Here is a 115,343-nt window from a genome sequence, read left to right as displayed (position 1 = left end):
GATGCGACAGGCTCCATTCTCACCTTCACGGTGCTGGCTGTCGTTACTGGAAGCCATTCATTCTCTATTGCCGCGAGCATTAAGGAATTTGTGTTGACGGCTGCAGGCGGTATCCTGGTCGGGGGTGTCATTGGCATGGCGTTAGCCTTCGTGACGGCTCATTTGAAGCTGGGCTGGTTCCGTGATTATGCGACTATCGCTCTGGTTGTAACCGCTATAGGCTCCTACTGGATCGGGGATACGCTTCATGTCAGCGGATTTATGGCGACCTTTACGGCAGGACTTGTATGGGGGAATACGGACGTATTCAAGCTCGACATGAACGACAAGCTTCATGAAATGGGGCATTTTAGCGATAATATGACGGTCATTATGCGGATGCTGATCTTTATGCTGCTCGGCAGCCAGGTCAATTTCCAGGTGATCTGGGCCCACTTGTGGCCAAGCCTGGGCGTCATTGCCGTATTCATGCTGATTGCCAGACCCCTTGCGGTGCTGATTTGTACGCTGCCTGACCGGAGGGCTCAATGGAGCTGGAACGAAATCGTCTTTATGTTCTGGGTCCGCGAAACGGGCGTCATACCGGCGGCGTTGTCAGGCATGGTTGCAGGGCTTGGGGTGCAGCATGCCGACGTCATTGCTTCCGTGACCTTTCTTGCGGTTCTTCTGACTATATTGCTGCAGGCAGGGACGACCGCCTATGTCGCCAAAAGGCTCGGTATCGAGGAGAAAAAGGAGACGGCCGGGGACCGGCTGCAATCCAATCCTAAACCGGCTGTTTGAAAAACTCCTTGGCCTTCTCAATAAAGCGCTGCGCCGAAGGATGATGGACGACCTCTTCTGTAAACAACAGGGAGGTCGTTCTTGTCATTTGCTCCAAAGCGGGGATGAAACGCACGACCAGCTCATTATCCTTGACCAGATTGCTTCGCAGATACGATTCCGGCAGCAGCGTCGCTGTTTTGCAGGTGGAGACCAGGCGGATGATGGCCTCGAAGGAGTCGATCTCCATTTTGACGTCCGGCTGAATCGCGTAGCGATGGAACATTTCATCCATTAGGATGCGGTACCAGGTGCCCCGGGAGAATAAGATCATAGGCAGCTCATGCAGGTCGCCTATTTCAATAGAAGCTTTATCTACGAACGGATGCCCGAGCGGCAGGACCAGGCATAAATGATCGTCGAACAGCGGCACGCATTTGAGGCCCGGATGCTCGATTTTGGAAGCGACGAGACCGATGTCGACCTTCCTCTCCTTGACCATGGGAACGATCTCATGCGTTTTGCCGGTAACGGCTTTAATGTCGGTATTCGGGTAGTTCTTCGTATAGATAGTGATAAGGTCAGGCAAGGTAGACTGCAGTGTCGTCAGGCTTGCCCCTATAATGATGCTCGCGGGCTTGACGGTCGTCTTGAATTCCTCGATCGAGCGCATCAGCTTCCTTTCCAGATGACGCTGCTCAATGGCGTGCTCATAGACAATTTGGCCTGCACGGGTAATCTCAAGCCGCTTTCCTTTGCGGATAAAGAGGTCCACGCCCAGCTCCTCCTCAAGCCTCATGATTTTACGGGAAAGGGCGGGCTGAGAAATGTTGAGCACCTGAGATGCTTTATTCAAGCTTTCCAGCTCCACGACCTTAGCAAAAATATCGATATTTTCCAGCAAAATAGTCCCTTCTTTCAAATAAAATGTCCCTTTTGTGATTAAGCTCATTGTATATGTCAAAACTGAATAAGAGTTTATAAAAAATCGGCACTTCCATTATAAGCGATAATGGAGTACTATGGTGTGTGTCACGTATTGTTCACATTTTTTCGGCTGGACTGCATAAAAATTTGTCGATACATGGAAAATAGGCGTAGCGATTCATGTTGACGCTTGTTTCCTGCGGGAGTACAATGAAAAATGGTTTGTCAAGATGTGAACAACTACATACTTTTGAGGGGGGAATGGATTTCAATGTTTCGTAATTCGTATTTTTCACGCAAGCTGCATTCCTTGCTAGGTGTTATCCCGGTCGGCTTCTTCCTGATCGAGCACCTGCTGACGAACTACTCCGCGACCCATGGTCCGGCGAAGTTCATGGAACATGTGAATTGGCTGCATGAATTACCTTTAGTACTGCTTTTGGAAATTGTAGGGATATGGCTTCCGCTGTTGTACCATGCGGTGTACGGCTTGTACGTCGCTTACACGGCGAAAAACAACGTATCCAACTACGGTTACTTCCGTAACCAAATGTTTTTCTTGCAAAGGGTAACCGGTGTTATTACCTTCTTGTTCGTAGCGTTCCACTTTTTCCAAACACGCTTTCAAATCACATTAGGCTTGCCGCAAGAAGAAATCGGAATTCAAATGCATAATATCGCATCGAACTCCGTGTTTTTCGTGCTGTACTGTATCGGGATTGTGTCCGCGGTATTCCACTTCAGCAACGGAATGTGGTCTTTCCTCGTTAGCTGGGGTATTACAATCGGCCCGCGTGCACAACGGGTATCCTCCGTTATCTGGATGGTAGTATTCGTAATTATGTCGATCTTGTTTATCATGTCTCTGAGCGCGTTTGTTAATCCGGAATTCCAAAGCGTGCCGCAGATGACTAAAGGTTAAGGAGGAGTGAACAACAATGGCTAATCAAAAAGTTATCGTAGTCGGTGGAGGTTTGGCCGGGTTAATGGCTACCATTAAAGCCGCAGAAGCCGGGGTTCACGTAAGCCTGTTCTCTTTGGTTCCTGTGAAACGTTCCCACTCGGTATGTGCGCAAGGCGGTATTAACGGAGCGGTGAATACAAAAGGTGAAGGCGACTCCACTTGGGAGCACTTTGACGATACCGTGTACGGCGGCGACTTCCTCGCGAACCAACCGCCTGTAAAAGCGATGTGTGACGCTGCGCCGGGCATCATTCACTTGATGGACCGTATGGGCGTTATGTTTAACCGTACGCCGGAGGGCTTGCTTGACTTCCGCCGTTTCGGGGGAACCCAGTATCACCGTACAGCGTTTGCCGGAGCAACCACTGGCCAGCAGCTGCTGTATGCATTGGATGAGCAAGTGCGTCGTTGGGAGACGGCGGGTCTTGTTACGAAGTACGAGCATTTCGAATTTCTCGGCGCAGTGCTTGACGACGACGGCGTATGCCGCGGCGTAGCTGCTCAGGATCTTCGCAGCATGGAAGTGCTGACGTTCGGAGCCGATGCTGTTATTCTGGCAACCGGCGGCCCTGGCATCATCTTCGGTAAAACGACGAACTCCGTCATTAACACGGGGACGGCTGCAAGTGCGGTTTATCAGCAAGGCGTTCACTATGCTAACGGTGAGTTTATCCAAATCCACCCAACGGCGATTCCTGGAGATGACAAGCTTCGCTTGATGTCCGAGTCGGCCCGCGGTGAAGGCGGACGGATCTGGACCTATAAAGACGGTAAGCCTTGGTACTTCCTTGAAGAAAAATATCCTGCCTACGGTAACTTGGTTCCTCGTGATATCGCGACTCGTGAAATTTTCGCAGTCTGCGTAGACATGAAGCTGGGTATCAACGGCGAGAACATGGTTTACCTGGATCTCTCGCATAAGGACCCGCATGAGCTGGACGTTAAGCTGGGCGGTATTATCGAGATCTATGAGAAGTTCATGGGTGACGATCCTCGTAAAATCCCTATGAAAATTTTCCCTGCCGTTCACTATTCGATGGGCGGAATGTGGGTTGACTTTAACCAAATGACCAACATCCCTGGCTTGTTCGCCTGTGGTGAGTGCGAGTATCAATACCATGGCGCTAACCGTCTCGGTGCGAACTCGCTGTTGTCCGCTATCTACGGCGGTATGGTTACAGGCCCTAAAGCTATTGAGTATATCAAAGGCTTGAACAAGCATGTAGACGATATCTCCTCTTCCATCTTTGATCGTGAGAAGAAGAAGCATACCGATAAGTATGAAAGCCTGCTGAAAATGGAAGGCAAAGAAAATGCTTATGTGCTTCACAAAGAGCTTGGCGAATGGATGACCAACAATATGACGGTTGTTCGCTATAATAAGAAGCTGGAAGAGACCATTGCCAAAATCAATGAGTTGAAGGAGCGTTACCGCAATATCAGCATGACGGATACGGCTCGCTGGAACAACCAAGGACTAGCGTTCACACGTCAGCTGTGGAACATGCTGGAGTTGTCCCACGCGATGACTTTGGGTGCTTTGCTGCGTAACGAAAGCCGCGGTGCACACTACAAACCGGAATTCCCTGAACGTAATGACGAGGAATTCCTGAAAACAACGAAAGCTACATGGACTCCGGACGGCCCGACTATCAGCTGGGAGGATGTAGACACATCGTTGATTAAGCCGCGTAAACGCGACTACTCGACTGACAAGAAGGGAGGACATTAATAATGGCAGAAACGAATACGACCAACAAAAAGGTTAAATTGATCGTTACCCGTCAAGATTCGCCAGAAAGCAAGCCTTATACCGAGGAGTTTGAAGTTCCGTACCGCCCTAACATGAACGTTATCAGCGCTTTGATGGAAGTGCAGCGGAACCCTGTTAATGCGAACGGCGGCAAAACGACGCCGGTATGCTGGGAATCCAACTGCTTGGAGGAAGTATGTGGAGCATGCTCCATGGTCATTAATGGCAAGCCGCGCCAAGCTTGTTCCGCGCTTATCGATAAGCTGGAGCAGCCGGTACGTATCGCGCCAATGAGTACTTTCCCTGTCGTTCGTGACTTGGTTATTAACCGCGAGCGCATGTTCTCCGCATTGAAACGCGTGAAAGCCTGGATTCCTATCGACGGTACGTACGATTTGGGTCCGGGACCACGGATGGCGGAATCCAAGCGTCAATGGGCATACGAGCTGTCCAAATGCATGACCTGTGGCGTATGTCTGGAATCTTGCCCTAACGTGAACGAGAAAACAACGTTTATCGGTCCGGCAGCGATCTCTCAGGTTCGTCTGTTCAACGCTCACCCAACAGGTGAAATGAACGCGGCTGAGCGTCTTCAAGCCTTGATGGAAGACGGCGGTATCGAAGGCTGCGGTAACTCGCAAAACTGCGTCCGCTCCTGCCCCAAAGGTATTCCGTTGACAACTTCGATTGCTGCAATGAACCTGGATACGACGAAGCAATTGTTCAAAAACTGGCTTGGTATGTAGTCTTATCGAATCATTCATCCAAAGTCCTCTTCGCAAGCTTTGTGCTTGCAAGAGGGCTTTTTTCTTGGGGAAAAGGAGGGAGTCAAAAAAAGAATTGACGAGCAGGCGATAATGAAATACAATTTATTTAAACGTTTTAATTTAAACGTTTAAATAACAATTAAAGGAAGTAAGGTATGAGCAAACACCGTTCCGTTACGATTGTAGACATAGCCGAGGCAGCCGGTGTCTCCATAGCCACTGTATCCAATGTATTGAACCGACGGAAGGTTCCCATGTCGGAGGAGACGATTCGCAAGGTGGAGAAAGCCGCTGAGGAGCTTGGGTACCGTCGCAATGTAATGGCGGCAAGCTTAAGCCGCAAGAAGTCCTATGAGCTTGGCTTAATCGTTCCCGGCTTCATTGGGTATTACGGGGTTTTCGCAGAGGAAATGGAACGTACGGCGCACCGCTTCGGTTATCATATGTCGGTCTTTTCCGCAGGGGGCTATGACCCCGATATGGAGAAGCGTCACTTGGATGTGCTTTTGCAGCGCAGGGTAGACGGCTTGTTCTGCCACGGCCTTGCCATGTCGACGGAAACGACGCGGCAGATCGTGAGCGACGGTACGCCGCTCGTATTGTTCAACGGCTGGAATTGGCCGGAGGACATTGCGGTCGGTGCGGTCAATCTCGACTTCGCCGATGGCTGCAGGAAAGCGGTCAAGCATTTGGTGGAGCAGGGCTGCCGTTCGTTATTTTATCTGGAAAGGGCAAGAGCCCATGAGACGAACAAGCAGAGGCTGCTGGGCTTCCATGACGGAGTTAAGCAGTGGGCACCGGATATCCCCTCCTTTGTCCTTGATGGCGATACCCGCCCTTTACAGGAGCTTGTTCGTATGACGAAGGAAATGAGCGGAGGCAGGGGGCCCGTCGGTATTCTGGCATTCGATGATTTGGTGGCGCTTCGTTTCATGTCCGCCGTGCTCGAGGAGGGAATGAAGGTTCCGGAGGATTACAAAATACACGGGATCAACAACGATGTCATTTCTTCCTCCTGCTACCCGCAGCTGACGACCCTGGATATTCCCTACAGCCAGCAGGCTCAGCTGGCGATTCGCCTCATGCTTGCGGAGCTCGGGGAAGAAGAGAAGCTTGCTCGGGCATCGCAGCTGCCTCCGCTGCCGGCTCGTGAAGGGAATGAAATCCGAATTCCATTAACTCCTATGCTTCGAAAATCAACACAATAGTCCGAACTAGCGATGTACAGCAGCTTTTCCAATGATGATGAATATGAGGAGAGATCACGATGAGCATGTGGAAGCAAGCCATTGAAGACGCAGTACAAAAAACAAAAGCGAATATCGAGAAGTATAACGGTCAATTCCCTCATGTCAGCAAGGACGGTCATTACTTGCTCAATGACAATACGGACTGGACCGACGGATTCTGGTCGGGCATTTTGTGGCTCTGCTATGAATATTCCGGAGACCCGGTATTTAAAGAAGCGGCAGAGAAAACCGTTGCCAGCTTCCGCAAACGGATGGATGCCAAAAGCCATATCGATCATCACGATATCGGCTTCCTGTACTCTCTATCCTCGAAAGCGCAGTGGATTATTGAACGCGATGAAGCAGCCAAGCAGCTTACTCTCGAGGCAGCCGACTGGCTGATGACCCGGTGGAGAGAGAAGGGGCAGTATATTCAAGCCTGGGGACCCAAAGATGATCCGGAGAACGGCGGACGCATCATTATCGATTGCATGATGAATTTGCCGCTGCTGTATTGGGCTTATGAGCAGACCGGGGACGAGAAATATAAAGACGTAGCTATCAAGCATGCGGATAAATCCCGCAGGTTTTTAGTGCGCGGCGATGACTCCTCTTATCATACGTTTTACTTTAACCCGGAAAATGGCGAAGCGATTCGCGGCGGAACTCATCAAGGCTACCAGGACGGCTCGACATGGACGCGCGGACAAGCATGGGGAATCTACGGCTTTGCTTTGTCCTATCACTACACCAAGAACCCTCTGTACCTTGAAACCTCCAAAAGAATGGCGCGTTACTTCCTGGAAAGACTTCCGGAAGACGACGTGGTGTATTGGGACTTCAACGTTCCGGTACAAGAGGGAACATACCGGGACAGCTCCGCATCCGCCATTACGGCTGCCGGCTTGATTGAGCTCTTGTCTCATTTGGATGCGAACGATGCCGACCGCAAGTTCCTGGAGGAAGGATTGGAACGCTCCTTGAAAGGGCTTATTAAGGGGTATGCTACGATCGGTCAACCGGATGCCGAAGGGTTCCTGGAGCATGGATCGTACCATGTTCGCGGCGACAATGCGCCGGATGATTATATGATCTGGGGCGACTATTATTATCTGGAAGCTCTGGTTCGCCTGGAGAAGGGAATCAAGGGATACTGGTACGAAAGATAAAAATAAGACGCTGCCATATCACCAATGCCTTTCATGGCTCGAGGTAAGAAATAGCACCCTCACCTGTGTAAGAAGACTCTTCTCACAGGTTGGAGGGTGCTTTTGCATATCGGAGGAATGCACTATACGGTAACAAGCTTGGATTGTTCTTCTTCCTGATGCCGTAAAAATTCTTTGCCGTATTCTCCGTGCGGGTGAATATGGGCATTCTCCATTTGAATGGTCGAATGCTCGATCCCGTATTTTTCTTTTAAAGTTTCGTTAATCGCCAATATAATGCAGAAGGGCTGCACTTTATTATTGATGAAGACGTGAGCGGTCAAGGAATAATGATCGGACGAAATAGCCCAGAAATGCATTTCATGCACATCCTCGACGCCTTCGACCTTTGCAATGTCGCTGCGGATTTCATCAAGGTTGAACCGTTCGGGAACGGATTCCATCAGAATCAGATACGATTCCTTGATAATTTTCCAGCCGCCGATAAAGATGATGCCGCCGATGACCATGCTGATCAAAGGGTCAAACCACTGCAAGCCGGTAAAATAAATCAGCGTGGCGGAGATGATAACGCCGACCGAGCTGAGTAAATCGCCGATAAAGTGCCACAGCGCGCTTTGAACGTTCAAATTCTCTTCTTCCTTCATGCTGCGGCTTAATACCAGGGTCAGGACCACGTTGACCACAAGTCCGATGGAAGAGATAATGAGCATAAGCTTAAAATCGATTGGCTCCGGATTCAGGAAACGGCGAACCCCTTCGACGAAAATTCCGACAGCGATAATAGCGAGTGCCAGTCCGTTCAAGAAGGATGCTATAATTTCAAAGCGTAAATAGCCGAAGGTAAACCGGGCGTTAGGAGGGCGAGTGGCCATATAAATGGCTACCATACTGAGCCCCAGCGCCAGAACGTCGGAAATCATATGGGCCGAATCGGATAAGAGAGCAAGCGAGTTGGACAAGATCCCCCCGATAATTTCTACAATCGTAAAAAACAAAGTCAACAGAAGGGTAACCCACAGCGTCTTCTTCGATTTGGATTGCTCTTTCACATGATGTAGATGATGATAATCGTACTCTTTCATCTATGTTCACCTGCCTTGATGGAATATTTGCTATGTTCGGATTATACGTCAAGTCCGGAATTTTGGCAAATACTTTAATTGAGAGCGTTTATCGTTGATTTGAGACCTATTATCAATGATTTGAGAAGTTTTTTCATCGTTTTGATAGCTTTTCTCATTTATAGATAACATATGATAGTAAGCGTTTTCTTATTTGTTACATAACTGAAATATTTCTGTTATCGTTTTAACATGTTTCTTGTGTAATATAATAACCAAGACCCCCTTTTTAATATAAACACTTCAAGACCTGGCCCCGTTGGCCGGGTCTCTTTTTTTGTACACCATTCCTAATCCGGGCAAAAGATAATCATTTGTTCAGCATCTCCGTTAAATCCCCCATTTCATGATAAATATTCCATATATGTAACCTAATGATTATTCGGGATGTAGTAGCATTTAGTTGGAAAGTGACGTTGGCATGAATGATGCGCCTAGGAGGTGAACGGGTGTCCGCTGAAAAAGTCCATCGAGGCGGAAGGACATGCTTGCAGCAACAGCAGGTAAGACAGCATCGCTCTGAAATCATTAATACTTTATGGGGGTAGAGGATGAAAGCTAAGCGATTATTAAGCGTAGTGTTAAGTGCTGCGATGGCTTTGAACGTATTGCAGTTAAGCTCCTTAGCGTTGATGAATCCTTCGTTTGCCGCGAACGGAGATTTTATAGCGACGACAATCGTCAACGATGATTACGAAACGGGCTCGGGAAGGGCGGATCTGGAAGCAGCGGGGTATACGATCAGCCCCAATCCAGGAACGGCTTCCAACGATGTAGGCATTCTCGGGGCCGGTGACATCGCTAATGGAACGGTTAATAACGATAAGACCGGGAAGCTGATGCATGTGCTGGATTCGGGCTCGGGAACGACTCGCTTCCTTCGGACGTTTCCATCGAAGGCGACCGGATTGGTGACGGTGGAATTCGACTGGCGTGCGGATAAGTCCGGAACGGATGCGACGAACTATCGGATGATGAGAGTGGAAAACCAGGCCGGTCAAGCCCTGGTCGAGCTCCGCCTGAGCGATTCCGGGGTTAACGTATCTCAATACGTAAGCGGTTCCAATAAAAAGGTTGTTCCCAATTTTGAAAAGGACAAATGGTATCATTTCAAAATCGAAATAGATACGAATGCGCAAAAAGCGGAATCCTTCGTACGAACAAGCCCGACAGGCGCCTATACTTCCGCAGGACAATGGGGCTTTACGGAAGCGGCATCCCCCGCGGAAGCAGCGCAGCTGCAAGCCTATACGGCCGGCTCCCAAACGGCCAGCATGTATTATGACAATTTGCAGGTGTACACCAAAGTGGCAAAGCCTTCTGCTCCGACAGGAGTCACTGCGGCTGCCGGTAACGGTCTGGTCCAATTGACATGGACGGCGGTCAACGGGATGACCTACACGGTCAAGCGGTCTAATATGACCGGCGGACCTTATACGGAGATTGCCGCCGGTTTAAGCGCTGCGTCTTTCGAGGACAAGGGGCTTACTAACGGCACAACTTACTATTATGTTGTTACCGCTGCAATGAATGGGCTCGAAAGCAGCCTTTCGAACGAAGCTTCAGCCACTCCGCAAGCTCCGCAAATCCCTTCTGCGCCAGCCGGTCTGACTGCGGCATCTGGGAACGGGGAAGTGAGCTTGACCTGGACTCCTGTCTCCGGGGCGGAAAGCTACATTATCAAATATGCTGAGATAAGCGGAGGCCCTTATACCGAGATAGCGGGAATCGAGACGAATGCCTATATTGTCAAAGGATTGACGAACAACAAGCCTTATTATTTTGTCGCAGCCGCCGTAAATGAAGCGGGACAAAGCGGCAATTCGACAGAAGCGACGGCCATTCCGGTGCAATCGCCTCCGCCGTCGGCTCCAGCTGGATTAAAAGCGACAGCGGGCCAAGGCCAAGTGGCCTTATCCTGGAATCCGGTCAGCGGCGCTCAGAGCTACAATGTGAAACGCAGTACGGATGGGCTGAACTACGAGACGGTCGCTTCGGCCATTCCATCGACCAGCTACGTGAACACGGGTCTGACGAACCATACGACCTACTATTTCACCGTGACGGCTGTAAACAGCAATGGGGAAAGCGTACCGTCTGCAGCGGTAACCGCAACGCCGGTTGAGGCGCCGCCTGTGGAACAGTATAATCTAACGGGCTTTGCAAACGGGAATCCAGGCGGAGGCAGCATTCCGGAGACGGATGCCAAATACATCAAAGTGTACAACGCTCTTGATTTCGCTAAAGCCATTAACCGTAAGAACGGATACAAAGTCGTCGAGATTATGAACGATCTGGACCTGGGCTGGAACGAGATTCCGGCGGAAGCCAAGACGGCGGCAGGCTCCCTATTCGTTGCTAATATCGCACCGAAGACGCATCCGGTTCTTCTGGAGACCGGTGTCAGCAAAATCTATATCGATACCGTCAATAACATGACGATCTTCTCGGCTAACGGGGCCAAAATCAAGCATGCCGGCTTCACTGTCAAGCACAGCTCCAATCTGATCTTCCGCAACCTGGAATTCGATGAGCTGTGGGAGTGGGATGAGCTTTCCAAGGGCGATTACGATAAGAACGATTGGGATTTCATGACGGTAGAGGACGACTCCAAGGTATGGATCGACCACTGCACCTTCAACAAATCCTATGACGGCGGCATCGACGTCAAGCAGGGCTCGTCTGGCGTAACGATTTCCTGGTCACTGTTTAGAGGCGATGACCGAAGCGGGAACAGCTGGGTTACCCGGCAAATCAACTATCTGGAGCAGAACCCGTCAAATTATGCGATGTACAAATTTTTACGGGATCAAGGGCTGAGCACCGATGATATTATCGCCGTATCGGCCGGCCAAAAGAAGCAGCATCTGGTAGGCGCGACGGAATTTGATTCCAAGAACCCCAACCTCCAGGTAACCTTGCACCATAACTATTACAAAGATATGCAGGATCGGATGCCTCGTCTTAGAGGCGGTAATGTACACGCTTACAATATCGTAATGGACAGTGCAGGCAACTGGGAGGCCAAAAAACGGATTTCCGATGCCCAGGCGGCCGCAATTTCATCCAAAGGATATCATTTCGGCATCACTAGTAATGGGGCTATTTCTACGGAAGGAGGAGCTGTACTCGTTGAGAATTCCCATATTATCGACGTGTTCTATCCGATCCGAAACAACCAGGTGGATGCCGCGAAGACGCAGTATACCGGCAAAATTTTAGCGAAAAATACGATCTATTCAATGGACGGCAAAGTATTCCAAGGTGACAGCAATACAACGGACAGTCCGTTAGCTCCGGTACCGGCCCCTCCGCTGGAGTTTGCATGGAGCGGGATGACGGAGCTTCCTTACAGCTATAGCGCAGACGATCCGTCCACTCTGATCTCCCGTCTGACAGGGCCGGAGGGAGCGGGTGCGGGCCAGCTGCATTGGGCTAAGGAAAATTGGCTGCTTACCTCGGGTTATTCAACCGGTGGGGGAAGCGTGGAGGTCCCTGCCGCGGTAGAAGGCGTCAAAGCAGCTGCGACGAAAAACGGTCAAATTGCGCTCCAATGGAACGCCGCCAGCGGCGCGACCAGCTATCATATCAAGCGCAGCACGGTGAACGGAAGCGGTTATCAGACCGTTGCTACAACGACTGGGCTCAGTTATACGGATACGTCGGTAACGGTCGGAACGACCTATTACTACGTGATTACCGCTGTCAATGCAGCGGGAGAAGGGGCCGGCTCCGTTCAAGTGAGTGCAACGCCGGCCATTGTGGTGGATCCACCGGTAGTACCGGCGGCTCCAACGGGCTTCACCGCAAGTGCAGGCGATTCGAAGGTACAGCTGTCGTGGGGGGCGGTCTCGGGGGCAGACTCCTACCGTGTTAAGCGCAGCACGAGTGCAGCCGGTCCTTTCAGTGAGCTGGCTTCCAATATAGCTGCTGCCACTCACACGGATACCGCTGTGATGAACGGAACGACCTATTATTATGTGGTCACAGCTCTTAATGCAGCGGGCGAAAGCGCAAGCTCGGCTGTCGTAAGTGCTACTCCGGCACAAGTAACGACACCTAATCCGGTAGAAGGCGACATTATCGTGTCTCCAGACGGTTTGGATTCCAATGCGGGAACGATGGCAAGTCCGATGTCGTTAACGGCAGCTTTGACAAAAATCGGCGCAGGAAAAACGATCTACATGCGCGGCGGCACTTACAGCTACTCCTCACCTGTGACTATCGAGCGCAATAACAGCGGTACTGCGGATGCCCGGAAAAAGCTGGCTGCCTACGGCTCGGAGAAGCCGGTCATGGACTTCTCGGCAGAAGCGTTTGACTCTACGATGAGAGGCCTGCAAATCTTCGGCAGCTACTGGTTTGTGTATGGGCTGGAGGTGAAAGGCGCGGGTGACAACGGAATCTTTATCGGGGGCAATTATAACCGTATCGAGAACGTAGAGACGCATCATAACAAAGATACCGGCTTACAAATCAGCCGTTACAGCTCCACTGCCTCCCGGGAAGAGTGGCCGAGCTACAACGAAATCATCAATGTGTATTCCCACGATAATTTTGATCCGGATAATGGGGAGGATGCGGACGGCTTTGCCGCCAAGCTTACGATCGGTCCGGGCAACATGTTCGACGGCTGCATCGCCGCCTATAATACCGATGACGGCTGGGATCTGTATACGAAGACGGATACGGGAGCTACCTATCCGGTTATTATCCGCAACAGCATTTCCCATCATAATGGTCAAACGTCGGAAGGGAACACGACCACGAACAGCGACGGCAACGGCTTCAAGCTCGGAGGCGAGAAGATTAAAGTAGATCACATCGTACAAAATAGCATCGCCTTCCAGAACAAAAAGCACGGATTTACGTATAACAGCAATCCCGGGTCTATCCAAATGACCAACAACACTTCATGGGCCAATGGGGAATCCAACTTTGCCTTTGATTCGGGAACGCATATTTTTACGAATAACCTGTCGTACCAGGGGACGGCGAGTGATAAAACGTCCGGAACGGATGTGGACAGCTCGAACGTATGGTGGAAGAACAAGAAAAGCACTAATGCCAAAGGGCTAGCTGCAAGCAACGACGATTTCGTCAGCCTGACCCCGGCAATTGCACGTAATGCGGACGGTTCCCCTAACGTAGGGAGCTTCCTGAAGCTGGCGGCGAACAGTGATATGAAGGGGGCCGGTACGCCTAAGGGAACGGACATCGGTGCCAACGGCAATACTTCTGCGCCGTCTCAAGTGCCTGCTGCTCCAACCGGCTTGACGGCTGTAGCAGGAAACAAACAGATCGTCTTAAGCTGGAATGCGGTGAACGGTGCGGTCAGCTACTCAGTCAAGCGAAGCCAGTCGAGCAGCGGCAGCTACTCCACTATTGCCGATTCACTAGCCGGAACCTCCTACACGGATTCAAATGTAGAGAACGGGACCACATACTACTATATCGTTACGGCTAGCAACGCGGCCGGTGAGAGCGGTCCTTCGAACCAAGCGGCCGCTGCCCCAAGCTCATCATCTCTGCCGATAGCGAAGCTGAGCGGTTCCGGGCAAGTCGATTACGGCAAGCCGCTTGCGGTTCAGTTCGGGCTGGCTAATATGGGTGCATCGAATGCTATTTTTGCCCAGGATATTACATTGCAATACGATGCGGCTGTTCTTGAGTTCGTGTCAGCAGAATCCCTCGTTGACGGACTGTATGTCATGGAGAAGAAGAACACGCCTGGGGAGCTTCGCCTGATTGCGGTTAGCATGGGGCAAACTGGTGCGGTTGCCGCAGACGGCCCTGTCATTCAATTGAATTGGATGGCCAAGACTTTAAGTCAGCCTGCATCTACGTCGATATCGACCAAGTCCGTCCAATTGGCAGATAAAAACGGAGGCGTTGTACAGCCAAGCGGGGCATCGATCAGCATCCAGGTGGGCGGAGTAGACGCAGCCGCTCTGCAGAAGGCTATTGAGCACGCGGAAGCGGTATATGCCTCCGCATTGGAAGGCATGCATGCAGGACATTACCCGGCGGGGGCCAAGTCAGAGCTGAAAGCTGCTATCGACAAAGCCAAAGCCATGCTGAGTAACCTGGAAGCAGCACAGCAGCAGCTTGATAGCGCAGCCAGCGAGCTGAATGCTGCGGTTGCGGCGTTTGAAGCGAAGAAATACGCCCCGGTTGATGGCGATCTCAATGACGACTTGCTCGTCACTATCGCAGATCTGGGCATGATTGCATCGTACTACGGATTCACGAGCTCCACTCCAAATTGGGAGCAAGTCAAGCCTATGGACTTTAATCAAGACGGAATCATTAATATTACGGATCTCGTTCATATTGCGAATTTGATCGAATAGGAGCTGGGACGGAAAGGGGAACGGCGCGAATCTAGTCCGATCCAATAGGATGGGCTCTGCGCCTTTCCCTGATTTTCAGAAAGAAAGGATGGGCTCGGTGAAGAGACTGCAGCGCTGCTTGATTTTTCTTATGATGCTTGTATGGGTGTGGCCGATCCTGCCGCAAGGGATTCGTGCGGAGACCCCTCCTGTGTTTTCGCTGGAGGCAAGCACAAGCACGACGGAACTGGACCGCGAATTTACAGTGACGTTAAAAGGAAGCGGCCAAAAGGATCTGTACGGATATGAGGCTGTCATTGAATATGATGCGTCCAAGCTGAATTTTATTGAGCAAAAGAATGGGATGAACGGCAGCGGCTTTTCCATGGGGCCGATTCACAAGGACAATGTATTGACCTTCGCTTATACAAAGGTAGGCAAGGGAGTGGCTGGTGAAAGCGGAGATGTCACCCTTAGCCGCCTGACCTTCAAGACGAAGGCTGCCGGAACGGCTTCGGTCAAGCTGGTGAAAGTAACCGCCGTGTCCTCCAAAGAAGCGGAAAGCATCTGGACCGGCGCAAGCTCAGTATCTGTTGTCATCGGAGGGGACGGGGGCAATCCTTCGAATCCCGGAACGGGGGGCAGACGCGGAGGAGGTTCAGCGGCTGTCGCGCAGCCTCAAATGCAAAGCGGTGGAGACGGAGTCCGCATTGTGGTAAGCCCTATGCCCCAGACGGTCAAAGCGGACGGAAAGTCCGTCGCTGTCGCTGCTTTAACCGACGAGATCTTGGCTAATGCTGTAGAGGCGTTAAAAGCGAATCCTGCAGCCATGAATACTATCCATATTGACGCCAGCAATCCGTTGACAGCGGTTCGAGTTGACATTCCAGCAACGGCCTTAGCGGAGCTTATTCGCCAAACCGGCGGCGTCATCATATCCATTCAATACAATGAAGCAAGGTATGATTTGCCAGTAAGGGCTTTGAAGCTGGACCAATGGGTGGCTTCGCTTCAAGCGGAGCTGAAGGATGTGAAGGTCAGCATTCTCATCGAGAAAATAAGCGGAGCGGCCGGACAGCCATTTTCCGTTAAAGCCGGAGAGAACGGTCTTAAGCTTGTAACCGAAGTATATGACTTTACCATCACGGCGGAGAGCGGCGGCAAGACAATCACGGCAGACGATTTCGGCGATACGTACGTATCCCGCCTTATCGAGGTCGCTTCCCCGCTGAATTATGGGAAAACAACAGGCGTATGGTTCGACCCGTCCACCCGGGAGCTGAAGTTTGTTCCCACCTTCTTTCATACCGACGGCAGCCATACGACTGCAACGATCAAAAGGCCCGGGAACAGCATGTATGCGCTGGTCGAGCACAGCAGAGCCTTTGCAGATCTGAGCGGCCATTGGGCACGGCAGGACATAGAGATGCTCGCGTCCAAGCTGGTCGTATCGGGACGGACGGATCAGGCTTTCGTGCCTGAGGAGCGCATTACGAGAGCGGAGTTCGCCGCACTTCTGGTACGCGGTCTCGGGTTGTCCGAGAGGGAAGTCTCCTCCTTCCATGACGTTACCTCCAAGGATTGGTTTGCAGGGTCGGTAGGAGCGGCGAATAAAGCGGGGCTTGTCGACGGAATCGCGGGCGATAGATTTGCTCCTTACGAGCCTATCACGCGTGAGCAAATGGCTGCGATGATGAGCCGTGCCTTGAAGCTGGCAGGCAAAGCACCTCAGGCGGATCTCAAGTCACTGGAGATGTTTCATGATGAGGCTGCTATCAGCAGCTGGGCTCTTGAAGCGGCGGCTCTGTCCGTGACGGCAGGATTTATGAATGGGCAATCCCCGTCTTCATTTGCTCCGAATGCTGCTGCCACCCGTGCAGAGGCGGCCGTCGTACTGAAACGGATGCTCCAATATATCGAATTTATCAATTAGAGTGAAGTTTGTCGCCCGTATTCGGTTGAAGCGGGCGGCAGACGGCACATTTTGCCGGCAGGGGGAATGGAATGGTATGAAGGGCCTATTCAACAAGAGGCTGCTTAGATTAATCGTTTCCTTTTTATGGATGCTGCAGCTTGGCGCTTTAGCGGTTGTGCCGATAGCGTTCGCCAATACGCTGCCTATCGATTGGTCGGCTTCTACAATGAATGGAAGCGTTAGCCCCACATCGACTGCATATGTCAGTCAAGAAAGCGTAACTTATGGCCAGGGAGTCTTCGATATTGCAGCCCGAAGAGGGAAAATGCAAAGCACAGCGTCGGGAGGCGATACGGTATATTTTGTTTATACGCCTGTGGAGGGGGACTTTACCATAACCGCTCGGGTCGTATCGGTCGGGATTGAGCCAGGTTCCTCGGCCATGAATGCGGAAAACCGTGCGATGCTGATGGTTAAAGACGGGGTGTCCAACGACTCGGATTCATTCTCGGTCATTTATAAGCCGACGGCATTGTCGCCGGCCGTTACCGGCACATTGACTTCCTATAAGCGTTTCGGCTCCTCGTCGGGTGCTGGCTCCAGCGTGAGCGGTTCTTTTAACACGCTGATCTATTTGAAGCTGGAGAAGTCGGGCAACGTATACAAAGGCTCTTATTCTTCAGATGGCTTGAGCTACACTACGTACTACTCTCAAACCGATACAGCCAATACGATGAACTCCACATCCCTCAATGTTGGTTTGGCGGTAACGGCAGCGACGGTTCAATTCGACAATGTGTCGATTATCAAAGCCTCGTCGAGCGCCTTGAATGCTCCTGTGAACTTATTGGCGCAGCCGGGAGACGAAAAGGTTGATTTATCCTGGGATACGGTAACTGGAGCAACCTATTATAAAGTGAAGCGGGGGACCCAATCGGGAGGACCTTATGCTACCGTCGCTGGCAATGTGTATGCTTCTTCCTACACGGATGCAGCTGCCGTTAACGGCATCGACTATTATTATGTCGTCACCGCAGCGAATGAGAAAGCCGAAAGTCTTCCTTCCGTTGAGATAACCGCTAAGCCTGCGGCGGCGGCTATTCCAGTAAGCTCGATTACCGTGAGCTCAACGAACGGTGAAGCATCGATTACGGTGCCTGGCGGAACCCTGCAAATGCAGGCGGTTGTTTTGCCCAATAACGCTGCAAACCGTTCGGTCTCTTGGAGCGTCTATGAATCGGATGGAGTAACCATCACAGATAGAGCGACGATCAGCAGCACAGGCTTGCTGCAAGGCATGATCAACGGAAAGGTGAAGGTCATCGCCAAAGCCTTGGATGGTTCTCATGTGCAAGGAAGTGCCGTGGTGACTATCGCTATCGCGGGGGCAGACACAACTTTGCTGCAAAATACAGTAGAGGCTGCGCAGACCTTATACAATGCGGCAGAGGAAGGCTCGAACCCGGGACAGTATCCGATAGGAGCTAAAGAGGCGCTGCTTTTGGAGATCAACAGGGCAAAGTCTGTAGTAGCGAATGCTCTAGCCACACAAGAGCAAATGAATGAGGCTGTCGATAGGCTGAATAAAGCGATTCAGACATTCCGAGCAACGGTTATACAATTCCATGCTGGAGATGTAGATGGCAACGGTATCGTCAATGTCGGTGACCTGGGTATCGTCGGAGGAGCGTATGAAAGGAGCTCAAGCAGTCCCGGCTGGGAGGCTGTCCAACATGCGGATGTCAATCAGGATGGGAACATTGACCTTGATGATATTATCTATCTAGTCCATATTATTCCATGAAAGGACTAAAACGAGGAAGGGCTTTGGGGCCCTTCTTTTTTTCGATTTAATTATAACGTTACATCTAGGTTTCGATTAATTGCAGTGTTGTTTGATTGCTCTGGTTATCGTTAGTGAATATTTTGGAAGACCGCAGGACTGCACCCTCAGGGGTAAAAGTCGCGTCAGGATCCCCTTGAATCCATAGGGATATATCCAGGTATTGCACCACTTTTCCATCATGAACAAAGACAAGAAGACTGCTGCTCTCGTCGGATAAACGCAATGTATTTTTTGTCCACTCGTACCCGAGGCGTTCGTTAATTTGGGTATGCGTGGTATAGGGGCCGAACAGATACAGCTTATCCCATACAAAATCGGTCAATTCTCGTACATATAACGGAGCGGTCTCACCATTGCTTTGAGCGGTAAGAGAGTATGCACGGAATTGTTCCTCGAGTGTTTTGTGCTGATTAAGATCGACAGCATTCATCTGCTGGTCAAATAGTTTGATTAATGACAAAGTGGCAGGAACTGCCAAAATGATAGAGAGAAAGATCCACAGCGGTTTATGCCAATGCCTAATCTCAAGTAGATGAGTAAGCATATAGGTGATGAGCAGGCCAACGACAAAAGGAAGCAGGCAAATCGTGAGGTTCATCGGGCCAAACCCATTCTCATTAATATCTAAAACCGTATTTACAATCCCATATCCGAAAAAGTAAATGACAGTTAGTCCAATCCATGCAATCCCAATGATTAACTTCCTCACGTGCATAATCGCTTAACCTCGACTTTTGAATGTAATAATATATAACTATTATACTTGAAGGGAGGATATTTTTGCCAAAGGTTCTGGTAAAATGGAATAAATAGCATTAATAATGGGAGCTTGATCCTATGGGAATCAATGAAGCAGGAGGCTGCAATGTTACTGAAGGATACAGATCAACTGGATGATCTAAAGTATTTTTTAATCAACTGGTACGGAAGATACGACAGCTCCTGCGGTGTACCGGCGGACGAAATTCCACCATATCTGCCAAAGGCGTTACATGAACTATATGCATTTGCAGGACGCTGGAAAAAGGGGTCGGACGATCACCTCGAGAACTCTCCGGAGATTTTTCAACAGCAGGATTGTCTTTACTCGGTGGAGCGTCTAAAGAAGGACCAGGATAAGGTTACCTTTCTTGAGGAGAATCAAGCCAACTGGACTTGCCAAGTGGAAGCAGGTCAGAAAAATTCGCCTGTCTACTGTGACGAGTGCTTGCTTTGGGATGATAATGCCGAGGGGCATATCATTGTAAATGACTCTTTATATCATTTTCTGAAAAGCTTTTGTTTACAGGAGGTTGTTTTTGGCTGCAAACATCTTTATACGATAGAAGGAAAAATAGATAATATACAAATGTTGTTTAATAAACCTATTGAAGATGTGTGGCTTAATGGGTACTATATTAGCCCGAAAGAAGAGGGACCTACCCATGCATTTTACCGGTGTGGGGACGTGCTGGTCATGGAGCGCTATGGTGACCTTTGGTTATCTAACAATGATTTGCATGCACACTTGAATGGTGATATCTTGTCCTCCATCAAACTGAGGAAGATTGAGTCTGATTGTCCATGAAGATTCTGACATTTTTACGAATCTAAGCATTCGTCTGGTAAAAGACATTGTTAATGGAAAAAAGTTGTTGCAATCACTTACTAAAAACATCTTAATTCTATGACATTATTATCCTTATCAACTGCAAATTGTATTTCTCTACAAAACGAACATAAAAATCTAAATGCAAGCCTATCTTTTAGCGAGTCATTAAATGCCCAACCATTGACGTAAACCCCAAAACTGTCGCCATTTACAAGATGACTTTCTTGAAGAAATTTTGCTAGTTTAGATTGATTTTCATCCATTTCCAGCTTGGATATCATATGAATATGAGTTGAAAACCAATTTAACTTATGAGGTTCTCTAGGTGAAGAGTCGGTAGTAATATTACTCCCATACATATCATACGCAATTTGATTTATATTTCTATCGACTATAAGTTTTTTAATAATCTCAGTGGTGCTTTCTTTAATAGACATTAGATTTACTTCTGTAACCTTTTTCGAGTAAGATACTATCCGAATGTCTTTAAAATTTGATGCAATCTCATTCATAATAATGTGATAATGTTCATTTGAATAGACTGGTATTTGGATTAGAGTTCTATTACCAGTGAACAATGCACTTAGACAGTAATATTGTGCTATGTATGAGATACGATCAACTGACTCCATTAGAGATATTCTACTTATATCCATTTCTTCTATGTTTCTTTCAGTTACAGGAGTGTCAATTAGAATATCCTGATAAAACCATTCCATTTAGAATCCTCCCTTAATGAATAATTCTGACGATAGCATGTAGTGCTACCGTCAGAACCAATATCTATTTAAGAGTTACATCGCCACGCCTCTCAACTGATATGTGGTTCTATGAGTCCCTCCGCCAATGGTTTCATGCCCTGGAAAAGTAATTGATATATCAGCATAGGACATGTATCCTTTTAAAGCTGTAACAGTATAATTACACTTTATATCCCATCCCATATCATTTTTGCAATTTTTTTATCATTTCTAAAGCTCCTAATCTTATTAATTTAATAGATGAGGCCTCATCTAATAACATATTATCACAAATCCCTTATTTGGTAATGATTTACTATTATAAGAGTTTGCAAATGTGTTTCAATAAAGTATTACTTTTAGCGTGTAAATACCTGTCATAGGCTGTAATACATAATATGCATATTTTATAAATAATAAAAACGAGGCGCTTAGAATGGCAATCTAGAACGCTACAAAATTAGCTTCGAAATTCTATTTTGCGGGAAAGGGAAATAGTGGATAGGTATGAATCTAAAAGCCAGGTACAGTTTGCTTTTGGCGGTATTGATAGTAAGTGTTATGACGATTTTGTTTCTACCGATGTCGTCAAACAGTATCTTGAATTCTAAGAATTCCGCCGCCTCTATATCCGACAGTTCAGGAGCAGAAATTTCAACAGATCCTCTATCATCCGAGATGATTCATATAACCGGGCCGATCGCGTTGTCCAGAAATGATCTATTTGACCTTACAAATAAAAAAGAATATTTGAATGTTATACAAACAGACGGAGAGTATTTCGAAGATTGGACCCCGGGCCCATTCATGGGTCGTACTTGGCGGGGGAATTTTCAAATTCAGCTTTCCAATGAGCAGGGTGAGGTGAAGAGTTCCGTTAATTTGAACAGCTTTTTCGATGGTGATGTGGTTTTTAACTCATTTTTTAATTTGGAATTTGACGATTATAACGGGGACGGGAATTTGGATTTTACGATCGGGCAATATGCATCGAGTAATGGAAACGTGTTTAAACTGTTTACGCTAAGCAATTCAGGAGACATTAAAGAGCTGCAGGTCAAAGATCATAACGGAATTTTCATAAGTGATAAGAAGCGTTACTCCACGAAGCTCTCGAAAACAAGCGCGGATGGGTTTTCTGTCGAGTTTTATGACGTATCGGGAACATCGTCCAAAAAACGTTTGCATGGAAAGAAACTGAATTCGTTTCTACAACTCCAAAATGATGCAGCAGTCAGTCCGCTGCGACACGCCTTTTTCCCCCAACTTGCTGCAGGCGCCTTAGAGGAGCAATGTTTGTAACAGACTCTTCTAAGGCTGCTGAAGCCGCTGGCTAAGCCGATGATAATAACTAATCGAAGCCAATTACTCCACCTTCGCACCATAAGATCTTAAAAACGCGATGGCCTGTCCCGCATCCATTCGGACTCCCTTGACATCGAACGACTTGAAATTCACTCCGTCCAGTACAGCCCCTCTCAAATCCGCCCCTTGTAAACGTACCTTGGCCAGCTGGGCTCTAGATAGATCGGCCTCCCGAAGATCGCATTTTTCCAGATTGCTCTCATACAAATCGGCTTCCACCAGCCGTATGCCTCGAAGGGATTGCTTGCTTAGATTGCAATGCTTCAGATTCGTATAAGACCAATCCCCTCCAAGGATTGTAATGCCATCCAGATTGCATTCGGAGAAGTCCGACCCGACCATCTTGCACTCCTCGAACTTGGCAACGAACAAGGAAGCTCCTTTGAAGCGGCAGTTGGTAAATGCGGAGCCTATATGCACCGAGGCATTAAGCAGGGCGCCGGTGAAATCACAATCCGTAAATTGGCACCCGTAGCTCCACATTTCCTCCAATTGTGAGCTTCTAAATCGGCAGTGATCAAACGTACAGCTGCGGAGCTCGCCTTCCCGCAAATCTTTGTAGCTAAAGTCTACTTCCTTATAATGCTGGTCTATGTAGGAATACATCTTTTGTCCCCCGTTGGCACAGATTCTTCGTTCCTTATTCGTTTGAATCCTGATCCTAACCTTTATTATGAATCCTTCATCATAAATTCCGCAAGTGTGAAGGAGCGGGCGGTGCCCTTTTCCATGCGTTAGGGCTTCCGAAGGAGGACAATAAGGCGGTTTATGCATATTTTGTACTATAGAGATATGCTGCTCATGCAGCTTGAGAGGAGAAGATACGCTATGGCCAAAGGTTTCGATTGCGCTACACCGCTGACGGACAGTACAGCCGCGGCCTTTAAAAAGGACGGTTATGTATTTGTGGCTCGCTATCTGGTTCCAAGCAGCTGGAAGGCATTATCGGTAAAAGAGGTTCAATCGATTTGCAACGCCGGACTGCAGATCGTTTCCGTATTCGAGACGACGGCGGATCGGGCACTCGGAGGGAGAAGCACGGGCTTGAAGGATGGCGCTATTGCATTGGATCTGGCAGCGCAGATGGGCCAGCCGCCTGGAAGTACGATTTATTTTGCCGTAGATTTTGATGCAACGCCAGCCCAGATGTCAACAGTGATTGCCTATATTAAAGGGGCAAGCGAGGCTACACCGGGGTATAATACGGGAGTTTACGGGTCCTATGCTGTCGTCGAGGCGGTTTATGCCGCGGGAGCCTGTTCGCGCTTTTGGCAAACCTACGCCTGGAGCGGGGGCAAAAAATCATCTGTCGCCAACATTTATCAATATTTGAACGATATCGTCGTGAACGGAATTGGAATCGACTTGAACGAATCCTATGGACAAGAAGGCTGGTGGAGTACGATACCGGCTGATTATATGCTGAATCCTGAGGACGCCAATAAGCTGATTGGCTTCATGAAGGCGGGGTACGAGGCGGCCAACGATGCGGCGGGGAAGGAGGACTTCCACCGGCTGGCAAATGAATTACGCAAAGCGTCGGGGCAACCGGAACAGTGACGTTCAAATGTGCAAATAAAACCGTCCAGGCAGTTGGGAAGCCTAGTATTGGCAAATAGCAGTCTCCATAGGTTTCTCAGCAACCAGTTCATAAATTGTATAAATAAAAAAATCCCCGCGGTGCGAGGACTGCCGGGAAACGTCTGGATTACAGCGGGGGCTTCCGGAAACGGGCGCTTCCTTCGGTCCGCAATTGCTTTTTTGCCACAAACATCATAACCGTAACGGAAAACAGAATCAGGAAGCAGCTTTCAATAAAAGAAATATGGCCGTCGTTCGCCCATAATAAGGTCAAAAATAATAAGATCCACATGTTGACATAAATATACTCGTATAGCAATCTTGGCATAAAAATCCACCCTCTTTTCCTAGATTACTCCATTATCTGCTGACGAGTGGGTATAGTTTGTTCATCTTAATTTTATAGGAAACCGTCGTAAAATAAAAGTTTGAGTCATTATTTGTCATTCGTTGTCTAAATGCACCCGTCGGAAACTTGATCACTTTATACTATGAAGCGATTTCACAGATGGGAACTGCCATCTATACGGGAGTCTGTACGGAAATCTCTTACGGGTTTACAGAAGCATATCCGGGTGTTACGATGAACTTTGTAAAGAAATGATTAACAAGGTCATCAACTGCGGAGGCTATTATGGTAACTTGGAAACGAAATTTATGGCTCCTGTGGGTAGGATGCTTTATTACGTCAGCAAGCTTTTCGATGGTCGTTCCTTTTTTGCCGCTGTTTTTGCTGCATATCGGCGTTAGCCAGCATATTGAATTATGGTCGGGGCTGTTATTCAGCTCCGCCTTTTTTGCAGGGGCGATTTCGGCACCCTATTGGGGTGCTCTTGGGGATAAATATGGGCGGAAGCCTATGATTATTCGCGCGGGCTTTGTCCTTTTTGTCATATACATCCTGACATCTCTGGTGACAAGCCCTTATCAGCTGCTGATCCTGCGGTTGCTGCAAGGGCTGCTGAGCGGTTTTATTCCCGGCTCTATCGCTCTCGTCGGTACCAATACGCCGGAGAAGCATGTAGGCTATGCGCTCTCCCTTATGTCGACGTCTACCGCTACCGGAAGCATTATGGGTCCGCTGCTTGGCGGGATCATTTCCAAAATTTTTGACAGCAGGGTGGCCTTTGCAAGTGCAGGGGTCTTCGTTTTGCTGAGCACGCTGCTTGTTTTGTTCTGGGTAACGGAGGAGAAATTCGTTCCAAGCAAGGACCGAACCTCTATATTGTCCTCCATGAAGCTCGCTGCTAGCAATCGGCCGTTCGTAACCGTGCTGCTTTTGACACTGCTTACGCAATTCTCGGTTATGACTATTGAACCGGTGTTGCCGCTGTACATCGTGCAGATCGGCGGATCGGCCAAAGACGCATCGCTCCTTGCGGGAATCGTATTCTCTCTTGTAGGGATCGCAAGCATCCTGTTTGCTCCGCGCTGGGGCAAGCTGGCGGATAAAATCGGCTTTCATAAAATTTTGATTATCGGCTTGGTTGTCGGAGGACTCGGGAATTTGGCGCAGCTATTGTTTCACGGCGTTTGGGGCTTCTCCATCGTGCGGTTTATATATGGAGCCTTCTTCTGTGCGGTGTTCCCGGCTCTGAACGGACTGGTGGTCCGGTCCACACCGGCGGATTTCCGCGGTAGGGCCTTTGGTCTTAACCAGACGGCGAATCAGCTCGGAGGCATGCTGGGACCGCTGGTCGGCGGTGCCATAAGCGGTGTATTCTCGATTCACAGTGTCTTCTGGGTGACGGGAATATTGCTATTGTGCTCCGGTGCTCTGGCTTATATGTCGGTGAATCACAAGCCTTCCGCTCAGCAGGGGTAGTATAAGATTGAGAGTTGAATATTGTCAAATGGACCGTTCGGATATCCGGGCGGTTCTTTTTATTCGTAGGACTTAATCCTTAACTTTGTAAGCCACGGGCATTCCCCCATCAAACGATGCCGAACGGGGCGGTAACCGAGTACGAATACGTATTGGAGCAGTATACCTGGAATGCGGCGAACCTGCTGCAAAAGCACATTAACGATATCGGCGATATCGTACAGTACCAGTATGACGGCGACGGCAATCGGACGAAAATGAGCGTAGACGTAGCAGGCGGACCGGATCGCTATGGAAATGGCAATAACAACGGCCACGGGAATGGGAATGGCAATGGAAACGGTAATGGCAATGGAAATGGCAACGGAAACGGAAACGGAAAATGTCATGTCGTGCCTCCAGGCTTCGTGCCGCCGGGATTAGCGAAGAAGTGCGGGCAAGTGGAGGAGCCGTATCCGGATATGCATCCGGGTGGACCCCGAGAAGGCTGGGAGAAGCAATTCAAGAAAAAGCACTGGGAGTTCAATTATACCAATGACGTGAGTCTGGGTTTGCCGGAGCCCATCATGGTGACCGAAGCGGATGAAACGAAGTGGAAGCAGTCTTACGTGTACGGTGCAGGCGGCGAACGGATTAGCATGACCTACCTGCCGGCATATGATGCGAATAATGGCTGGGAACCAACTCCAGGTGCAGGAGGAGCTGAGCCGGGTGTAGCCCCTCGCACATTGTTCTACTTGAACGATGCCCTAGGCAGCACCATAGGTTTGATCGAGAAAGATGGCCGCGCTCGTCTCGTTATCATTACGACGAGTTCGGTGTTCCGCTCGATGCCAAGAAATTCGATCCGAACTGGCCGGGACCGGACAACTTGTACGGCTATACAGGCTTAGGGTATGATTTCTATAGCGGATTATCCTACGCAAGAGCGCGGTATTATAAGCCGGAGTTGGGACGGTTTATTAGTGAGGATACGTATAAAGGTAATCTGTGGAATCCGCAGAGTCAGAACCTTTACGGGTATGTACATAATAATCCGTTGAAGTATGTTGACCCAAGCGGTATGTGCATTGCAGGTAAAGATACAGGGTGTTATGTGGATTCTTATAGTGGATATGATGATTATCTAGACGATGAAGTAAGAGGATTAGTTAACCAAAATGCGGGTATTTGGTCTGACTTACAGAAACACAGGGATAAGTATTGTAAGGATACTGCCTGCCATGAATATTGGGGTAAAAAACAGAAAATCTTAGAGGCAGCAAATGATGAGTGGAGGAACAATGCTTGTAGCTATACTGATTGTATGATAGGGGAAGCTAGGTTTATACTTGAGAATGGAAAAGCGACAGGTGTAAGACTTGCAGTACAGATTACTGTGGATGATGGAAATTGGTACGATGGAATATCCGATTTCATTTCACCAAAAGCATATGCTGCTGACGGACTGCCTCCAAAAAGAGTTTCTCCCGAAACAAGCATTGGTTATATCGAACATAGATATAAGTCGAATGATCATTATATACCGCATGTTCATGTTGTTGATAAAAATGGTGTTGATATTAGGGTTGGTGAAAATGGCAAACCTTATTCAGATGCTGATGAAAAGCAAATGACTCGCTATCATGTTGAACTAATAAAGACTTATAAAACTCAAATTAGAAGTACGGTTGGTAAAATAATCAAATATTACAAAAGAAACCCTGATGAAAGCCCGGCAAAAAAATAACTTTATTTAGAAAGGATTCATAAATTTGTTGAAAATTATTGAACAAATCAACAATTTGGTTGAAGAGAATTTTCTTGATATTAAAACTATAGTCAGTGAAATTGAAATGTTGATTAATAAAATGACTATAAGTGAACAGCTAGATATTCACAATGAACTTTCAGAAAAAGCGATAGATTTAATATTTAAATTCAGGAATGATATTAATTTAGAAGAGAGCGTAAAAGAAAATATTATTTGGTGGGCTTTTACGCTGAAGATACGAAATAATGGAGGGTGTATTACTGATGAGTTATTGGAAGATTTGATAAATGTGTATAAGGTCAATAACTTTGCAGCCCTAGAACATATTGCTATACAAGCGGTGAGATTTAACAAAATATCTGAAAATCAACTGTTAAAAGTAAAAGATGTTTTTAAAAGTAATGCATTTCAAAAAGAGATCATCTCATTCACATATCGACAAAAAATTAACGAAGGGTTGAACTTAGATTTTCAAGATATTGAGTATTTGTTTGAGAAAAGGGTCTATTTTTTATTAGATTATGCATTAGAACACGATAGAATAACTAAGGAAGGATTAGACTATTTTACTTCCCCTAGTGAGGGATCATCTGACAAGAAAATTAGAGCAAAGTTTTTTCGGAAAGCTCAAAAATTAAAGAATAAATAGACTTTAAAATTCCCCATGTAGTAAGCGCCGGAAAAATTAATCGGCGGTTCAAAATAAGTCTTTAGGCCACCCAGTGATAATTTACGGGTGGTTATAATAGAGGTCACTTTTTTCAAGTGGCCCATTTTACGGGTTACAGTTCAACTAACCTCGCGTTGTGGTTTCTTTTTTATGTTTGCCGCGGCGGTTAAATGCATTCCAACAAAGAGTAGCTATCAGTTAGGTAAGGAAGGGGAAGAATTAGTGGGTATCTTATCCCAAAAAGATAGGATACCTTCAATCTCGGACGCTATGGCGAAGGTAGAAATGGCGACTGGGACCATTTGGGGCGTACTCGCTCCCCACTTCGGGCGAGAATACAGCCTCAGTGTATTAAGACGTTAGCGGCAGGAGTCGGTGTCATCCGGTACGAACGACTCCTGATCTTTTGATGCGTGGCCGTGAAGGCATTCCCTTCCTTGTCTGCTACCATGAATTAAGCATTAGGCCGCGGCAGGGTAAGGGGCTGCAATATACGGCGCGAAGTATATTTACCGAGGCGGTAATTGAAAAAACCGCGCAGTCAGAATGAAATCCTTTACTATACCTCTTACGAGTTATCCGCCGGACAACCCGGATCTATTGCTCCTCCAATATCCCTTTAAACGGAGAAAAGACGAATTTAAGAAAGGTAGAAGGACCTGGCGTATGGGGCAGGTCCAGCATGGAGAGTAGCCATCCGATGAGGAGCAGCGACAGGAACATGAGCCGGTCTTTTTTCGGCTTTGTCTTTACCCGGCGCCACTCGAGTCCTAAAATGAACAATATGGCAATCGTTACGGTCCAAAACAAACTCCATCTCATTTTTCCTTCACCTCTTCTAGGGGTAAACCACCCGGCGCATTGAGATTTCCGGTTCTGGTAATATTGGTGTTCACTTCAATGTTAACTTTTAGCTTAGGGAATATTTCATCCCAGCGGTCTTTCGACGCCTCCCATTGTTTGGGATATTTCCGGTGAAATTCTCTGGCAAAATGAAATACATCCGTTTTTAGACGATGCTGTACTTCATCCAATGCTCGTTGGATGCGCTTTGTAACGTCTTTTTGATATGCCAGATTCATTTGGTCTAATAATTCCGGATCCATCGGATTCAAAACGGTACCGTTCTGAATGATATCCCCTTCGGTGATAACCTTGATCGTCATGCTCCATTGCTTGCCTTGAATATTCGGAATTAACTTAACGCTGGCCCGAATCGGCTTAAGGGATACATTGCCGCTGTCCTCTTTCCCTGTCCGGCCAGCTCCTTTCATCTTGAAGGTTACCGTGTACTCGCGAATTTCATTATTTATCCATAACACACCTCTTGTTAAATCCTCCGAAATAGTGCCAATCATTCTATCCTTTTTGAAGACGGCGGTTCCGAAAATATAAGGAATCGTTTGGTACGGATCTGCCGATTTCGTTGTTGGAAGAATGTAGAGCAGAGGCAGAGCGGCCGCCTTGGATTCCCCCTTCAGCATGATACTGAGCTGCTCCATTGTGACCTGCATGCCTATTTTAAGGTCGCTCAGCTTCCGAATCGCTTCAGCCGACGAACGTTCAATCGGAGGGAACAATTCGAGCGCATCCCCAGCCTTTCCTTTGCTTACAAACATCAGGCCTCTTTCCCTCGGCTGCGGGTGCCGTAACAGAAAATCCAATTGCTCTTGGATCCCGGATTTCGCCAAATCCTCCCCGAAAATAAATACTTTGCATTGTCCCCAAAATTGTTTTCGGGGAATCACCCGTTGAAGCTTGGACAACGCGTCGGCAGTATCGATCCCTTCAGCCCTGCGAATGGTTGTCCGTTTCATTGCCCCGCCTCCTACGCCTCCACCCCCACCTCCTGACGCAATACCCCCGCTCTGGTTTTGAGGAATAACGATTTGTACCGATACTAGAACGTTGTTGTTCTTGCCCTTATCGAGGGCAAATGCGGTAATCAGCCCCAGGTCGTTCAGCTCCGTCCGGTCCCAGCAGCCTTCAAGCAGCAAAATCAAGGGCAAAGCGCAAATAAGTTTCTTGAATGGTTTCACGGGCCCGAGCCTCCTTTACCGGCCGCGATCTTATTGCGGATCGTGGCGACAATAAGCAAAACCAAAGGGATAAGCACAAACATAGTGATAAGATAAAATGGGATAAGGACCCTTAAGAAATAGGCGAGTCCGGAAAAGTTGGGAATATCCCAAAAGCCAAAAATGATAGAAAGGATGCCAATAGGAAAAATAACGGTCCGATAATCCGTCAATTTAAAAGTGAATGTGAAGGAAAGGGCGGCCGAATAGAAAAATAAACTAAGTTTAACGAAATTTCCGACTATCCACATGGCGAGAAGCAGCACTTCTAAATTCTCGAAAATTTCGCCAATCCGAATGTAACGGAAAACGATCAGTATGGGATAAACTTTGTCGCTAATGTCGATCCCGAGAACAAATAAAGAGATCAGATTAACATAAGTCATGCTTACAATGATACAAATCAGTGTGAGCAGGGCCATTTTCTTTCCTTTGTCAGGGTTGCTCAGAATAGGGAGAAAAAACGTCATCATAAAAAATTCGCTCAGCCAAGCTTGCGGAGTGGCAGATCCTTTGAGGACGGGAACAAAGCCACGGCTCAGGACAGGAAATAGGTTCCTGGGGTCCAGATCCGGGATCAGCAGCAGTAGAAAAAATAAAGGAATGATGAAGATCGGCGTGAAAATCACAGCGCACCTCGCTATCATTTCCGCTCCTCCACGTGCGGCAAAAGCGGCAAGGAGCACGATGGAGGAAAGTACCAATAAAATCGGAGTTTTAATTAGAAAGTTGCCGGTAACAAATTCGGCGTACTCTCTGCTGACGACGCCCACGAAGTGTGCAAAAACAAGAAAGTAAATCACACCGATGATTTTTCCGGGAATGCTGCCGATGATCTTGACGCTGTATTCAACCACGGTTTGCTTGGGATAAAGCTCATGCAGGCGTATGGACAAATAGATCGAAAATAAGCCGGTAACCGTTGAGAGGATAACCGCTAGCCAAAGATCATTCTGTGCATAGATTGCCGTTATGACCGGCAACGAAATAAAACCGGTAGCCAGTATACCCGGGTACATGATAAGGGCTAGCTGAAGGGCTGAAATTTTCCCTTGCTCCATCTTGAGATTCACCACGCTTTGTATTGATGATGTCGAAAAACAAGGTAATGAGCCCGATAGAAATCAGGCTCAGTAAGACTGCGGCGAGCAATAAGCTCTAAATTAGACAGCATTATTTTTCATCCTCGCGCTCAGGACCCGGTTTTTGATGGGGAGCCTGACGGTACTGATCGTACATTCCCGCAAAGTGAGGACGTTCATTTAGCATCCACCGAGGTGCTCGGATAAGGACATCCTTTAGCTGGTTCAAATTAGGATTCGAAACTCCGGATAAGTAAGGAACACCGAAAGAGCGCAGGCTGCATAGATGGAGGACGATGGCAATAACCCCCATCATAATGCCCAGCAGGCCCAGCGTCCCGGCAAGAAATATTAGCGGAAATCGCAGCAGCCTGATAGTGATCCCCATAATGTAACGAGGAACCATGAAGGACGAGATGCCTGTAATCGCAACGACGATAACCATAGGTGCGGAAACAAGCCCCGCTTGAACCGCGGATTGCCCGATAACCAGGGCTCCTACGATGCTGATAGCGGCACCGATTTGTTTGGGCAGCCTTATACCTGCCTCGCGAAGTGCTTCAAAAGTAATTTCCATCAGCAATGCTTCAATAAGAGCAGGGAAAGGAACCGCTTCCCGCGAGCTGGCCATACTGATCAGGAGGGAGCCGGGCACCATCTCTTGGTGGAATGTAAGCACCGCCACATAAAGTGACGGAAACAAAAGGGAGATCAGAGTAAAGGAGTAACGCAGCCAGCGGGTAGCGGTTCCAATCCAGAATCGCTGGTAATAATCCTCAGCCGCCTGTAATAATGAAAAAAGAGTGACAGGAGCGACCAAAACAAATGGAGTTCCCTCCACCAGGATAGCTGCTCGTCCTTCCAGCAGGCATCCGCACACCACATCTGGGCGCTCGGTGCTTAGCAACTGAGGGAAAGGGGAGTAGGGGTTATCCTCGATCATTTCCTCGATATATCCGCTCTCCAGGACTCCATCGATCTGGATCCGATTCAGCCGAGTTTTGATTTCCTCCACCAGCGTCATGTCTACAAGCCCGGCAACATAAGCAATAACAACATTTGTTTGGGTGTAGTTCCCTATTTTCATGGCTTCCATTTTAAGCTGCGGACTTTTAATAATTCGTCGTAATTGGGATGTGCTTGTTCGCAGCGTTTCGGTAAAACCTTCGCGGGGGCCGCGGATGAGCGATTCTGCTGCAGGCTCTTCAATGCTGCGCTTCTCCCACTTGGATAGACCCAGTGCCAGACCGCTTACTTCGTGGTCGAACAGCAGAACAGGATAGCCGCCGGAAAGATATTCGATGCACTCTGGAATGGTGCTGAATTCGTTCACTTGCGAAACGCTTATTTTTCGTTCTACAAACGGCTTGATGCCTGTGCCGTCCCCTGTTGTGTCGTTCATCAGCGGAGCAATCACATAGTCCTCCAAGCCTTGGGAGTCGGCCAGCCCGTCAATATAAACTAACATTGCTTTTGTTCGGCCAGCGATTAAAAAAGAACGATAAATCACATCAGAGCAGTTGGCATAAATCGTGCGAAGCGTCTGATCATTTTGCTGCAAATGCAAAGACAGCTTTTGCTCCCCGGAATGACCGGCAGCATTCGGAATAAGACTGGCCGGGTTTGTACGATTCTTGGATGATTTAAATAATGTAAACAGTCTATTGAGCAAACGCTGGCCCCTCATATGGGATAAAGCCCCTTTGTAAAGATCATTTTCTATATTTTGGTTCGTGCTTCCATTTATTATGCAAATAGTTGGCATGATTATCTCATCGTGCAGCTTTCTCAACGACTTGGGATACGTGCGGCAAAGCCTCCTGCGGGATGCCGGGGGACGCTTCATTGGACCAATCGGGCCGGGGGATCAGGAGATCGAAGCCGTATGCGGTCCGCTTCTGCAGCAAAGATTCAAGATCATCTTAAGCTTGCACCTGCGGGAGCAAATCGGTATTGTGAAGGTAGAGGAGGGGATACGGCCTATGCAGGAGCCTAAGAAAATATACAATACATCGGTGGAAGTGACACTGGAAGTGATGGGGGGCAAATGGAAGCCGGTGATTTTGTTCCATCTGACATTTGGAGAAAAGCGTAACGGCGAGCTCATGAGCTTAATGCCTGCTATTACCCAAAAGGTTCTGACAGAGCAATTGCGCGAGCTGGAGAAGGATGGAGTCATTGAGCGGATCTCCTATAACCAGGTGCCTCCCAAAGTCGAATATAAATTGACAGAGTATGGCTGGACCTTGAAAGATATCCTTCATTCCATGTGCAGGTGGGGGGATGTGCACCTGGAACGGGTCTATGGGGACAATAGCTCGATTCTGACTGCCGCTCCAAGCCCAGGAGAAATGGAATAATAAAATGAGCAGAACCGGTGACTGGAATCCAGTACCGGTTTTTTTATAAGAAGTTATGTCATGGGATTACTTTGCGGCGGCGCAATTCATCAAAGATATTTATGAACATGGACTCCGTATCGATAAATTCGTGGAAGCCGAAACGGCGCGCCTTCGTACCGTCAGCAAAGAAATCATAGTCCCAGGAAAACACGAAATCGCCGAATCGCCAAGAAGAAACATCCTGATAACGGTTGTTCATCAAGCCGTGCTTCTCGATCATGGAATTCCACAACGGTTCTTTATCCGCCATTACAACCTCTAGTGACATCTGCAGGGGAGGCGCTGTCTCCATACCGAAATAGGCGGCGATCTTCGGCCACATCTCATTCCATCGGAACAAATCCCCGTTCGTAATGTTGAACGCTTGATTCGCGCAGCGCTCATCGGTAGCTGCCCAGACGGTAGCTCGGGCTAAAAGCCCGGCATCGGTCATCTCGAGCAGGCTGTTGTAGGCTCCGGGCTTACCGGGAAAACGCAATGGCAGCCCCAGCTCCTTGGACATGGAAGCATAAACCGCTATGACCATAGCTAAATTCATGGGATTGCCAAGCGCAAATCCGCTCACAACGGACGGCCGCATTGCCGACCAAGTCCATTTGCGTCCGAGCTGGCGTTTCTCGAGAAATTGCTGCTGATCCACGTTAAATTCAGGAGGCATATGGTAAGCATCAGTCTCCCGCGCAGGCGTTTTGAAAGGACCCAGGTGAGCGCCATATACTTTGTAGCCTTGCATGAGGCTTATATGCTGCAGGCCAGGAGCTATCGGCTCAATTGCATTGACGACATTGACGAGCATAGCCAGGTTAGGCGCTACCAGCTCTGCCCAGGTCGGGCGGTCCTGATAAGCAGCATAAAAGATATGGGTAACTTGGGACAGATCACTTAGTTTATCACGAGTATCTGCTTCATCAAGCAGATCGACAGCCACATATCGAACCTTTCCCGAGGATTCACCTCCGCGTCTCGATAAACCGATGATGTCCCAGTCCGGGAGCTCCGTCAAATGGTCGATCAGATTTCTGCCTATGACGCCATTGGCGCCGACAACAAGTGCGGTTTTATGCTGCGCATTATGATTACGCTCCATCATTAATATTCCCCTCTCCATTTGGATTACATTGTCATTGTGCACCATAAAGAATCGGGTGAAAAGTACGCACTTTGAAGTCATATAGGCACTTTGAGGTTACGTTAGACAAGAACGGTCCGTTGCAAGGTTTCAACTTGTACGGTCTATATTACGGAGAAGTTTTCTCTCTAGAGAAAAAGCAAAAAAATAAAAATCTAGTGAACCATTTCTAATTAGGGAGCCAATACATCGTGTATACAATTTCAGGGGGCCTCCAATGAATGAACAAAACTTAGAACACTGGTTAGACCGATTGATGACCGGAGATGAAGAAGCTCTGGAAGTGATCTATGGTATGACCCGAAAAAAGGTCTATGGAACGGTCGGCATGCTTGTTCGCAATAAACAGGATGTCAACGATATTGTCAATGAGATCTACTATCAGCTGTGGCGGGCGTTACCTAGCTACGATCGCAGGCGCCCATTTCTTTTCTGGTTGAATGGCATAGTGATCCGGCAAGTGAACCATTGGCGAAGACAAAGTTGGAGAAGATTCCGGTTGATAGAGAAGCATTCCCGTCTAGGTGAAGAGCCGCAAGTGGAACTGCCTGGTGAAGCCTTAATCGAAAGCGAATTCCAAAGAGAGCTGCAGGAGACGATCAATCAACTGCCTTACAAGCTTAGGATCGTGGTGATTTACCGCTTTTACTACGACTATACTTATGAGCAAATTGCAGAGCTGCTGCAGATTCCGACAGGCACAGCCAAATCGAGAGTCCATCTGGCCTTGAAGCAATTACGGAAACGGTTCGATACGGAACTGGACGGGGAGGAATATCAACATGTCTTTTTCAAAAAAATTCTCGTTCATTACAGCATTACAAAGGCGGATGGAAGTCTGGTTCCCTATGAATTTGATACCAAAGGACGGAATGTCCTTAATGATGGGAAGAAAAATGGAATTCAAGTTGAAAATCCAACCTACCAGGAGCCCGGAGTCGAAGGCTTTAGCGTACTGAGCTTCATCGGCACGAGCAAACCGGATAGACTGCCTTTTTACTTAACGGATACTCAAGGGAAGGAACTGGATGTAGGTATCGCGGAAAAGGACCGGCCGGAAGGTGTGCTTGCCTTCGTCACAAGCGGCTCGAAGCTGCCTCCGTTCATGTATCTGAATGTGAGCATTGATCGAATCGGGACGACAAAGGGAAGCTGGAAGGGACAATTTCCGATTGATCAAAGTAACATGACACAGGCAAAATGAGTCTTCTATAACATAAAAATGAAGAAGCCCTGACAGCGATTCTCTCTGCTTGCAGAAGAGGGAGGTCGACGGTCAGGGCTTTGTACTGCGGCTTCGGCTTCAAAAATTGACGCGTTTGAAAATTATTGATATTTCCGGTAAGCGGAGTGCATGGTAGGACCGACAAAGGAGTTGATCGGGAAGCCATGCTGGATTGCACTCATAATGAATGCTTTGGCTGTGGAGACGGCTTGCTTCACGTCGCTGCCTTTGGCGAGCTCTGCGGTAATTGCCGCGGAATAAGTGCATCCTGCTCCATGGGTATAGGTCGTTGCAATTTTTTCGGACTCGTACAGCTCGAATGTTTTTCCATCATACAGCAGATCGACAGCCGTCGGGTGATCGAGCTTCGCCCCGCCTTTGATGAGAACGTATTTGGCGCCGGAATCGTGGATAATTTGTGCGGCTTCCTTCATATCGTCCAATGTTTTGATAGGAGCGCGGTTCGCCAGCTGTGCGGCCTCGAACAAGTTCGGTGTGACCACATCCGCAACCGGAACCAGCAGCTCACGCAGCGCAACGGTAGTTTCAGGATGAAGCGCTTCGTCATTTCCTTTGCAGACCATAACCGGGTCGATGACGATGCGGCTTAAGCCTTGCTTCTTGATGGTGTCGGTAACCAGCTCGATAATCTCTACAGATCCGAGCATGCCGGTCTTCAGCGCGTCGACGCCGATGCCGCCGAGCACGGTTTGAAGCTGCGCTTCAATCGTAGGCAGCGCTACCGGATGAACACCGTGGTGCCAGTTGTTGGCCGGGTCCATCGTTACGATCGTCGTGAGTACGGTCATGCCGTACACGTCTCTTTCCTGGAAGGTCTTCAAATCGGCTTGAATCCCAGCGCCCCCGCTTGTATCCGAACCGGCAATCGTTAAAGCTTTGTTCATACTCATACTGCTTCTCTCCTTAGTTCTGTCTCAACATGAAAATGGCTGCAAGCGCTCCTCGGAGGCTCGCTTTATAATTGCTTGGTAATCTTTATCCTATCACTTTACGCGGAATTTTCAATGGAAAAAAGCGAATATTCATTTTATTGGATTCATCCTCAATGTTTCCTCTACCCTGATTCCTGAGGTAAAACCGGAAAAAGCGGCGATAGGCTAAGCCCGATTCATTCGTTATGATAGCGGAGAAAGGATGGGAGCAGGCCGGACCTGGATTTCTAAAGCCAAGCCGTACCGTTCTATAAAGAACCGAAAACAGGAGAGGGGAATTTGAAATGTCATCAGGTAAAAAAATCAAGTTTGCCATTATCGGGGCAGGAGTCATCGCACCGCTGCATGCCAGAGCGATCCAGCAGCATCCGGAGGCGGAGTTGGTCGCCGTTGTGGATAGTGTACCGGGCAAAGCGCAGCAGCTGGCAGAAGAATACGGTATTCCTCACGTATATGAACAGATTGGGCAGCTGCTGAAGCAGTGCGAGGTCGATGTCGTCTGCATCTGCCTGCCGAGCGGCATGCACAGCGCAGCGGCGATTGCGGCAGCCGAGGCCGGAAAGCACGTGCTGTGCGAGAAGCCGCTCGACATTACACTCGAGTCCATGGACGCGATGATTGCCGCATGCCGCAGCCATAACGTTAAGCTGGCTACGGTGTTTCAGAAGAGAACGACAGAGCTTGCGCTGATGACGCGCCGGGCCGTACAGGAAGGCAAGCTGGGCAAGCTTGTGCTGGGCGACGCCTATTTGAAATATTACCGGAGCCCGGAATATTACCGGAGCGCCGATTGGCGCGGGACTTGGGAGGTAGACGGCGGAGGGGCGCTGATGAACCAGGGGGTTCACGGCGTGGACATTATCCGGTGGATCATGGGAGATGTAGATAGCGTATTCGCTTATGCGGCCCCGCTGGTTCGGGATATCGAAGTCGAGGATACGGCGGTTGCGGTCGTGAAGTATAAGAACGGTGCATTTGGCGTCATTCAGGGAGCGACCTCGGTCAATCCGGGTCAGGAGCCACGGTTTGAAATTCATGGCGAGCACGGCTCGATCATTTACGCGGACAGCGGCATTAAGCTGTGGAAGACGGTGGACGAGGAAGAGCCCCCGGTTTCTCTTTCCGAACGCAATGCGGAGGGGAGCGATAATCCGTTGGCGATTTCCGGGGACGGCCATTATATACTGATCGATGATCTGATCCATGCGATCCGGGAAGACCGGGAGCCGTTAATTTCCGGGGAAGAAGCGCGCAAATCGGTGGAGCTGATTCTAGCGATCTATGAATCGGCGAGGACGGGCAAGGAAGTTAAGCTTTAAGTGAGGATCTGGCCGAAGGAGAGAGGTTGATAGGGCAACCTTGAACACGAATACTACTAGAAAAAAATGAGAGAGGGGCTTCTATGAATACTGCAAAAACACTAAATATCGGGATGATCGGATTGGATACGAGTCATGCGCCTGCCTTTGCAGAGCTGCTTAACGATCCGAAGCATCCGTATCATATTCCCGGAGCTCAAGTAACCGTTGCATATCCAGGCGGATCGCCGGATTTCGAGCTGAGCTATTCCCGCGTGGAGGGGTTTACGGCCAAGCTGCGGGACAGCTTGGGCGTCGAGATCGTTGGGACGATTGAGGAGGTCGCCGAGCGCTGCGACGCCATTCTGCTTCTGTCGGTGGACGGGCGCGTCCATCTCGAGCAGCTAAAGAAAACGGCGGCGTTTAACAAACCGGTGTTCATCGACAAGCCGTTTGCCGTAAGCAGTGCGGATGCGGAAGCCATGGCCCGGATTGTAGAAGAGCAAGGCATTCCGCTGATGAGCTGCTCGTCCGTCCGTTACGCTCAGGGGCTGAGCGAAGCGATCGCAGACGAAGAGAAGGGCCGCATCATCGGGGTTGATTGCTACGGCCCAATGGAGCTGCAGCCGACGCAGCCGGGACTGTTCTGGTACGGCATCCATACGGTCGATATGCTGTATGCGGCGATGGGGCGAGGCTGCAAAGAGGTTACGGCGTTCACGAATGAAGATTATGATGAAGTCGTCGGCGCATGGGAAGACGGCAGAATAGGCACGATCCGCGGCAACCGCAAAGGCAACCGGACGTTCGGGGCGCTCGTCCATCGGGAGCAAGCGAGCCGGTTCGTCGATGTGTATGCACATCCGAAGCCTTATTATGCGAGCATGCTGGAGGCGGTACTGGAGATGTTCCGTACGGGATCGGCTCCTATCGACATGAAGGAAACACTGGAGGTCATCCGTTTCATTGAGGCGGCCAACGAGAGCAGGAGAACGGGCAGCGCCGTGCAGCTGTGAAGAGCTGCAGATAGCCAAACTATGCAGAAGGAGCTGAACCGATATGGAATTTCCGTTTCAGTTAGGCATTATTACCGATGAAGTGTCGCAGCGGATCGAAGACGCTATCGCTTTGGCCAAGGAGTTCGGCCTTACGGCGCTGGAGCTTCGCTCCGTAGACGGCGTGCAGCTTCATCAGCTTACACAGCAGCGGCTGGAGGAGCTGCACAGCATCATCCGGGCAGCGGGGCTGCATGTATGTGCACTCTCCACTCCCGTATTCAAATGCGATCTCGATAATCCCGAAGAGATATCGCAAAGCAGAGCGATACTGGTCCGGGATTTGGAGATTGCGCAGCTGTTCGGAGCGCAAAAGCTCCGGGGCTTCAGCTTCTGGGCGAAGGAACCTTTCGATACGGCGTTCCCGGCGATAGTCCGGGAGCTTGGAAGCATTGTGCCGCTGCTGGAGCAAGCGGGCGTCACCTTCATGCTGGAATTCGACCCGGCCGTCTACGCGTCCAACGGGGCCAAAGTAGCGCGTCTGGTGGAGGCCGTGGGCTCTCCCTACATCAAGGCGCTGTATGATCCCGGCAATGACCTGTGGGATCCGGACGGCGAAATTCCGTATCCTGACGGTTATCATCTGCTCAAGGGCCATCTAGGCCACATTCATCTGAAGGATGCCGTTCGGAATGGAGATAAGATTGAGGGGGTTGCCATCGGCACGGGGCAGGTCGACTATAGAGGGCTGTTTACCCGGCTGCTGGAGGACGGATATGACGGCTATATGATGGTAGAGACTCATTACCGATTGCAGTCCGAGTTAACGGAGGAGCAGCTGAAGCGTCCTTCCGGCTACGCCTTCTCCGAGGGAGGGGAAGAAGCGTCCAGACAATGCCTGGAGCATTTGTTCAGGCTGCTTAAGGAAGTGCTTTCGGAGAGGTCGAGCAGCCTCACCTATAGAGGAGGAGATCGCGTATGAACAGCTTGCAGCTGCCGGAAAGCAGCTTTACTATCGATCAGTTGAAGGTGGAGGTGTACCGGAATCGCGGCGAGCTTGGGGAAGCCGCCGCTGTCGCAGCGGCTGAAGCCATACGCGCAAGGCTGCGCAGCCAGCCGAGTATCCGCATCGTGTTCGCAGCCGCACCGTCGCAGAACGAGTTTCTGGACCGGCTTTCCAAGGAACCGGAGATCGATTGGAGCCGGGTGACGGCGTTTCATATGGATGAATACATTGGACTTCCTTCCGGCGCTCCCGAACGCTTCTCTCACTATTTGAAGAAGCGCTTCTTCAGCAAGGTTGCCTTGGGACAAGTTCATTATATCGACGGGAGCAAGGGAGCCGAGGAAGAGTGTGTTCGCTATTCGGCTCTGCTGAAGGAGGCACCGATCGATCTCGTATGTCTCGGGATCGGCGAGAACGGGCATATCGCCTTTAACGATCCGCCGGTGGCGGACTTCGAGGATCCGCTCACCGTCAAATGCGTGGAGCTGGACGAAGCATGCAGACAGCAGCAGGTGCATGACGGCTGCTTTCCCGATCTGGCATCCGTTCCGACCCATGCGCTGACCATGACAATCCCGGCCTTGCTCGCCGGAGCGCAGCTGTTCTGCATGGTCCCCGGTCCTGCCAAGCGGGCAGCCGTACGGGCAGCGCTGACCGGGCCGATCTCAACGGCTTGCCCGGCGTCCGTTCTTCGAAAGCACCCAAGCTGCGTCCTGTATGTCGACAGCGACTCATATGGAGGGTAAGCCGATGACGAAGCGGATAGAACGCCTGGAAGGCATTCATTACCGGACGGGAGAGCGAATCGCGATAGAGATAAGCGAAGGCCGGATTACGGCGGTTACGCCAGCCGGAGCTGGCGGCGAAATGTCTCAGGAGCTCCCGTGGATCGCCCCGGGGCTCGTTGATTTGCAGGTCAACGGCTGGACCGGCTTCGACCTGAACACGCTGCCGCTGTCGGTGGAGACGGTCGCCCGGTTGACCGAAGCGCTATGGCAGGTCGGGGTCACGGCGTATTACCCGACCCTCATTACCAACAGCGACGAAGCGATTGCGTCGTCGCTGCGCACGATTGCCTCAGCCTGCAGCGGCAGCGCCAGGCTGAACGCATCCATCCCGGGCCTGCATCTCGAAGGCCCGTTCATCTCGCCGCAGGACGGCTCCCGCGGCGCGCACGACCAGCGCTTCGTCAAAGCCCCGGATTGGGCTTTGTTCGAGCGCTGGCAGGATGCGGCAGCCGGCCGCATCAAGATCATTACCCTGTCGCCGGAATGGGACGGCGCCGCGGATTTCATCGCCCGCTGCGTGGACAGCGGCGTGAAGGTATCGATCGGGCATACGTCGGCGACGCCCGAGCAGATCCGCGATGCGGCGGCAGCGGGAGCGAGCCTGTCGACGCATCTGGGCAACGGCGCCCATCCGATGCTGCCGCGCCACCCGAACTACCTGTGGGAGCAACTGGCCGACGACCGGCTGTGGGGCTGCGTCATCGCGGACGGCTTCCATCTGCCTTCCTCCGTGCTGAAGGTGGCGCTTAGAGCGAAGGGCGCCAAGCTGCTGATGGTCAGCGACGCCGTAGCTTTGGGCGGGATGGCGCCGGGAGAGCACGAGACGCATATCGGAGGCAGGGTGACGCTGACTCCGGAGGGGCGGCTGCATCTGACCGGGGAGCCGAAGCTGCTGGCCGGCTCGGTTTTGCCGCTGACGGCGGGGATTCAGCATATGCAGGCTGAAGGCCTATGCAGCTTCGCCGAGGCTTGGGAGCTGGCCTCGCTCAGGCCCTCGGCCTGCATGGGGCTCCCAACGGCGGATGGCCTTACCGCAGGAGCCCCGGCGGATGTAGTCTTGTTCAGCCGCAGCGATGACGGGATTCGAATCGAGCGAACCTATCAACATGGCGAGCTGGTCTACGAATACACACACAGTGCTGGCGATTATACTGCCTCTGCAGTAGAAAGCAGCTGAGAAATAACGATGTTTTTAAGCATGAAGAAATCCAGTTAAAGCAAAACTCCGTACCCATCCAGCTGCTCAGGCTGTATGGGATACGGAGTTTTTTAACTCGCTTGCTCCATTTTCTATACATTCCTCGGCTTATTCCACCGATAAACGCGAAGCATATTTCTTGCGGTATTCCCCCGGCGTAATCCCCGAATACCGTTTAAACATACGAATGAAGGAATTGGCATTCTGATAGCCGACATGGGCGGCGACATCCTGGATCTTGAGCTCCAGATTGTCCAGCAGCAGCTTCGCCCGCTGGATGCGTAGATCGTTCAAATAATCGCTGAAGTTCATTCCGGTCTTTTCCTTGAAGTAGGTCGACAAATAGCCTGACGTAATGTTCAGCTTATCCGCCATGAAGTCGAGAGTGATATCCTCATGCAAATGGGCGTCCAGGTAGTCGATAACGAAGCGGGTGATCGGGTCTTGATCCTCCGTATGATCACGGATCAGCTGCACAACCGGATGCAGCAGCGCCTCGAACCATTGCTGGAACTGCTCCGTACTGTAAAATCCGCTCAGCGCATGGAGGGAAGGCTTCATCAGGCCGCCGCTGCCGGACTGGCTATGAAGATTCAGCTTTTGCAGCGTCTTATCCGTCTGCAGCGAGATTTCCTTGGCGAACTGCCAATACGTTTCCGCAGAAGCACCGCGCCGGACGAGCTGGTCCAAATGTTTGGCGATCCACTCGTCAACAGCCGCTGCTTTGCCGCTCATCAGCCTCGTATGAAGCTCCTCCTCCATCAGCACGGTGAAGGGATAGGCTTCGGGAGCGGGCTGCAAGCCGCGGATCACTTGAGTTTCGTTCAGCAGCTTCCGCTGCCTGATCGCCTGCGTCATTTCCTCATAGGCGGCCGTAAAGGCTGAGGCCGCGGGGTACAGCGGGCTGACGGCAATCGTGACCAAATACAGATCGTGCTCGATATCGAACATGTTCTTCAAATATTCGATCGGCTTATTCACGCCGTCCGGTCCGGTATCCGCCGTAAAAATAAGCGACAGCACCAGATTGCGCTCCATCTGAAACGTCACCGATTCCTCGTACGATCTAAGCAGCACGCTGTCGATGAATTCGCGAATGTAATAGGTCCCTTTTTCCCGGTCGATGCTCAGCTCCGTATATTTCTCCTTAAAATGAATTTCAAACAGAACCATCATGAACGGCATACCGGTATCGGCCATTTCCCGAAGCTCCGACAAGTTCATATGGATGTTCTTAAGCTTGTTGGTCAGCGCGTATTTACGGAGAAGCGACGATTTTTGAGCTAAATCCTGTGTCATGCTTTGGTTGGTCTGCATCATTTGATGAACCTTGTGACTGATCAGATCGAATTCGCGAATCGGTCCATGCTTCGGCTGTGCTTCACCGGTATCCCATGCCTGCATGGAGTCAATGATTTTGCGCAGCGGCAATTGCAGGCTTCTGCTGAACAGGATGGAAGCGATGATGGTGATAAGAGCAACAGCTACAAGCAGCGTGATGAGGATCGTATTCAGCCGGATCAGCTGCAGGGAAATCGATTCGTTCGGCACCATGCTAACATAGGTGAAGCCGGTCTCCTGCCCTTTGCGGAAGAAGTAATAGTAATTTCCCTTCACGAAAGGATGCCCGGAAGCGTTAAACGCTGATAAAGGCTCGGTCTGCATATTCGGAGTTGAGGTATAAATAGGGCGTCCGTCCGGGTCCAGGATGTAGAAATGCTGATCGGACGAAATATTATGGGTTTGAAACAGCTTCTGCGCATCAAGCATCACGATCAAGTACATATCGTTGTACGGGAGCGGCTTTAGCAGCATCGGGAGCAGGAGTCCTTTGCCCGTCTCAATCCCGGCCGAGGTTTCGGTAAACCGGGAAGCGGGGAGCACACGTAAGCCGATCCGTTCGTCGAATTGCCGGTTCCAGAACGCGAGCGGATAATCGGGACTGCGGTAAAATTTGCCGAACATGTCCTCGGCGCTGCTGGTGCCGTCTTTTTCCACGACATAGGCGTCGTTCTTAAAATAAATGATCACGTTTTCAAATTGCAGGAACGGGTTGGCGTAGAGCGTCTTCAGCTCAGCCTTGATATCCTCGATGCTGGCGTAGCCGTTATTCTCCTTGACCTTCCTTAAGATGTTCAAATTCGTGATCCAACGGTCGTTCTGATTTAAGCCGAGCACCATATTTTTCGATAAGCGAAAATGATTCTCGTACCCTTCCACCGTATGGTTAATGCTCAGCTCGTTGTATTTCACGATCTCGTCGTGAATTTTATTTTTCAAATAAACGGAAGTGACGAAATTAAAGGCTACGAGAAGAACGATGACGGCCAGAAAGCCGGTCAATAGTTTGCTAAAGAGGGATTTCGGTTTGATCGATCGGGGGACAAATTCGGCCATCCTGCTTCCTACCCTTCGTCGCTGTAGTCACCTTATATATTAATGTAGTCTTCAGGTGCGAGTACCTCTATCATACGTTGTTTTTTCGGTTCTGAACAATATACACTTTTTCCACTTCATGCACAGGGCTCCATCTTATCAATAAAAAGCGGATCGGTTCAAGAACATGCAGATATCCATGCCGCCTGAGATTCGATTATGATAGCCCTACAAGCAGGATAGACTGCCAACGACGAAATGCCTAGGGGGTGTATGAATGCAGGCGGCGTCCTTATCCAAAACATGGCGCAAAAGCAAATATCTCTGGCTGCTGTTCCTGCCGTGTCTCGTGTATTTTATTGTGTTCCGGTATGTCCCGATGTTCGGGCTGGTCATTACGTTCAAAAACTACAATACGTTTAAGGGCATAATGGCGAGCGAATGGGTCGGGCTCAAGTATTACCGGATGTTTCTGGAGAACCCGGATTTTTTCCTGCTGATGCGCAATACGTTCCTGCTCGGGGCATACAAGCTGCTGTTCAGCTTTCCGGCTCCGATTGTGCTGGCGCTGCTGCTTAACGAAGTACGAACCGTGCTGTTCAAAAAATTCGTACAAACGGTTAGCTATTTGCCGCATTTCATCTCAAATGTGATCGTGGCGAGTATGGTGATTATGTTCCTGTCGCCTACCGGCGGACTGATCAATCAGATCATTAAGTCTCTCGGCTTTCAACCGGTCAATTTTATGATGGAGCCCGGCATGTTCCGCACAGTGTACGTGCTGTCGGAGATTTGGCAGCATATCGGCTGGGAGACGATCATTTATTTGGCGGCGCTGACCGCCGTCGATCCTCAGCTCTATGAGGCGGCCGGCATTGACGGAGCGAACCGCTGGCGCAAGCTGTGGCATGTGACCATTCCGGGCATTGCCCCGGCGATCGTGATTGTGTTTATTCTGAATGTGGGCAAGGTGCTCGAGATCGGGTTCGAGAAGGTGTTCCTTATGTACAATCCGGCTACCTACAGCACGGCGGACATTATCAGTACGTACGTGTACCGGGTAGGGCTGGAGCAGGGCAATTTCAGCTACGCGGCGGCGATTGATCTGTTCATGGGGATCATCAGTCTGATTTTCATTTGGGCAGCCAACACCATTAGCCGCAAGGTGGGAGAAACGAGTCTGTGGTAAAGGAGGGAGTGAGATGAGAGAGAAAATCGGCTTGTTTACGATCGTCAACACGATCCTTTTGCTGGGCGTTATCGCGGTCACGCTGTATCCGTTCGTGTACATGCTGGCAGTTTCCCTGAGTCAGGACGTCTATGTTATGAAAGGGGAAGTGACGCTTTGGCCAAAAGGGTTTAATCTGAAGATGTATAAGCTTGTGTTCGATGATCCGAAAATATGGCTGGCTTATAAAAATACGATTGTCTACGTCGTCCTCGGGACGCTGATCTCGGTCGTCGTCACCTCTATGGGAGCCTATGCATTATCGCGCAAAGATATGGGGTATCATACGTTTTTTACTCTGTTTGTCGTGTTCACGATGTTTTTCAGCGGAGGGATGATCCCGACGTTCCTCGTTGTCCGTTCGCTCGGGCTGATGGATACGGTGTGGGGGATGGTGCTGCCGGGGGCGGTGAACACCTGGAACCTGATTTTGATGCGGACGTTCTTCAGCGGCATCCCGAAGGAGCTGGAGGATTCCGGACGTGTCGACGGCTTGACCGATATCGGCATCTTCTTTCGTATTGTCATTCCGCTGTCGCAAGCGGTGTTCGCCACGATCGCTTTATTCTATGCCGTCGCCATGTGGAACAACTTCATGCTTCCGCTCTTGTACCTGCGCAATCCGGATTTGTTCCCGCTGCAGGTGCTGCTGCGCAATTTGGTGCTGGCTGGCAGCGTCAGCTCCGGTGCGGTGACCGGTATTGGCGGAGATAATATGGTCGTCGAGGATTCTTTAAAGTTCGCCACGATCATGGTCTCGACGCTGCCGATATTGCTTGTATATCCGTTCGTGCAAAAATATTTCGTCAAAGGCGCGATGATCGGCGCCGTTAAAGGCTAGTCCGGTTTTGCTCAAAACCTATATGAAGGAGAGGGTCTTCATGAACAAAATGGCATCACTATCGCTCGCTTCCGTCATGGCGCTATCGGTCGTGGCAGGATGCAGCGGGAATGAGGGGAAGGAAGCAGGAGGAGGTACCGCGCCGAACGCACCGGCCGGAACGCCGGCCAAGAAGACGTTCACGGCGCTGCTCGATAATAACGCGACGTTTCCGTACAGCAAGGATTGGCCGATCTGGAAATGGCTCGAGGAGAAGACGGGAGTTACGCTGCAGGTGCAGACGCCATCCGGCAAGCTGAACGATACGCTCAATTTGACCATTGCGTCGAATAATTTGCCTGATCTGATGAGCATGCCGAGCCGCAGCGATTCCGACCGGTTCGGTCAACAGGGCGCTCTGGTCAACATTCTCGATTATCTCGGCCAAATGCCGAATCTGAAGAAATGGATGGAGAAATATCCTGATGAAGCGAAGGCGATGATCTCGGCGGACGGCAAAATGTATATGTTCCCGAATCAAGGCTTTGGGGAAACGAACCGGATGATCTGGCTGTACCGCGAAGACATTTTCAAGAAGAATGGCCTGACGCCGCCCAAGACCTATGAAGAGCTGTACCAGACGATGAAAAAGCTGAAGCAGGCGTACCCGGACAGCTACCCGCTGTCGCTGCGCTTCGGGCAAATTCCTGATGAGATGTACACCAATCTGACGACTAATTTCGGAACCGGCGCGGATGCGTATTACGATTTTGATAAGAAGGAATGGCGGTACGGCCCGATTGAAGACAATTACAAGGCAATGGTAGAGATGTGGCACCGGTTCTATGCCGAAGGCCTCATTCCTCCCGATTTCCTGTCCATTCAGACGAAGCAGTGGCAGGACACGATGTCGACCGACAAGTCGTTCATAACGATCGATTATATCAGCCGGGTCGATTTCTTCAACAATGCGATGAAGAAGGATCGTCCCGAATACAACATGCAGTTCATGGCTCCTCCGGCGGGCCTGAATGGCGGGAAGCAGCTCAATCCGTACTTCCATTATTTGGACGGCGGCTTGACGGTGGCTTCTACTTCCAAAAACATCAAGGATGTCATGACCTTTATGGATTTCTTCTATACCGAGGAAGGGCGCACGCTGGCGAGCTGGGGTAAAGAAGGAGAAACCTATGTCATGGAGAACGGACAGAAGAAATTCAAGCCCGAGTTCACTGATGTGACGGAAATGCGCAAGAAGACCGGCCTGCAATCGAGCAGAGGCACCTATACATGGATCGATTACAACGCGCATCTGTCGCTGTTTTCCAAGGATTTGCAAAATGCCTACAAGGAAGCGGCCAAATATGATCCTCCGGCGATGCAGCCTAGACCGTCCTTTACGGAGAAGGAGAACGAGGTGCTGTCCGTCACCGGTCAGGCCCTGAAAAAGCATCGGGAGGAAAACTTCGCCAAGTTCGTGCTGGGAACCCGGAGTATGAGCGAGTGGAGCAAGTATGTGGAGGAAATGAACAATTTGGGCGTGCAGAAGCTGGTCGATACTTACAAGGCCGCCTACAAGCGGGTGGAGAGCACTCAGCTGAAGCCGTAGGAAGACGATCGGAAGCTGGAGATCTATTGGAATTGGAGTGCAGTAAGACAGAGAGCCGATAAGACAAAATGAGCATGTTCGGCAAGCGGAGTCGATGGAGTGTTGGAGCCATAACGAAACGGATAGAGAGCTATAGATGATAGAGAGCTGTAGAGAAGAGAAGCCTTATACAAGAAGCAGAGTGGCGGTTTTCCATGTTATCAGGAGGACCGTCCTCTCGCCATAGGAGGCTAATTAGATGATAAGCAGAATAAGCGCCTGGAGGCGCTTCGTTATCACCGCATGTCTGTCGTTACTGGTTGTAGGTTCCTTCATGGTTGTCACGCCTCCTGCCGCCTTGGCCGCTTCGGCGGTTACGATCGATCCTCCGGTAACTGGCGGCAAGCTCACTTGGCCGAAAATGGTGCTGACCGGCACCTACACCGGCTTGTACGACATTAAGCTCAGCATCAATGGCGAGTCTCAAGTCAGCGTCACGATGGAGGATGCCGACTCCGATGATGCCGGGACATGGCGTTATGAGCTGGATACGCGGGACTACAACGGCGTCGTCCGGCTGCGCGCCAGCGGGTCGGATGTGCAGACGCGTTATAGCGTTTGGAGTTCGCCGCTGGAGCTGCAGGCAGATTTCTCCCGGGGAGCGGCTCCGCAGGTCGTGATTGTGAGCCCGCAGGAGGGAACTTCGCTCAGTGGAACGGTACCGGTTACCGTTGCAGCGTATGGGGATATGCCGGTGGTAAGCGTTCAGGTACGCGTAAACGGCGGGTCCTGGCAGTACGCGATCCGTCACGGTAAGCAGTTTGTGTACTCCTGGAATACTAAGGGGCTCGGGGACATCACGAGCAGTATTGAGGCAAAAGCAACGGATGCGAAAGGCCGTACCGGCTATAGCGCCACTATTTATGCGACGGTGGGGCGAGGGACCCATGAGCAGGTAACGGTGAAGCCGCAGGACCGGGCGATGTGGATCTGGGAGCCTGAGGCTTACCGGCTGCTGCTCAACCCGGGCTCCAGAACGGTGCTGGACGCCTTCGCCAAGGATACGGCGACCTTCGGCTCGGATCCGGTGACGACGCTGTATTTGGCCGTCGGCCCGATGGCGGATATGGATATATTGGCGGATGATCCCGGCAAGCTGAGAAGCTTCATTGCGTGGGCTCATAGCCGGGGATATCAAGTGTACGCCTGTATCTCCGGAGGTACGACGCCCCCGTATATGGGCGCTTATGCTATCTACCACGACAAAGTGGTGCGGGAAATGGAACGGGTGCTGAATTATAATCTCGCTTCCTCCCGCAATGAACGGTTTGACGGGGTGAATGCCGACATCGAGCCGTATATTTCACCGGACTTCAAAGACCAGTACCCTTCCCTGCAGCTTCAATATTTGGATATGCTGCAAAAAATGATCGACCGCCGCAACGCGTCCGGCTTGAATCTCCCTTTCGGACCGGCAATTCCGAAATGGTTCGACTCGTCGGCGCAGGCGCAGAGCATCACCTGGAACGGAAGCACCAAGTGGCTGTCGCAGCATGTGCAGGACATGAGCGACTACATATCGATAATGGATTATCGCGATACGGCGGACGGTTCGGCAGGGATCATCGCCGGGGCGCAGGGCGAGATCGATTATGCGGATGCGATCGGCAAGCCGCATTCGGTAGTCATCGGGATAGAGACCCTCGATATTGCGAACAGCGGCGACCCGGAGACGATTACGTTCCGCGAAGAAGGGCGTACCGTTATGGAGGCGGAGCTGGACAAGGTATATGCCGTTTATAACAACCGAGCTTCCTTCGGCGGGATTGCGATGCATCATTACGATTCGCTTCGCTTCCTGCCGTCCCACTGGGGGCCGGGTAGCGTGACCTGGCAGCCGCCTGCAGATACAGAGGCGCCATCCATCGTTCGCGGACTGCCGAAGGCCGAAGCGACGGATTATCAGAAGGTGGAGCTTTCGTACGGCATGGCCGGCGATAATACGGATATCGACCGCTATCTCATCTACCGCGGGACGACACCGTGGTTTACACCAGGCCCTGATCAAGTGGCGGGAGAGTCCCGCTCGCTTACTTTCCGTGATATCGGCCTGCTGCCGGATACTGTCTATTACTACAAAGTAGCAGCACGTGATGTGCAGGGGAACATTGGCCCGGCCTCGTTACCGGCCATCGTCAAGACCAAGACGACAAACCTGAAGCCGATGGTGCTTCAAGGGATGGGCATCGTCATGAAAGGCTCCGCCGCCGCGGTGACGATGCAAGTGGTGGATAAGAATACCGGGCAGCCGCTGGCGAACGCCTTGGTTGAGGGCCGGTTCCAGTATGCTGGCGGCAAATACACTGGCGGCAGGACGGATGCGAACGGGAGGATCACCCTCACCTCGGAGACGATCCCGTCAGGCGGTCAGGTCGGCTTCGAGCCGCGGCGGGTGACATCCCCCGGCTATTACTGGGCTCAGGCCTATGATGAGCCGCATACCGCAAGCCTATATCCGCTTTAGTAATTCCACCGAAAGCCCGGGAAACCGGGTTTTCTTTTTTTCAAGGAACGGATCGTCCTAAATAAATTTTGTTGGTACAAGCTAGGGAATCAGGAATGAAATGAAGGAAAGGAGAGATACTAAAAAACAAAAATGAAGGGAGATAGGTCATCCATGAAGTTTATTATAAAGCTGATTCTTAACGGGATCATCGTGGTACCGGCATTGCTATGGTTTTCCAGGGCAACCTTGATGCAGGCGCTAATGACGGCTGTCATTCTCTGCATCCTGGCTTATGTCATCGGCGACCAATGGATACTAAGAGCTAGTAATAACACCGTTGCAACCATATCGGACGCCATCTTGTCCATAGCTATTTTATGGATAGCGGATGTTATGATGAAATGGAATTTAAGCTGGGTGAATATCATAGCCATCAGCCTGGTTTTGGGAGTGGTTGAGGCGCTTCTGCATCGCTTTGTGATGAAACCGGATCAAAGAGCCGCCGCTTAGAGCGGATGCTTCGATCGCCTATCTTAACAATGAGCCGTCTTTCCTATTAAGGATAGAGGGCTTTTTTCGTTATTAACTATTTTGACAAAATGATTCAATAGGTAATAGGTACTAGAAATGCAAGAAGAAAATTTTGTCTTTTTTAGGGCGAAAAAACCTAACATTTGTAAAATTATTGTCGATTTATGTACACAATAGCTAGATTTGATCGGAAAATTCATTTAGAATTGAGACATATGTTTGTAAAATTATACAATTTTGCAGTTCAATGAAGCAGCTTAATAGGAAGAAAGGAATATTGACAATGCAAGACTTAAAATCCGCCTACTCGTTTTCGCATGTATATCAGCCTATTGTCTATATGACCAATAGAGAGGTACTGGGATTCGAAGCGCTAATTCGCAGCAACAAAGGTAATCCCGAGCAGCTATTTGAGAAAGCGCGTCAAGACGATAAGCTATTCGAGCTGGATACGCAATCGGTATTGGGTGCGGTAGAGCAGTGCAACCAAATGATGTCCAACATCAAGAAGAGCCAGCTTTTCGTTAATATATATCCGTCCACTCTGCTGCATCAGGATTTTACCTCCTTCCTCGATGCGCTTATTCAACTGCGTACGAACCATACACTGGATATCGTTTTTGAAATTAACGAAGCGATAGAAGAGTTTGATACATGGAAGGAGCTGCTTGATCAAAATATTTTGAGGCTCCTTCAAAAAAAGGCGATACTCATTGCTTTCGACGATGTCGGGGAAGGGGCTATCTCTTTAAAGCAATTGGTAGATTTTGAGCCGGACTATATCAAGCTATCCAAATATTTTACTAACGGATTAGAGCATTCGAGAGGCAAACAGAAAGTCATCAAAATGCTAGCCGATTTTTGCGGCGAAACGTCCAAATTGATTGTAGAAGGCATTGAGAATGAGCGGCAATTTGAAATCCTTGAACAGCTTGGAGTAGTTTACGGCCAAGGGTATCTGTTCGCCAAGCCGCAGCCTTTGGATCATCTGATGTTCGCCAAATCCATTTAATGAAAAAGGGAGTTTACCATGAGCAATAAATTGAATTACTCTCGCAGAGCAAGCTTATCCATGAAATTAACCGAATTTGAAGTGCCTCCCATGCAGGATTTATTAATTATAGGCAGAGGAGCTCCCATAGGACCCGAAGCGGTACGAAGAATGGCGGAAGCCTTGTCGCCGGAGCAATTCTCCATACTCAAAGTCGATCACCCCAAGGTGGAAGCGGTTTTATTGAGAAAGTCGCTGATGGAGATGCTGGACAAGCAGCAGCTGCTGGAAATAATCCTCGGCGAAGCCGATCGGTTAATCAATGAATCCATGGTATTGAAGGCGGAGTTGAACATTACCATATCTATACAACGGGAGGTTGAGCTTCAGTGAAGGTGGGGCAGATCATGTCGGAAAAGGTATGCTGTATCTCTTCCGGCAAAAGTGTCAGATACGCTGCAAACCTGATGAATGAGCAAAAGATAGGCTCGCTGGTCGTTGTCGATGAAGAGGAAGTGGTAGGCATTATCACCTCTCGCGATATACGTACGGCGCATCCGAATCGGCTTGTCGCCGATGCCATGACCTATAATCCGCTGGTCATTTCCGAGACAGCCTTTATCGGCAATGCCTTGTATGCGATGGAGCAGCATCATGTGGAGCGGCTGATTGTGAAGGACGGCAACGAGATGAAGGGGATCATTACCCGGGAGAGACTGCGCAGCACCATCGGAAGCTACATCGATCAATCAACGCATTTGTACCGTTCCAAGTACATCGAATATATCTACGATTATTTGACAAATGAAGAGACGCCCTTTCACCTGCTGTTTATCGATCTGAACGATTTCGGCAGCGTGAATAAAAAATTCGGGCATGCCGTAGGCGACGATCTGTTAATCCAGTTTTCCGTTCTGCTGAAGGAAGCGGCGCACGAGCAGGATTATGTCTGCCGTTACGGCGGAGATGAGTTCGTTATTATTACAACAAGGGAGTATCCGGAGGTTCAGGAGCTTGTGGACCGTCTGTCCGAGCCTATGCTCGTTGATTCTCTGGATTCATTCAGCATTTCGGCGTCGATCGGAGTTCTGAGCGGGTATGATGATAACGGGAAGGCGCTGTCCTACCGGGAATGTCTTAGCAGGGCAAGCTTACAATCAACGGAGAAAAAGCAAAAATGACCATGACCTATAATCAAACAGCATCGGAGACTCGCTGATCTCATCGTTATGAGGGATACGGCGGGTCTCTTTGGTCTGCTTGGACAAGCATCCAGACAAAATGACAACAGCAACTTCCGACGAAATGCCATTTTCGGGCACTCCATGGGAAAGGTATGATGGGTGAAAAACAAGCGGAGGAGAAAGCAAGGATGAAAAGGCCGAACATTTTGCTCATTACCAGCGACCAGCAGCATTGGAATACGATTGGGGCGCACAATCCGGAAATTCAGACCCCGAATCTGGATCGTCTTGCATCGGAGGGGACTCTGTTCACTAGAGCTTATTGCCCTAATCCTACATGCACGCCTACCCGTTCCTCGATCCTGACCGGCATGTATCCGAGTCAGCATGGAGCATGGACATTAGGAACGAAGTTGATGGAGGACCGGCATACCGTTGGAGAGGATTTCCTGGCCCATGGATACCGGACGGCGCTGATCGGAAAAGCGCATTTCCAGCCGCTTAAGGAGACGGAGCAGTACCGTTCATTGGAATCGTACCCTATCTTGCAGGATCTGGACTACTGGAGGGAGTATAAGGGTCCCTTTTATGGATTCGATCATGTAGAGCTTGCCCGCAATCATACGAATGAAGCGCACGTAGGCCAGCATTACGCCTTGTGGATGGAGGAACAGGGCTGCACGGAATGGCGCGATTATTTCCTGGCCCCAACCGGCCGTATGGATCCATCGATTACGCATACATGGCCGATTCCCGAGCAATACCATTATGATAAGTGGATAGCCGACAGAACGAACGCCCTGCTGGAGCAGTATAAGGAGAAGGAGGAGAGCTTCTTCCTGTGGGCAAGCTTCTTCGATCCGCACCCGGATTATTTGGTTCCCAAGCCGTGGGACAAGATGTATGATCCTGACCGTTTGACGCTGCCGCAGGTCACTCCCGGGGAGCATGACAACAATCCCCCGCATTTCAAGCTGACGCAGGATAGCGACCCGGATTTCTCTGCCTGGCAGGAATCGGAATTCACGATCCATGGCTATCACTCGCACCAGCGGTTCGATGAGCAGGAGCAGCGCCGGAATATGGCGACGTATTATGGGATGATCTCGTTAATGGACAAGTATATCGGGCGTATTCTGGATAAGCTGGACGAGCTCGGCCTTGCAGATGATACGATCGTCGTTTTCACGACGGACCATGGGCATATGTTCGGACATCACGGCATGCATTTCAAGGGCGGCTTTCATTACGAGGATCTGATCAAGCTGCCGTTCATCGTTCGCTATCCCGGCAAGGTCCCGTCAGGCTGCACATCGCAGGCTATGCAGTCGTTGATCGATCTGGCGCCGACCTTCCTTACGCTTTGCGGCATTCCGGTGCCTCGCGCGATGACGGGGGTCGATCAAAGCTCCGTCTGGCTCGGCAAGCAGTCGGCCGTGCGTGATCATGTGCTGTGTGAGTTTCATCATGAACCGACTACGATTCATCAAAAAACGCTGGTGACGGAGCGCTACAAAATCACAATCTATTATAACCAGACCTACGGCGAGTTGTTTGATTTGGAAAATGACCCCGGAGAGCTGCACAATCGCTGGGATGATCCTCATTTTGCAGCGCTCAAGAGTGAGCTGCTGCTCCGTTATGCCTGGGCTGAGCTTGGCAAGGAATCGCTTCCTATGCCCCGCATTGCCAATGCTTAAACCGGAGGCGGAGGCGTTTCCCGCGGGCTATTCCTGTAGGAGCTTGGGGAGGCTCCGTAATAGTTCTTGAAGGCTCGCGTAAAGGAATACAGATCCGGGTAGCCTATAGTAAACGCAATTTCCGTGACCGCTAAGGACGTGCAGCGCAGCAGCTGAGAGGCCTTGTCCATTCGCAGCTTCTGCAAATACTGCATGGGAGCAGCTCCGGTTTTTCGATGGAATTGGGTGGAAAAGTAGGTCCGGTTGACGCCTGCGAAGCGTGCAAGCTCTTCGATCTTCAACGGCTCGGTATAATGAAGCTGCAAATACTCGATGCTCTTGTCGAGCCAATCGGGATCCGTCTCGATTGCCGGCGTGGTCTGAAGCTGCGTGAGCCTGTCGAAGAGCCTGTACAGCTCGCTGAGCTCTGCAAGCTCTTTGGAGGGGGATTGCGCCTGCAGGCCGATGATTCGATGCAGAATGCTTTTGACCCTGGCATCGACAGCTTTTTTCAAATATGGCGAGGCTTTGGTAAGGCCGATCCGCTGCACTGCTTCGGGCACCTGTTCGCCATCCAGAGCGAGCCACACCATTCGCAGCGGCTTCGTAAGCGTTCGTCTGCTGTACAGGTACGGCGTATAGGGAAACAGACAGAAGAGGTCGCCCTTGTTCAGCGAAGCCTGCTTGCTTGCGTATTCCAGAGTAAGCTCACCCTCCAGAATGAAATGCAGACTATGGCATTCGATAATTTTGGGTCCTATACGATAGGTGGGCTTGGCTTCGTTGCGTCCCGCCCGGACGATTCGCATCCCGCCTTTTTGCAGCAGGGGAGAGGGAAGCTTCAGCCAGAGATCGGCGAATTCATTAGCGTATTCCTGCATCGTTGAGCCCCCGTTCGCGGTCTTTGGAATAAGCATACTACCAGACAAAATGACAATCAATCTTTATCTTAACGTCCGACTTTGCTCGGGCGTTTTTTTTCGTGTAAGGCCGGTCATACGGGTCCGCAGGAGCGCATAGATTAGGATCAAAGTCAGCCTTTGTTAATTATTTTAACTAATGAAGGGGGTGAACCTAACCATTGTTCGGTCGGGGACAGACGGGGAATACCAAGCTGGTCAAACAGCTCAATCGGGAAGGCATCCTTCATCAGCTAAAAGAAAAAGCGCCGTTATCGAGAGCGGATTTGGCCAAATTGACGGAATTGAGCCGGCCGTGCGTTTCTGCTTTAGTGGATGAGATGATTCGCGAAGGACTGATTCATGAGGTTGGGGTCGGGCAGTCCAGTGGAGGGCGTAAGCCGATTTTGCTGGAATTTAACTCCCAAGCCTTCGGTGTCGTGGGAGCTGTGTTCGAAGGCAGTACCATTCAGCTGGCGATAGCGGATTTAAAGGGCGAGGTGCAATACCATTACAAAACGAGGTTTCTCCAGCCGCTGGACGGGGAAATAGCGATTCAAGGCGTAGAACGGGGGCTTGCGGTGCTGCTGGAGCAGAGCGGCTTTGATAAAAGCAGGCTGCTCGGAATTGGCTTAGGCCTGCCGGGTATTACCCAGCGAAGAGACGGAACGGTCAGCTATGCGCCCAGCACCGGATGGATGGGCCTTCCGGTTCAGAAGGAAATCGAGGCGCGGCTCGGCCTTCCGGTCTTTATCGATAATGACGTGAATCTGATGACCTTGGGGGAGTTTTATAAGGGAGCGGGCGTAGGCTGCCCCAACCTGGTGTTTATGTACGTGGGCACGGGGATCGGCGCTGGCATTATGATCGACGGGCAAAGCTATCGCGGCGCCATGGAGGCAAGCGGTGAAATCGGCTATATGATGATCGGGCCTATCGGCAAGCGCGGACGCGGAGAGTTCGGGGTCTTCGAGAACAACTATTCGGAGCCCGCCATTCGGAGAAAGGCAAGTTCCATTCTTCCGGAAGCGGACGATCGTTCCAGGAGCATCATGAGGCAGCTCATCGAGCACGCCCGTAAAGGAAATACTGCGGCCAGAGAGCTTCTTGACGACATTTACCGGCATTGGGCTTACGGAATTGCCAATATTGCGAGCGTGATGGATCCTCAGCTCCTTATATTGAGCGGGGAGATGGTCCATATCGGGGAAGACGGGGTCCAGGCGATGCTGCAGCAGCTTTCGGAGTGGGTGCCCTTTGTCCCTCGAATCAAGATGGCGTCGCTTGGCGATCAGGCGGGAATTATCGGAGCCGTTCATTGCGCTTTGGAAGCCTTTTCATCGCGGCTGAAGCAATAAGGCCAGCGGGAAAAGCAATCTTTATTACTACGAAAAACTCTAAGAGAATGCTTACGAAGCAAGTTTTTCCTTCAGAAAAACTCTAAGAGAATGCTTACGAAGTAAGTTTTTCCTTCAGAAAAACTCTAAGGAGGAGTTATCGCATGAAACAATGGTTGGGTAAAAGGGGCTCATGGTTAACCAGTCTGGCTCTCAGCATCGTCATGCTGGGAACGACAGCTTGCAGCGGAGGGGCAGCGCCGACGGCCACGCAGAAGCCTACGGCGGAAGCGCCGAAGACATCGGAAACCCCGAAGCCAAGCGCAACGCCTAAGCCGCCCGAGAAGCAGAAGCTCGTCATTTATACCGCCAGAGATAAAAATGTCGTCGACGAAATTATCCCTAAATTCAAGGAGAAAAATCCGAATATCGATGTGGAAGTTCTTACCATGGGGGCCCAGCAAATATTGGAGCGGGCCCGTGCGGAAAAAGCGAATGCCCAGGCGGACTTTTGGTGGGGCGGTACGCAATCCGCATTGATGACCGCAGCGAATGAAGGCTTGCTGGAAAGCTTCAAGCCGAGCTTTGCGGATAAGGTGCCGGCGCTGTACAAGGATGCCCAGGATCGCTGGTATGGGGAGATGCTGCTGCCGGAGGTGATCATGTACAACTCCAAGGCATTGAAAAAAGAAGATGCGCCTAAGGATTGGGACGATCTGCTCGATGCCAAATACAAAGGAAAGATCATCATTCGCGGCGTACTGGCCTCCGGAACGATGAGAACGATCTATTCGGCCATGATCTACCGGCAGGATGCCGCCGATCCGAAGAAGGGCTACGACTGGCTGAAAAAGCTCGACGCCAATACGAAGGAGTATGCTCAAGATCCTACGAACCTATATTTGAAGCTGGCGCGTGAAGAAGGCACCTTGTCGCTATGGAATTTGCAGGACATTATGATTCAAAAGGAGCTTCAAAAGCAGCCCTTCGATTTCATCTATCCGGCGAGCGGGGCTCCGATTCTTGTCGATGGCGTCGGCATCGTCAAAGGCGCCAAAAATATGGACGCCGCCAAGAAGTTCTACGAATTCCTCTTTGACTCCAAGCTGCGCGTAGAGCTGGCTGAAAAGCTGTTCCAAATTCCGACTCGCACAGATATCAGCAAAGACACCCTTCCCGCATGGCTGAAAGGGGTAGAGCTGAAGCCGCTGAATCTGGATTGGGCGGTTATGGCGAACAAGGAGATGGATTGGATGCAGTATTGGGATGAGAACATCAAGGGCAAAGGGGCCAAATAAGACACACGTTGTGTTAGAAATTCGAAGTAAGGAGAGGGTCACGCTTGCCGGCGGGGGAGTCAGGCTCACACGCCCCGCCGCAGGCGGATTGCAATAACGTTTATACCTCAGGCACGCATTACGGCTCCGCCTGATCCATAAGGGAGGGGAACCCCGCTTTGATAGATGTCACACTGGATCATGTCAGCAAGCAATTCGGCCATGTCACAGGCGCCCAGGATATTCACGTTCACATTCAGCCGGGGGAATTTTTCACATTTCTTGGTCCGAGCGGGTGCGGCAAGACAACGACGCTCCGAATGATAGCCGGTTTTTATTATCCGAGCTCAGGCCGCATCCTTTTTGGCCAGCATAATGTAACGAATCTTCCACCGAACAAACGAAATACCGGGATGGTATTTCAAAATTACGCTTTGTTTCCTCATATGACGGTATTCGAAAATATCGCATTCGGACTTCAGGTCCGCAAGGTGCTGAAGGATGAATTGGTGCAGCGCGTGGAACGGGCACAGCGGATGGTGCATTTGGAGGGATACGGGCGGCGTCGCATAGACCAGCTGTCAGGCGGTCAGCAGCAGCGTGTTGCATTGGCCAGAGCGCTGGTGATCGAGCCGCAGATCCTGCTGCTGGATGAACCATTATCCAATCTGGACGCGAAGCTTCGGGAGGAGACACGCCTGGAAATTAAACGGCTCCAGCTGGAGCTCGGGATCACGACGATCTACGTGACTCACGATCAGGCGGAGGCCATGGCGATGTCGGATCGGATTATGGTGATGCAGGGCGGTGTTGTCCAGCAGATCGGCAGTCCGGAGGAAATATATAACCGGCCCGTGAACCGGTTTGTCGCTTCCTTCATCGGCGAATCGAATCTATGGGAAGGGACGGTGGAACGAATAGAAGGCGGAGAGGCTTTCGTACGGTTCGGACCGGACCTGGTGCTGAGCGGCTTCGTGCAGAACGCTTCGCCAGCCTGCAAGCTGGCTATCGGGTCCACGGTTACCGTGTCGATACGTCCTGAATCGGTAACGGAGGCGCAGCTGTCGGAGTCTAATGAAGCCAATGTGGTTCGGGGGACTGTTACCATCTCTGAATTCACCGGGGTCAGCGTCAACTATTTAACGCAAGTGGGGAATGCCTCCCTCAAAGCGATGTTTGTCAATACGGGGCATCGGGTTCGTCAGCGTGGAGAAGAGATAGCCCTTCACATCCCGCCATCCGGCATTTATTTCTTAGGTTAGTTAGGGGGACGATAAATGAACAAAGACAGAACCTTCGAACCGCCGTCCGTCCCGAACATGCGGCCGTGGACCGCCGTAACGTCCTCACGCTACTTCGTTTATGTGCTTGTAGCTCCATTATTTCTCATTTTGCTCGCCTATGTCGTTTATCCGTTGTTCCAGACCTTTGTCCAAAGCATTGAAGTCAAGGACCAGTTCTCGCTGAAAAACTACGCCAAATTTTTCAGCCTGGAGCATACCTCCAATCTGGAGGCTCTCTGGACCAGCATTTACATCTCGGTGTTAAGCGTGATTACTTGTGCGATCGTGGGAGTGGCCATGGCTTTCCTGCTGGAGCGCTATGAGTTTCCGGGGCGGAAAATACTTACCGTGCTGGCTATGGTTCCTATGGCGCTGCCTCCTTTGGTCGGTGTGCTGTCCTTTACCTTTTTGTACGGGGAGAGCGGAATTATTCCCCGATCGTTGAAGCTGCTTCTTCAAATGGATCATGTTCCCTTTTCGTTAAAAGGCGTGTGGGGAGTGTTGATGGTCCATACCTTTACGATGTACACCTACTTCTATATGACCGCATCGGCGGCGATCAAAGGGCTGGACCCGTCCCTGGAGGAAGCGGCCTCGAGCCTTGGGGCAGGGCGGCTGTACGTGTGGCGGCGCGTCATCCTTCCGATGCTGACTCCGGCTATGGTCGCTTCCTCGCTGCTTGTCTTTATGATCTCGATGGCTTCCTATACGGCACCGCTTATCTTCGGCATAGAGCGGACGATGACCATGCAGATTTATTTATCCCGAACGAACGGGAATCTGGATATGGCTGCCGCCCAGTCCACGATTTTAACGATCGTGTCCATCCTGTTCCTTATGATCATGCGCTGGTACCAAAATTTGCGTAATTACCAAAACATGAGCAAAGGGGTCAGTGTGCATCGGACGGAGGTAAAGAGCGCCGCAGGCAAATATGCCGCCATGGTGCTGTCGTTTATCGGCGTCGTGATTTTGCTGCTGCCGATTCTGGTTCTGGTGCTGATCTCCTTCTCCAAAGACGCTACCTGGACGACGCAAATATTGCCGCCCGAATATACGGTGAATCATTACGTCAAGCTGTTTACGGACAGCAAAACATGGCGGCCCATCGGCAACAGCTTCAAGATGAGCTTCATCGCCACCATAGGCAATGTCATCTTCGGGGTGGCGGCGGCATACGCCATGGTTCGTATGAAATTCCGGGGCAAGACGCTGCTCGACGTGCTTATTATGCTGCCTTGGGCATTGCCCGGCACGGTCGTAGGGGTGAACCTGATCGCCGCCTTCAGCGAGCCCACCGTGTTCAGCTTCAACCAGGTGCTTATCGGCAGCTTCTGGATTCTCCCTTTGGCTTATTTTGTCCGGCATTTGCCTTTGGTGTTCCGGTCGACCTCGGCAACTTTAATGCAAATGGATGGCTCAGTGGAGGAGGCGGCACGCAACCTCGGTGCTTCCTGGTGGTACAGCTTCCGCCGTGTCGTGTTTCCGATGGCTCTGAGCGGGGTGCTGGTGGGGACGCTGCTTGCTTTTGTCCAAGGGATAGGGGAATTCGTGTCCTCTATTCTGCTCTTTACGACCAGAACGGCTCCGATTTCAGTCGAAATCTTCCAGCGGATGTATTCGTTCGAATTCGGTACAGCCTGCGCGTACGGGGTCCTACAAATTTTATTGATTGTGATCGTGCTGTTCATCTCAAGAAAAATCTCGGGCGACACGACAACAACCGCCGTATAGCCGTTTGACGGTCCAACACATGTTCCAAGGTATGCCGCCTGCCTTCAGCAAAAGATCACGGATGCGCGTTACTTCTAAAGCTTGCTATGTTCGGTCATTTCGTGGGGAAATCCCACGTGACATATACAGCGGGAACCTGGCCATTTCCTGCGGTAAGAACAGTTAAAGACAAAAGGAGGAGTTAGCTTGAAACGTGGGAAGTCAACATCGAAATGGTTGGCGACGATAACGAGCGTTGCCGTAGCGGGGGGACTGCTGTTTCCGGCAGCCGCACAGCCGGCTCACGCGGATCGTGGTGTAGTGGATCTATGGAAATCGATCAAGCCGTTAACGACCATCGCAAGCGCTATGAACACGGGGGCGCATCCTGATGACGAGCACAGTGCAACGCTGGCTTACTTATCCCTCGGTCAGGGAGTGAATACGTTCAGCATTATCGCCAACCGTGGCGAAGGCGGACAGAATGAGATAGGCAGCGAGCTCGGTAACGCCTTGGGCATTATACGGACCCGTGAGCTGCAGGAGGCGTCCAAGGTAACGAATATCACCCTCAGCATGCTGAGCGAGGACATCAACGATCCGATCTTTGATTTCGGATTCTCGAAGAGTCCGGACGAGACCCTGCAAAAGTGGGGAGAGTCGGTCGCATACGAACGGCTGATTCGCAAAATTCGCGAGGACCGTCCGGATGTCGTCTATCCGTCCTTCCTGAACGAGGATTCCACCCATGGGCATCATAGAGCGATCAACGTCATTACGGTCAAGGCATTCAAGGATGCGGCGGATCCTGCTGTATTCCCCGAGCATTTGCAGAAGGGGCTTCAACCTTGGCAGGTGAAGAAGCTTTATGTGCCCGGCACGGCAAAGGATTATAACGTGGTGGTCCCTGTAGGCGATTATAACGAAATATACGGCGCCTCGTATTTGCAGCTGGGGGAAGAGTCCCGGTTTATGCACAAGAGCCAGGGGATGGGACGCATTTATGATGAGGGGCCAATCAGTCCTGATCTATTCGGCAATTATTACAAGCTTCAATCGTCTACGGTGAAGACGAAGGATAAAGAATCCGGATTTTTCGACGGAATCGCTTATACGTTCGAGGATCTGGCCAAGGAAGTGGATGCCAAAGGAAAAGATCATAAAGTCGTCAAGGATCTGCGCGCGCTGCAAAAAGATTCGGAGCAGGTCATTGCCGCCTATCCGAAATTTGCGGCTGTCACTAAAGAAGTGCATGCGATGAAAGCGGATCTGCAGACCGCCATTGCCGATGTGAACGCTTCTGAGCTCGATAAAGCGACGAAGACGGATTTGATGTACCGCTTGAAGGTGAAGGACGAACAGCTGAATAAAGCCAGTATGGAGGCGACCTCTGTAGTCGCCAAGGTGAAGCCGGCAACCGGCGAGCTCGTGGCAGGGCAAACGACCAAGGTAACCGTAACGGCCTTTAACGGCGGCAATGTCGAGCTGAAGAACATCAAGCTCGGTCTCCGTCTGCCGGAAGGCTGGACCGCCAAGGCGGCAGGTGCGGCGAGCTTCGACCGGCTCGGCAATAACCAGACCGTATCCGCCACGTACGATGTAACCGTTCCAGCCAATGCGCCCAATTTCAAGCCGTATGCTCCATCGGTGCTGAACGCCGATGTAGAGTACCAGGCTTATGATACGGTGACTAAGCTGAAGGTGACTCCACAAAGCACAGTTGCCGTTCTGCCGCCGTATTCCATGTCGCTCAGCCCAAGCGCAACGGTGCTGAATACGCTGAAAACGGAGGAAGCGATTCCTGTCAAAGTGACGGTTCGCAATTACACTCCAGGGGCATCGAAAGCATCGATTTCGTTAAAAGTGCCTGAGGGCTGGACAGTCGAGCCTGCGGCAGAAGAGTTGAGCTTTGCCGCCAAAGGAGAGACGAAATCCGTAGCCTTCTCGGTGAAAGGATCGTCCACGGTTGAACCGGGCAGCTATACCGTATCGGCGGTTGCCCAGAACGGAAGCGTAGTGAGCACAGAGGGCGCCCAGGTAATTGAATACCCGCATATCGGCAAAACGTACATGGTCCAGCCTGCAGAGCTCAAAATTGAAGCGTTTGACCTTGCCGTGCCGGAAAACCTGAAGGTCGGTTACGTATCCAGCGGTTTTGATAATATTGATCAGTACTTAAGCCAGCTTGGCGTTCATGTAGAAAAGCTGGAGGCCAAAGACATTCAATCCGGGGACTTGTCGAAATATGACACGATTGTGCTTGGCATTCGCGCCTATGCCTTCCGTCCCGAGCTGATCCCGAGCAACCAACGGCTGCTCAGCTATGTGCAGAACGGAGGCAACCTGGTCGTCCAATACCATAAACCGGAGGATAAATGGACGCCGGATCTTGCCCCGTACCCTATCAAGATAGGCTCTCCGTTAATTCAATGGCGGGTAACCGACGAGAGCTCCAAGGTGACGATGCTGGCGCCGGATCATCCGATGTTTACCTATCCGAATCAAATTACCGATGCGGACTGGGATCATTGGGTGCAGGACCGTTCGGCGTATAACCCGTCCGAATGGGGCAAAGAGTACACCGAGCTGATATCCAACGGGGATCCCGGCGAGAAGGAATTTACAGGTACCTTCCTGACAGCGCCTTATGGCAAAGGAATTTATACGTACAGCTCCATCGTATGGTACCGTGAAATTCCAAGCCTGGTGCCAGGTTCTATCCGGATGTTCGTCAATATGATAAGCCAAAAGCAATAAAGGGTTATGCAGCCGGAGGACGCTTGAGCTTATTCAGCGTTCTCCGGAAGCTTCATTATCTTCGATACGGGAGTTGAAGATCTATGCAAGCTATCCATGTTCATGGACGGGATATCGACCGCGTTAAGGAAAGGGCGCGATTCGCTGTGCTCCCTCTGGGGTCGGTAGAATATCATGGTCCTCATGCTCCGCTCGGTACGGATATCGTGCTGGCCAACGGCTTTGCCGAACGGATTGACCCTGCGCTTGAGCCTCTGCTCTATCCTGTCGTTCCTTATACGGCCTGTCCCGGCAAAACCAGTGAATATCCTGCAACGATAACGATTCGGCCTTCCGTATTCATAGACTATGTCATGGATATCGTCGATGGAATTTGCAGGCTGGGCATCCGCAATATTGTACTGCTGAATGCTCATGACGCCAATATGGGGCCATCTCGTACGGTTGCGGAGGCCATTACCGGCAAATACAGGGACGCCCGGTTTCTTCTTATCAACTGGTGGCAGATGGTAACGCAAGAGAGCGCCGAGCAGCAAGGCATATTTCAAGGAACGCCGGGACGAGGTCACGGGGGCCCCTATGAAATGTCCGCCGTCAAAGCGTTTCAACCGGATTTGGTTCATGTGCAGGAAGAGGATCTGTCATTAAAGGCGTCGAAGCCTTTATCATCTCTGCCTTACGTGCTGGTAGAGGGTACGCCCGAGGGATGGGACGGCTACACGGGAGATATTCGGCAAATTTCGTTGGAAGCGGGCCAATGGATTGTAGAGGAAGCGGCCAGGAACATGAATGAACTGATTCAAAACTGGCTGGGTGCCACAAAAGGGAGAAGAGGAGAGGGTGAGCGGCATGAGGACACGTGAGGAATGGTTTCATGAGGAAGGAGCCTCGTTTCCCGGCAGGACCTATGCGGAGGTAGTTCTGGAGCCGGCCTTCAATGAGGCGAAGAAGCAGCTGCTCGATCCGATGATGGCGATCAACAAGGCGCATCTCATTATGCTGAGGGAGAGGCAGCTTCTCACGGAGGAGCAAGCCAAAAGGATTGCGAGAGCCATCCATGACTTGGACCTGGAGGCGTTAAGAAGCTCCGTCTACACGGGGCGCTTCGAGGATTTGTTTTTTCAAGTGGAGCACCAGCTTCTTGAGCATGCAGGCGACATTGCGGGCAATCTTCATTTGGCAAGAAGCCGCAACGATATGGGTATCGCCATGTACCGCATGGTGCTAAGAGAGAAGCTGACCGGTACGCTAGGCTCTGCCCTTCGCTTGATGGAGCAACTGCTTGCCTTTGCAGAGGAGCATAAGGACACGGTCATGATCGGCTATACGCATACGCAGCAGGCTCAGCCAACTACAATGGCCCATTACATCATGGCTGTCGTGGATTCGTTGACACGGGATATCCGCAGGCTGACATCCGCCTATGCCAATTGTAACCGCAGCAGCATGGGGGCGGCGGCCTTAACGACTTCAGGCTTTGCGATCAGCCGTGAGAGGATGAGGGAGCTGCTTGGCTTCGACGAGCTGATCGACAATTCCTATGATGCGATAGGCGGGGCGGATTATTTGGGGGAAGCGGCAGCTGCAGTTCAGCTGGCGGCGATTGATTTAGGACGAGTCGTTCAAGATTTGCTGCTATGGTGCACTCAGGAGTTCGCCGTTTTGAAGGTAGGGGCTCCATATGTCCAGATCAGTTCGATCATGCCGCAGAAGAGAAATCCGGTATCGCTCGAGCATATGCGGGCTCTGCTGTCCAGCTGCGCAGGGAATGCGGCGTCCGTGCTGACCATGATCCATAATACGCCATTCGGGGATATCGTCGATACGGAGGATGATATGCAGCCTTACATGTGGAAAAGCCTCGAGGTTCTCGACAACGTGTACCGGCTGCTGGCCGCTGTCATCGGAACGATGGATGTCAATAAGGAAGTGCTGCGGAAGCGAACGGAAGGAAGCTTCGCCACAGTGACCGAGCTGGCCGATACGCTCGTAAGAACGGACGGCTTGACTTTCCGTACTGCGCATCACATCGTAAGCGGGGTCGTTCATAAAGCGTTGGCCGCTGACCTGGCCGCTAATGAGATTACGCTGGCTATGGTCAACGAAGTGGCTCTCGGGATCATAGGACGAGAGGTTTCGCTGGATGAGCCGATGCTGCGTCAAGCCCTGGATCCCGTTCATTTTGTGGCCATCCGCGATTTGCCGGGGGGACCGAATCCGTCCGAAATCCAACGGATGATCGGGCTTCGCAGGCAGCAGCATGCCGCTCTGAGCCAGCGGGTCCAAGCATATGAAAGCACGCACCGGCGGGTTTATCAATACCTGGATGAAACGACGCGCAGCTGGAGCGTGACCTGATGACTCGCCTGCATATTCCATTGCTGGCGGTCGACGGTGGCGGAACCAAATGTCTGGCGATCCTGATGGACTCTGAGGGGAGGCTGCTTGGGCAAGGCCGGGCGGGCTCCTGCAATTATCAAGGGGCGGGAAGAGAGGCGGCCGTTAGAGAACTAAGGGCAGGAGTTCAAGCGGCGATCTCCGATTGGGCGCAGCAATGCGGCATCCAAGATCAGCCTCTTGAGCTGGATATCGAATACGCTGTTATGGGCATTGCGGGATTGGACACGGCATATGATAGAAGCATCATCCAGGAGCTGGTACAGCTTGCTCTTCAGCCCCTGCCAGTTCAGATCCGGCAGCTGGTTATCGAAAATGACGGCTTTGCCGCGTTAACGGGCGCGACCGGGGGGCAGCCGGGTATTCTGGCTATCGCCGGAACGGGATCGATAATCTTTGGGATAAATGAGGAGGGAACGACGGCCAGGGCCGGCGGTTGGGGACACCGGGTCGGGGATGAGGGCAGCGGATATTGGATAGGTAAGCAGGCCATTATAGCTGCTTTAAGAGCTTACGACGGGAGGGGGGAGGTTACGGAATTAGGCCGGCTGATCGTGGCCTACCTAGGCTTGAGCGATGAGGAAGAGCTCTTCAACTGGACGTATGGGCCGGATTATGCGGTCGAGAGGGTGGGGGAGCTATCCCGGCTGGTCAGCCAGGCTGCGTCCTCGGGAGATCAAACGGCCAAGCATATTCTGACGAGGGCTGCAGATGAGCTGTTCCGTGGCATCCGGGCCGTTGTAGAACGGCTCACGATGCAGCACAAGCCGTTCCGGCTTATTTTGCAGGGCGGCGTCTTGCAAAATGACAGCCTTGTACGTCAAATGCTGATTCACAAATGCGAACAGTGGGCTCCTTACGCCCGGCCGGACCAAGCACAGGGAGAACCGATTCACGGGGTTACGACAATGGGCTTATCCTTGTTGCGTTCGACAGCTCGTAAGGAGGCGAAGGATTAATGTCAATATGATGCGGGAGATGAAGCGCGATGTTGAAACGATGGTTATTCGTCTTTGCCCATCCTGACGACGAATCATTTGCTGCCGGAGGAACCATTGCCAAGGCTCGCCATTTCGGCTATGAGGTATCATTGATATGTGCCACCTCGGGCTGCAAGGGGAAATCCGGCGCTTTTCAGTTCAGCTGCCGGGAAGAGCTAGCCAAGCATCGGGAAGAGGAGCTGAAGAAGGCATGCTCCCTTCTTGGCGTCAACCAGCTTATTCTTTATCGTCATAAAGACGGTTTCTTGATGGAATTGGATACCGGTCTGCTGGCGAATCAAATCTGCGATACCTTATTGGAGCTAAAACCGCAGGTCGTCATTACATTTCCACCGGACGGCGTTACGGGACACCCCGATCATATTGCCATATCTAGAGCAACGGAGAAAGCCGTTATGCTGGCGGAGGCTCATTATCCGCCGGATGCCTCTCCGCAGTTATATTATAATTCGATTCCTCATTACTACGATTATTGCAAGGATTCCGGCCCTAAGGACCGGTGCTGCATTACGAGTAAGGTGGATATAAGTCCTTACCGGACTGTCAAGGGACAGGCGCTGCAGGCCTATCAAAGCCAGATATATTCCGTGAATCGGGCTTACCCTGGCGTTATGCAGGGAGACTACAGCGTCATAGGCAACTTCGAATATTACACATTGGCGCGGGCCAATGGTCAGACTATAGAGCCGTCAACGGCAAAGGATTTGGAGCATATTCCGACGCTGGAATTCGGGTAGGCACCGAGAAGTGATGTATGCTCCCAGGAAGAAAACAGGGAAGCAACTCCCAGTCCATGGAGATGCTTCCCTGTTTGATTTACTTTCCTTTCAGCTTTACTTCTATCGTAGCAGGTGTAGATTCCTCGTAAAACCGATTGACGGCGGTGACGCTGAAACGATGTTTTTTGCCGTTAGGCAGGCCCGTGACTTTATAGGAGGTGCCCTGGATCGGCTGCTTGGTCAGCTTCTTGCCGTCCTGATATACGTGATAGCCCAGAATATCAGGTTGAGGATTGGCTGTCCAATGCAGGATGGCTTCACGATGTCCCTTCTCGGCTTCCAAGCCGGCAGGCGGGACCGGAAGCGGGTGGCGGTTAATCGTCAGAGTATAAGCCCCGGTCGTATGGCCATCCGCTGCGGTGACACGGATGGTGAACACATTCGCCCCCTCGGTCAGGCTGACGGAACCGGTCTGATACACAGCTCCCGTGACGGAATAAGTAACATCCGTCACGGTACCGTTACGCTGAACGGAAATCCCGCTGAGCCTGGATTTGCCGCTGATGAGCGAGGTCTGCAGGCGAACCGCGCCGACGGAGTGAGCGACCTCCTTCGTATAGCTCAGCTTCTGCGAATCGAAATCCGCGATCGGTTCGTTATCCACAGACAAGCTGCCTAATAAGGCGACGTTTTCTGGGACGACCTTGATGACGAAGGAAGCTGTTTTCCCGTTATAGACGGCGCTAATGACCGCTTCTCCTGAACGCACCGCGAGGAGGTTACCGGAAGCGTCGACCGTCACCACGGAGGGATCGCTGCTGGCAAGAGAGGATTTCGTTGTGACGTCGAATGTGCCCTTCTCTCCCAGATAATGCTGTACCTTCAAAGAGCCGGCTTGCTGCTCAATCAAAGGAACGGCAGGCCCTTCAATGGCAATCCGGTCGTATTGCTCCCATGCCTTCAAATCGACGATCTGTATCCGGTCCAGCGGATAATTGATCTCCGGCCGGTAGATGTTGGCTCCGGATTCGTATACAATGTACAGCTTGTTGTCATGAACGAAATTGCCTTCTGCAGAAGGCTGCATATCCAGGGAATCCTCCAGGTTCAATCCATCCAAGAACCATACGGGTACCGTTGTGTTTTCGATGTTCACCGTCGTGTGAGGAGGTTCGTTGATGGAAGCCTTGTACTTGAGAATATTGCTCTTCGGGTTTCCGTTAGTCTGACTGAGCATCACTTGATCGTCAGTGACGGTTACTCCCTGAATCCGATCCGTGACGGAATAAATATAGTTCGGAATGACCAAGCCGTCGCTTGTCAGTTTGCTGTCGGCAGGGAGCAGATCCGTTGCCTCATCGAGCTTGTAGCCTACCACCCAAGCGTTGTATACCTTGTTGTCACGCGCCGTCATTTTCTGAATCGGCGTTGTCAAATATTTCGGGGAGCTGTAGTAATCGCCTACCCACAAGATTCCGTTCGAGTAGGATGCGAAGGAGGCTCTCGTATTCGTCTTGAAGCTGTCGATGAAGGACAGGTTCGCATTGTCCGGGCAATCGATCACATCCTGCAAGGATAAGCGGAGCATCTCTTTGCCGTAGGCGATCCATACATTTTGATTACTGACGGCAACGCCGCCGGCATGTCCGGAGAAGGGCTGGCCGTTTTTGTACAGGTGAATCGTTTTGACGAGCGATCCGGTCTTGAGATCGACCAGCGTCAGGGTGCTGGCTCTGCGGTCATCGCGGTAGCTGGAAAGGATGGCCCAGTTCTTTTCCGGTATATAATGCATGCCTTGAGGAACAAGGCCCTGCAGCAATCCCGGAACAATTGGTCCCGGCTCACTGACGTCAAGGAAACGCTGATAAGCCGACGTATCCCCGACAATCGGCGCTCCGGTCTCCTCCTGCGTCAAAGGCTGATGCGGGAGCGTCACGGAGACCGGCTGGGACTTGTCCGATTCATTAGCGGAGGAATCTACGGCCGATACCTGGAGCTTGTATTCAAATCCGCCTGACAGTGAACCCAGATCGGCCGAATAGGTCGTAGAGGAAACCGTAGTCACGTATGCGCCGTTTTTATACACCTTGTACGAGGCGACATCGGGCTCGGTATTCGGAGACCAGCTGAGCTGCACCGAGGCTATGCCGTTAATGGCGGCTGCCGTACCGGTCGGAGCGGCCGGAGGAATGGAATCGATGATTTCCGGCCTTGGCGTGCTTTTGACCACTTCTGAAAGAATCGACATCTGCGTGTCGGTTACCGCAACGACGGAAAACCGGTTTTCCGTAAAATTGGTCAGCCCGGTCACCGTATAGGAGGCGTCCTGAACAACGGTATCTTCAAGCACGCCGTTCACAGCCACTTGATAGCCAATGACATTCGGATCCTCGCTGGCCGTCCAGTAGAGCTGCACCGAACGGTCACCGGGAATGGCGAACAGTCCCTTCGGCGGAACTGGAGCCGACGTATCCGGTGCTTGCCCGGCGACGATACGTCCCGGAGTCGGCGTCTGCTGGTTGGCTGTTTTGCGCATGACGATGGTGCCATCCGTCGGGTAGCTGTAAATGACGCTTTTGTTAAGGACCACGTCATCGTTAGCCCCGGTGCCGTCGCTGTAGGATACGCTGCTCAGCTTAAAGCCCTCTTTATCGGCCAAAATAAGGGTACGGGAGCCGCTGTTGGACAGCCCTTGTCCGGATATCGGATAAAACTGGTCCGGCCGGATGTTCGATCCGTAATTGGCATTGAAGGCTTCGACGCTTCCGGACAGCCCGGGCGATTGAACCCACAGTACCATCGCATCATGAGGCTGAATGGTCATCTCTTTATCCAAATTCCATATGGAAGTGGTATTATATATAATTTTGTAGCCCTGAAGAGGAATAGGTGCGCTGCTGTTATTGTACAGCTCAATATACTCATAGCCGTCAACGGAGGTGCCTGAGGAGTTGGTTGCGTTGGTCGTATCCTGCACCAGCTCCGTAATGGTTAACGGAGGGATGAAGAGCTTGTCCGCCGCCGCAGCCGAAGAAGGGCCGACTAGTGCTCCAAGCGGAGCCGCAAGGATCGATAGCGCCAATGCGATGCTGCTCATCTTTCGTATTTGTGCATTCATTAGAACTCTCCTTAGAATGGAATAAATATGATTCCTATTTCATCTTGCGCAGCACAAAAAAGACGATGTCACCCCCCATACAATTTATCTCCTTCTTGTCGAAAGAAGGGAAAAGTTGCAGGATCAGGGTTTTCTCATCGTCTCCACCCGTATTCCTATTTGTTCGTGTTTCGTCCACAGTATAGCATAAGCGCATAGCGCAAGTACATATACCATAGGGTATATTGCATGCGTCTTAACAATAGATTTAGAAAGGCATGGTCACCGTAAAGAATTATCAAGACGCTAGTTAAAATAAGGAGCTTCCTAAAACAGGATGTTCCACAGGATGGCCCCTAACACCAGCATCACCAAGCCGAAAATAACAAGTCCCTTCCCTACACTGCTTTTTTCCGGATCATCATGCAATGCATAGAAGCCGCCTACTATGAGACCGACAATCGGAATGAAGAAAGTGGCAATGAACAATAAAATGATGGCCGCGCTATGATCCGAAGCAGGTGCGGAATAGCTGCGGTTAGAATAACGGCTGTCGGTTGGATTGGAAATCGCCACTTGCCCGCAATATTTGCATTGCAGCGCTCCCGGGTCCAGTCTCTCTTTGCAGCCGGAACAAATCTTTGCTTTTGGAGGCGCAGCCTGTTTCTCATTCATGGGAGTGCCGAAAACCTTGGCGTTATGAAGAGGATGACTGCAGCCGGAGCATACGGAAGCGTTCTCCGGATTTTCTTCCTTACAATTCTCACAGACCTTGTATGCCATAAATACACATCCGCTCCGTCCCTGAAAGTTATGTTATATTTTACCACAAATATCTAATTCGAGCAGAGGCATCTGCATAGTTATGAAAGCAGTGACACGGCCTCCTGAGCCGGGCTCGGCTTGACATTTAAAAACGTTGTCACTACAATTTGTAGTGAGAGGTGTGGCAATTGAAAATTCATCATTTTAAGACGAATGAAAGCGGGTTAAACCGTTTCTTCGGAACCCTCGAAGCGAAGATTATGGAAATTTTGTGGGAGGGGCCGGAGAAAGCCATCAAGGAAGTGCAGCAAAGGCTGGAGCAGGAGAAAGCAGTGAACTTCAATACCGTGATGACAGTGATGAACCGTTTGGTGGAGAAGGGGATATTGCAGAAGCGGATGGAGGGCCGTTCGTTCTTGTACCGTCCGGTTTTGACCAAGGAGCAGTTCATCGATACGCAGTCCAAGGAGCTTACTCATGAGCTTATCGAGGAATTCGGGCCGCTCGTCGTCAATCACATGCTGGATGCATTGGACGAAGCCGATCCGGTGTTGATGGAGAAGTTGGAACAAAAAATAAAGCAGCTGAAAAAGGAAACGTAATCCATGCGGGACAATCGGTGGGAGAATCGATCCAGGTTGATTTTTATATCAGGGATGCTGGTAGCGGGCGTGGTGCTTGTCCAGATGGGCATGTACATCATGCATACGCTGGCCGGCTGGGAAATCAGATATAACGTTCTACAGCTATGCCATACGATGATGAAATCTTTAGGCATTCAATGGGTGGGCTATATTCTGAATGCGATCGTTGTATATACGTTTGGGATGTCCATCTGGTTGGCAGCCAAACAGCTGCATTTGTCCAGAATGTTCAACAAGAGGTTACTCATTCGCCGTCATGAGCTGCTTACAGGAGAAATCAGCCGGAGATACCGCCGGACGGGCTCGGAAGAGCAGCCTATCATCGTCATCGAGCATGCGGCTCCATTAGCATTTGCCGTAGGCTTCTTCAAGCCGAAAATTGTCTTATCAACCGGACTGATGGATTTGCTGGATGCCGAAGAGCTGGAAGCCGTTGTCCATCATGAGATGTTTCACCGCAAACACGGGGACCCGTTGAAAACCTTCCTGATGTCGCTCGTTGCCTCCGTCATGTGGTATATTCCGATCCTCAAATCGTTTCATCACAATTACAAGATCGTGAGGGAGGTACTGGCGGACAACTATGCGATTGAGCAAACAGGCAGCTCTGTCCATCTGGGTAGTGCTCTGCTGAAGCTGCTCAAAGGAAAGGCGCCGGCTCCGATGCCGGTCTCGCATGTTTCGTTCAGCGATACGTCGATTAATTTGCGGATTCGGCAGCTGCTGGAGCCGCAGACGGATGTGCCTTTGAATTGGCCGTTTACCCCCGCAATGATTTCCCTGCAGGTGCTTTTTGCTCTATGCTCGATGTTTGTCCTGGTCATGCATTAAATGGCGTGACTTCTACCGTCTGCGCTACCGGGTATACAGCTTTGGGAGTGCCTATCGGTGCAGGAATAGCTTGTCCTTTTATTCAAGGGGATTCGGGGCCGGCGTACGGCGTTTTCCCGAATTTCACACTACAGCTTGTAGTATTTGTGATTATGCAGCAAATGGAAACCTTTAGGCTGTAAGCAGCCTATGACTACGGAAGGAAAGAAGAGATCTCATTGAAGCAAACTACGAAGAAATCCGTTTATAAAGAGCAGCGCAAGCAGGAGAAAATCCAAGAGAAAAAACGGATGCGCATGATCATGTGGATCACAGCGATTTGTGTCATTGCTGTTATAGCCATAATTATTGTTGCTTTGCCCAAGCCGGCTCCGGTACAAATGCCTTATGAGACGATGCCGACGCTCGGCAATCCTGATGCGCCTGTCAAAATCGTCGAGCTGGGGGATTATAAGTGCCCGTCCTGCCAAGTGTTTAGCCAGAAGGTGGAGCCTCTGCTCAAAAAAGATTTTATCGATACGGGGATCGCATCGCTTCATTTTATGAACTATACGATCATCAGCCCGGATGCCGATTCCATGACGTCCGCCATGGCCGGGCAGGCGATTTTCCATCAGAATAACGACGCCTATTGGAAATATTACGACGCGATTTATAAGAATCAGGGCGATGAGAAAAAAATCTGGGCGACGACAGATTTCATAACGAATCTGGCCCGCCAGGAAAAGCTTCCGATCGACTATGATAAGCTTAAGCAGGATATCGAGAACAAGACGTACAAGAAGGAAGTCGACGCGCATAACGCCTTTGCCCGCAGCAATCAAGTGTACAGCACGCCGACGTTATTCATCAACGGCAAGAAGTTCGAGGACCCGTTTGACTATAATAAACTGAAAGCCGCTATTGAAAAGGCTCAAAAGGGTGAATAAGACTCGTTATGCGATCCTTCTTTAGACAATACGGACTGTATATGGCATGGGCCGTTTCTTTGGTCGCGGTAGGCGGCAGCCTCTTTTTCAGCGAGGTGATGCGCTTTGAGCCCTGCAAGCTGTGCTGGTTCCAGCGTATCTTCATGTACCCGCTCGTCATCCTGCTCGGGATGGCCTGCTACAAGAACGACCGCAAGCTGATTGCTTATATCCTGCCGATGAGCATCATCGGAGGCATGATCTCGCTGTATCATTATTCCGAGCAAAAAATTCCGGGACTTGCCAAGCTGCTTCCCTGTACGGTCGGCGTACCGTGCAACGAGGATTATATCAATTGGCTCGGCTTCATCACGATTCCTTTTCTGGCGCTGATCGCTTTCATCATGATCACTTGCTTTTTGCTGCTGGGCAGGGAAGAACGTCGGGAAGCCGAAGAGTTGGAGTAGATAAAAGGAGACCGCCTCGGCGGTCTTTTGTCTGTTGAAAAAACCATAGAGCTTGAACTAATGCTAATATACTCCGGTGGGGTATGCCCCTCCAGCCGCTATTGAAACCCGTGAATTGGATTAGATTTAGCGGTATTTTCACGGGTTTCAAAGGCGGACGTAAACTCCTCCGAGGCATACCCCGCCTCCCTATGCAGCATAGTTCGCACAAATCAGGATTTTTCAACAGCCTGGAGACCGCTTCGGAGGTCTCTTTTTTGATTTATAAGGTAGGGGATAAGGCATGATTGCTTCGGCCAGTCCATATATTGGTACTGTACGAGCATGCATCCTTTATCAAAGGTGGAATGAGTAGATGAGCGTAACTTCACCAACGGCCGTCCGTCAGGTTGTGTTGAATATATCAGGAATGACGTGTGCGGCATGTGCCGTACGCATCGAGAAGGTGATTGGCAGGATGGAGGGAGTAGAGCAAATTCAAGTGAATTTGGCTCTGCACCGGGCCTCCATGTCCTTTGTGCCGGGCAAAATCACGCTTCGTCACGTCGAGGACAAGATCAAGCAGCTTGGCTATTCAGCCCGGGAGCACCATGCGACGGAGGAGAACCGAGGCCGTACCGATCCCTTCGAGACCGTTCGAACGGGGACGATACTGCTTATTTCTTTTTTGTTTATGGTGCCTTTTCTATGGGCCATGGCAGGCCATCATACTTTAACGTCCTCCCTTTGGGTGCCCGAGCTGCTCCTGAATCCATGGTTTCAGCTGGCACTGGCTACTCCGGTCCAATTCGGGATCGGGCTGCCATTTTATATTCGGGCCTTTCAAGCGATCAGAAACGGCGGGGCCAATATGGACGTGCTCATCGTGATGGGGACGTCGGCGGCCTATTTTTACAGCCATTACTTGATGTTTCACCCCGCCTCGGGCCATGCTGCGGGCTCCGCCCACCACGGCTCCCTATATTTTGACGCGAGCGTAATGATTATGACGATCGTCTGGTTCGGCAAATGGCTGGAAGCCTTGTCCAAACGCCGCACATTAAGAAGCCTGCACCAGCTTCATCAGCTTCGGCCCGAGACGGCACAGGTGCTTCGGGACAACAAAGAGCAGCGGGTTTCGCTGGAGAATGTGACGGCAGGGGAGATCATCATCGTCCGTCCGGGAGAAAAGATCCCGGTGGACGGGATCATTCTGGAGGGCCATGCATCAATCAATGAGTCGATGATCAGCGGCGAAAGCATCCCGGTCGACAAGAAGGCAGGAGAACGTGTTATCAGCGGAACACTGAATCTTAACGGGATGCTGAAAATCCAGGCAACCGGGGTGGGCAACGAGACAACGCTCGCCAAAATGATTCAGCTGATGGAGGAAGCCCAGAACTCCAAAGCGCCGATTCAACGGATGGCGGATACCATCTCCGGCGTATTTGTTCCGATTATTATCGGTCTGGCTGCGTTGACGTTTGCCGCATGGTACTTCGTCTTTGAGCCGGGAACAACAGGAGGTGCGCTGGAGAAAGCCATTGCTGTGCTGCTCATTGCATGTCCCTGCGCGTTAGGCTTGGCAACGCCGACCTCCATCCTGGTTGGCTCGGGAAGGGCTGCTCAGCTGGGCATTTTGTTCAAGGAGGGCAAGCATTTGGAGATGCTGCCGGACACGCAAGTGATCCTGCTGGACAAAACCGGGACCATTACGATGGGGAAGCCCCATGTCTATGATATGATGGCGGTGAGAAGGTCCGGTGATTCCCTGCTGCGCCTGTTAGCCGGCGCGGAGCAGCATTCCGAGCATCCGTTGGCCCGGGCCATCGTAGAGGCCTATATGGACCGGCGAGAGCATGGATCAGGCAGGGAATCTCTTCCGGTATGCGAAGCCTTCCAGGCCTCGGCGGGAAGCGGGATTCGCGCCGTTGTGGAAGGGAAGACCGTCATTGCCGGCAATCGGCACTGGCTTCAGGAGCACGGGATCGCGCCTATTCCGCAATCAACCCGAATAGAGCGCTGGGAGCAGCAGGGAAGCAACGTCGTATACGCGGCGATAGAGGGGGAATGGGCAGGGGCTGTTGCTTTGCGCGATCAAATCAAGCCTTCTTCACGCCCGGCCATCCAGCAGCTTCAGGCAATGGGGGCAAGCGTGATTATGGTGACCGGGGACCATCCGCAGACGGCAAGGTCCATTGCCAAGAAGGTGGGCATTCGCGAGGTGTATTCGGAGATGCTGCCGGAGCATAAAGCGGCACTGGTCGATGAGCTGAAGCGGCAGGGGAAAAAGGTAGCTATGGTCGGCGACGGTATCAACGATGCCCCTGCCCTTGCGGCGGCAGACACCGGTGTTGCCGTCTCCAGGGGTACGGATATTGCCAAGGCGGCGGCCGATATCGTGCTTCTTAAGGGGGATTTGAAAGGCATGGTCCGCGCCATCGGAATCAGCCGCCGAACGATGCAGGTCATCCGCCAAAATCTTGTTTTCTCCCTGTTCTATAATGCATTGGCGATCCCTTTCGCTGTGACGGGGTATTTAGCGCCATGGGTCGCCTGCACCGCAATGGCCTTCAGCTCGGTGACGGTCATTTGCAATGCGCTGCGTCTGCAGAAGGCTTGATCTTGAACGTTAATCCGACCGAGATTTCCTATCCCGATCCGCCTCGTGACTGCAAGCTTCAAACAGTCACCTTGGAGGGTGATTATGGACCCAAAACAAGCAAGCTCGTCTGCAAGAGCAGTCGAGGGCTTGCTTGTTTTTATTTTCCGCAATAGATCTCTGAGGTACCGGTTTGTGGCGCGGATAGCTTTGCAGGGAAATTCATACAAAAAATATCAAAAAGTTTCAGTACGATGTTGTATACTAAAAAAGAATCCGCAGACCTATTGATTTTTCACGGTTCATAGAAGTGAATAAATCTAAAAGTAGAAAAATAAGGAAACTTGTCGATTTTTAAAGAGAAGGGGAAATAGGATGGAACATGTTCATGGATCGTTCGATACATCACTAGTTGTTTTTTCGTATGTTGTTGCTGTTGTTGCTTCTTACACCGTTCTTGATTTGGCAGGGAGGATCAGCAAATCCGATGGGATGAACCGATGGCTGTGGCTTTCTTTTGGCGCCTTTGCCATGGGAATGGGGATCTGGTCGATGCATTTTGTAGGCATGCTGGCATTTTCCCTGCCTGCTCCGGTTTCTTATAATCTGATCACCGTTATATTGTCAGTCGTGGTGGCTATTATTGCCTCCTTCGTCGCCTTGCATGTAGTAAGCCGCGAGCAGTTGTCATGGCGCCAATTGCTTGGCGGCGGGGTCTTGCTTGCCACCGGGATATCCTCGATGCACTACATTGGAATGGCTGCTATGCTGATTGATATTACTTATAACCGTTTTTACTTTATTCTTTCCATTGTCATAGCCCTAATTGCGTCGGTAGCGGCGCTATGGCTGTCGTTTTATTTCCGCAGAGACGCGGAAGGCAGTGTTGCATGGAAAAAGCTGGGGAGCGGGCTGATTATGGGTGCTGCGATTGTGGGCATGCATTATACGGGTATGATGGCGGCTGAATTTCACCTGGGGCCTAAGTCCATGTCAACCTCGGGCATCAAGCTGGATCAGGACTGGCTCGGTTACTTCATTTCGGCAGGAACTTTATTTACGCTCGGGTTATCTCTGCTCGGGATTTACATATCGAACAAGATCTCACATAAGGACTCGGAAATTCAAGAGAAAACCAATGAAATCTATTTGATGAATCAGGAACTGCGGCAGCTAAACGAAAATTTGGAGGAATTGGTGAGAGAACGTACGGCACAGCTTGAACAAGCCCATGACGAGGCGATCAAAGCCAATATGATCAAAAGCCAGTTCCTGGCCAATATGAGCCATGAGCTTAGAACGCCGCTCAATGCGATTATCGGGTACAGCGAAATGCTGGTGGAAGAAGCTGAGGAGCTTAATGAGCCGACCTTCGTAGAGGATCTGGGGAAAATCAGAAATGCGGGTAAGCATCTGCTGTCGTTGATTAATGACATATTGGATATTTCCAAAATTGAAGCGGGCAAAATGGAGATTCACATAGAGACGTTCGAAGTGTCCGGTCTGATACGGGATGTGATCACCACAGTCAAACCGCTCATAGATAAAAACGGAAATACCTTGGAGCTGCGTTTGCAAGAAGGTGTGATGACAACGGACGTCACCAAGCTGAGACAAATCCTGATTAATCTGCTCAGCAACGCAAGCAAATTTACCAAAAACGGTACGGTTACCTTAGAGGTAAATCATGAACAGCGAAGCCATATCGCAGGATACAGCTTTCGCGTCAAGGACACAGGCATCGGAATGACATCTGAGCAAGTCGAGAAGCTGTTCCAGCCCTTCATGCAAGCGGATTCCTCTACCACTCGCAAGTATGGGGGGACGGGTCTCGGGCTGGCAATCAGCAGCAGCTTCTGTGAAATGTTAGGCGGATCCATGGAGGTCGAAAGCGAAATGGGGGCGGGGAGCACCTTTACCTGCTGGCTTCCGATATCCAAGAGTGACGACGAGCCGGGTTTGAAGGAGCTTGCTGACGACCAGAGCTGCAAGGAAAATGACAACGGTGTCAGCATCCTGCTCATTGACGACGAGACGTTTAACCATCAATTGATGAAGCGCTATCTTGCTAATGAAGGATGGAAGCTGGCGTTTGCTACCAATGGGCAGGAAGGGCTTCAATTAGCCAGGAAGCTTCGCCCCAAAGTGATCTGTCTGGATATTCTTATGCCGAGCATGGATGGGTGGAGTGTCCTGTCAGCAATAAAGAGCGATCCCGAGCTGCAAAACATTCCTATAGTGATTTGGTCAATGACCAATGACCAACAGCTGGGATATGCATTGGGCGCATCCGAGTTTCTGACGAAGCCGATTCAGCGTGAGCGGCTGATTCATGTCATGGATCGGTATATTTCCAACCGTAACGAACACAAGGTGCTGGTCATTGAGGACGATGAAGCGACGAGCGATTTGCTGACGAGGCTGCTGGAGAAGGAAGGATATGTCGTGAACCAGGCTCGGAACGGCCGGCTTGCCTTGGAATTAATGGAGAGAGCAGAGCCGGCGCTTATCCTGCTTGATCTTATGATGCCGGAGATGGACGGATTTCAGTTCCTTGAAGAACTTCGCAAGAGGGAAGCCTGGAGCAAGCTGCCGGTTGTGGTTGTGACAGCCAAATCGATCACGGCGGAAGACAGACTGAAGCTCAATGGCTTTGTAAAAAATGTTGTCCAAAAAGGTTCCTTCGACCATAAATCACTGCTGGCGGATATTCGCCGGTTTGTTGAGGAGCAGAACACGCAGGGACATTCATAATGAGAGAGGCGAATCGACATGAACACAATTCTCCTTGTGGAAGATAACGAAATGAATCGGGACATGCTTTCTCGGAGGCTTGCCCGCAGGGGGTTTGAGGTAATCACAGCCGAAGACGGGAAGCAAGGCGTTGACACGGCCATTCAGGAACGCCCCGATTTAATCTTAATGGATTTGAGTTTACCCGTAATGGATGGCTGGGAGGCAACCCGTTTGCTCAAAAGCAAGGATGAAACGAAGAATATCCCGGTCATAGCCTTAACCGCTCATGCCATGGCGGGAGATGAAGCAGAGGCTTATCGGGCGGGATGCGATGATTTTGATACCAAGCCGGTCGTTTTGGAACGATTGCTTGAGAAAATAAATGCGGCATTGAATCGATAAGCGAAAGGTGAATAACGATGGACGAGATCAAGCTGGGCAAAATTTTAATCGTGGATGATCAAGAGTATAACGTCAGCCTTCTGGAACGTATTCTGGGGCGAGCGGGATTCCAAAATGTGTACAGCACCATGAATTCTCTGGAGGTTGAACGATTGCTCACGGAAGTGGATCCGGACATTATTTTGCTTGACCTGCACATGCCGGAAATGGACGGGCTTCAGGCTCTGAAGCTCATTCGCGGTCATTCTGGGCCGGATAACTATTTGCCTGTCTTGATGCTTACTGCCGATTTGACCTCCGAGGCCAAGCAGCAGGGACTGCAGGCGGGGGTTAATGATTTTTTGACAAAGCCCTTTGACAGGACGGAAGTGATACTTCGTATTACAAATTTGCTCCGAACCCGGTATCTTCACAATCAGCTGCAAAATCAGAATAGTATATTGGAAGAAAAAGTACGGGAACGGACGAAAGAACTGCAGATGGCCCAAATGGAAATATTGCAGCTTCTCGGACGTGCGGCGGAATACCGGGACGATATAACAGGTCAGCATACGCAACGGGTAGGCTGGTTATCGGGATTAATTGCAGAACGACTGGGATTGCCGGGCCACGAAGTTGACATGATCCGGTCGGCGGCACCGCTTCATGATATTGGTAAAATCGGCATCCCGGACGATATATTGCTGAAGCCGGGGCGGTTTGAGCCCCATGAGTTCGAGCGTATGAAGTCTCATACGTCGATCGGTTCCAATATTTTGGAGGGAAGCTCCTTTGCTCTTCTGAAGCTGGCCAGACTCATAGCCGAGTCACACCATGAAAAATGGGATGGTACCGGATATCCCCAAGGGCTGAAGGGAGAAGCAATTCCTCTCGCGGCACGGATTGTGGCACTTGCGGATTTTTATGATGCGTTAACCCATGCCCGTCTTTATAAGAGGGCTTGGACACAAGAAGAAACGCTTGCTGAAATCAAGGAGCAACGGGGAAAACATTTTGATCCGCAGATCGTGGATGTGTTTATTCAACTGCTTCAGGAAATAAAACCCTAAGCCATCATACATAATGTCCATACAGAACAGGTCCCGCAGCTATTGCGTCATTGCCGGGGCCTTTTCTCTAATCAGCAGCTGTTCTCCAAAGGATAGGGAGCGATTAGTCCGAGCTTACCGGCTACCCCCTGAAAAGCCCGGTTGCCTGCGAAGGTGTGTAGCATCAGAAATTTACAGATTTCGACAGGGCGACGGAGGTTTGTTCATGAATCTATCCAACTGCCGCGGCTGCGGCAAGCTTCATCTGCAGAGCGTGAACGTGCTTTGCAGCGATTGCTTTAAGCTCCATCTCGAACAAACTCATCAGGTGAAAAGGTTCCTTCAAGCCAATCCGCACGCTTCCGCTATGGATCTGGCTAGAGAAATGGGGCTATCCTTAAAGCAAGTTTATGAGCTCGTGGGCCGGTAATCTCTTTTCTTGGGAATGCTTTATGCTGACGGCTGCGTTTGTACGGGGAAAGTGGAGCCGACGTTCGCTGTGAAGGGGCCCTCTTCAGTGTAACCGCCGTTGTGACCTCAGGAACGGATGATAAGCCGGGTCAAATCTGCGGTAATGACTCCCCCTGACATAAAGCACGGATCGATTCCTGAGTTATCGCAATGGAGCCTTGCCGCTTGCGGCAGTGACGGCTTTTAGGGCTAGTTTATTCAGATAGAGCTCATCTAAAAATAGGTATAATCAAGAGCGGCTTTTTGGCAGTCCGGGACATGAGATGTTCCCTGGGGCTGTTTTTTTATTTGTTAAACGTAAAAAATACTATTTACAATTGGGCGAGCTTCGTTTATCATAGTCGTTATTATTAGTAATTATTACGAATATTGACGATTGCTTTGAAAGGAGTGTGGGTAGGGAATGGAGCTGACCAGTATGAAGCGGGTTGTCTTCGGTTACTCGGAATTTCCTTGTCTGGACGATGTGAATCTTGAGATAACCTCGGGCGAGTTCGTAGCGGTGATAGGCCCTAACGGAGCGGCGAAAACAACCCTGCTGAAGCTGATGCTCGGCCTAATAAAGCCTTGGAGCGGTCAAGTGGAAAGAAGCGGAGTCGGCCCCCAGGGAGGAAAATTGGTTGTAGGCTACGTCCCTCAGCAGATGGCCTCGTTTAACAGCGGCTTTCCAAGCAAGGTAATCGAATGGGTACGGTCGGGCAGATGGAGCCGTAAGCGCTGGTATGAACGGTTGAATGAAAGGGATCATTTCATTGTGGAGCGGGCCCTGAAGCAGGTAGGGATGTGGAATCGGAGGCATGTGAGAATCGGCGAGCTGTCAGGCGGTCAAAAGCAGCGTATGGGGGTGGCAAGGGCCCTCGCGCAGGAGCCGGATCTGTTCATTCTGGATGAACCGACTACCGGTATGGATGTGGAGAGCCGGCATGCTTTTTATGAGCTGATGCATTCGCAGGTGAAGGAATCCGGCAGATCCGTCGTTATGGTAACTCACGGCCTGGAGGAAGTGCTGCCCAGAATCGATCGCGTTATCGAATTGAAGCGCAAGGAGGGAGGGGATTGGAAATGCTGCACTACGAGTTCATGCAGCGGGCATTTTTGGCCGGGGGGATAGTGTCCGTTCTGGCTTCAGTGCTCGGCGTTTACTTGATGCTTAGGCGGCAGGCTCTGATGGCGGATACCCTGTCTCATGTATCCCTGGCAGGCGTTGCCATAGGAGGGCTGCTGCATTGGAATCCCGTAATAACAGGATTCGCCGCTGCGGTGATCGGTGCCTGCAGTGTGGAGTACGTCCGCAGATCGTTCCGGGCTTTCAGCGAAATTTCTATTGCGATCATCATGATAGGCGGATTAGGCTTCGCCGTAGTTGCCATGAATATGAATCAAAGCCTAAGCAAGAGCATGAATGCTTATTTGTTCGGTTCAATTCTGGCTGTGAACCCCGTAGAGCTGTGGCTGATGCTGGGAGTGGCGGCGGCTGGAGGGCTGTATTTCTTCTTGCTGCGGAGATCTTTGTACGTGCTTGCTTTCGACGAAGAAACCGCAGAGACAAGCGGAGTACGCGTAAGGCTGATTTCCTTTTCCTTCAGTGTGGTCACCGGGATGGCGGTGGCTGTTGCGATGCCGATAGTCGGTGTGCTGCTGGTGTCATCGCTAGTTATACTGCCGGCCGCCTTGGCTATCCGTATTGCGCCGGGGTTTACAGCTGCAATCCTGCTGTCTGTTCTTATCGGGGTTACGGGAGTTTGCACGGGGCTTACGGCATCCTACCGGTTCAGTACGCCGCCGGGCGGGACGATTGCACTTGCGCTGCTGTTGTTTCTCATAATCGGATTGGTGTTGAAAAGGGGCTGGCTGTACATAGGGAAGCTTCGCAATAAAAAGCGGCCGCACAGTGTGCAGCAGGAGCCTGTGGAGGAAGGACTCATGGTTTCTCAGGGAACGCAGTGAGCGCGGAACACTTTCGGAGCTTTAAGGAATAAATAGCTTCAAAGCGGGCTTGTGCTCTAGGAATCTATCATAAATAACGGAGGATGAAGATGAAATCATTGTTTTCTACTAAATTGCTCAGTCTGGTGCTAGTAACCGGAATGGTCACGGCAGGCTGCAGCGCTGCCGATCAGGCAGCCCCTTCTAAACCGGACTCGAAGCTGAATGCAGAATCGGGCACGGGGAAGGATATACCCGTCCAGCAGGCGAAGCTGAAGGTTGTAACAAGCTTTTATCCGCTGTATGAGTTTGCCCGCCAAGTAGCCGGTGATAAAGCGGAGGTCGTGAATTTGGTTCCCGGCGGTATGGAGCCTCATGATTGGGAACCGACGGCTCAGGATATGAAGCTGATTCAGGATGCAGGTGTGTTCGTGTATAATGGCGCAGGCATGGAAAGCTGGGCTGATAAAGTACTGGGCAGCATCAATAAAGACAAGACGGCGGTCGTCGAAGCCAGTAAACAGATGGAGCTGCTGGAAGGGACGGAGCATGATGAAGAGGAACATGATCATGACCATGACCATGGCAAGGAAACCGGCGATACGCAAGACGGCCATCACGATCACGGTCCGGCTGATCCGCATGTATGGCTCGATCCTGTTCTGGCCCAGCAAGAGGTTCAGTCGATCCAGGCGGCATTGGAGCAGGCTGATCCTGCCAATAAAGAGGTCTATAAGAAAAATGCCGCTGCGTATATCGCTAAGCTGAAGGAGCTGGACCAGTCGTTCAAGGATGGGCTGGCTTCTGCTAAACGCAAGGAATTCGTTACGCAGCATGCCGCGTTCGGATACTTGGCCAAGCGATACGGCTTGACGCAAGTCCCTATCGCAGGCTTGTCCCCGGAGCAGGAGCCGTCACCCGGCCAGATGGGGGAGATCATCCGGTTCGCCAAGGATAAGCAGGTGAAGACGATATTCTTCGAAACGCTCGTGAATCCGAAGGTAGCCGAGACGGTAGCCAGGGAGCTTGGAGCCAAGACGGCGGTATTGAATCCGATCGAGGGCCTGACCGAAGAGGATAAAGCCAAGCAGCTGGATTATATTGGAATTATGCTCAACAATCTGGTGGCTCTAAAGGCTGCCTTAAACGAGTAGAAGCGTGAACATGAAAAGATCGATGGTCTCTCCTCCCCAAAAGTAGGGGGGGACCACCGATCTTTTTGATTTGTTCAAACTTCTGCAGATGTGCCGTTCTCCGCCTCTATATTGTCAAGGTGTCCTGCACGGAGCCGCCGGGAGGAACAAGCCGCTCCATGCCGTTCATATAAGGCCGGAGAGCCGGAGGAATCCAGATCGATCCGTCCTCCTGCTGATGATTCTCCAGCAGCGGAATCAGAATCCGCGGCGACGCCACTGCCGTGTTGTTCAGAGTGAAGCAGTGTCGGGCCTTTCCTTGCGCATCGCGGTAGCGGATATTCGAGCGGCGCGCCTGGAAATCCAGCAGGCTCGAGGAAGAATGCGTCTCGCCGTAGCTGTCCCGGCTGGGCATCCAGCTCTCGATGTCATACTGCTTGTAGGTCTTCTGCGACATATCCCCCGTGCAGACGGCCATAACCCGATAAGGCAGACGCAGCAGCTGCAGCAGCTCCTCCGCATTGCCGGTAATTTCCTGCAGCAGCTCCTCCGATCGTTCAAGGCTCGCTTCACAGAGGATGACCTGCTCGACCTTGGAAAATTGATGGACCCGGTACAAGCCGTGAACGTCCTTGCCTGCGGAGCCGACCTCGCTTCGGAAGCAGGTGGATGCCGCGGCCAGCTTGATCGGCCGGGTCACATCCACCACTTCATTGCTGTAGTAGGTGACAAGAGGCACTTCGGAAGTGCCGACCAGCCACTTCTCTTCATCCGGAACCGCATAAACCTGATCCTCCCCGAGTGGGAAGAACCCGGTATTTGTCAAAGCCTCCGCACGTACCATAAGAGGTACCTCCAGCAGCTGGAAGCCTTTGCGAACAAGGAGATCCAGGGCAAGCTGTTGTACCGCCCGATGCAGCAGCACGCCTGCACCCTTCAAGTAATAGTTGCGGCGTCCGGCTGTTTTCACACCCCTGGGAATATCAATCATATCGTGGAGCTCGCCGAGCGCTACATGATCCCGAGGCATAAAACCAAATCGGGCAGGAAAGCCGACGCGCCGAATTTCCACATTATCCGCATCGGAACGTCCAACAGGAGTATCCGGCGAAACTATATTGGGTACACGGAGCAGGAGCCTTTTATACGCCTGCTCTGCAGCTGCAAGCTCCGTCTCCAGCTGCGCCAGTGTCTCATTCATTTCTTTCACCTGCTGTTTCCTGCGTCCGGCTTCCTCCGCTTGGCCTGATTGCATGAGCAGGCTGATTTCCTGCGACAGCTTGTTTCTCGACTGCCGCAGCGGCTCCACCTGATGCAGCAGCCGCCGCTTGTTCTCATCGTGCTGCAGCAGCTCCTTAATGGAAACCTCCATCCCTTTTTGGTCCGCTGCGGCTTGCAGCCGCTCTCCGTTTTCTCGTATCCATTTGATGTCCAGCATAGTACCTCGCTCCTTTTGTGTAAAAATACAAAAAGCGCCCTCATCCGTATGGGACGAGGAGCGCTTTGCTCGCGGTGCCACCCAACTTGACCGAACAACAAGGTTGTTCGATCCCCTTTGGTTCCGCGGTAACGGGCGGGTCCGGTTAGCTTAGGGAGCGTGGGCTCCTTGACGAAAACGCCTCCGAGTTGGAATCTCTTCATCGGCATAATAGACACGATTTTATTTTTTCCAGTATACCTTATTCGGCTTTGCTTGTGCAAGTGCGGGCTGGTTCCTTGGCTGTCCAAACCTCCTTGGCACCTTCTTGTTAGAATCCCGTACGCGGAGAGAGGGACAAAACGTGAATATTGTCTAAATTCAAGTGTATTTTGTTCATGGCTAGGGGAATCCCTGCCTATTACAATAAGGGAAGTCATGCATATAGGAACCAATATGATGTGGGGAGGAAATCAGTGTGCAGTTTCATCAACAGAAGCAGGAAACGAAGCTGTGGTACCGCAAGCCGGCCAAAAAATGGCTGCAGGCGCTTCCGCTCGGCAGCGGACGCATAGGCGCGATGGTACACGGGCAAGTCAACCGCGAGGTTATTCAGCTTAACGAGGATACCGTTTGGACGAGAGGTCCCCAAAACCGCAACAACCCGGATTCTCTGCAAACCATTGACCCAATACGCCGGCTCTTGAGTGAGGGGAAGGTAGAGGAAGCCCACGATATAGCCGATATGGGAATGATGGGAGTGGCTCGCAGGCAGCCTCCATATCAGACGTTAGGCGAGCTGAATCTGTTTTTTCCAGGGCATAAGGACAGTATAATGGAGGATTATCGCAGAGAGCTCGATTTGGAAACCGGGATTGCCACGGTGACCTACCGAATACAGGATACGACGTACTCCAGGGAAATGTTTGCAAGCGCTGCCGACCAGGCGCTCATCGTCCGGCTGAAGGCGGACCGTCCGAACCGGCTTAGGTTCGGAGCCAATCTGTTTCGCAAGTTCGATGCAGTCACTGAAACCGCAGGGCCTGATACGGTTAGTCTGGACGGTCAGTGCGGAGCATGGGGGACGAAATTCCACGTCCGTATGAAAGCGGTGTTAGAAGGGGGAAGCAGCCGGACGCTAGGCGATCATCTCTATGTGGAAGGCGCCGATGCTGTAACCTTGGTGTTGACGGTTTCAACCGATTTCCGGTACGAGCAGTATCGGGAACGTTGCGAGGAGGAGCTGCAGCAGGCGTCAGCTGTCCCGTATCCGGTGCTGCTGGAGCGCCATCTGCAGGAATATCGTCCGTGGTTTGACAGGATGAAGCTGTCCCTTGGATGCGTTGGTCAAGAGGAGCTTGCCGAGCTGCCTACAGACGAACGGCTGGCCCGCGTGAAGAACGGGGATGAAGATACGGGATTGACCGAGCTGTATTTTCATTACGGCCGGTATTTGTTGATTTCAAGCAGCCGTCCGGGCACGATTCCGGCTAATTTGCAGGGCATATGGAACGATAGCTATGTGCCGCCTTGGGATTCAAAATATACGATCAATATCAATATTCAAATGAATTATTGGCCGGCGGAGGTGTGCAATATGGCGGAGCTGCATTTTCCGCTGTTCGATCACCTGGATAGAATGCTCCCCCAAGGGCAGGAAACGGCCCGTGTTCAGTATGGGGCACGCGGCTTCATGTGTCACCATAATACGGATTTATGGGGGGATACGGCACCTACGGACTATGCGAGGGCCGGGTTATGGCAGATGGGGGCGGCATGGCTCTGCTTCCATTTATGGGAGCACTACGCTTTCAGCCTGGATACCTCTTTCCTGGCAGAGCGGGGCTATCCGTTAATGAAGGAGGCGTCCTTGTTCATTCTTGATTTCCTGTTGAAGGATTCGGACGGCATGTTTCATATTGGGCCTACCGTATCCCCCGAAAATTCGTTCCGGCTGCCTAACGGGGAGACAGGAAGATTGTGCATGGATCCGGCGATGGATGTTCAGATCGCTAGAGGGCTGTTCGAGCGGTGCATCAAAGCGGCCGAAATATTGCAGGTGGATGAGGAGCTGCGTAGGCAATGGAAGGAAGCCTGCAGCCTGCTTCCAGAGCCGAAAATCGGGAGGTTCGGACAGCTGCAGGAATGGGACGAGGATTATGAGGAGGTCGACCCGGGGCATCGGCATCTGTCTCATCTATTCGGTGTCTTCCCGGACGATCAGCTGCTGCGTGACGAACGCTGGTCGCATGCGGCTCGCGTTGCGCTGGAGCGCCGTCTCCAATACGGAGGAGGCGGGACGGGATGGAGCCTGGCATGGATTATTAGCCTGTGGGCACGTTTCAACGAAGGAGATCAGGCCCACGAGATGATTGCCAAGCTTCTTCGTGTCAGTACGGCCGACAATATGCTCGATTTGCATCCGCCGCAAATTTTTCAAATTGACGGCAACCTGGGAGCGGTCGCAGGGATAGCGGAGATGCTGCTCCAATCGCACGAAGGAGCGATTCGTTTGCTGCCGGCCCTTCCGTTGGCATGGCCTGATGGATCAGTTGAAGGACTGCGGGCGCGAGGGGGCTTCGAGTTATCGATCCGCTGGCAGGAGTCGCTCCTGGCAGAAGCAAGAGTCGTATCCCATAACGGCAGCTTATGCAGGCTGCAATCCAAGCTGCCGGTTCAAATTCTTCATAACGGGCAGCCTATTGCGCAAGGCCACGGAGCATCCGATATCGTAGAATTCCCGACAGAAGCGGGTGCAGTCTATCATCTTCGTGTTTTAGCCTGATGGGCAGTTTGTTGAGAAACCTGAAAATCTGAAAAAATGCTATGGCACCCCGGTGGGGTATCCCCCTTCCGGTCGCTCTTGTTCTCGGGAAACGTTGATTGGAATTCCCCACAAAGAAATGGACTTGGCTTCGAAGCCGATTCAAGTTCTTTGTGGGGTTATTTTGCTTGCCGTCATAGATAGGATTCCTCTTAAAAATTGCATCCCTATCCGCCCGGAACGGGCGTTTTTTTCACGGGTTTATAAGTGCCATGAGACGACATATATCAACGGTTGATAGAAATGGAATTAATAGAAATACAGGCTGAAGCGCAGTACAAGTTATTTACCGGAAACGTATTAATAACTATCAACGAATTCTAATAGCTATCAGGAATGGAGGGATGGATAACGATGGACACGATGTATCCTTATTGCTAGAAACAGTTGTAGATGTCGCGGACCAGAAAATACTAGATTGGCTGCTGTTGATAGAATGGACGGCATCCATCTGTAAAGGAGAGGATTACGTATGGCTGAGCTGATGGTCCCGATCACAATTCTTGCTTTTCTCTTCACGATTATGTTCATATTTTGGAAGCCGCAAGTCAACGAGGCGATACCCGCTTCGATTGGAGCTGCCTTCGTACTTTTGAGCGGCAGCGTCACTTTAACGGACCTTGGAAACATATTGGATACTATAAGTGGAGCAGCAATTACGATTATAGCAACGATTGTGATGGCGATTGTTTTGGAAAGCTTCGGTTTTTTTCAATGGACAGCGGAAAAGCTGGTGGACAAGGCCAGGGGGTCAGGAATCCGGCTGTTTTGGTATATTAACCTCTTATGCTTCCTGATGACCTTGTTCGTCAATAATGACGGCAGCATTCTCATTACAACCCCGATTCTGCTTCTGCTGCTGCAGCATTTGGGCTTGAAAAATCATCAAAAGATTCCCTATTTGTTATCCGGCGCTCTAATAGCCACGGCGTCCAGCGCCCCTATTGGAGTCAGCAATATCGTCAATCTGATTGCATTAAAAATCGTTCACATGGATTTGTATATGCACACGGCCATGATGTTTGTACCGGCCACGTTAGGGCTTGTCCTGCTGGTCTGCCTGCTGTATCTCGAATTCCGTAAAACGCTGCCCCGAACCCTCCCGGCGGGAAATCGCAAGCTGCTGCTGACCAAGGGCAGCCACCCTCTGCAAGGGGAAGAAGAACAGATGACGGTGGAGAAGCGCAATAAATTTATGAGAAATATTTTGATCTTCGTTTTTGGTGTCAGGATCAGTTTGTTTGCAGCGTCCTATTTCCATGTCCCCGTTTCGTTGGCGGCCATTCTCGGATCTGTGATTCTGCTCGGCTGGCGCTGGTACCGCCTGAAAATTTCGCCTGCCGATATGCTGAAAAAAACGCCGTGGTATATATTCATCTTCGCATTCGGCATGTATGTGATTATATATGGCTTAAATAACATTGGATTGATCGAGTGGCTGATCCATTTCCTTCAACCGCTTGTAACCGGCAGTCTGCTTCAGGCGAGTGTAATGATGGGCGTGCTCGTCTCCGTGCTCTCCAATCTGTTCAACAATCATCCTGCCTTGATGGCCGGAACCTTGACGCTGACTAATATGGGACTAGACCCGCTCACACTGAAAATATCTTATCTTGCAAGCGTCATAGGCAGCGATATCGGATCTCTTCTGCTGCCTATCGGGACATTGGCTACCTTAATGTGGATGCATATTTTGAAAAAGGGAAAGGTTCCCATCACGTGGGGACAATATTTGAAGGTGACCTCGATCGTCATCCCGCTTACAACGATGTTCACCTTGATTATTCTGGCTTATTGGGTGAATTGGATATTTTAAGACTGAAGGAGACTTCACAGCCTGGAACCTATCGAAGGGGATATGGATCCGGGCTTTTATCATTTGGTTATGAGAATATTATCAGGGCCAAGCCATTCCTCAAATGATTTTATAAGGATAAAATATGAAACGTATTATAAATTATTATAATTGGGCGAAAGCACAATGAACAATTTCACATATACTGTAGGCATGTGACTATGTTGTTGCGGAGGGGTAACCATGGCGAATTATCATTTTATCGGAATTAAGGGCAGCGGTATGAGTGCTTTGGCGCAAATGCTGCATGATCTCGGGCACGGTATTCAAGGCGAGGATATCGAAGATACCCTGTTTACACAGGCCGCTTTGGAATCCCGGCGTATTCCGATGTATGCATTCGGGGCTGCGCCGCTGACGGCTTCGGGGATGACCGTAATCGTATCCAATGCGTTTCACGATGATCATCCGGCGGTCGAACGCTGCAGGCGGGCAGGCTTGCCGATTCGTCGGTACCATCATTTTCTCGGAGAGTGGATGAAGAGCTATACGAGCATCGCCGTAACCGGCTCGCACGGCAAAACAACGACGACCGGCATGATGGCTCATGCGCTCGGAGCGGTACAGCCTGCCTGCTTCCTTATTGGGGACGGTACGGGGAGGGGGAACCCCGAAGGGAAGCTGTTCGTGTTTGAAAGCTGCGAATACAGAAGGCATTTCCTTGCATACCGGCCGGAAATTGCTGTAATTACCAACATTGATTTCGACCATCCCGACTATTTCGCCGATATCCATGACGTTAGAGATGCTTTTGAGGAAATGGCCTCTTCGGTTGGAAGTCATTTGGTCGCCTGCGGAGATGATGCACAGGTTCGCCTTCTGCAGACTGGCAAAAGGATGGTGTTGTACGGATTGGAGGCTCATAATGAGCTCAGGGCATCCGATCTGGCTATCGAACACGGCGGAGTTGCGTTTAACGTTCAATGGCGCTATACGGAGCTTGGCCGATTCTGGATTCCGGCCTTTGGCAGGCACAATGTGCTGAACGCGTTGGCCGTCATCGGTACGGGGCTGACTCTGGATCTCGATTTGGAGCAAATCCGCAGCCAAATGAAAGGCTTTTCCGGGGTGAAACGGCGTTTCACAGAGAAGCAATGGAGAGGGAATGTGTTGATTGACGATTACGCACATCACCCTTCAGAAATTACGGCTACGCTCGAAGCGGTGAGAAGCAAGTACCCGGAGAAAAAAGTGGTCGGAGTGTTCCAGCCTCATACGTTCAGCCGGGTAGAGAAGCTGATGGACGATTTCGCCGTGTCTTTGAGGGGAGCCGATGACGTATTCTTATGTCCTATCTTCGGTTCGGCAAGAGAAGCGGAAGGCAGCGTATCCATTGAGCAGCTGCAGGAGCAAATACCTAATGCACAGCTGATCTCGGAGCATACGGTCGGACATTTGTCCGCTTATGAAAACAGTGTCCTTGTTTTTATGGGAGCCGGCGACATTCAGAAATATCAAATGCTGCTTGAAAAGATGTAGGGCTGCTCCGTTCTGCACAGCGTGTAAATAAAGAAGGGTGCTTCCGGATCATCAGTGATGATGGAAGCACCTTTTTTGGGCATAGTAGCCCGTTGTGGGGTTTAAGCCTGCAAAGCCTCCTCGATGGCGTTCAGCACATCTTCAGACAAAGTAATGCCGCTTGCAGCACAATTCTCAACCACCTGCTCCGGACGGCTAGCTCCGACTAATGCGCTTGCAACATTGCTTTGGCGAAGAATCCAGGCGATGGCAAGCTGCGACACCTTAATGCCCAGCTCGTCGGCAATTTTGGATATTTTCTCGACGCGCAGGAGATTGGTTTCGCTCAGCTGCTTTTCGCCCCAGTTTTTGCTGGCGGCGCGGCTGTCCTGCGGGACCGGCTGACCGAGGCGGTATTTGCCTGTCAGCAGGCCTTGAGCCAGAGGCGAGAAGACGACTTGGCCGTATCCTTTTTCTTTTCCGATCGGAATGATCTCTTTCTCGATATAGCGGTTAAACATGTTATAAACCGGCTGGTTGACGATGATTTTGTCCAGCAGCAGCTTGTCCGCGATGGCATAGGCTTCCACGATTTGAGCCGGAGTCCATTCGCTGACGCCGATGTACAGCACCTTGCCCTGAGCTACGAGATCGTCCAGTGCACGGAGCGTTTCTTCGAGAGGCGTCTCCTTATCATAACGATGGCAGTAATAAATATCGATATAATCGGTACCGAGACGCTTCAGGCTCGCTTCGCATTGCTCCATAATATGCTTGCGGGACAGGCCGCGGTCGTTAGGGCCTTCACCCATCTTGTTGAAAACTTTGGTTGCCAGAACATAGGATTCTCTTGGATATTGGGACAACGTCCTGCCCATGACTTTCTCGGCTTCGCCGCGCTCATACATATTGGCAGTATCGAAGAAATTGACGCCCAAGTCGTATGCCTGCTCGATGGAGCGAACGGCATTATCATCTGCAACATACCCTCCGTAGGTGAGCCAGCTTCCCAAGCTGATTTCGCTGACTTTAAGTCCGCTGTTGCCTAATCTTCTGTATTGCATCTTGAAAACGCCTCCCAGCAAATCTTTTTCTTACTACCTAGCCATTATAAAAACAAATATTTCATTTGATAAGAGCTGAAAAAGAGTTCATTAACTTACCCCAAGGTATGAGACTTACGTTGAAGTAACTTGCTATAGGCTAAAAATAGTATGAAAACAATCCTTTTTATGGAATTTATCTGAATTTCGGAAAAGAAAGTGTGAATATTCCCTATTGCAGTTTGGGAGCGATGTTTTATTACACTCGGAAAAAGACAATAAAAGAAATTGTAACAACATTTTGAATAAAAGGAGGGAGAACGATGGCGGATGTGAAAATTACGGTATCGGACAATGGTCCCCTGATCGTCAGCGGGGAAATTCAGCTGCTGGACGGTGAAGGAAATCCGTTGGCTGTGAAAGAGACGACCTATTTGTGCCGATGTGGCATGTCGAGCAGCAAGCCGTTCTGTAACGGAGCGCATAAAGGGAAGTTTGAGAGTGTAGTAAGAGCGTAAGGACGCACGAATGCTGGATCAAACGTCGAATGCATCATGTTCATGAACGTCAAGCCGCATGCTAGAGAAGGTTGACCGCCGATAGGAAGGTCCCTCGAAGAACTGGTGAATCTGAACCTTCCTATTCGGCGTCAAAAGCAGACAGAGATCCATTGATGATCTAACCGGATATGCGGCTGGTACATCCCAGCTGCTAATATATCGTTCTCCATAAATAAAAGGTAGCGTAAGCCTTCCAGTCACCCCAGGGAGCGGAAATCCGGCGCAGCTCCTCGATTGAAGGCTTATTCGGCATCCCGAGAAGCTGCTTGATCGCATTGTGCAGGCCGACGTCCGCGATGGGAAAAGCGGAAGGGGATCTTAAGCAACGCATCAGCACGTAGTGGGCTGTCCAAGGACCGATGCCGCGAATTTGCACGAGCTTCTTCTCAATGGCCTCTGTATCTGCGAGCTCGAGCAGCATGTCCTTGGAAAGCAGCCCTTCGTCCATTAGTCGGGCAACCCCGATAAGATACTCGGCTTTCTTGGTGGTAAGCTGAAGCGGTGTCAGGTCGGCAACCGTTAATGCCGCAATCTTCCCGGGAGCCGGAAAGAGCCAATAAGTCTGCCCGTTCCAGGCGGCGGATTGACCGAAGGCTTCAACAAATCTTCTCTTCAGGGTGTACGCGAACGCGAGATTGATCTGCTGGCCGAGAATGCCCCAGCACAGCGCCTCGAACAAGTCGGGGATTCCGACGATCCGAAGCCCGTTAAATTGCTGTACGACGCTGCCCAGCAGTTCATCCTGAGCGGCAATCCGGTAGAAGGGGGCAAGATCCGTACCGAGGTCGAACCATTCCCAGACATACTGGGCTGCAGCTGCTCGATCGGATGGCCCTGGAGGAGTATCACCGGGAAACGTGATTTTCAAAATGCCGGGTTCCGGGCAGGTGATTTGAACCAGGACGGGGGTCCCCTCCGTCGCAATCAGCCTGAATATGGCATGATCCTCTGTATAGAACATGCATTCATTGGACGACCGCATAAGGTATCCCAGATTGTGCTCGAAGCTGAAGGGAGCAGGGGTGGTAAGCAGGATATGATCTTCATGGTCTGTCCAGTAATCGTTCGGAATTCGTGCCGGATTTGTAAGCATGACGCCCTCCATTTTTTTAGACTTTTGAATGTATCTATTCGAGGCAACCTGCAAAATATGGCATGGCCGGCCCTTTTGAGCTCTATTCTATATGTTGTATCATAGAAAACGGCTTTCGGCTTTTGCAATCTTGCTATTCTATTCTGCACCCGTTACGCTTTGGATGCAACAAGGGTATACTGGGATTGGAGGTGGGTGTCCGTGAACGATGAGCTTTGGCAGGCAATTATAAGCAATGATGCATCCTATGATGGGAAATTTTACTATGGAGTGTCGACGACGGGCATTTTTTGCAGGCCCTCGTGCAAATCGAGAAATCCGAACAGGGAGCATGTGAAACTGTTCAAAAATGCGGAGCAGGCTTTGGCGGAACGCTATCGGCCTTGCAAGAGGTGCAGACCGGACGGGAAACGTCTGCCGGATGAGGAGTGGGTACAGCAAATCAGCGAAACGATCGAGAAGCGTTTTCGTGAGCCGCTTTCGCTTGGAAAGCTTGCGGACCTGCTTCATGGAAGCCCGTACCATCTCCACCGGACATTCAAACGAATCCGGGGGCTGACTCCCGGTGAATATATTCAACAGCTTCGGCTCGAAGCATCGAAACAGCTGTTAGCCGATTCACAGCTGCTGATTACCGACGTTGCTTTGCAGTCCGGCTTCTCGAATGCGGCGTATTTTGCCGCCGTGTTTCATAAGAAGACGGGAATCTCGCCATCCGAATACCGGCTTGCCAGGGGAGTAACAGAAGAGGGGCGTCACGGCGCGCCCTTGTGCCGGTAAATCGTAAATCCGGTATGTCTCTCTTGCAATTGTTAAAAATTAGAGTATAATAATAAAAAATTCAAATTCGATGATCTATGATCGGGACAGTAGTTAATCGATTTCAGTCGCAGCGAGCCGGGAGAGTGTAAGCCGGTACGAAATCATTAATGAAGCGGACCCGTGAGATGGCCTTTTGAACCTTAAGTAGGAAGGCACGGCTGAAGACCGTTATCTTAGAAGGTGGTTAAGTCTTTTAGGCTTGACAACAAGAGTGGTACCGCGAGCGCCAAGTCCTCGTCTCTTATCGGAGACGGGGGCTTTTTTTGTACTCAAATAACAAACCAAGATCAAGGAGGGTAACGAGCAATGCTAAGTTCATTCATGGAACATCATTTGACAAGAGCGTTACAGGGATTGTTCTCCGAGCTGGGAGAAATCTGGAAGGATTCAGTAAAGGTTACGCTCGAGCAGCCCGCCCAGCTGGAGCATGGCGACTATTCGACGAACATTGCGATGCAGCTTGCCAAGGTGCTCCGCAAATCGCCGATGGAGATCGCCGGTCTGCTGGTGAAGAAGCTGGAGCAGGACGGCTCTATGGGGCATCTGATCCGTAAAATGGAGGCGGTGCCTCCCGGCTTCATCAATCTGTTCCTGGATTGGCAGGCATGGGCCGGGAAGAGCTTCAACTTGCCGGAAGGCGGCGCGGGCAAAGTCGTTATTGAGCATACGTCCATCAATCCGAACAAATCGGCGCATATCGGACATTTAAGAAATTCCTGCATCGGGGATGCGCTGGTCAAGCTGCTCCGTAGAGCAGGATACGAGGTCGAGGTCCACAATTATATCGACGACCTTGGCAATCAGCTGGCGGATACCGTCGTAGGGCTTCAGCACACGGAGATGCGTGGAACGCATGCCCGTTTCGGAGACTTCTGTTGGGATGTTTATTCCCAAATCCATAAGGAATTTGAGAAGCATTCCCATTTGCTGGAAGAGCGTACTCGGGTGCTGCATGCTTTGGAGCAGGGGAATTCGAATCTTGCCTGGATAGGCCTGTTGGTTGCTGAGCGGATTGTCCGAGAGCATGTGGAGGAAATGAAGCAGTTCGACATCGAATACGATCTGCTGGTGTGGGAAAGCAGCATCGTCAAGGAAGGTTTCTGGTCATCAGCTTTCGAGCTGTTGAAACAGACGCCGCTGTTCTGCAAGGAAACGGAAGGCAAGCTGGCAGGGTGCTGGGTGCTGAAGCAGCCGAAGGAGATGGAGGAGGATGAATCGGAGCACCATGCAGATAAGGTGCTTGTTCGTTCCAATGGCATCCTGACCTATACGGCCAAGGATATCGCGTATCATCTATGGAAGTTTGGCCTGTTGGACCAAAGCTTCGTTTACCAGCCGTTCGGAGAGAAGCTGTGGACAACCGGAAGCAGCGGGACGTCCAAGGCTTTTGGCCAAGCTTCGATGGTCGTTAACGTGATTGATCATCGGCAGGAGTACCCGCAGGCGATGGTGAAGCAGGCACTCGAAGCATTGGGTTTCGTGGAGCAAGCTGCCCGATTGCGCCATGTCAGCTACGGCGTCGTCTCACTAAGCCCGAAGGCTGCCGCTGAGCTGAACATCGACATTTCGGACGGCAAATCGTCCTATGCGATGTCAGGACGCCAAGGCATCGGGATTAAAATCAGCGATTTGCTGGATTTGATGGAAGGAGTCATCGAGAAGAAACGATCGGAACCGGAGGGCTTGTCCAGCAGGGCGATTGCTGCAGCCGCTATCCGATATTATCTGCTGCGGTTCAACCTGCAGACGGAGGTCGTCTTCGATTTGCAGCAGGCTACCGAAATATCCGGTAATACCGGCGTCTATTTGCTGTACTCCTATGCCCGTGCCGTCAGCTTGTTGAGCAAGGCTGGACATGAGCCGGCGATAGCTTTTCCGGTGCCAGAAGCATTTCCTGAGCTGGAGAGGCAGGAGTATGCTTTGATCCGGCATCTCTCCCGTTGGGAGGAAACGCTCTACTTGGCGAGCCGGGAGCTGACCCCGAATACGATATGCAGCTATGCGCATGAGCTTGCGACGCTGTTTAATCACTTTTATTCGGCCTGCGCCATCCTTAAAGCGGGGGATGGGGTAAGAAATTTCCGTCTGTGGCTGGTTGCACGGTATAAGGAGACACTGGGCGATGCGCTTCAGGTGCTCGGATTGCCGACTCCGAGCAGAATGTAAAAGGAATCCTGCACGCGGGGATTGAACTTCGAAGCGGATTCACGTGCTGTGGATTGAGACACCATTTTATATAAAAATAGAGCCCAACTGGGCTCTTACAGGCTGTTAAGACCTATCCTACAGAAAAATGCGAAAGGTAGTAGGTGGGGTATCCCTTGGAGGAGCGATAGCGTCCGCCTTTGTTCTCGGAAAATATCCGCCGTAAAGCGAATATATAATCAAATTTTCCGAGAACAACAGCGGCCGGAGGGGGATACCCCACCGGGGTCAAAGCGATTTTTCCGATTTCCAGGTTTCCCAACAAAACGAAAGAGCCCAACAGGGCTCTTTCTCATAAGTAGAACCAGGCTTATTGCAGCCGGTAATCGTCAATTTTGCCGCCGTCCTCCCATACCTCCAGGAACAGGGCGTCGCAGTCGTCGAAATCCGCCGTCGTCAAAGCTAAAGCCTGTTCTTCGTCCGTTCCGACGAAGACATTATCCATTTGTTCTTCACGCATAGCAATAACAATATATATTTTCATACTTGTGCCCTCCAACAATACCGATATCTGCGCATTATAACATAAGGGGGCGGGAGGAACGCAAGCGTCAGGCTTTCTCGGTTACAGTTGGTCAGGGAGAGCAGTCAATAGAGAGCTTGCCAGCTCGGCGATACGCCGATTCGCGTCTCCCGTATATCTCCCGCCATGATAGCAAATTACGGTTTCAATGTCGTAATCCTTGAGCTTGCCTAAGGACTGAATGGCTTGTTCCATATCGTGGGTCTGTTCGGGTGAAGGGCCGTATAGTTCGCCTTCTGCCACCACCAGGGCGTCACCGGCAATCAATGTCCGGGTTGGCTCATGATAGAGGCTGATATGACCCGGGGTGTGACCCGGCGTACCGATGACAATGATGCCGCCGCCATAAGGCAGCTTTTCCCCGTCCACAACCGTACGGCCCACGTTAGCTTTGGGGGGATTTACTAATATAGCCTTCAAGCCCTGCCGCCATTCCAACGGCACTTCCTTTGGCAGGCTGTCGATTCGGGCGATGGCTTCATCCGTTATTTTGATGAGTCTGCGGTCACCTTGAATGTAAGGCTTCTCAAGCTCGTGAGCTATAACCTCGACGGATGGGCCTGATGCTTGTACCAATTCCGGCAAATTGCCGATATGATCCAAATCCTGGTGGGTAATGAGGATAGCCGTCAGCTTTTCGGGAGTGATACCGGCTTGAGCCAAAGCTTCCTGTAACGCCTTCATCTGCCGGGGGTAGCCAGTATCCACCAGCATGGCCGAATCTCCATCTCGCAAGAGTGTGGGATAGACCCAGTCCGTTGTTCCCATAACTTCTGCGGACAATGGTAACATGTAGAGCATAGTGCTTTCCTGCATGATGATCCCTCCTGTTTCCGTAATCATTTTGTATCATACGGCAAAAGGGTTATAAAATCAACATAAAACTTAATCATAACATATTTATAACAAAATGTCAAATGTAAATTATTTATAGGTATATCTCATATTATATAAAAAGTTTATGGGAATAAATTTGTAAAGATAGGAGTCCATAGAGTTGACGACACCAGAGGAATATGGTAATTTGAATTAATATTTTCAGAATATTGAAACGACGATGAAGAGGAAGAGTAGTGAGCCGCTCGAATGTCAGAGAGCCCATGCCGGTGGAAATTGGGTATTCGATGCTGACGAAAGAAGCCTTGGAGGATCGGACTGAAAGACGTGGAGTAAGTCCGGCGGGTCTTCCCGTTACAGAAGAAGCGCCCTGCTGTATGAGAGCGCTGGTAAGCGGGTTGCTTTGCAACCAATATAGGTGGTACCACGGAAGCTTGGCCTTTCGTCCTTAGTGGATGAAAGGCTTTTTGGCGTCTATCAGAAGCTTTAGGAAAGGAAGATGAAGCATGCAGCAATCACAGCTATCTGCTCTATTATTCCCCCATGTGCATCTCAAGCCTCAAGATATTATTGACCGGTATGACCGAAGGAAGCTGCAGCCGGAGGCTATGGTCACAAGATTCGCGCCGAGCCCTACCGGCTTCTTGACGATAGGCGGCTTGTACGCTACCTTTATCTCCGAGAGGCTGGCGCACCAGAGCGGAGGTGTTTTTTACCTTCGGATAGAAGATACGGACAAGAAGCGCGAGGTCGAAGGAAGTCTCGAACGAATCATTGAAGCCTTAGACTATTTCGGAATTCGCTATGATGAAGGAGTTACGGCCTCCGGTGAAGAAATGGGAGAGTACGGACCGTATCGACAGAGCGCCCGGGCTGAGTTGTATCAGGTGTTTATCAAGGACCTTGTCGAAAGGGACCTTGCCTATCCTTGCTTCTGCGATGCAGCTGCCCTGCAGGACATTCGAAACACTCAGCAGTCCCGTAACGAAATGACCGGGTATTACGGCAAATGGGCGGTTCACCGCGGCTTCACGCCGGAACAAGTAAAAGAGGAGCTGTCCAAAGGCCGGCCGTTCGTCATCCGTCTGAAATCTCCCGGCTCCTTCGACCGCATAATTCGCTATACCGATCTGGCCTTGTATAATCCTGGGGATGAGAGGGAAGCTTGGTTCGGCAAAATGAAGCGGGTGGCGGAGCAGTACGGTTTTGCCCAAGATGCGAAGACATACAAGAAGCAGCCGGGATGCTTTAAAGGCCATGTTGGGGATGTTGCGATGGTTTTAAGGCTGGCGATGACCCATCGGACTCAAACACCCGATCTGTATGATATTATGCAGGTTATGGGCGAGGACAGAGTACGCAGGCGCTTCAGTTTTTTTGCTAATGAGGATGGAAATGAGTAAGGGAAGCCGGGCACCATTAACGTTCTTGATAGGGGGATTGGCGGCGTGCCTTGCTGTCGCATTGACGGTGTATTTTGTGCTAAGACCTTCCGACATAGAGAAGATCAATAGGCAAATCGATGTGGACGGCCTTCAGCTGCTTATGTCCAGGGCGGACGTGGAGAAGCGGATGGGTAGCTCGGCATCCTTGGAGCAAGGCTTCGGCGGCTATGCCTTACAGTATGCGGATAAGCAGATCAGGGTTGAATTCCCGGACGGGGACCGTTACAGGGACAAGGCCGCGGCGATAGAAACGGACAATCCGCATTACTCCATCCTTGGAATTCGGGCAGGCGATCCCGCCGATAAGCTGGAGCGGCAGGCCAAGGCGTTTTCCTTTAAGCAAAGCCGTAGCGATCCCCCATATTTTGTATGGGGAAGATTTTATCTTATTGTGCACTATAATGAAGATCCCGATGGGGGCAAGACCGTTCGAAGCCTGCGGATAGGAATAGAAGATCCCGGCCGAAGGAAGAAAGTGTTCTAGGAACGCCCGGCAGGATGAGGAACGTGGTTCGGTCTTGTCCCAATCGGAATCAGGAAAAGAGGAGTAGGATTCATGGGAACTGAAATTGAAAAGAAATATTTATTGGAGTCTTTTCCTGAAGCCATTCTGCAGAACAAGGAGTTGAAGCTGATATCCACCCAACATATTTACCAGACTTATCTGGCTTTTTCGGATAAAGAAGAGATACGGGTAAGGCAGCTGGTTGATCACGACGGAACGTCGACATTCACTCATACGTTCAAATCAGGGCATGGCATGGTACGCCAAGAGATCGAATATCCTATATCCGAGGAGATATACCGGCAGCTTCTGGGCAATACGCAGCTCGTTCCGTTGGAAAAGGTCCGCACTACCGTCGAGCATCAGGGACATAAGTACGAAATCGACGAGTATAAGCAGATCGATCTGCTTGTGGTGGAGGTGGAATTTGCCGACGAGAGCGCGGCTTATTCGTTCCAGCCTCCGGCATGGTTTGGAAGAGAACTGGGACAAGAGGAAGAGTTTCGGAATAAGACGCTGTGGATAGGACTACAGACACAAAATGATCGCATTTAAATTTCCCGTATGGGGTTGATAAACTTCCTTATCTGTATAATAATAAATAAGCTATAAATCGAATGATTACAGGGAGAAAAGGATTCAAAATGCCAACGACAACAACTACTACAGAAGAACAAACTCAGGAAACGGAATTACAGCAGGTTGAAATTTGGAAATGTAAAGACGCGGCGTGCAAAGCCTGGATTCGCAAAGAGTTCGTGACCGAAGAGCATCCAGCCTGCCCATTGTGCAAAGGCGGCATGGTTCGCAGCTATAAGCATGTGCCGGTAGTAAAGAAAAAAGGAAACAAAAAATTCATCGTTGGTAAACGAAGACTGTAGAAACCGATATCGCTCGAATCCTGGGCGTATATTATTGATGATAAAGGGGCTGCTGGGAGATACCGGCAGCTTTTTTGTTTGCTTTAAGCAAGCTGAATGATATTGTTCGATTTTGTAAAAGAAGTGTTCATTCCTCTCATTTTCGCAGCCGGATAGCTCTTTTATACTTGGAGGTATGAAATGGAGTTATTTTATGTATAAAGGGTGAGCTGCTATGAATACTCAAACAACACATTCTCCTGGCCGGCAACTTCCGCACAGACGTAAACCCTTCAAGACCAAGGGCCGATGGGAATCCCCGATAGCCGGATATTTGTTCATTTCTCCTTGGCTGCTAGGCTTCCTGCTCCTCACGCTGTGGCCGATGGCGCAATCCGTCTATTACTCTTTCACCAAATTCACGCTGCTGGATGTCCCGGAATGGGTAGGGACGAGAAACTACGAACGTATATTTGCTGATGACGATACGTTTCGCCAATCGCTTAAGGTGACGCTCCTATTCGTTGTCCTGTCCGTACCGGTCAAGCTGTTTACGGCGCTTATGGTCGCCATACTGCTTAACAAGAAGATTAAAGGGATTTCGATATACCGCACGTTGATTTATTTGCCGTCGCTCATTGGAAGCAGCATAGCCGTAGCGGTCTTATGGAAAAATATTTGGGGCATCGACGGCTTCATCAATAAGCTGTTAAGCGTGTTCGGAATCAAAGGAATCAGCTGGATCAGCACGCCGGGTACGGCATTGGGTACGTTAATTCTGCTCGTTGTATGGCAGTTCGGTTCGTCGATGGTCATCTTCCTTGCCGGCTTGAAGCAGGTCCCGACAGAATTATATGAAGCGTCCGCGGTAGACGGGGCCTCCAAGATAAGGCAGTTTTTCCGTATTACGCTGCCTATGCTGTCACCGGTTTTGCTGTTTAATCTGGTGCTGCAGACGATCGGATCGTTTCAGATGTTCACTCAGGCTTTTATTATTACGAAAGGCGGTCCTGTGAACTCGACCTATATGTATGCGCTTTACCTATATGACCGTGCCTTTTCGCGATATGACATGGGGTATGCCTCGGCTCTGGCTTGGATCCTGCTTGTTATTATCGGCTTAGCTACAGCCATCATTTTTGCCTCATCCCGATACTGGGTATTTTATGAGACGGAAGCGGGGAAAAAATAATGAACAGCACATTGCGTCGTTCTCTTCAATCGCATGTCCTACTAGTAATATTCAGTCTGATCATGGTGTACCCCATTTTATGGTGGGTAGGGGCCGCCTTTAAATCCAATGCTGAGATGAGCTCGCCTTCGCTGTTTCCGAAGGAATGGCTGTGGAGCAACTTTACGGAAGGCTGGACGGCGATTCCCAAATTCACGTTTACGCAATTTTATGTGAATACCTTTGAGCTGATTATCGGAGTGCTCGTTACCTCCGTTCTATCGTGCAGCTTGGTTGCTTTTGGCTTCGCCAGGCTGGATTTTCCGTTAAAAAACTTCTGGTTCAGCGTCCTGCTTGTCACGCTGATGCTCCCCACCCAGGTAACGCTGGTTCCCCAGTACATTATGTTTAATACATGGGGATGGGTCAATTCGTACTTGCCGTTTTATGTCCCGCATGCATTAGCTGGGGGGATTGGCGGACCGTTCTTTATTTTCCTGCTGGTCCAGTTTATCCGCGCATTGCCCAAGGAGCTCGACGAATCGGCCAAAATGGACGGCTGCAGCTGGTTCGGCATTTATTGGCGCATCGTGATGCCGCTGACCAAGCCCGCTCTCGTCACAGTGATGATATACTGCTTTTTATGGAATTGGGACGATTTCTTCGGTCAGCTGCTTTACATCAATTCGTTGGATAAATACACGGTAGGTCTGGCCCTGAAGCTGTTTGTTGACAGCCAGTCCGCACTGCCTTGGGGACAACTGCTCGCGATGTCTCTCGTGTCCATCCTTCCTTCGGTCGTTCTTTTTTTCATGGCCCAAAAGCACTTTGTAGAGGGCATTGCGTCCGGTGCAGTGAAAGGGTAAAATAGGTCTACCCAGCTTCATACATTGAATTAAGCTGCACATGGTGGCAGCTTTTTTGCTTCCTTTATGATAGCGTTTTCTATCAGGCTGGCCGAAAGAGCTATATAGAATAAAACAGATGCCGCATGAGGGAGTTGACCGTTCTGAATCTGTTTAAGAAAGTGCGAATAGACCGTCTGTTTTTTAGCAGCTTTGCTGTTTTTATTACCGCGCTGCTGCTTATTTTCACCTGGATCAGCTACAGTTTCACCTCACGTGAGCTGGCAGAGAATACGTCGTTCTATCAGCAGGATTTGCTGGGAGAGCTGAACAAGCAGCTCGATATCCAGCTGAGGTCCATTGAACAAATGTCCCTGGCCGCGTCCCGCAATATCGATACGATAGGCTTCGATCCTTTGGAGAAGGATTCCTTCGAGAGGCTCCGGCGCAAGAAGGACCTGCTCAATATGCTTGCCAATATTACGTATAGTACGACCATGGTGCAGTCAATATATTTGTATACGGATACGCCGGAGCTGACCGACTCTCAAGCGCCTGTCCGGTTTCTTGATCTTCGCGGCATCAAGGAAGAAAGCTGGTACCCGGAAATCCAGAAGAATGATTTCACGTGGATTGCCGATCATATGATACAGACGAATACGGGACCTCAGCATTTTATCGGCTTTGCCCGCAAGGTGTACAACAACTCCGGCAAATATTACGGACTGCTTGTGCTTAATATCAAGGCCTCGGCCATTGAGCAGCTCGTGCGCGGCGAGACCGAGGGGCGAAGCCGGATCCTGCTGGATGCGGGAGGCAAGACGATATCGTCCATCGGTAATCCGGTATTAAGCGAATCGGAGCTCGCTTCGATCCGGGCGGAGAGGAACAAATCTGGCAGTGTCCGCCTTCCGGCGGCGGAAGGAAGGGAGGATGTGCTGCTCGTCTGGAACAAGACCCGTTCCGATTGGATGCTTGTTGAGACGACGCCCTGGAGCAGCATCGTGACGGGAAGCGTCCGGCTGGCGTATGTTTTGATTACGGTAGGGTTATCGGCTATTTTTATCGCCTCGTTCTTTACTTTATTTTTATCCCGGCAGTTCACGAAGCCGATCCGTCACTTGCTTGCCGTTATGGGAGGTGTGCCTGCGAGCACGTCCATATCGAATTTGCCGACGGATTATACCAATGAATTCGGCAATATGTTCAACGGCTACCGAAGGCAAATGGAGCGGATCGAGGAGCTGCTGGAATCGTTGAAGGAGCAGCATAAACGGCAGCGGGAGGCGGAGATTCATGCGCTGCAGGCCATGATCAATCCGCACTTCTTATACAATACACTGGATCAGCTGAACTGGCTCGCCATCGAATCCGGCCAGGAGAAAATAAGCGAGATTTTATCCCTGATGGGCAAGATGTTCCGCATCGGACTGTCCAACGGGGAAACAATGATTCCCGTGACGGATGAGCTGCTGCATGCCGATTGTTATTTGCAAATTCAGAAGGTACGCTGGGGAGAACGGTTATCTTATACCATCCATGTAGATGAGGAGGTTAAGTCACTTCTTATTCCCCGTATGACGCTGCAGCCATTTATTGAGAACGCCATTATTCACGGCTTTCACGGAAGACGATCCGGCCATATTGCTATATATGGATTGCTCAGGGATCAGCATGTAGAATTTCGGATAGAGGATAACGGCGCCGGCCTGCGGGACGATTGGAATACCCGGAAGAAAAGAAAAACAGGCGGCTACGGAATAAGGAACGTTAAGGACCGAATAGACGCCTTCTGGGGAGCCCCGTACGGGGTCAAGCTTGAAAACAGGGAGCAGGAAGGGACGAGGGTAACCATTATACTGCCTGTAACGGTGAATCGGCAGGAAGAGGTGGAGAGATACGATGTGGAAGGTTCTCATTGTGGATGATGATTTTCAAGTGCTCGAAGGGATGCGCAAAGCGATCCCTTGGGAGCAGCTGGATGCGGAATGGGTCGGGGAGGCGATGGACGGTGAAGAAGGCTTGGCCGCCATCAGAGCAGCCAAACCCGATATTGTCATCACGGATATTTATATGCCCGTCATGAACGGCCTGGAGATGATCGAGCAGCTGCGGAACGAGCAATTCGCCGGAGAAATTCTTATATTGAGCGGCTATTCCGATTTCCAATATGCCCGTCAAGCCTTGCGCTTGCAGGTTACCGACTATCTATCCAAGCCGATCACGGTCGCAGAGCTTCGTACGGTGATGGAGAGGGTCATTAAGGAGCTGGAAGCCAAGGAATGGAAGAAGCTGGAGCAGGAGGAAATCAGGCGGAGATTGAGGCTGTACGAGCCGTTTGTGCAGAAGGAATGGCTCAAGTCTGTCGTAACAGGCACGTTCGACCGCGAGCTGGCCGATGAGAGCCTGAGGCTGTCCGATAAAGCCTATTGGACTCACCGTAACCATGTTGTCATAGGAATCGAGCTGATGAGCACCCTAAGGATATCCAATGTCTCACTGACCGACTGGAGCTTGTTCCGCTTCGCGGTAGCGAACATTATTAGGGAGCTGCTCGCTGAGGAATGGCCGGAAGCAGAATTCGTCGAGCTGCACAGCCACCATGCCGCTATTGTATGTCATGTGATGCCGGAAACCGCGGCGGAAGAAGCGCTTCTTAAGCTGCACGGCATCGGAGAAAGAATCAGGCAGTGCATCAGGGAATACCTCAAGCTGGAAGTAAGAATAGGCTTTGGGGGATTAAAACACAGCTGGAAGGAAATGGCGAATTCTACCGAAGAGGCATTTCTGGATCTTCTCAGGCAGACGATCTCTGCGAAGCAGCCCATGGATAGCGATTCCGGCGGCAGGGAGATTGGTATCCGGCCGGTGAAGTTTTATCAGGAGCTGGCGGAGGCAATCGTCTACTCCAAGGAAGAAACGACGGACCGGATTATCGAAGGCTATGTCCGCCAGCTGAAGGACATGCAGGGACTGACGCCCGCTTATGTGCAGTATTTGTGCAAGGAGCTGTGGACGATATTCGCGTATTCCTTATACAACACGGGCATCGTGCTGGACGAATTGTTTGAGGCAAGCCCGGTAACCGAGGAAATAGCGGGAATCGGAACGGCCGATGAGCTGGAGCAGTGGCTGAAGGGCAAAATCCGGATTATCGTATCGAGCCGGGGCTGGACGGAGAACTCCCGCCATAAGGATGCCGTCGACTTTATGATTCATTATGCTCACAGCCGCTATGCCGAAGACATCAATCTGGAGGACTTGTCCAAGCAACTGTATTTATCCCGCAACTATTTGAATCAAATATTTAAAAAGGCTACCGGGGAAACGTTCACCAACTATGTGATCCGGGTAAGAATGGAGAAGGCCAGGGCGCTTCTGATAGAAGGAAAGCTGATGATTTACGAGATTTCCGAGAAGGTCGGCTACAAAAACGTCCCTTATTTCAGCTCCATCTTCAAAAAATATTATGGCATGAATCCGAGCGAGGTCGGAAAAAAGCCATTGTGATGAAAAGTGATAGAAATGTGTTCATTACTCTTATTTTTCTGGCTTCCTGTCGTTTATATAATGATACTTGTGAGATATAACCTGCTGAAGACGGGAAGGGGACATGGTATATGAAAAAGCAGATGCAATCCTGGGGTTTGATGTCATTAGCGGCACTGATTGCGGTAGGTGTCTCGGGGTGCGGAGCGGCAACGGACAGCAGACCGGGCGGCAGTACAGGAGCGGCTCCTGCGGGAACGGACAGCAAGCCGATCAAGCTGCGCATAGTTTGGTGGGGCTCGCAGGCTAGACATGACGCAACATTAAAGGCGCTCGACGCCTACACGAAAAAGCATCCCAATATCACGTTCGAGCCGGAGTTTTCCGGATTTGACGGCTATGCGGATAAATTGGCGACTCAGGCTGCTGCGAAGAACGCCCCTGACATTATTCAAATGGACCCGGCCTGGCTTGCCGAATATGCAGGAAGAAATCAGCTTGCGGATCTTTCGAAAGGAATTGAAACCGGGGATGTCGACAAATCGCTGCTAGACTCCGGCAAATATAAAGACAAATTGTATGCGATTCCATTAGGCAACAACGCAACGGGAATGGTGTTCAACAAAAATACGGTCGATAAGCTGGGCATCAAGCCGCCTGCCAACGGGTGGACATGGGAGCAATATTTTCAATTCGGAAAGGATGCCAAAGCGAAGCTTGATAAAGACAAGTATGTGCTGATGGATTATACCTCGGACTATACGATGTATTCGGCTTACCAGATCAGCCAAGGCAAAGGCTATCCGATTACAGCGGACGGCAAATTTAACATAGACAAGGAAACCTACTTGTCCTATGTCAATAAATATACGGAGCTGAGAAAAGAAGGCGTGGTTCCGCCGGCTGAAATCGCAAGCACGGACAAGGAATCCGATGCGAAGCTGGATTTGATGAACAACGACACGGTCCTGATGAAGCGCAGCTTTGCCGCGTTATTCCCGGGCTATGACGGCGTGAAGCCGGACACTTATACGCTGGTGACACAGCCTAAAGGGACTCAGTCCAGCGGCTGGCTGAAGCCTTCCATGTTCTGGTCCATTAGCGCGGATTCCAAGTATGTGGAAGAGTCCAAGAAATTCATCGATTGGTTTATTAACGATAAAGAAGCGGCGGATATATTGACTACGACGAGGGGAGTGCCCGTATCCAAAAAGATTCTGGACTATTTGACCCCTAAGCTGACGGCCGCAGACAAGCTGCAGATCGAGCTCATCAAGAGCGTATCACCAGATGCGCAGCCGTTTAATCCGGGCGCCAAGGGCTGGAGCAACTATACGGCTAAGGATTTCAAGGATATCGGCGAGAAGGTTATGTTCGGTAAAACAACGCCGGAGGCCGCCTATGACGAGCTGGTGAAGAAGGCAAAAGATTATCAATAATAATAGAGCGGGGTCCTTATCTGCATTAGCAGGAAAAGGGCTCCGCTTTTTTTGGCAGTCCGTTAGAAGGAAGGATGAAACGGATTTATTTTTCAAGCCCCGGTTCTTCGTAGTATATTGAAAATAGAACCTAAGAGTTTGGAGGATTCCTATGAACGCTAAACAGCTTGCGGGCGAAAAAGCCGTTGAATATGTCAAAGATGGAATGCTTGTAGGGCTTGGTACCGGTTCAACCGTGTACTGGTCTATTCTAAAGCTAGGCAAGCTGGTGAAGCACGGGCTGGATATTAAAGGGGTACCCACCTCTAAAAGCACTGAAAAGCTGGCCATTGAGCTAGGGATTCCTATAGTAGATCTGTCTTCTGTCGATCAAATAGATTTGACCGTTGACGGCGCTGATGAAGCGAATCCGAATTTTGAGCTGATAAAAGGCGGCGGAGGCGCCTTATTGCGTGAGAAAATGGTCGCCTCCGTCTCCAAGCGGCTCGTTATTGTGATGGACGAAACCAAATTCGTGACGAATTTAGGCCGATTCCCGTTACCGGTTGAGATTGTGCCTTTCGGCTGGGAAATGACTTGTAAGCAGATTAATTCGTTGGGCTGCAAGCCTGCTTTACGAATGGCAAATAATACCCCGTTTATTACGGATAACGGGAACTATATAGCGGATTGCCATTTTGAGAGCATACAGGACGCCAGCAAGCTGAATCATACATTGAATATGATTCCCGGAGTTGTTGAGAATGGTCTTTTTGTTCAAATGGCGGATACCCTTGTGATTGGCCGTACTGATGGCCATGTCGATATCCTGCTTAAATAAATTATATCCGAACAAAATTGGTCTCCGGTATTTGTTCTTTGACGATAGCAGAGACTAAGGGAAAATAAAGAAGACAACTCTCCTTTCAGTTGCATGAGCAGCTGCATCGGGAGTTGTCTTTTTTGTCATACAGAATGATGAAAATCGCAGGCGATCAAAACGACTTAAATACCGAATCGGCGGATATGCTCCGAGAGCTGCTCCTGAATCAAGATGTCTTTTTGCTTGCTGCCGATAAGATCATAATGAGGATACTCGTCACGATGATGAATATAATCCGGGTTCAACCCGTTTTTGATGCACCAGCTTCTCAATTCCGCCAAATCGGAGCAGCCTACCTTGGTCACGGTCTTGATTTCCGGAAAGCGGGGTTCATACCAATAATGGGTCAAAAAGGCAATTTGGCCTTCAGCCACGCGTCTCTTCCAATCGTTCAGTTCATCTCTTGTTATACCGAAAGCCATATTTGTACCTCCTTGCAGGCTAATTTTTGAAAGTCTCTTTAACGTGGTTTAATCTATGGAGCGTCTTGATGAGCGCTCTTGAATCCGTTGAAACAGCCATATACTTAAGGCAAGCAGCGACCCGCTGGCCAAATAACCGCCGATAACATCGCTTGGATAATGTACGCCCAAATAAATCCGGCTAACCCCGATCATAACGATCATGACGGCGCTCCCGAGTACCAGCAGGAATCTGCCCCGCGGGGTAGGGATATGTCTCCATAGGAGGAAGGACAACGCACTGTACAGCGTAAAGGCAGCCATGGAATGGCCGCTCGGAAAGCTGTAGCCGGTCGCTTCCGCTATGCGGTGGATTGTCGGCCGAGCCCGGTGAAAGAGCAGCTTCAGCAGCTCGTTCAGCATCCAGGAGCTCAGCAGCAGCGTAAGGAAAAAGACCAGCTCTCTGCGGTGTCCTAGTACGACGTATAAATAAATGGAGATAAGGACGGTAAGGACGGTTGCCGGGGCTCCTGCTCCAATGAAGCTGAAGGATAGCATGACCGGTGTCAAAGCAGGAGATTCCAGCCCCTGAACGTAGGATATGACCGTCTGGTCAAATTGCGCGATTCTGTGATCGCTGATGAGTGCGGCGACCAAGCCGAACCCTCCGGCGCATAGTAAACAGATTAGCAAGGCTCGCGCCAGCAGCCACGGAAGAAGATGTCTCAAAAGATAGATGCCTCCTGGTAAGGGTCTGGTGTTCTTTTTATTATGCATGAGCGGACTGAATTTAGCCAATGTCTTCTGCTTGCCGCGATAGAACCCGACCCGCACTGAAACCGGGTGTTCTTATGCTGATGAAGATAATTTTAATAAAATGATTGAAAAAATCAAAAATATGATTTAAAATTTCATTATTAAGATGAGAGGGGTAATAAAATGACGACTTTCGGTCAATATACGTATCCGGAAATAAGCGCTCAAGCGGAAGCATTACAAGCAGCATGGGATCAACTTGGCAAGCAGCAGGACTGGATCGATAAGTATTTGCTGAACCCACAGTTTGACGAAATTATTTTTATCGGTTCCGGTTCTTCCTACTACCAAGCTTTATCAATGGCTTCTACCTGCCGTTCCTGGCTTGGCAAAAGTTCGACGGCTTATCCGTCTTCCGAATTGTTCTTATTCCGTGAGCAAACAGCTCCCGCACACCGCAATTATTTGGTTATCGGCGTTTCCCGCTCTGGCGAATCGACAGAAGTTATTCTTGCCCTGGATTCGGTCAAAGACCTTTCTTACATTACGGTGGCCGGCATTACATGCTATGAGAACAGCAAAATGGCGCAGCTTGCCGAATGTCTAGTATCCCCGCTAGGGAAAGAAACAAGCACGGTTATGACGAAATCCTTCATGAGCATGACATTTATGATGCAGGCCGCTATTGCCAAAGCATCCGGTCAGGAGAATTTGGTCCGCGAAATGGAGCAGGTGATCGCACTCGATGCGGCTCTGGTCCCCAAAGCAGATTCCTTCGTTCAAACGCTGCTGAAGGAGAACTCTTTCAATAAATTCATCTATCTCGGCATGGGAACCAGCTACGGTATCGCTTTGGAAGCCTGCCTGAAAATTAAGGAAATGTCCTACGTATGGACGGAAGCATACGGAACGCTGGAGTTCCGCCATGGTCCAAAATCCGTTGTCGAGCCGGGAACTCTGGTATGTGTGATGGTTTCGGAAAAAGCTCGCTCTTACGAGCTCAAGGTAGCTCAAGAAATGCAGGCATACGGTGCATTCGTCCTTCTGCTTACGGCGAAGCAGGGTGAGGATACGGCGTTTGCCGATGCGGTGGTTGAAATCGGCGGAGAGACCCTGTCGGATGATGCGCGCAGCGTCCTGTATTTGCCGACACTTCAGTATTTGGGCTATTACACAGCCTTGAAACGCAATGTGAATCCGGATGAGCCGCGCAACCTGACTCAGGTCGTTATTATTTAATTGGAGGTCAAACCCCTATGCCATTAGTATCGTCGACACCCCTGTTGGAAGCAGCGAGAGCGAACGGTTATGCCGTTGGTGCTTTTAACGTTCATACCCTGGAAATGCTGCAGGCCGTAGTTGAAGCGGCAGAGGAGACGCAATCTCCGTTAATATTGCAATCCACCGTCGGTACGGTGAAGCACTTGGGAGCCGATTATATTGCGGCAGCGGCCAGAACCGCCGCAGATCGGGCCAGCGTGCCGATCGCGCTGCATTTGGATCACTGCACCGAGTTTGATGTGCTGGTGCAATGTATTCGTGCGGGCTACACCTCGGTCATGATTGATGCCTCTATGCATCCTTTTGAAGAGAATGTGAGACAAACCCTGCGTGTGGTTGAAATTGCGAAGGCTGCGGGCATTAATGTCGAGGCGGAATTAGGCAAAGTCGGTGGCGTCGAGGATGATATCGTCGTAGCCGAGCATGAAGCTTTAATGGCCGACCCGGAGGAATGTGTCCGATTTGTCGAGTTGACAGGTGTCCAGACCTTGGCACCCGCTATCGGTACGGCACACGGGATCTACAAAGGTGAGCCGAAAATCGATTTTGACCGCATTCATCGCATCGCCCAGAAGGTACCGGTTCCGCTGGTGCTGCACGGCGGCTCCGGCATTCCCGAGGAGCAGGTGAAACGCAGCGTATCCCTCGGAATGGCCAAAATGAACATTGCTACGGAAATCCGGATCGTGTTCTCGGATGCGATCAAGAGCGTATTCGCCCAAAATCCCGACGAAAACGATCCGCGCAAATATATGATCCCTGCGAAGAAAGCGGTCAAAGCGGCTGCCATTGAAAAAATGAGAATGGTAGGCTGCATCGGAAAAGCACAGGATTGGCGCGCTTAGGAGAGAAGCAGATGATAACAACAGTCACGCTGAACGCCGCGATTGATAAAACCTATTATATGTCCTCCTTTCCTTTGGGACGGGTTTCGAGAGCGCAGCGGATGTTTGCAGAGCCGGGAGGCAAAGGTATCAATGTAGCACGGGTGATTCATCAGCTGGGTTACCCGGTGACGGCCGCCGGGTTTGTAGGCGGGCATAATGGCGAATGGATTCGCACGGCATTAGCCAAGCAGGGGATTGCCAACGATTTCGTACAGATAGAGGGAGAATCGCGGCTTTGTCTGAATATGATAGATGAAGAAAAGGGAACCTCTACGGAAGTGCTGGAAGGCGGTCCTGTGATTCCTCAGGAAGCGATGGAGCAATTAGCTGCTGCGGTAGTGAGTTTAGCCTCCCGTTCCAGAATCGTATGCTTCAGCGGCAGTCTTCCTCAAGGTGTTCCGGCCGATTATTACGCTGAGCTGATCGCCCTGGTCAAAAAGGCGGGAGCGCTGGCCTTTCTGGATACGAGCGGCGCCGCGCTTCAAAACGGTGCTGCGGCGTCTCCCTATTTCATAAAGCCTAACGAGGATGAAGTGCTTCAGCTTCTCGGATCGCAGCTGGAGCTTAATCTGAGTCGCGATGCAGCTAGTCTGGAGCATTCGCTGAAGGCCCCTATGGCTGCTTTACACGATAAGGGCATTGCAGCGGTTACTGTGTCCTTAGGGTCGAAGGGCTCCGTTTCTTCCATTGAAGGCGAAGTATTCCGGGCCAAGGCACCGAAAATCGAGGTGGTGAATACCGTCGGCTGCGGCGACGCTTACGTGGCCGGGATGGCGATCGGTACGGCGCGCGGGCTCCCGGTGGAGGAACGCATCGCTTATGCGACCGCGGTCGGTACAGCCAATGCGCTTCAGGAAAAAGCGGGATATGTAAGCTCGGCGGATGTCGAGCGTCTCTTTGGCGAGGTCATGGTCGAGCGGATATGATGGAAAAACAACGGTGCGAGCTTTCGCACTGTTGTTTTTTTAACGAATCTAAGAGGCTTACAGAGCTTGAACTATGCCAATATGCTCCGATGCAGTG

94 protein-coding genes, 2 pseudogenes and 2 other annotated features (1 of these 98 cut by a window edge) are annotated in these 115,343 nt (G+C 50.8%); of the genes and pseudogenes, 73 read left to right on the top strand and 23 right to left on the bottom strand.

The window, feature by feature from the left end:
- A protein-coding gene (locus tag ABEA66_RS19620) for a cation:proton antiporter (protein WP_345590027.1) crosses the window boundary here: on the top strand, positions 1 to 783 show its 3' portion. The gene continues 492 nt to the left of window position 1, outside the view; 783 of the gene's 1,275 nt are visible here — the last part of the coding sequence; its start codon lies off the left edge, out of view; the stop codon is at positions 781 to 783.
- On the opposite strand, the gene ABEA66_RS19615 is transcribed toward ABEA66_RS19620, so the two are convergent.
- The gene (locus tag ABEA66_RS19615) at positions 767 to 1,663 is read right to left on the bottom strand and encodes a LysR family transcriptional regulator (RefSeq protein ID WP_079910143.1); all 897 of its coding nucleotides are present in this window, start codon (positions 1,661 to 1,663) and stop codon (positions 767 to 769) included. The genes ABEA66_RS19620 and ABEA66_RS19615 overlap by 17 nt on opposite strands.
- A gap of 297 nt (positions 1,664 to 1,960) precedes the next feature.
- Between ABEA66_RS19615 and ABEA66_RS19610 the strand changes: the two genes are divergently transcribed.
- From ABEA66_RS19610 to ABEA66_RS19590, 5 genes are all read left to right on the top strand, one after another.
- A complete protein-coding gene (locus ABEA66_RS19610; RefSeq protein WP_079909713.1) occupies positions 1,961 to 2,611 on the top strand; it encodes a succinate dehydrogenase cytochrome b558 subunit in 651 nt (216 codons plus the stop codon).
- Positions 2,612 to 2,627: 16 nt separating this feature from the next.
- On the top strand, positions 2,628 to 4,385 hold the full coding sequence (gene sdhA / locus ABEA66_RS19605; RefSeq protein ID WP_079909714.1) for a succinate dehydrogenase flavoprotein subunit: 1,758 nt from the start codon (positions 2,628 to 2,630) through the stop codon (positions 4,383 to 4,385).
- A 2-nt stretch (positions 4,386 to 4,387) separates the two neighbouring features.
- Positions 4,388 to 5,152 (top strand): succinate dehydrogenase iron-sulfur subunit, encoded by a 765-nt coding sequence (gene sdhB, locus ABEA66_RS19600; protein WP_079909715.1) that lies wholly within the window; start codon positions 4,388 to 4,390, stop codon positions 5,150 to 5,152.
- Positions 5,153 to 5,328: 176 nt separating this feature from the next.
- Positions 5,329 to 6,381 carry a LacI family DNA-binding transcriptional regulator gene (locus ABEA66_RS19595; RefSeq protein WP_345590024.1) on the top strand — a complete coding sequence of 351 codons (1,053 nt, stop codon included), beginning with the start codon at positions 5,329 to 5,331 and terminating at the stop codon, positions 6,379 to 6,381.
- A 59-nt stretch (positions 6,382 to 6,440) separates the two neighbouring features.
- Positions 6,441 to 7,571 (top strand): glycoside hydrolase family 88 protein, encoded by a 1,131-nt coding sequence (locus ABEA66_RS19590; protein WP_345590022.1) that lies wholly within the window; start codon positions 6,441 to 6,443, stop codon positions 7,569 to 7,571.
- Positions 7,572 to 7,693: 122 nt separating this feature from the next.
- On the opposite strand, the gene ABEA66_RS19585 is transcribed toward ABEA66_RS19590, so the two are convergent.
- On the bottom strand, positions 7,694 to 8,656 hold the full coding sequence (locus ABEA66_RS19585; RefSeq protein ID WP_345590020.1) for a cation diffusion facilitator family transporter: 963 nt from the start codon (positions 8,654 to 8,656) through the stop codon (positions 7,694 to 7,696).
- Between the two features lie 590 nt (positions 8,657 to 9,246).
- Between ABEA66_RS19585 and ABEA66_RS36380 the strand changes: the two are divergent.
- The 5 genes and pseudogenes from ABEA66_RS36380 to ABEA66_RS19570 all read left to right on the top strand — a co-directional run.
- Positions 9,247 to 11,913: pseudogene (locus tag ABEA66_RS36380) on the top strand (pectate lyase family protein); the annotation flags it as partial.
- 738 nt (positions 11,914 to 12,651) lie between these two features.
- Positions 12,652 to 13,920, top strand: a pseudogene (locus ABEA66_RS36375) (right-handed parallel beta-helix repeat-containing protein); the annotation flags it as partial.
- A 27-nt stretch (positions 13,921 to 13,947) separates the two neighbouring features.
- Positions 13,948 to 15,048, top strand: a complete 1,101-nt coding sequence (locus tag ABEA66_RS36370) for a cohesin domain-containing protein (protein WP_377741365.1) — start codon at positions 13,948 to 13,950, stop codon at positions 15,046 to 15,048.
- Between the two features lie 97 nt (positions 15,049 to 15,145).
- A complete protein-coding gene (locus ABEA66_RS19575; protein WP_345590016.1) occupies positions 15,146 to 16,960 on the top strand; it encodes an S-layer homology domain-containing protein in 1,815 nt (604 codons plus the stop codon).
- Between the two features lie 76 nt (positions 16,961 to 17,036).
- On the top strand, positions 17,037 to 18,746 hold the full coding sequence (locus ABEA66_RS19570) for an Ig-like domain-containing protein (protein ID WP_345590014.1): 1,710 nt from the start codon (positions 17,037 to 17,039) through the stop codon (positions 18,744 to 18,746).
- 64 nt (positions 18,747 to 18,810) lie between these two features.
- Here ABEA66_RS19570 and ABEA66_RS19565 read toward each other — a convergent pair whose 3' ends face one another.
- Entirely contained in the window at positions 18,811 to 19,497 is a 687-nt protein-coding gene (locus ABEA66_RS19565; RefSeq protein ID WP_144027806.1) for a hypothetical protein, read from the bottom strand.
- Between the two features lie 156 nt (positions 19,498 to 19,653).
- Here ABEA66_RS19565 and ABEA66_RS19560 point away from each other — a divergent pair, with 156 nt between their 5' ends.
- The gene (locus tag ABEA66_RS19560) at positions 19,654 to 20,355 is read left to right on the top strand and encodes a hypothetical protein (RefSeq protein ID WP_345590011.1); all 702 of its coding nucleotides are present in this window, start codon (positions 19,654 to 19,656) and stop codon (positions 20,353 to 20,355) included.
- A gap of 80 nt (positions 20,356 to 20,435) precedes the next feature.
- Here the strand turns inward: ABEA66_RS19560 and ABEA66_RS19555 are convergent, their stop codons facing one another.
- Entirely contained in the window at positions 20,436 to 21,098 is a 663-nt protein-coding gene (locus tag ABEA66_RS19555; protein WP_345590009.1) for a hypothetical protein, read from the bottom strand.
- 528 nt (positions 21,099 to 21,626) lie between these two features.
- Here ABEA66_RS19555 and ABEA66_RS19550 point away from each other — a divergent pair.
- Positions 21,627 to 22,421: a hypothetical protein gene (locus ABEA66_RS19550; RefSeq protein ID WP_345590007.1), complete on the top strand. Its 795-nt coding sequence runs from the start codon at positions 21,627 to 21,629 to the stop codon at positions 22,419 to 22,421.
- A 63-nt stretch (positions 22,422 to 22,484) separates the two neighbouring features.
- Here ABEA66_RS19550 and ABEA66_RS19545 read toward each other — a convergent pair whose 3' ends face one another.
- Positions 22,485 to 23,090 carry a pentapeptide repeat-containing protein gene (locus tag ABEA66_RS19545; RefSeq protein ID WP_345590005.1) on the bottom strand — a complete coding sequence of 202 codons (606 nt, stop codon included), beginning with the start codon at positions 23,088 to 23,090 and terminating at the stop codon, positions 22,485 to 22,487.
- A gap of 222 nt (positions 23,091 to 23,312) precedes the next feature.
- On the opposite strand from ABEA66_RS19545, the gene ABEA66_RS19540 reads away from it, so the two are divergent.
- Positions 23,313 to 24,044 (top strand): DUF1906 domain-containing protein, encoded by a 732-nt coding sequence (locus ABEA66_RS19540; RefSeq protein ID WP_345590003.1) that lies wholly within the window; start codon positions 23,313 to 23,315, stop codon positions 24,042 to 24,044.
- 148 nt (positions 24,045 to 24,192) lie between these two features.
- Here ABEA66_RS19540 and ABEA66_RS19535 read toward each other — a convergent pair whose 3' ends face one another.
- Entirely contained in the window at positions 24,193 to 24,393 is a 201-nt protein-coding gene (locus ABEA66_RS19535; RefSeq protein ID WP_079909725.1) for a hypothetical protein, read from the bottom strand.
- 306 nt (positions 24,394 to 24,699) lie between these two features.
- On the opposite strand from ABEA66_RS19535, the gene ABEA66_RS19530 reads away from it, so the two are divergent.
- The 3 genes from ABEA66_RS19530 to ABEA66_RS19520 all read left to right on the top strand — a co-directional run bounded on the left by ABEA66_RS19530 (position 24,700) and on the right by ABEA66_RS19520 (position 28,292).
- Entirely contained in the window at positions 24,700 to 25,890 is a 1,191-nt protein-coding gene (locus tag ABEA66_RS19530) for an MFS transporter (protein WP_079909726.1), read from the top strand.
- Between the two features lie 727 nt (positions 25,891 to 26,617).
- Positions 26,618 to 27,619 carry an RHS repeat-associated core domain-containing protein gene (locus ABEA66_RS19525; protein ID WP_345590109.1) on the top strand — a complete coding sequence of 334 codons (1,002 nt, stop codon included), beginning with the start codon at positions 26,618 to 26,620 and terminating at the stop codon, positions 27,617 to 27,619.
- 28 nt (positions 27,620 to 27,647) lie between these two features.
- Entirely contained in the window at positions 27,648 to 28,292 is a 645-nt protein-coding gene (locus tag ABEA66_RS19520; protein WP_345589999.1) for a hypothetical protein, read from the top strand.
- A 618-nt stretch (positions 28,293 to 28,910) separates the two neighbouring features.
- Here ABEA66_RS19520 and ABEA66_RS19515 read toward each other — a convergent pair.
- The 4 genes from ABEA66_RS19515 to ABEA66_RS19500 form a co-directional block, all read right to left on the bottom strand.
- Positions 28,911 to 29,135, bottom strand: coding sequence for a hypothetical protein (locus ABEA66_RS19515; protein WP_345589997.1), 225 nt, complete (start codon positions 29,133 to 29,135; stop codon positions 28,911 to 28,913).
- Positions 29,132 to 30,352 (bottom strand): Ger(x)C family spore germination protein, encoded by a 1,221-nt coding sequence (locus ABEA66_RS19510; RefSeq protein WP_079909729.1) that lies wholly within the window; start codon positions 30,350 to 30,352, stop codon positions 29,132 to 29,134. The genes ABEA66_RS19515 and ABEA66_RS19510 overlap by 4 nt, the downstream gene beginning before the upstream one ends.
- Complete coding sequence (locus ABEA66_RS19505; RefSeq protein WP_345589993.1) at positions 30,349 to 31,452, bottom strand: GerAB/ArcD/ProY family transporter; 1,104 nt, start codon at positions 31,450 to 31,452, stop codon at positions 30,349 to 30,351. The genes ABEA66_RS19510 and ABEA66_RS19505 overlap by 4 nt, the downstream gene beginning before the upstream one ends.
- Positions 31,453 to 31,564: 112 nt before the next feature.
- The gene (locus ABEA66_RS19500) at positions 31,565 to 33,160 is read right to left on the bottom strand and encodes a spore germination protein (protein WP_377741343.1); all 1,596 of its coding nucleotides are present in this window, start codon (positions 33,158 to 33,160) and stop codon (positions 31,565 to 31,567) included.
- Positions 33,161 to 33,455: 295 nt separating this feature from the next.
- On the opposite strand from ABEA66_RS19500, the gene ABEA66_RS19495 reads away from it, so the two are divergent.
- The gene (locus ABEA66_RS19495) at positions 33,456 to 33,833 is read left to right on the top strand and encodes a winged helix-turn-helix transcriptional regulator (RefSeq protein ID WP_345590105.1); all 378 of its coding nucleotides are present in this window, start codon (positions 33,456 to 33,458) and stop codon (positions 33,831 to 33,833) included.
- Between the two features lie 58 nt (positions 33,834 to 33,891).
- Here ABEA66_RS19495 and ABEA66_RS19490 read toward each other — a convergent pair whose 3' ends face one another.
- Complete coding sequence (locus ABEA66_RS19490; RefSeq protein WP_345590103.1) at positions 33,892 to 34,962, bottom strand: SDR family oxidoreductase; 1,071 nt, start codon at positions 34,960 to 34,962, stop codon at positions 33,892 to 33,894.
- Positions 34,963 to 35,221: 259 nt separating this feature from the next.
- Between ABEA66_RS19490 and ABEA66_RS19485 the strand changes: the two genes are divergently transcribed.
- The gene (locus ABEA66_RS19485; RefSeq protein WP_345589991.1) at positions 35,222 to 36,208 is read left to right on the top strand and encodes a sigma-70 family RNA polymerase sigma factor; all 987 of its coding nucleotides are present in this window, start codon (positions 35,222 to 35,224) and stop codon (positions 36,206 to 36,208) included.
- A 122-nt stretch (positions 36,209 to 36,330) separates the two neighbouring features.
- On the opposite strand, the gene pdxK is transcribed toward ABEA66_RS19485, so the two are convergent.
- Entirely contained in the window at positions 36,331 to 37,140 is an 810-nt protein-coding gene (gene pdxK, locus ABEA66_RS19480) for a pyridoxine/pyridoxal/pyridoxamine kinase (protein ID WP_079909734.1), read from the bottom strand.
- A gap of 326 nt (positions 37,141 to 37,466) precedes the next feature.
- On the opposite strand from pdxK, the gene ABEA66_RS19475 reads away from it, so the two are divergent.
- From ABEA66_RS19475 to ABEA66_RS19455, 5 genes are all read left to right on the top strand, one after another.
- Complete coding sequence (locus tag ABEA66_RS19475; protein ID WP_345589988.1) at positions 37,467 to 38,501, top strand: Gfo/Idh/MocA family protein; 1,035 nt, start codon at positions 37,467 to 37,469, stop codon at positions 38,499 to 38,501.
- 83 nt (positions 38,502 to 38,584) lie between these two features.
- Complete coding sequence (locus ABEA66_RS19470; protein WP_345589986.1) at positions 38,585 to 39,496, top strand: Gfo/Idh/MocA family protein; 912 nt, start codon at positions 38,585 to 38,587, stop codon at positions 39,494 to 39,496.
- 43 nt (positions 39,497 to 39,539) lie between these two features.
- Complete coding sequence (locus ABEA66_RS19465; protein WP_345589983.1) at positions 39,540 to 40,457, top strand: sugar phosphate isomerase/epimerase family protein; 918 nt, start codon at positions 39,540 to 39,542, stop codon at positions 40,455 to 40,457.
- Positions 40,454 to 41,227 carry a glucosamine-6-phosphate deaminase gene (locus ABEA66_RS19460; RefSeq protein WP_345589981.1) on the top strand — a complete coding sequence of 258 codons (774 nt, stop codon included), beginning with the start codon at positions 40,454 to 40,456 and terminating at the stop codon, positions 41,225 to 41,227. The genes ABEA66_RS19465 and ABEA66_RS19460 overlap by 4 nt, the downstream gene beginning before the upstream one ends.
- Positions 41,228 to 41,231: 4 nt before the next feature.
- A complete protein-coding gene (locus ABEA66_RS19455) occupies positions 41,232 to 42,446 on the top strand; it encodes an N-acetylglucosamine-6-phosphate deacetylase (RefSeq protein ID WP_345589979.1) in 1,215 nt (404 codons plus the stop codon).
- Between the two features lie 129 nt (positions 42,447 to 42,575).
- Here the strand turns inward: ABEA66_RS19455 and ABEA66_RS19450 are convergent, their stop codons facing one another.
- Positions 42,576 to 44,864 (bottom strand): AraC family transcriptional regulator, encoded by a 2,289-nt coding sequence (locus tag ABEA66_RS19450; protein WP_345589976.1) that lies wholly within the window; start codon positions 44,862 to 44,864, stop codon positions 42,576 to 42,578.
- A gap of 256 nt (positions 44,865 to 45,120) precedes the next feature.
- On the opposite strand from ABEA66_RS19450, the gene ABEA66_RS19445 reads away from it, so the two are divergent.
- From ABEA66_RS19445 to ABEA66_RS19405, 9 genes are all read left to right on the top strand, one after another.
- A complete protein-coding gene (locus ABEA66_RS19445; RefSeq protein WP_079909741.1) occupies positions 45,121 to 46,032 on the top strand; it encodes an ABC transporter permease in 912 nt (303 codons plus the stop codon).
- Positions 46,033 to 46,045: 13 nt separating this feature from the next.
- Complete coding sequence (locus ABEA66_RS19440; protein WP_079909742.1) at positions 46,046 to 46,912, top strand: carbohydrate ABC transporter permease; 867 nt, start codon at positions 46,046 to 46,048, stop codon at positions 46,910 to 46,912.
- 40 nt (positions 46,913 to 46,952) lie between these two features.
- The gene (locus tag ABEA66_RS19435; protein WP_079909743.1) at positions 46,953 to 48,500 is read left to right on the top strand and encodes an extracellular solute-binding protein; all 1,548 of its coding nucleotides are present in this window, start codon (positions 46,953 to 46,955) and stop codon (positions 48,498 to 48,500) included.
- 238 nt (positions 48,501 to 48,738) lie between these two features.
- Complete coding sequence (locus ABEA66_RS19430) at positions 48,739 to 51,003, top strand: Ig-like domain-containing protein (protein WP_345589971.1); 2,265 nt, start codon at positions 48,739 to 48,741, stop codon at positions 51,001 to 51,003.
- Between the two features lie 153 nt (positions 51,004 to 51,156).
- A complete protein-coding gene (locus ABEA66_RS19425) occupies positions 51,157 to 51,495 on the top strand; it encodes a DUF2512 family protein (RefSeq protein WP_179135940.1) in 339 nt (112 codons plus the stop codon).
- A gap of 304 nt (positions 51,496 to 51,799) precedes the next feature.
- Complete coding sequence (locus tag ABEA66_RS19420; RefSeq protein WP_345590101.1) at positions 51,800 to 52,528, top strand: EAL domain-containing protein; 729 nt, start codon at positions 51,800 to 51,802, stop codon at positions 52,526 to 52,528.
- 18 nt (positions 52,529 to 52,546) lie between these two features.
- Positions 52,547 to 52,900, top strand: coding sequence for a hypothetical protein (locus tag ABEA66_RS19415; RefSeq protein WP_192704007.1), 354 nt, complete (start codon positions 52,547 to 52,549; stop codon positions 52,898 to 52,900).
- A gap of 14 nt (positions 52,901 to 52,914) precedes the next feature.
- A complete protein-coding gene (locus ABEA66_RS19410; protein WP_144027808.1) occupies positions 52,915 to 53,688 on the top strand; it encodes a GGDEF domain-containing protein in 774 nt (257 codons plus the stop codon).
- 191 nt (positions 53,689 to 53,879) lie between these two features.
- Complete coding sequence (locus tag ABEA66_RS19405) at positions 53,880 to 55,391, top strand: sulfatase family protein (RefSeq protein ID WP_345589967.1); 1,512 nt, start codon at positions 53,880 to 53,882, stop codon at positions 55,389 to 55,391.
- Here the strand turns inward: ABEA66_RS19405 and ABEA66_RS19400 are convergent.
- Entirely contained in the window at positions 55,388 to 56,251 is an 864-nt protein-coding gene (locus ABEA66_RS19400; protein WP_345589965.1) for an AraC family transcriptional regulator, read from the bottom strand. The two genes, ABEA66_RS19405 and ABEA66_RS19400, sit on opposite strands and share 4 nt — an antisense overlap.
- A 200-nt stretch (positions 56,252 to 56,451) precedes the next feature.
- Here ABEA66_RS19400 and ABEA66_RS19395 point away from each other — a divergent pair, with 200 nt between their 5' ends.
- The 9 genes from ABEA66_RS19395 (at position 56,452) to ABEA66_RS19355 (ending at position 68,771) form a co-directional block, all read left to right on the top strand.
- Positions 56,452 to 57,627 carry an ROK family transcriptional regulator gene (locus ABEA66_RS19395; RefSeq protein WP_345589963.1) on the top strand — a complete coding sequence of 392 codons (1,176 nt, stop codon included), beginning with the start codon at positions 56,452 to 56,454 and terminating at the stop codon, positions 57,625 to 57,627.
- A gap of 143 nt (positions 57,628 to 57,770) precedes the next feature.
- Complete coding sequence (locus ABEA66_RS19390) at positions 57,771 to 58,904, top strand: extracellular solute-binding protein (protein ID WP_345589960.1); 1,134 nt, start codon at positions 57,771 to 57,773, stop codon at positions 58,902 to 58,904.
- 158 nt (positions 58,905 to 59,062) lie between these two features.
- Positions 59,063 to 60,145, top strand: coding sequence for an ABC transporter ATP-binding protein (locus tag ABEA66_RS19385; protein ID WP_345589958.1), 1,083 nt, complete (start codon positions 59,063 to 59,065; stop codon positions 60,143 to 60,145).
- Between the two features lie 57 nt (positions 60,146 to 60,202).
- Positions 60,203 to 61,900: an ABC transporter permease gene (locus tag ABEA66_RS19380; RefSeq protein WP_179135973.1), complete on the top strand. Its 1,698-nt coding sequence runs from the start codon at positions 60,203 to 60,205 to the stop codon at positions 61,898 to 61,900.
- A gap of 186 nt (positions 61,901 to 62,086) precedes the next feature.
- Entirely contained in the window at positions 62,087 to 64,636 is a 2,550-nt protein-coding gene (locus ABEA66_RS19375) for an NEW3 domain-containing protein (protein WP_345589956.1), read from the top strand.
- An 83-nt stretch (positions 64,637 to 64,719) separates the two neighbouring features.
- Positions 64,720 to 65,499 (top strand): creatininase family protein, encoded by a 780-nt coding sequence (locus tag ABEA66_RS19370; protein ID WP_345589954.1) that lies wholly within the window; start codon positions 64,720 to 64,722, stop codon positions 65,497 to 65,499.
- Entirely contained in the window at positions 65,486 to 66,994 is a 1,509-nt protein-coding gene (gene argH, locus ABEA66_RS19365; protein WP_345589952.1) for an argininosuccinate lyase, read from the top strand. Before ABEA66_RS19370 ends, argH begins: the two co-directional genes overlap by 14 nt.
- The gene (locus ABEA66_RS19360) at positions 66,994 to 67,992 is read left to right on the top strand and encodes an N-acetylglucosamine kinase (RefSeq protein ID WP_345589950.1); all 999 of its coding nucleotides are present in this window, start codon (positions 66,994 to 66,996) and stop codon (positions 67,990 to 67,992) included. The genes argH and ABEA66_RS19360 overlap by 1 nt, the downstream gene beginning before the upstream one ends.
- Before the next feature lie 29 nt (positions 67,993 to 68,021).
- The gene (locus ABEA66_RS19355) at positions 68,022 to 68,771 is read left to right on the top strand and encodes a PIG-L deacetylase family protein (RefSeq protein WP_345589948.1); all 750 of its coding nucleotides are present in this window, start codon (positions 68,022 to 68,024) and stop codon (positions 68,769 to 68,771) included.
- Between the two features lie 79 nt (positions 68,772 to 68,850).
- Here ABEA66_RS19355 and ABEA66_RS19350 read toward each other — a convergent pair whose 3' ends face one another.
- Together ABEA66_RS19350 and ABEA66_RS19345 are read right to left on the bottom strand one after the other, a co-directional pair.
- Positions 68,851 to 71,871 (bottom strand): fibronectin type III domain-containing protein, encoded by a 3,021-nt coding sequence (locus ABEA66_RS19350; RefSeq protein WP_345589946.1) that lies wholly within the window; start codon positions 71,869 to 71,871, stop codon positions 68,851 to 68,853.
- Between the two features lie 306 nt (positions 71,872 to 72,177).
- Positions 72,178 to 72,633, bottom strand: coding sequence for a double zinc ribbon domain-containing protein (locus ABEA66_RS19345; RefSeq protein WP_345589944.1), 456 nt, complete (start codon positions 72,631 to 72,633; stop codon positions 72,178 to 72,180).
- A gap of 170 nt (positions 72,634 to 72,803) precedes the next feature.
- Here ABEA66_RS19345 and ABEA66_RS19340 point away from each other — a divergent pair, with 170 nt between their 5' ends.
- From ABEA66_RS19340 to ABEA66_RS19285, 12 genes are all read left to right on the top strand, one after another.
- The gene (locus ABEA66_RS19340; protein WP_079909762.1) at positions 72,804 to 73,217 is read left to right on the top strand and encodes a BlaI/MecI/CopY family transcriptional regulator; all 414 of its coding nucleotides are present in this window, start codon (positions 72,804 to 72,806) and stop codon (positions 73,215 to 73,217) included.
- 36 nt (positions 73,218 to 73,253) lie between these two features.
- Positions 73,254 to 74,090 carry a M56 family metallopeptidase gene (locus tag ABEA66_RS19335; RefSeq protein ID WP_345589942.1) on the top strand — a complete coding sequence of 279 codons (837 nt, stop codon included), beginning with the start codon at positions 73,254 to 73,256 and terminating at the stop codon, positions 74,088 to 74,090.
- 218 nt (positions 74,091 to 74,308) lie between these two features.
- Entirely contained in the window at positions 74,309 to 75,019 is a 711-nt protein-coding gene (locus tag ABEA66_RS19330) for a DsbA family protein (RefSeq protein WP_345589940.1), read from the top strand.
- An 8-nt stretch (positions 75,020 to 75,027) separates the two neighbouring features.
- On the top strand, positions 75,028 to 75,465 hold the full coding sequence (locus ABEA66_RS19325) for a disulfide oxidoreductase (RefSeq protein WP_345589938.1): 438 nt from the start codon (positions 75,028 to 75,030) through the stop codon (positions 75,463 to 75,465).
- Positions 75,466 to 75,820: 355 nt separating this feature from the next.
- The gene (locus ABEA66_RS19320; protein WP_345589935.1) at positions 75,821 to 78,067 is read left to right on the top strand and encodes a heavy metal translocating P-type ATPase; all 2,247 of its coding nucleotides are present in this window, start codon (positions 75,821 to 75,823) and stop codon (positions 78,065 to 78,067) included.
- 354 nt (positions 78,068 to 78,421) lie between these two features.
- The gene (locus ABEA66_RS19315) at positions 78,422 to 80,800 is read left to right on the top strand and encodes a response regulator (RefSeq protein WP_345589933.1); all 2,379 of its coding nucleotides are present in this window, start codon (positions 78,422 to 78,424) and stop codon (positions 80,798 to 80,800) included.
- A gap of 18 nt (positions 80,801 to 80,818) precedes the next feature.
- Positions 80,819 to 81,184: a response regulator gene (locus ABEA66_RS19310; protein ID WP_345589931.1), complete on the top strand. Its 366-nt coding sequence runs from the start codon at positions 80,819 to 80,821 to the stop codon at positions 81,182 to 81,184.
- 17 nt (positions 81,185 to 81,201) lie between these two features.
- On the top strand, positions 81,202 to 82,233 hold the full coding sequence (locus tag ABEA66_RS19305; RefSeq protein ID WP_345589929.1) for an HD domain-containing phosphohydrolase: 1,032 nt from the start codon (positions 81,202 to 81,204) through the stop codon (positions 82,231 to 82,233).
- 205 nt (positions 82,234 to 82,438) lie between these two features.
- Positions 82,439 to 82,642 (top strand): hypothetical protein, encoded by a 204-nt coding sequence (locus tag ABEA66_RS19300; protein WP_192704024.1) that lies wholly within the window; start codon positions 82,439 to 82,441, stop codon positions 82,640 to 82,642.
- 444 nt (positions 82,643 to 83,086) lie between these two features.
- Positions 83,087 to 83,794, top strand: a complete 708-nt coding sequence (locus tag ABEA66_RS19295; RefSeq protein ID WP_345589926.1) for a metal ABC transporter ATP-binding protein — start codon at positions 83,087 to 83,089, stop codon at positions 83,792 to 83,794.
- Positions 83,740 to 84,630, top strand: coding sequence for a metal ABC transporter permease (locus tag ABEA66_RS19290; RefSeq protein WP_345589924.1), 891 nt, complete (start codon positions 83,740 to 83,742; stop codon positions 84,628 to 84,630). Before ABEA66_RS19295 ends, ABEA66_RS19290 begins: the two co-directional genes overlap by 55 nt.
- A gap of 89 nt (positions 84,631 to 84,719) precedes the next feature.
- Positions 84,720 to 85,763 (top strand): metal ABC transporter substrate-binding protein, encoded by a 1,044-nt coding sequence (locus ABEA66_RS19285; protein WP_345589923.1) that lies wholly within the window; start codon positions 84,720 to 84,722, stop codon positions 85,761 to 85,763.
- A 106-nt stretch (positions 85,764 to 85,869) separates the two neighbouring features.
- Here the strand turns inward: ABEA66_RS19285 and serS are convergent, their stop codons facing one another.
- Positions 85,870 to 87,180: a serine--tRNA ligase gene (gene serS, locus ABEA66_RS19280; protein WP_345589921.1), complete on the bottom strand. Its 1,311-nt coding sequence runs from the start codon at positions 87,178 to 87,180 to the stop codon at positions 85,870 to 85,872.
- Between the two features lie 457 nt (positions 87,181 to 87,637).
- On the opposite strand from serS, the gene ABEA66_RS19275 reads away from it, so the two are divergent.
- From ABEA66_RS19275 to murC, 3 genes are all read left to right on the top strand, one after another.
- On the top strand, positions 87,638 to 89,944 hold the full coding sequence (locus tag ABEA66_RS19275; protein WP_345589920.1) for a glycoside hydrolase family 95 protein: 2,307 nt from the start codon (positions 87,638 to 87,640) through the stop codon (positions 89,942 to 89,944).
- A 511-nt stretch (positions 89,945 to 90,455) separates the two neighbouring features.
- The gene (locus ABEA66_RS19270; protein WP_192704031.1) at positions 90,456 to 91,799 is read left to right on the top strand and encodes an ArsB/NhaD family transporter; all 1,344 of its coding nucleotides are present in this window, start codon (positions 90,456 to 90,458) and stop codon (positions 91,797 to 91,799) included.
- A gap of 222 nt (positions 91,800 to 92,021) precedes the next feature.
- Entirely contained in the window at positions 92,022 to 93,317 is a 1,296-nt protein-coding gene (gene murC / locus ABEA66_RS19265; protein ID WP_345589916.1) for a UDP-N-acetylmuramate--L-alanine ligase, read from the top strand.
- Between the two features lie 101 nt (positions 93,318 to 93,418).
- Here murC and ABEA66_RS19260 read toward each other — a convergent pair whose 3' ends face one another.
- Positions 93,419 to 94,360: an aldo/keto reductase family protein gene (locus tag ABEA66_RS19260; protein WP_345589914.1), complete on the bottom strand. Its 942-nt coding sequence runs from the start codon at positions 94,358 to 94,360 to the stop codon at positions 93,419 to 93,421.
- A gap of 302 nt (positions 94,361 to 94,662) precedes the next feature.
- Here ABEA66_RS19260 and ABEA66_RS19255 point away from each other — a divergent pair, with 302 nt between their 5' ends.
- On the top strand, positions 94,663 to 94,857 hold the full coding sequence (locus ABEA66_RS19255) for a CDGSH iron-sulfur domain-containing protein (protein WP_079909780.1): 195 nt from the start codon (positions 94,663 to 94,665) through the stop codon (positions 94,855 to 94,857).
- Positions 94,858 to 95,050: 193 nt separating this feature from the next.
- On the opposite strand, the gene ABEA66_RS19250 is transcribed toward ABEA66_RS19255, so the two are convergent.
- Positions 95,051 to 95,992: a DNA-3-methyladenine glycosylase family protein gene (locus tag ABEA66_RS19250; protein ID WP_345589910.1), complete on the bottom strand. Its 942-nt coding sequence runs from the start codon at positions 95,990 to 95,992 to the stop codon at positions 95,051 to 95,053.
- Between the two features lie 201 nt (positions 95,993 to 96,193).
- Between ABEA66_RS19250 and ABEA66_RS19245 the strand changes: the two genes are divergently transcribed.
- Both ABEA66_RS19245 and ABEA66_RS19240 read left to right on the top strand, forming a co-directional pair.
- Complete coding sequence (locus ABEA66_RS19245) at positions 96,194 to 96,772, top strand: bifunctional transcriptional activator/DNA repair enzyme AdaA (protein ID WP_345589908.1); 579 nt, start codon at positions 96,194 to 96,196, stop codon at positions 96,770 to 96,772.
- Between the two features lie 68 nt (positions 96,773 to 96,840).
- Positions 96,841 to 97,059: a binding site (T-box leader), on the top strand.
- Positions 97,060 to 97,120: 61 nt separating this feature from the next.
- Positions 97,121 to 98,980: an arginine--tRNA ligase gene (locus tag ABEA66_RS19240; RefSeq protein WP_345589906.1), complete on the top strand. Its 1,860-nt coding sequence runs from the start codon at positions 97,121 to 97,123 to the stop codon at positions 98,978 to 98,980.
- A gap of 349 nt (positions 98,981 to 99,329) precedes the next feature.
- Here the strand turns inward: ABEA66_RS19240 and ABEA66_RS19235 are convergent, their stop codons facing one another.
- Both ABEA66_RS19235 and ABEA66_RS19230 read right to left on the bottom strand, forming a co-directional pair.
- Positions 99,330 to 99,503, bottom strand: coding sequence for a hypothetical protein (locus ABEA66_RS19235; RefSeq protein ID WP_179135946.1), 174 nt, complete (start codon positions 99,501 to 99,503; stop codon positions 99,330 to 99,332).
- A gap of 81 nt (positions 99,504 to 99,584) precedes the next feature.
- On the bottom strand, positions 99,585 to 100,358 hold the full coding sequence (locus tag ABEA66_RS19230; protein WP_345589903.1) for an MBL fold metallo-hydrolase: 774 nt from the start codon (positions 100,356 to 100,358) through the stop codon (positions 99,585 to 99,587).
- A gap of 232 nt (positions 100,359 to 100,590) precedes the next feature.
- Positions 100,591 to 100,832: a binding site (T-box leader), on the top strand.
- A 53-nt stretch (positions 100,833 to 100,885) separates the two neighbouring features.
- Between ABEA66_RS19230 and ABEA66_RS19225 the strand changes: the two genes are divergently transcribed.
- From ABEA66_RS19225 to rpiA, 10 genes are all read left to right on the top strand, one after another.
- Complete coding sequence (locus tag ABEA66_RS19225; protein WP_345589901.1) at positions 100,886 to 101,782, top strand: glutamate--tRNA ligase family protein; 897 nt, start codon at positions 100,886 to 100,888, stop codon at positions 101,780 to 101,782.
- Complete coding sequence (locus ABEA66_RS19220) at positions 101,775 to 102,308, top strand: hypothetical protein (RefSeq protein WP_345589900.1); 534 nt, start codon at positions 101,775 to 101,777, stop codon at positions 102,306 to 102,308. Before ABEA66_RS19225 ends, ABEA66_RS19220 begins: the two co-directional genes overlap by 8 nt.
- Positions 102,309 to 102,380: 72 nt before the next feature.
- A complete protein-coding gene (locus tag ABEA66_RS19215) occupies positions 102,381 to 102,884 on the top strand; it encodes a CYTH domain-containing protein (protein ID WP_079909788.1) in 504 nt (167 codons plus the stop codon).
- An 89-nt stretch (positions 102,885 to 102,973) separates the two neighbouring features.
- On the top strand, positions 102,974 to 103,210 hold the full coding sequence (locus tag ABEA66_RS19210; protein ID WP_079909789.1) for a cold-inducible protein YdjO-related protein: 237 nt from the start codon (positions 102,974 to 102,976) through the stop codon (positions 103,208 to 103,210).
- 214 nt (positions 103,211 to 103,424) lie between these two features.
- On the top strand, positions 103,425 to 104,381 hold the full coding sequence (locus ABEA66_RS19205; RefSeq protein WP_079909790.1) for a carbohydrate ABC transporter permease: 957 nt from the start codon (positions 103,425 to 103,427) through the stop codon (positions 104,379 to 104,381).
- On the top strand, positions 104,381 to 105,226 hold the full coding sequence (locus ABEA66_RS19200; protein WP_079909791.1) for a carbohydrate ABC transporter permease: 846 nt from the start codon (positions 104,381 to 104,383) through the stop codon (positions 105,224 to 105,226). The genes ABEA66_RS19205 and ABEA66_RS19200 overlap by 1 nt, the downstream gene beginning before the upstream one ends.
- Before the next feature lie 125 nt (positions 105,227 to 105,351).
- A complete protein-coding gene (locus ABEA66_RS19195; protein WP_345589898.1) occupies positions 105,352 to 107,133 on the top strand; it encodes a cache domain-containing sensor histidine kinase in 1,782 nt (593 codons plus the stop codon).
- Positions 107,108 to 108,715, top strand: a complete 1,608-nt coding sequence (locus tag ABEA66_RS19190) for a response regulator transcription factor (RefSeq protein ID WP_345589896.1) — start codon at positions 107,108 to 107,110, stop codon at positions 108,713 to 108,715. The genes ABEA66_RS19195 and ABEA66_RS19190 overlap by 26 nt, the downstream gene beginning before the upstream one ends.
- 110 nt (positions 108,716 to 108,825) lie before the next feature.
- Positions 108,826 to 110,133 (top strand): ABC transporter substrate-binding protein, encoded by a 1,308-nt coding sequence (locus ABEA66_RS19185; RefSeq protein ID WP_345589894.1) that lies wholly within the window; start codon positions 108,826 to 108,828, stop codon positions 110,131 to 110,133.
- A gap of 151 nt (positions 110,134 to 110,284) precedes the next feature.
- Positions 110,285 to 110,953, top strand: a complete 669-nt coding sequence (gene rpiA / locus ABEA66_RS19180; protein ID WP_345589892.1) for a ribose-5-phosphate isomerase RpiA — start codon at positions 110,285 to 110,287, stop codon at positions 110,951 to 110,953.
- A 164-nt stretch (positions 110,954 to 111,117) separates the two neighbouring features.
- Here the strand turns inward: rpiA and ABEA66_RS19175 are convergent, their stop codons facing one another.
- Together ABEA66_RS19175 and ABEA66_RS19170 are read right to left on the bottom strand one after the other, a co-directional pair.
- Positions 111,118 to 111,417, bottom strand: coding sequence for a hypothetical protein (locus ABEA66_RS19175; protein WP_079909795.1), 300 nt, complete (start codon positions 111,415 to 111,417; stop codon positions 111,118 to 111,120).
- Positions 111,418 to 111,465: 48 nt separating this feature from the next.
- A complete protein-coding gene (locus tag ABEA66_RS19170; protein WP_345589889.1) occupies positions 111,466 to 112,125 on the bottom strand; it encodes a phosphatase PAP2 family protein in 660 nt (219 codons plus the stop codon).
- Between the two features lie 210 nt (positions 112,126 to 112,335).
- Here ABEA66_RS19170 and ABEA66_RS19165 point away from each other — a divergent pair, with 210 nt between their 5' ends.
- Genes ABEA66_RS19165 through ABEA66_RS19155 form a run of 3 tightly spaced genes read left to right on the top strand, consistent with a single transcriptional unit; the run spans position 112,336 to position 115,246 of the window.
- A complete protein-coding gene (locus ABEA66_RS19165; protein ID WP_345589887.1) occupies positions 112,336 to 113,391 on the top strand; it encodes an SIS domain-containing protein in 1,056 nt (351 codons plus the stop codon).
- 17 nt (positions 113,392 to 113,408) lie between these two features.
- On the top strand, positions 113,409 to 114,278 hold the full coding sequence (gene fba, locus ABEA66_RS19160; RefSeq protein ID WP_345589885.1) for a class II fructose-1,6-bisphosphate aldolase: 870 nt from the start codon (positions 113,409 to 113,411) through the stop codon (positions 114,276 to 114,278).
- Positions 114,279 to 114,289: 11 nt separating this feature from the next.
- Entirely contained in the window at positions 114,290 to 115,246 is a 957-nt protein-coding gene (locus ABEA66_RS19155; RefSeq protein WP_345589883.1) for a 1-phosphofructokinase family hexose kinase, read from the top strand.
- Positions 115,247 to 115,343: the final 97 nt, after the last annotated feature.

Source organism: Paenibacillus vulneris (genome assembly GCF_039543185.1).
Classification (GTDB): domain Bacteria; phylum Bacillota; class Bacilli; order Paenibacillales; family NBRC-103111; genus Paenibacillus_S; species Paenibacillus_S vulneris.
The sequence above is the reverse complement of the archived record's forward strand: the minus strand, read 5'-3'. Positions and strand labels throughout refer to the sequence as shown.

Bases quoted from the DNA above. Each gene is read 5' to 3' on its own strand.
- ABEA66_RS19610 (WP_079909713.1), top strand. From the start codon at position 1,961: ATGTTTCGTAATTCGTATTTTTCACGCAAGCTGCATTCCTTGCTAGGT.
- sdhA (WP_079909714.1), top strand. From the start codon at position 2,628: ATGGCTAATCAAAAAGTTATCGTAGTCGGTGGAGGTTTGGCCGGGTTA.
- sdhB (WP_079909715.1), top strand. From the start codon at position 4,388: ATGGCAGAAACGAATACGACCAACAAAAAGGTTAAATTGATCGTTACC.
- ABEA66_RS19595 (WP_345590024.1), top strand. From the start codon at position 5,329: ATGAGCAAACACCGTTCCGTTACGATTGTAGACATAGCCGAGGCAGCC.
- ABEA66_RS19590 (WP_345590022.1), top strand. From the start codon at position 6,441: ATGAGCATGTGGAAGCAAGCCATTGAAGACGCAGTACAAAAAACAAAA.
- ABEA66_RS19585 (WP_345590020.1), bottom strand. From the start codon at position 8,656: ATGAAAGAGTACGATTATCATCATCTACATCATGTGAAAGAGCAATCC.
- ABEA66_RS19570 (WP_345590014.1), top strand. From the start codon at position 17,037: ATGAAGGGCCTATTCAACAAGAGGCTGCTTAGATTAATCGTTTCCTTT.
- ABEA66_RS19560 (WP_345590011.1), top strand. From the start codon at position 19,654: ATGTTACTGAAGGATACAGATCAACTGGATGATCTAAAGTATTTTTTA.
- ABEA66_RS19555 (WP_345590009.1), bottom strand. From the start codon at position 21,098: ATGGAATGGTTTTATCAGGATATTCTAATTGACACTCCTGTAACTGAA.
- ABEA66_RS19550 (WP_345590007.1), top strand. From the start codon at position 21,627: ATGAATCTAAAAGCCAGGTACAGTTTGCTTTTGGCGGTATTGATAGTA.
- ABEA66_RS19545 (WP_345590005.1), bottom strand. From the start codon at position 23,090: ATGTATTCCTACATAGACCAGCATTATAAGGAAGTAGACTTTAGCTAC.
- ABEA66_RS19540 (WP_345590003.1), top strand. From the start codon at position 23,313: ATGGCCAAAGGTTTCGATTGCGCTACACCGCTGACGGACAGTACAGCC.
- ABEA66_RS19535 (WP_079909725.1), bottom strand. From the start codon at position 24,393: ATGCCAAGATTGCTATACGAGTATATTTATGTCAACATGTGGATCTTA.
- ABEA66_RS19530 (WP_079909726.1), top strand. From the start codon at position 24,700: ATGGTAACTTGGAAACGAAATTTATGGCTCCTGTGGGTAGGATGCTTT.
- ABEA66_RS19515 (WP_345589997.1), bottom strand. From the start codon at position 29,135: ATGAGATGGAGTTTGTTTTGGACCGTAACGATTGCCATATTGTTCATT.
- ABEA66_RS19505 (WP_345589993.1), bottom strand. From the start codon at position 31,452: ATGGAGCAAGGGAAAATTTCAGCCCTTCAGCTAGCCCTTATCATGTAC.
- ABEA66_RS19500 (WP_377741343.1), bottom strand. From the start codon at position 33,160: ATGAGGGGCCAGCGTTTGCTCAATAGACTGTTTACATTATTTAAATCA.
- ABEA66_RS19495 (WP_345590105.1), top strand. From the start codon at position 33,456: ATGCAGGAGCCTAAGAAAATATACAATACATCGGTGGAAGTGACACTG.
- ABEA66_RS19490 (WP_345590103.1), bottom strand. From the start codon at position 34,962: ATGGAGCGTAATCATAATGCGCAGCATAAAACCGCACTTGTTGTCGGC.
- ABEA66_RS19485 (WP_345589991.1), top strand. From the start codon at position 35,222: ATGAATGAACAAAACTTAGAACACTGGTTAGACCGATTGATGACCGGA.
- pdxK (WP_079909734.1), bottom strand. From the start codon at position 37,140: ATGAGTATGAACAAAGCTTTAACGATTGCCGGTTCGGATACAAGCGGG.
- ABEA66_RS19475 (WP_345589988.1), top strand. From the start codon at position 37,467: ATGTCATCAGGTAAAAAAATCAAGTTTGCCATTATCGGGGCAGGAGTC.
- ABEA66_RS19470 (WP_345589986.1), top strand. From the start codon at position 38,585: ATGAATACTGCAAAAACACTAAATATCGGGATGATCGGATTGGATACG.
- ABEA66_RS19465 (WP_345589983.1), top strand. From the start codon at position 39,540: ATGGAATTTCCGTTTCAGTTAGGCATTATTACCGATGAAGTGTCGCAG.
- ABEA66_RS19460 (WP_345589981.1), top strand. From the start codon at position 40,454: ATGAACAGCTTGCAGCTGCCGGAAAGCAGCTTTACTATCGATCAGTTG.
- ABEA66_RS19455 (WP_345589979.1), top strand. From the start codon at position 41,232: ATGACGAAGCGGATAGAACGCCTGGAAGGCATTCATTACCGGACGGGA.
- ABEA66_RS19450 (WP_345589976.1), bottom strand. From the start codon at position 44,864: ATGGCCGAATTTGTCCCCCGATCGATCAAACCGAAATCCCTCTTTAGC.
- ABEA66_RS19445 (WP_079909741.1), top strand. From the start codon at position 45,121: ATGCAGGCGGCGTCCTTATCCAAAACATGGCGCAAAAGCAAATATCTC.
- ABEA66_RS19440 (WP_079909742.1), top strand. From the start codon at position 46,046: ATGAGAGAGAAAATCGGCTTGTTTACGATCGTCAACACGATCCTTTTG.
- ABEA66_RS19435 (WP_079909743.1), top strand. From the start codon at position 46,953: ATGAACAAAATGGCATCACTATCGCTCGCTTCCGTCATGGCGCTATCG.
- ABEA66_RS19430 (WP_345589971.1), top strand. From the start codon at position 48,739: ATGATAAGCAGAATAAGCGCCTGGAGGCGCTTCGTTATCACCGCATGT.
- ABEA66_RS19425 (WP_179135940.1), top strand. From the start codon at position 51,157: ATGAAGTTTATTATAAAGCTGATTCTTAACGGGATCATCGTGGTACCG.
- ABEA66_RS19420 (WP_345590101.1), top strand. From the start codon at position 51,800: ATGCAAGACTTAAAATCCGCCTACTCGTTTTCGCATGTATATCAGCCT.
- ABEA66_RS19415 (WP_192704007.1), top strand. From the start codon at position 52,547: ATGAGCAATAAATTGAATTACTCTCGCAGAGCAAGCTTATCCATGAAA.
- ABEA66_RS19410 (WP_144027808.1), top strand. From the start codon at position 52,915: ATGTCGGAAAAGGTATGCTGTATCTCTTCCGGCAAAAGTGTCAGATAC.
- ABEA66_RS19405 (WP_345589967.1), top strand. From the start codon at position 53,880: ATGAAAAGGCCGAACATTTTGCTCATTACCAGCGACCAGCAGCATTGG.
- ABEA66_RS19400 (WP_345589965.1), bottom strand. From the start codon at position 56,251: ATGCAGGAATACGCTAATGAATTCGCCGATCTCTGGCTGAAGCTTCCC.
- ABEA66_RS19390 (WP_345589960.1), top strand. From the start codon at position 57,771: ATGAAACAATGGTTGGGTAAAAGGGGCTCATGGTTAACCAGTCTGGCT.
- ABEA66_RS19380 (WP_179135973.1), top strand. From the start codon at position 60,203: ATGCGGCCGTGGACCGCCGTAACGTCCTCACGCTACTTCGTTTATGTG.
- ABEA66_RS19370 (WP_345589954.1), top strand. From the start codon at position 64,720: ATGCAAGCTATCCATGTTCATGGACGGGATATCGACCGCGTTAAGGAA.
- argH (WP_345589952.1), top strand. From the start codon at position 65,486: ATGAGGACACGTGAGGAATGGTTTCATGAGGAAGGAGCCTCGTTTCCC.
- ABEA66_RS19360 (WP_345589950.1), top strand. From the start codon at position 66,994: ATGACTCGCCTGCATATTCCATTGCTGGCGGTCGACGGTGGCGGAACC.
- ABEA66_RS19355 (WP_345589948.1), top strand. From the start codon at position 68,022: ATGTTGAAACGATGGTTATTCGTCTTTGCCCATCCTGACGACGAATCA.
- ABEA66_RS19350 (WP_345589946.1), bottom strand. From the start codon at position 71,871: ATGAATGCACAAATACGAAAGATGAGCAGCATCGCATTGGCGCTATCG.
- ABEA66_RS19345 (WP_345589944.1), bottom strand. From the start codon at position 72,633: ATGGCATACAAGGTCTGTGAGAATTGTAAGGAAGAAAATCCGGAGAAC.
- ABEA66_RS19325 (WP_345589938.1), top strand. From the start codon at position 75,028: ATGCGATCCTTCTTTAGACAATACGGACTGTATATGGCATGGGCCGTT.
- ABEA66_RS19320 (WP_345589935.1), top strand. From the start codon at position 75,821: ATGAGCGTAACTTCACCAACGGCCGTCCGTCAGGTTGTGTTGAATATA.
- ABEA66_RS19315 (WP_345589933.1), top strand. From the start codon at position 78,422: ATGGAACATGTTCATGGATCGTTCGATACATCACTAGTTGTTTTTTCG.
- ABEA66_RS19310 (WP_345589931.1), top strand. From the start codon at position 80,819: ATGAACACAATTCTCCTTGTGGAAGATAACGAAATGAATCGGGACATG.
- ABEA66_RS19305 (WP_345589929.1), top strand. From the start codon at position 81,202: ATGGACGAGATCAAGCTGGGCAAAATTTTAATCGTGGATGATCAAGAG.
- ABEA66_RS19300 (WP_192704024.1), top strand. From the start codon at position 82,439: ATGAATCTATCCAACTGCCGCGGCTGCGGCAAGCTTCATCTGCAGAGC.
- ABEA66_RS19295 (WP_345589926.1), top strand. From the start codon at position 83,087: ATGGAGCTGACCAGTATGAAGCGGGTTGTCTTCGGTTACTCGGAATTT.
- ABEA66_RS19285 (WP_345589923.1), top strand. From the start codon at position 84,720: ATGAAATCATTGTTTTCTACTAAATTGCTCAGTCTGGTGCTAGTAACC.
- serS (WP_345589921.1), bottom strand. From the start codon at position 87,180: ATGCTGGACATCAAATGGATACGAGAAAACGGAGAGCGGCTGCAAGCC.
- ABEA66_RS19270 (WP_192704031.1), top strand. From the start codon at position 90,456: ATGGCTGAGCTGATGGTCCCGATCACAATTCTTGCTTTTCTCTTCACG.
- murC (WP_345589916.1), top strand. From the start codon at position 92,022: ATGGCGAATTATCATTTTATCGGAATTAAGGGCAGCGGTATGAGTGCT.
- ABEA66_RS19260 (WP_345589914.1), bottom strand. From the start codon at position 94,360: ATGCAATACAGAAGATTAGGCAACAGCGGACTTAAAGTCAGCGAAATC.
- ABEA66_RS19255 (WP_079909780.1), top strand. From the start codon at position 94,663: ATGGCGGATGTGAAAATTACGGTATCGGACAATGGTCCCCTGATCGTC.
- ABEA66_RS19250 (WP_345589910.1), bottom strand. From the start codon at position 95,992: ATGCTTACAAATCCGGCACGAATTCCGAACGATTACTGGACAGACCAT.
- ABEA66_RS19240 (WP_345589906.1), top strand. From the start codon at position 97,121: ATGCTAAGTTCATTCATGGAACATCATTTGACAAGAGCGTTACAGGGA.
- ABEA66_RS19235 (WP_179135946.1), bottom strand. From the start codon at position 99,503: ATGAAAATATATATTGTTATTGCTATGCGTGAAGAACAAATGGATAAT.
- ABEA66_RS19230 (WP_345589903.1), bottom strand. From the start codon at position 100,358: ATGCAGGAAAGCACTATGCTCTACATGTTACCATTGTCCGCAGAAGTT.
- ABEA66_RS19225 (WP_345589901.1), top strand. From the start codon at position 100,886: ATGCAGCAATCACAGCTATCTGCTCTATTATTCCCCCATGTGCATCTC.
- ABEA66_RS19220 (WP_345589900.1), top strand. From the start codon at position 101,775: ATGAGTAAGGGAAGCCGGGCACCATTAACGTTCTTGATAGGGGGATTG.
- ABEA66_RS19215 (WP_079909788.1), top strand. From the start codon at position 102,381: ATGGGAACTGAAATTGAAAAGAAATATTTATTGGAGTCTTTTCCTGAA.
- ABEA66_RS19210 (WP_079909789.1), top strand. From the start codon at position 102,974: ATGCCAACGACAACAACTACTACAGAAGAACAAACTCAGGAAACGGAA.
- ABEA66_RS19205 (WP_079909790.1), top strand. From the start codon at position 103,425: ATGAATACTCAAACAACACATTCTCCTGGCCGGCAACTTCCGCACAGA.
- ABEA66_RS19200 (WP_079909791.1), top strand. From the start codon at position 104,381: ATGAACAGCACATTGCGTCGTTCTCTTCAATCGCATGTCCTACTAGTA.
- ABEA66_RS19195 (WP_345589898.1), top strand. From the start codon at position 105,352: ATGAGGGAGTTGACCGTTCTGAATCTGTTTAAGAAAGTGCGAATAGAC.
- ABEA66_RS19190 (WP_345589896.1), top strand. From the start codon at position 107,108: ATGTGGAAGGTTCTCATTGTGGATGATGATTTTCAAGTGCTCGAAGGG.
- ABEA66_RS19185 (WP_345589894.1), top strand. From the start codon at position 108,826: ATGAAAAAGCAGATGCAATCCTGGGGTTTGATGTCATTAGCGGCACTG.
- rpiA (WP_345589892.1), top strand. From the start codon at position 110,285: ATGAACGCTAAACAGCTTGCGGGCGAAAAAGCCGTTGAATATGTCAAA.
- ABEA66_RS19175 (WP_079909795.1), bottom strand. From the start codon at position 111,417: ATGGCTTTCGGTATAACAAGAGATGAACTGAACGATTGGAAGAGACGC.
- ABEA66_RS19165 (WP_345589887.1), top strand. From the start codon at position 112,336: ATGACGACTTTCGGTCAATATACGTATCCGGAAATAAGCGCTCAAGCG.
- fba (WP_345589885.1), top strand. From the start codon at position 113,409: ATGCCATTAGTATCGTCGACACCCCTGTTGGAAGCAGCGAGAGCGAAC.
- ABEA66_RS19155 (WP_345589883.1), top strand. From the start codon at position 114,290: ATGATAACAACAGTCACGCTGAACGCCGCGATTGATAAAACCTATTAT.